Origin of the sequence: Luteimonas salinisoli, from assembly GCF_013425525.1 — a bacterium.
In the GTDB taxonomy this organism is placed as follows: Bacteria; Pseudomonadota; Gammaproteobacteria; order Xanthomonadales; family Xanthomonadaceae; genus Luteimonas; species Luteimonas salinisoli.
The window spans coordinates 1-89,669 of sequence record NZ_JACCKA010000072.1; the positions used below are offsets into that span (position 1 = coordinate 1).

An 89,669-nucleotide genomic window follows, 5' to 3' on the forward strand; every position below is an offset into this window, starting at 1 on the left:
CCCGCCCGCCGGCAGCCAGCACGAGTCGATGGACGCGCTGGTGGCGCAGGTCCAGGCCCAGAGCGACCGCAATCAGGCCGAGACGTCGCAGGCGCTCGCCTCGCTGGGCGGCGGCCGCGAGGCGCCGGAGCAGCCCGCGCGCTCGCCGCTGGTGCAGGAAAAGCTCCGCGCCTGTCCCAAGGCCAATACCCTCGCCGGGATCGAGTGCCGCAGCCGCGTCTGCGCGCAGCATGCCGGCGAGGATGCCGCCTGCCCGCGCCGCTGACGGCGGGCTCTCTCCGGCACCGGCCGCGACCCGCGGCGGGGTTCCCCTTCGTACGGTTCCATGGCCGCCCGTCAGGCTCTGCCTGGCCGCATTGCTGCCGCCGGCCTTCGCGCCTCGCGGCAGTCGAACCCGCTCCGGTAGCTGTGCGGCGCGGTCGCTCGGCGCTCAGGCGCCGAATGCCTGCGCGACGCGCGCGAACACCGGCGCCAACTCTTCGCGCGCGGCGGCCGGCAGCGCGTCGAGGGCGCGCTGCGGCTGCAGGGCGTCCGCTGCGGGCGTGCTCCCGGTCCAGGCGAAGGCGACGCGGTTGCTCATTTTCGCCTCGCCTACCACCAACACCCGTCCGGCGCCGAAGCTGCAGCGCAGGCGCGCGACATGGTCCAGGGCATCGGCGCAGAACAGGTTGAATGCGGCCACGCCGCCGTCGGCGAGCGCGTCGCGACAATCGTCGTAGAACTGCTGGGTGGCCAGCGGCGCCGGAATGCCGGTCTCGTCATAGCCGTCGACCAGCAGCAGCCCATAGCGGCCGCGGCGCGCGCTCACGAAGCGAGCGCCGTCGTCGAGGAAGACCCGCAGGCGGTCGTCGTCGTCGGGAATGCCGAAGCGGCGGCGCAGGCGGATCACGTGCGGGTTGTTCTCCACGACCTCGATCCGCGCCTGCGGCAGATGCCGGTAGCAGAACTTCGCCTGCGAGCCGCCGCCCAGGCCGACCATGCCGATCGTGGCCGGCCGCGGGCGCAGCAGCAGCGCCCCCAGCATGGTGCGGGTGTAGTCGATCAGCAGCACGTCGGGGGCGTCGGTCAGCATCCGGCTCTGGGTCTGCCGGCGGGTGAACTGCAGCGACGTGTAGCGGCCGTAGCTGCGCACGAAGGGCCTGCGGAGGCGCTTGCCGGCGACGTCGTGGCCGGCGCCGCCGAACCACGGCAGCAGTGCCCGGAGCCGCGCCCGCCAACCCTCGTCTGTCCCGTCCGCCATGCCCGTCGCGCCCTGCCTCCCCGAAACGGCGGGCAAGCGTAGCGCAGGCGCCGAGCGGCGTCAGGATGTGCATGTCCTGCGCTTTCGCGACAGCGCCGACGCACGGCCGCATTCGGCCGACGGTCGCGTTTGCCGCCGCGGAAAAAAGGCGTAACTTGACCAGGAAGACGGTCCTCGCCGCGCGGAGGTTGTCGCATGATCGACCTGGCTCTGGCAGCGCTGCTGGCCCTGCCCCTCCCGCCACCGGACATGGCGCCCCCGGCGCGCGAACAGGTGGTCGAGGTTCCGGCCGAACTGCGCGCCCGGCTCCACGAACGGGTGACCGCAGCGGGCGGCTCGCCGGGGCGGCGGCTGGAGCGGCTGGTCGAGTTCGTGTTCGCCGAGGACGGGCTGGCGCTCGAGTACGGCAACGCCGCCACCCACACCGTGGCCGATGCCTGGCGCACCCGCCAGGTCAACTGCCTGTCGTTCTCGCTGCTGTTCACGGCGCTGGCGCGGGAGACCGGCCTGGACGCCTTCGTCCAGGAGATCGACCAGGTGCTGGTCTGGTATCAGCACGAGGGCATCGTCTACAACTCCAGCCACGTCAACGTCGGAATACGGATCGGCACGCGGCGCAAGACCGTCGACGTCAGCCGCAACGCGGTGATCGCGCGGCACCAGCCCGAACAGATCTCCGACGACCGTGCCCTCGCGCACTTCTACAACAACCGCGGCGCCGAACTGATGGCCGCGGGCGAATTGGCCATCGCACGGGCCCACATGGAGGAGGCGATCGCCCTGGATCCCGACTACGCCACCAGCTGGAACAACTTCGGCGTGCTGCGCATGCGCAGCGGCGACGCCGCCGGCGCCGAAGCCGCGTACCGCAGAGCGCTGGCGCTCGATTCGGACCACGCTCCGGCGTTGTTCAACATCGTCGGCCTGTTCCGCCGCGGCGGCGACGACGCCAATGCGACACGCTTCCAGCGCCAGCTCGAGCAGGCCCAGCTGGCGGACCCGTTCCACCAGTTCCTGCTCGGCAACGAATACGAGGGCCGCGGCGACTACGCGCGCGCAGCCGGGCACTACCGCCGCGCGATCCGCCTGCACGGCAGCGAGCACCGCTTCCATTTCGCGCTGGCCCGCACCTGGCTGCTGATGGGCGAGCGGCGGCGGGCCGGCCGCGCCCTGGCCCGCGCCAGGGCGCTCGGCGACGACGAAAGCCGCGCCCTGTACCAGGCCAAGATCGAGATCCTGCGCCGGGCCCGCTGAGCGCGGCCGGCGCCCGTCGCGCACCCGGCCCTCACCTTTCCGTCACCTAGCCGAATGCGTCTTGAGCGCGCGCATGCGCGCTCACGACCGTCTCATGCGGGCGATGGGAGCATTCGCGCATGGATGACGTGCACGACGCCGCCTGCAGCCACTTCGCGTTCGCTCCCCGCCTGACCCAGCTGGCCCCCAGCCCGCACTGGGACCTCGTCCTGGGGGACGGGCCCGTGCTCGCCGTGGCCCTGCACGACGGCCACGCCATGCGCGGATCGCTGCGTCCGCATCTCGCGTTCGACGACGCCCAGCTGCGCCGCGACGAGGATCCGCTCACGGGCCTGTTCACCGACGTCGGCGACAGCCGCCTGTGCGTGCGGACCTCGCGCTTCGAGGTCGACCTCAACCGTCCGCGCGACAAGTCGCTGTCGACGGATCCGGACGACACCTGGGGCCTGCGGATCTGGCGCGGCCCGCTGCCGCGCGAAGAGCTGGAACGCTCGCTCGCCATCCACGATGCCTTCTACGCGATGGTCCACGCGCTGCTGGAGCGGCTGCTGGCGCGGTGGGGCTGCGTGCTGCTGCTCGACATCCACAGCTACAACCACCGCCGCGACGGCGCCGGGGCGCCCCCGGCGCCGCAGCAGGGCAATCCGGACATCGAGCTGGGCGTGACCACGGCCGACCGCGCCCGCTGGGGCGGCGTGATCGCGCGCCTGGGCGAAACGCTGCGCGGCAGCCCGGTGGGCGGCCGTGTCCCGGACGTGCGCGAGAACGTCCGCTACCCGACCGGCGGACACTTCGCCGAATCGCTGTACGCGCATTTCGGCGAGCGGTTGTGCGTGATTTCCCCGGAGTTCAAGAAGATCTACATGGACGAGTGGACCGGACGGGCCGACCTGGCGGTGGTCGACGACCTGCGCGCCGGATGGCGGCGCGCGGTGGCGGCGGTGCGGCCGGAGTTCCTGGCATGCCGGTGAGTCCCTCCACCCGCGCCCCCCGCCAGCTGCCCCCGGTCGCCGGGCGCGTCGACGCGGCGCTGGCCCAGCTCGACGCCCGGATCGACTGGCTGCTGGCGCTCTCGCCGATCGGAAACGTGGCGCTATGGGAGAGCTTCGAGGCCAGCGGCCGTACCGCGGTCCCGCCGCTGAGCTACATCGACCTGGATCTCGACCTGCACGAAACCCGGCGTGAACTGCTGGCGCTGCCGATCGAGGAGATCGAATCGCCGCTGCTCTCCGGCCTGCTGGCCGAGAAACAGCGCGAACTGGACCGGATGCTCGAGCTGGTGCGGCTGCGCGACACCGACGGCTTCGTCAACGCCAGCCTCGACCTGTTCGGCGGCGTCGCCCCGGTACTTTCGCAGCTGGCGCGCGGGATCCTCGAGGACGTGGCGCCGGGCGCACCGCTGGAGGCCGACGTCGGGATCGACGAAATCCTCGAGGCGGTCAACGCCGAGATGGACTGGTACCGCGAGCGCACTGCGGACTTCCACGCCGACGTGGTGGTCGACACCGACCTGAACTCGATGATGATGGTTTCCCACGGCACCCTCTACATCGACGGCAACCTGCGTCTGCCGGCGGCGCGGGTGCAGCCCCTGATCCAGCACGAGGTCGGCACCCACGTGGTCACCCGCCACAACGGCCGCCGCCAGGCGCTCACCCAGCTGGAGGTGGGCCTGGCCCACTACGACGCGCTGCAGGAGGGCCTGGGCGTGCTCGCCGAGTACCTGGCCGGCTACCTGCCGGGCGAGCGCCTGCGGGTACTGGCCGCGCGCGTGCTGGCCACCGAGATGGCGGTCGACGGCGAGGACGTACCGGCGATCTTCGACGTGCTTCACGAGACCCACGGGCTGCCCACCGACGACGCCTTCGACGTCGCGGTGCGGGCGCGGCGCGGCGGCGGGCTCACCAAGGACGCCGTGTATCTGGGCGGCCTGTGCGAACTGCTGGAATACCTGCAGGCCGGCGGCGAGTTCGAGCCGCTGTTCGCCGGCAAGTTCGCGCTCACCCATCGCAAGGTGCTCGACCAGCTGCGGGACGAGGGCTGGGTGGCGCCGCCGGACCTGCTTCCCCGCTACACCGCGCTGCCGGACTTCCCGGAGCGCCTTTCCGCCTGCCGCACCCTCGCGGTCGGCGAGCTCTGCCACAAGGAACCCGCCACATGAGCGATCCGCGCCGCGGCACGCCGATCAAGCTCGGCTTCGTCATCAACGACATCGCCACCGAGCGCAACGACTACACCACCATCCGCCTCGCGCGGGTGGCCGCCAATCGCGGCCATTCCGTAGCGCTGATCGGCCTGGCCGGCTTCATCTACGACAGCGACGGATCGGTGCGCGCCCACGCCCACGTGCCGCGAAGCGACAGCTACCAGGACGACGACGCTCTGCTGGCCGAGCTGCAGGGCGAGGACGCGCAGGCGCAGCGCATCTGCGTCGACGAACTGGACGTGCTGATGCTGCGCAGCGATCCCGCCGACGAGGTCAACGAGCGGCCGTGGGCGCCCAACAGCGGGCTGCTGTTCGCGCAGCTGGCGGCGCTAAAGCACGTGATCGTCCTCAACGACCCGACCCACCTGACCGACGCATCGAACAAGACCTACTTCCAGCACTTCCCGGAGGAGGTGCGGCCGGTCACCTGCATCAGCCGCGACCCCGACGAGATCAAGGCCTTCATCGCCGAACACGACGGGCATGGGGTGATCAAGCCGCTGCAGGGTTCGGGCGGCCAGGGCGTGTTCGTGGTGACGCCGGAGAGCGATGCCAACCTGAACCAGATGATCGACGCGGTGATCCGCGACGGCTACGCGATCGTCCAGGAATACCTGCCCGGCGCCAGCAAGGGCGACCTGCGGCTGCTCACCCTCAACGGCCGCCCGCTGCAGGTCGACGGCCAGTACGCCTGCTTCCGCCGCTACAACGACAGCGGCGACGCGCGCAGCAACATCAAGGCCGGCGGCAAGATCGAGATGGCGGCACCGGACGAGGACGCGCTGCGCCTGGCCGAGATCGTCGCCCCCAAGCTGATCCGCGACGGCATGTACCTGGCCGGCCTGGACATCGTCGGCGACAAGCTGATGGAGATCAACGTCGACACCCCCGGCGGCATCAACATGGCCGAGGAACTGACGGGCGTCGACTTCAGCAGCCACGTGGTCGCCGACCTGGAGCGCAAGGTGCGGCTGCGCGATCAGTACAACCGCACCCTGAGCAACGTCGAACTGGCGATGATGTGAGCCGACGGCTCAGGGCGCCGGATCGGCGGGCGCCTCCCCGGCGAGTTCGCGCCCGCGCTGCCCCCCCAACGCCGCAAAGGTCTCGTCGAACGGCTGCGGCCGATCGAACAGGAACCCCTGCACCTGGTCACAGCCGTTCTCGCTCAGCCAGCGGTGCTGGCCCGCGTGCTCGACGCCCTCAGCGACAAGGGTCATGCCCACGCTGTGGCCGAGCGCGATCAGGGCCCGGCAGATCGCCGCGCTGCGGGCGTCGGCATCGACCCGCGCCACGAACATCCGGTCGATCTTGAGCGTGTCCACCGGCAGGTCGCTGAGGTAGGACATGCTCGAGTAGCCGGTCCCGAAATCGTCCAGCGCGACCCGCACGCCCTGGCGCTGCAGGCGGCGTAGCGTGTCCATGGCGTGGTCGGGCCTGTCCATCAGCACGCTCTCGGTCAGTTCGACGTGCAACGCGCCCCGGCGCAGGCCGAACTCGTCGGCCAGGCGCTGAATCTCGCCGGGCAGGTCGCGGCCGGCGAACTGGCCCGCCGAGACGTTGACCGCCACGGCGATGTCGTCCCTGCCGGCGGCCGCCAGCCGCGCCGCCGTGGTGGCGGCCTCGCGCAGCACCCAGCGGCCGAGTTCGCCGATCAGGCCGGAACGCTCGCACAGCGGGATGAACGCGAGGGGCGGGACGAAGCCGCCGTCGGGCTGCGGCCAGCGCAGCAGGCACTCGATCGCCACGGCGGCAGTGTCCGCGACGCGACGGATGGGCTGGAAATGCAGCCGGAATTCGCGCCGTTCGAGCGCGCGGCGCACGCGGGCGGTCATCGCCAGCCGCTGGTTCACCTCCTCGGACATCGCCGGCACGTAGCGCGCGACCTCGGTGCCGCCGCGTTCGACCAGGTGCGCGGCCAGCGCCGCGTGCCCGATCACCTTGTCGGCGGTGGCGCCGTCGGCCGGATGGCGCGCCACGCCGATCCGCGCCTCGAGGTGGTGGAGCGCCGCGCCGCCGCGCACCGGCTCGGCCAGGCTGGCGCAGAGTTCGTTCAGCGCGCGCTCCTGGCCGTCCGGGCCGCGGACCGCCAGCACGAACGTGGCCGGCGGCAGGTGCGCGGCCAAGCCGAAGCGACGCGCCATCCAGTCGAGGCGCTCGGCCACCGCGCGCACGATCGCCTCGGACGCCTCGCGGCCGAGGGTGTCGCGGATCAGGTCCAGGCGCGGCAGGCGCACGTTGAAGATCTCGTAGCCCCGATCCGGTTCGCGGTCCAGCCGTTCGGCCAGCGCGGTTACCGTCAGCAGGCCGGTGGCGTCGTCGTGGGTGGCGCGATGCGCCAGCGCCTGCTCCCAGGCCACGCGCTGGCTGACGTCCTCGGCCAGCACCAGCAGCGCCTCGCGCCCGCGAAACTCGATCGCCGCGCTGTGGGTGTGGACCTCGATCGTGGTGCCGTCGCGCTTGCGATGGGTGCGCTGCTGCGAATCGCCGTAGGCGTCCTGAAGCGCCGCCGCGGGCCCGTCGTCGCTCGCCGCCGCTTCGATGTCGGCGAGCGACATCGCCAGGAACTCGTCGCGACCGTAACCGTAGTGAACGATCGCCGCGTCGTTCACCTCGAGGAAGCGCCGGCTGCCCGCGTCGAGCACCCAGAACGGCAGCGGGTTGCGCTCGAACATCAGCCGGAACTGCCGCTCGGCGTCCGCCAGCGCCAGTTGCGCCTGCATCCGCCCGGTCACGTCGATGACCGTGCCGTTCATCCGCGACGCGCCGCCGGGCCCGGCGGCGACCGCACCATGACTGGAGATCCAGCGTACCGTCCCGTCGGGACGCACGACGCGATAGTCGGCGGCCACCGGCTCGGGCGCGTCCCATGCGGCGGAGAACAGCCCCGCCAGCCGCGCGCGGTCGTCGGGATGGATCATGGCGAGGAACTCGTCCACCCCGATCTCGCGCCGATCCGCCGGCAGCCCGACGATCTCGGCGACCTGCTCGTCCCAGACGATCGTCCGCGATCCGCGTCCCAGCTCCCAGCTCCCGGTGCCGCCCAGCCGCTGGGCCATGCGCAGGCGGCCGGTCCCCTCGCGCAGTTCGCGCAGCAGTCCGGCCTGGGTTCTCCCCGCCCGGCGCACCGTGCCCAGCAGCAGCGCCAGGCCCAGCCAGTAGGCCGCGTAGGAGGCGAGCGCCCAGCCCGCGAACGGCCGCCAGGCCGCAAGCACCTCGCGCTCCGCGACGCCCACCGCCACCGTCAGCGGATAATCGTCGGAAACGCGCCAGGCGACGATGCGCGAGACGCCGTCGGGACGGGTCTCGCCGCGCAGCGTCGCGGCGCCGCGGAGCAGATCCTCGCCGGCGAATCCCGCCAGGAAGGTCCCGACATGGCGCTGCGGCTCGCGGTTCTGGGCGAGGATCCTGCCATCGCGGTCGAGGACCATCGCCACGCCCTGTTCGCCGGTCTCCACGCCGCCCACCGCCTCGTGCAGTTCGGCGCTGCGCAGCCGGGAAAGGATCCAGCGCCCGTCGCGCATCGGCAGCGCCAGCGGCAACAGCCATTCGCCGTCGCCCTCACGCTCCATCAGGCCGAAGCGCAGCGCGCTGCCGGTGCCGCGCCGGGCCTGGTCGATCCAGCCGGCGAATCCCGGATCGCCGCGGCCGGCGGTCAGCGCGCGGCCCCGCGGATCGAGCAGCACGATGCTTTCGAGTTCGCCATGCCGCTCCACCACGCCGGCCACGGCGCTGGAAAGCAGCCCGGGCGCCTGGTCGGGAACCGTGGCGAACAGTTGCTCCGCGTCGCCGGCGATCCCGAGCATGGCGCGTTCGAGGTTGCGCAGCTCGTAGCTGAGCAGCCGCTCGATGCCGGAAGCCACCGCCTGCGCCTGCTGGCCGGCGGCATCCAGCCGCCCCGCCCGGTCCTGCAGCACCACGTAGGACAGGGCGGCCCCGAGCAGCAGGCCCAGCAGGCCACCGGCGAGCGCGGTGATGCGCTCGGATCGGGGCAACGCTGCAGCGCCCTCGGCCTCCATCCTGCTCCCGTCCGCGTGGACCGGCCCTCCGGAAACCCGAACCTAGCAGTGCCTGCAGGCCGCGACAACCTGCGACACCGCGTCCGCCGACACCGCCGCGCCGGCGGCGCGACGGCGCAGCCGCTGAAGCGGGCGCGGCGCTCAGCGCCCGCCGATCGTCACCCGCACGCTTCCCGAATGCGACTGCAGCGAGATGTCGCCGTCGCCGGCGCCCAGCTTGGCGTCCAGGCTACGGCCCGGGCCGTAGCGGCGGCGCTGCACCTGGCCGGCGTCGGACTGGATGTCGCCGCTGAAGCTGGACGCGCGCAGTTGCGCCGAGGCGTCGCCGGGCAGCTCCAGGCGGATCCGCCCGCTCACCGACTCCGCGGCGATGCGGCCGCCCGGCGCCAATGCTCCCACCTGCATCCTCACACTGCCGGAGACGGTTTCGCCGCGCAGCTGCTCGACCCGCCTCGTGGTGAGCTCGACCGTACCGGACACGGACTCCGCCGCGACGTCGCCGCCGAGACCGCCGCCGGCCTCGACGCGGCCGCTGACGGTATTGGCGGCGAATCTGGAGGTCGCGACGTTGGAGCGGATCGAACCGCTGACGCTGCCCAGCCTGGCCTCCCCCGCCCGCCCGGCGGCATTCAACCGGCCGCTGACCGTGCGCGCCTGCAGGCGGCGCAGGTCGACCCCGGCGATGTCGACATCGGCGCTGACCGCGTCGACCTCGAGCTCGGCGCCCTTCGGCACCCGCAGTTCCAGCTTGGCGCCGCCGCTGTTGCGGGCGTTGCGCGGGTACACCACGTGCACCCGCACGCGGTTGCGGCTGGCGTCCACCTCCAGGCGCAGGCCCGCGCCCAGCGTGCCGGTCACGGTCACCTCGTCGCGGTCCCAGCCCTGTACGCGGATCTCGCCGGCGACGTTCTCGACCTCGACGCGGCCGCCCGAGGCGAGCGGGTGGCGCTCGTCGACCGCGGTCTGCGCCGATGCCGCCAGCGGTGCGAGCAGGGCGAGCAGGGCGAACGCGCCGGCGATCCAGCGGCGGCGGACTCCTCGAATACGGTTGCGCATGATGGTTCTCCCTTCAGGTCGGCAGGCCGGCAGCGGCGAACGCCGCCCGGCGGGTGAGTTGCAGCCGCTGCGCGTAGGTGCGCTGCAGCTGGTCGAGCAGATAACGCGATCCGGGCGCCTCGTGGATGGCGGCGAGGATACTGGCGGCGCTGCGGTCGAGCTCGACCAGCGCCGGCCGCAGCTCGTCGGGGATCTCTCCCGCCGGCACCGCCGCCAACGCCTGGCGGTATTCGCCGCGCATGCGTTCGGCCTGCTGCACGGTGGCCGGCGCCGCCCGGGGTGCCGGCGCGGGCGGGGACTCCTGCCTCGGCAGCAGCGAGGGGACCAGCAGCAGGGCCAGCGAGGCGGCCGCCGCGAAGCCGGCCAGCGCCCGCCAGCGTCCGCGGATGCGGCCGCCGCCCCCACGCCGCGGCCGCGGCTGCTGCGGCGCAGGCGCCAACAGCTGCACCTCCACCCGCGCCCAGGCGCGCGCCGGCGGCACCATTTCCCGCGGCAGGCTGCGCAGGCGTCGTGCCAGCTCCTCGTCGCGCTCGTCGTGTTCGTTCATCTGGATTCTCCAAGCCGCTTGCGCAGCAGGCCTCGCGCGCGGTGCAGCTGCGCCTTCGAGCTGCCCACTGCCATGCCGAGCTCCTCGGCGATCTCGTGATGCTTCCAACCCTCGATGTCGTGCAGCACCAGTACGGCCCGGGCGCGCGGCGGAAGCGTCGCCACGGCACGCTCCAGGTCCAGCCCCGTTCCGGCGCAGCGTGCGCTCTCGTCGGCGCCGGCAAGCGCCTCCAGGTCGTGGTCGCCGCTTTCGCAGTCCGCCATGGCCCCGCGTGCGCGCAGCTCCATCAGCGCGGTATTGACCGCCAGCCGCTGCAGCCAGGTGCCCAGCGCGCTGTCGAAGCGGAACCCCGGCAGCGCCCGCCACGCCTTGACGAAGGTGTCCTGCAGCACGTCCTCGGCGCGCGCCGCGTGGCGGCCGCAGATGCGCCAGATCACCGCGTACAGGCGCGGCGCATGGCGGCGGTAGATCCGCTCGTATGCCTGTACGCTGCCGGCCATCGCCTCGCGCGCCAGCGTGGCATCGTCCGGCACGCCTGCGCGGTCGTTTTCGTTGGCCGGGAGTGTCATCGCGATACCGAGCATATCCAGTTGGATGCGCAGCGCCGCCGAATGGTTTAGTCCCGGGACTGGGGTGGGGGGCCTAAACCTTCCGGCCGCCGCGGGCATCCAAGCAGGCATGGGCAGCGGCCGCGACGGCCGCGGCGAGGCGAAGCGAAGGAGCGAGCATGCAGGCGACCCCGACGGCGATCGTGCTGGCCTGCGCCTGGTGGTGCGTCACCCAACTCGGCGGCTGGACCCTGGAGGCACGGGTGTCGCCGGACGATCCAAGGCTGTGCCTGTACAGGGCGGACGCACCCGCGTCGCGGTATTGCCTGGATCCCGGCGCGATCCGGCGATTCGTGCCGCCGGCGGGCGAGCGCGCCGCGACCGGGCCGCTGGCTCAGACCAGCAGCCGGTTCCAGTCGCCGTAACGAAGCCGCACCGGGCCGCGCGGCAGGCTCAACGCGATCAGCGCGACGCCGCAGACCAGGCTCGACCACAGCGATGCCGGGCCGGCGTCGGCCACGAACGGCACGACCAGCAGCGCCGCGCCGAGCAGCACGTTGAACAGCCGCACCGGGCGCGCGACCTCGGCGAAGGCGATCACCGCGGCGGTGATCGCCAGCGCGCCGATCAGGTGGTCCGCATCGGCCATGGTCCCCTCGGCACCGACGGTCAGCCGGGTGCACATCAGCCACACGCCGATCGCCGCGCACGCCAGCAGGTTCCAGCGCGGCGCGACGTTGCCGCCGAGGGTCTCGCGCAGGACCTGCAGCGGCCCCTTGTCGAACTCTCCGGCCTCCGCGGCGGAGCGCTCCGTCGCGGCATCGCCCTCGTCGGTGTCGCCGGTGAAGAACACCTGCAGCAGGCTCCGGCCGGCACGCCGGCGCCGGCGCAGGAACTGGCCGGTGGCGATCAGCTCGTCCAGCGAATAGGGGATCTGCAGCAGCATCGCAGCCGCGCCGATCAGGCACAGGGTGCACCAGGTGCCGATCACGATCGGCTGGATGATGATGAAGGTGATCGACACCACGCCCAGCGGCACGATCAGAATGCCGAACGCCACCACCACCCAGGGCATGGTGCGCCAGCGCTGCCGCGAGCCGACCAGGCCGGTCACGATCTCCAGGACGTACACCAGCGCGCCGAGCCCGGCGTCCGGGACCGGCCAGGCCTCCGACACGCTCGAGGTGACGATGGCCTCGGTGCCGTTCTTGGGCCCCGCGACGTCGAAGAACGGTTCCCAGACCCCATCGGCGTGGCCAAGCTGGTAGGCCGCCATGTAGCGCGAGACGATCAGCCCGAGCAGGGCCAGGGCGATGATCGGCAGGCGCTGGATCCAGTCCGAGGGCGAGTAGTCCCAGCCCGGCGGGATCACCGGGCCGGTGCGCGACGCCACCGGCGAGATGCCGGGGATCGGCGGCAGCGCCGCCGCCAGGCCGGTGACCAGCGCACCGACCAGGGTGCCGTTGAGGTATGCGGCGGCGCTGCCGGTCCAGAACACCAGTGGCGCGAACATCACCCACAGCCCTACGGCCGCGGATGCCCAGCGCAGCGGCGCCAGCCGCCAGGAGGTGGTCAGCAGGCCCAGAACCAGCAATGCGGCGCCGCTGACCCTGTCGCTCAGCGCCAGCGCCCCGGCGACGTCGCCGAAGGTCGGCGGCGATGCGAGCAGCCAGACGCCGAGTGCGGCGATGAGGAACGGCCCCCACAGGTTGCGCCGGTGCGCATCGCGAAATGTCGCCTCGGCCTGGCCGCGCAGCGCTTCGGGCCGCTCGACCTTCGCCGCTGCCGCTTCCAGCCAGGGCGGCATGGTGATGCCGTTGGCCTCGTACCACGCCGGTGGATCGCGCTTCAGCGCCGCCACGAGCTCCGGCAGCGTGTCGCGGATCGAATGCCGCGGCTCCCAGCCCAGCAGTTCGCGCGCGCGGCGGATGTCGAGCGCGTAATGGTCGCTGGCGATCTCGATCATGAACGGCCGGATGAAGGGCGCCTTGCCCTTGTCGATCGCATCCGGCACCAGCGGCTCGGCCTTCTCCTGCAGCCAGGCGCCGGCCTTGGCCAGCGGCGGCGGCACGCCGATGGTGGCCCAGTCCTCGCCGTGGACCAGCCCGCCGATCAGGTCCTGCAGTTCCGCGTAGCCGATCGCGTCGGGCTCGCCCACCAGCACCGTGAGCTCGGGCGGCAACTCGCCGCGGCGGTCGATCGCGCGGCGGAACGCATCGATCATGTCCTCGCGGTGGATCATCGACTGCCCGGCGTCCTTGTCGCCGGCGTAGAGGAAGCCCTGCAGGTCGCGCTCGTAGATGCGCGCGATCTGCTGCGACAGCGTCGGCACCGCGGTCGCGTCGTCGTAGAGACCGGCCAGGTGCAGCAGTACGCAGGGAATGTCGCCGCGCTCCTCGGCGATCGCCCGCTCGGCGGCGGCCTTGGACTGCGGATAGGCCCAGCGCGGGCGGATCGGCGCATCCTCGTCGATGCGACTGCCCGGGGTCGTGGCCTCGTGCACCAGCATCGTCCCCGAGTACACGAACTGTTCCACGTCCAGCGCGCGCAGCGCACGCAGCAGGCGGCGGGTGCCGTCGACGTTGACCTCGTCGTAGAGCGGCCTGTACTCGCCGCTGAAGTCGAAATAGGCGGCCAGATGCACCACCGAGGCGATGCGCCCGCCGAAGCGCTCGCGGAACTTCGCGAAGGCGCCGGCCACCGAATCGTCCGAAGTCAGGTCGATCTCGATCCAGTCGCCGCCGTCGTCGGGGACCGACACGTCCATCCCCACCACCCGGTAGTCGCCGGCCAGGGCGCCCGAGAGCGAGTTGCCGACGCTGCCGGCGGCGCCGGTGATCAGGACGATGGGGCGCTCGTCGCGTTGGGGGCTGGAGGAGGCCAGGATCGATGCTCCGCTTGCGATGGGACCGGGAGGCCGACGCCCGGGAGCGGCCGGGCGAATGCGCGCATCCGCAGCCCCAGGGTGGCGCGCCGGCGATCAAATGCCCGTGAACCGCGGGCCGGCGCTCAGCCGTCGAGTTCGGGGTAGTGCCGGAAGATGCCGTTCTCGTTGAACGGCAGCCGCCTCGGCGAGGCGAGATAGCGTGCGGTTCGCGGCCGCTCCGCGACCCGCGCCGCAAGGTCGCGCAGCCGCGGCAGATCGTCCTCGACGCCGGCCATGGTCCGCGGGAACGCGTAGCGCAGGCCGGCCACCAACTGGAAAAGCGACAGGTCGGCGTAGGAGACGCGCGCGCCGACCAGCCAGCGCGGCCCCTTCGGGTTGCGCGCCAGCACCTGCTCGAAATAGCCCAGGAACTTCGGGATCCGCTGTTCGCGGAACTCGCGCGCGCGGCGCGCGGCCTCGGGCTTCTGCTCGCGGTACCAGGAGCCGGCGCCGAGTGGATGGTGCACGTCGTGCGCCTCGGTCACCGCATCGGCGACGGTCAGCTGCAGCTGGTGAGTCCACAGCGCCGCGCGCGGATCGCGCGCGGCCAGTCCCAGGCGCGGCCCGAGATACTGCAGGATCGCCGCCACCTGCGCCACCAGCACGCTGCCGGCCTTCAGCGCCGGAAGCGCGAACGGCGGATGGGCGCCGTCGCCCTCGAGCACGGCCTCGAGCGCCGCCATGCCGCCGGCTTCCTCGTCGTTGCCGACGTCGATGTAGTCGGCGCCGCCCTCTTCCAGCGCCAGACGCACGAATTCGCCGCGGCCGGGAATGCCGGGCCAGTAGTACAGCTCGTAACGCATGCTTCCGCTCCCTGCGACGGGACCGCGATCATCCGCCGTCGTCCGTGCAGCCGCCGTGCATGGCGCGAAGGTTTTGCCACGGCCGGCACGAGGGGCGACACTGTCCCCCCGCCCAGTGATCGTGCCGATGCCGCGACGCCTCGCCCTGTTGCTGTGCCTGGCCTGCCTCGCGCCGGCGCCGCCTGCGGACGCCGCGCCTGCGCCTGTGCATACGCCGGCGCAGGCGCAGGCGGACGCCGCGGATCCTCCCGGTCCAGATCCCGCCGTGGTGGCGGCGCTGCGCGATGCGGATCGCGCGGTGCAGGAGCGCCTGGCCGCGCGCCTGGCGGTGATCCCTGGGCTGGAGAAGGCGCGGGTGGAAGTGAGCGGCGGGGTGGCCACCCTGCGCGGGCTGGCGGCCGACGACGCGCGCCGCCAGCTCGCCGCCACCATCGCCGGCCAGACCCAGGACGTGGTGCTGGTGGAGAATCGCCTCGAGCTCGATACCGACGTGCGCACCCGCAGCGCGCCGGTATTCGCCGCGGCGGCCGAGCGCCTGCGCAACCTCGTCGCCGCGCTGCCGCTGCTGCTGGTCGCCGCCGCGATCGTGCTCGCGGCGTGGTGGCTGGGGCGCTGGCTGTCGCTGCGCCCCGGGCTGCAGCGGCGGATGCGCCGCAATCCCTTCCTCGTCGACCTGGCCCGCCAGGCGATCCGCATCGGCGCCCTGCTGGCGGGACTGGTGCTCGCGCTCGACCTGCTCGACGCCGGCGCGCTGGTCGGCGCCCTGCTGGGCACCGCCGGCGTGGTCGGCATCGCGGTCGGCTTCGCCTTCCGCGACGTCGCCGAGAACTACATCGCCGGCATCCTGCTGAGCCTGCGCCAGCCGTTCGCGCCCCACGACCACGTGGTGATCGACGGTCACGAGGGCAAGGTAGCCGCGCTGACCTCGCGCGCCACCATCCTGGTCACGCTCGACGGCAACCACCTGCGCCTGCCCAATGCGCTGGTGTTCAAGGGGGTGATGCTCAACTATTCGCGCAATCCCCGGCGACAGTTCGCCTTCGAGGCGGGAATCGCCAACGACGCCTCGGTGTCCCGCGCGCAGCGCGTCGCCCGCGAGGCGCTGGCGCGCATCGACGGCATCCTCGACGACCCGGCCCCGGCGGTACTGGTGGCCGCGCTCGGCGAATCCACCACCAACCTGCGGATCTCGGCCTGGATCGACCAGGGCGACACCAGCTTCGCCGCCGCACGCAGCGAAGCGATCCGGCTGGTCAAGCGCGCGTTCCAGGAGCACGGCATCGACATGCCCGATCCCGGCTACCGCATCGAGCTGCGGCAGGCCGCACCCGAGCCCGAGGCCACCGGAGCGACGCCGCCGGCCCGGCCTGCGCCGCCGGCCCCGCACGCCGAGCCCGAGGCCGAGGCCAGCGCCGACCTGCGCGCCGAGCATCACATCGACCGCCAGATCGACCGCGACCATGCCGCGACCGCCGGCAACCTGCTCGATCCCGACGCGCCCCGCGAATAGCCGACCGGAGGAACCGTCCCCATGCCGCAGCACATCGGAATCGTCGCCTGCTCCGCCGAGGGCGCAGCGCTGTGCTACCGCGCCATCTGCAGTGGCGGGGGAATGCCGCTGCCGGGCGCGTACGCGCACCCCGAAGTCTCCATGCACACGCCGCCGCTGGCCGCGTACGTGGCCTGCCTGGAGCGCGACGACTGGCAGGGCGTCGCCGAGCTGATGCTCGCCTCGGCAGCGAAGCTGGCGCGCGCTGGCGCCGACTTCCTGGTCTGCCCCGACAACACCATCCACCAGGCGCTGCCGCAGGTGCTGCCGCGCTCGCCGCTGCCCTGGCTGCACATCGCCGAGGCGGTGGCCGCCGAAGCCGCGGCGCGCGGCTACCGGCGCATTGGCATCACCGGCACGCACTGGCTGGTCGACGGTCCGGTCTACCCGGACAAGCTGGAGGCGCGCGGGATCGGCTGGCAGCGCCCCGCCGCGGCCGACCGCGACGCCATCGGCCGCATCATCATGGACGAACTGGTCCAGGGCGTGTTCGATCCCGCCTCGACCGAGCGGCTGCTGCAGGCCATCGCGCGCCTGCGCGACGCCGGCTGCGATGCCGTGGTGCTCGGCTGCACCGAGCTGCCGCTGGTCGTCGACGACGGCAACTCGCCGCTGCCGACGCTCGACTCCACCCGCCTGCTTGCGCGCGCAGCACTGCGGCGCGCGATGCAAGGCGGCGGCGCCCTCCCCCTGAAGACGTCGGCCGCCGGCTGATCGCGCGTGCCGCCGCGTAGGCGGCAGCTATGCTTGGCGCCCACCCGCACCGGAAGCTCCCATGCGCCTCCAGCTCTGCACCTGGCCCGAGATCGAGACCTACCTTGCCCGTTCGACCGGGATCATCGTGCCGATCGGATCGACCGAGCAGCACGGTCCCAACGGCCTGATCGGCACCGACGCGATCTGCCCCGAGGTCGTGGCCGCGGAAGTCGGCGAACGCATCGGCGCCCTGGTCGCGCCGACGCTGTCGATCGGCATGGCCCAGCACCACCTCGCGTTCCCCGGCTCGCTGGCGCTGCGGCCGACCACGCTGATCGCGGTGATCCGCGACGTGGTGCAGTCGCTCGCGGTGCACGGCTTCCGCCACGTGTATTTCTTCAACGGCCACGGCGGCAACGTCGCCACCGCGCATGCCGCGTTCGCCGAGATCCATTCCGATGCCAGCTTCGCCGGCGGCGAGGGCGGGCTGCGCCTGAAGCTGGCCAACTGGTACATGGGCGGGCGCGTGCAGCGGCTCTCGCGCGAGCTGTTCGCCGACAGCGAGGGCAGTCACGCCACGCCTTCGGAGATCTCGCTGACCTGGCACGCCCATCCGGACCGCGCCCGGCCGATGACGATGACGCCGCGGCTCGCCCCGCAGGCCGAATTCGGCGATGCCCGCGACTACCGGCAGAAGTTCCCCGACGGGCGCATCGGCTCGGACCCGTCGCTGGCCAGCATCGAGGCCGGGACACGCCTGTTCGAAGCGAGCGTGGTCGACACCATCGAGGACTACCAGGCGTTCCTGGCGCAGGGCTGAGTCGGGGACACCGGCTCTGCGCCGTGGCGGCGGGCGCACCGCAGCGACGACGCAGCCGCGTCAGCGCAGCTGGCTGTCCTTGCTGCCGCGGCGGTTGTATCCCCCGGCCGCGCCGGCCTCGCGGTCCTGCGCCTCCTGGCAGGCCACGCACAGGCGCACCCCGGGCACCGCCTCGCGGCGTGCCGCGGGAATCGGCTCGTCGCATTCCTCGCAGCGCGACAGCCCGGGGCCCGCGCGCAGCCGGCTGCGGACGCGCCTGATGCCGTCCTTCACCGTCGCGTCGATCTGATCCTGCACGGCGCCGTCGCCGGCCCAGCCGGTGGCCATGTCCGCCTCCACAATCGCGTTCGCACTGGTCGCGGCAAGGATATCCGCAACGCGCTGAACGCCGCGCGACAGCGCCCGTGCCGCGGCGCCGGGATCGCGCAGCGGCGAAACGCGCCGCTCTACTCGCCGGAACCGTCTATCCGGGTGAGCACGCGGGTCACGCCGAGCACTTCGATACGGCCGCCGGACTTGCGGAAGGCGGCGAGATCCTCGGAGATGCGTTCGCTGGTCACGCGCTTGTCGGTGCCGCCCTCGGCGGCGCTGCGCGTCTGCCGCGGGTGCGGCGACTTGGCTTTGGATTTGGTCGGTCTTGAGGACATGGCTTCCTGTGAAGCTTCAGTACATGGTCAGGGGAATGCCGCGCCGCAGCTGCGCGTGATGGGTGGTGCGGATTTCGCGGCAGTAGGGGCCGCCCATCGCGAACTTCCGGCACACCGCCGGGCGCTGGTCGTAGATCGTGCAGCACATCCGCAGCGGATCGACGGCGACGCACCAGCCCTCCTCGTCGCGCGCCATCACCGGCAGGCCACGCTCGGTGCGGGCGGTCAGGTGGCCGGGCACGCGGTCGTCGGGGTCGAGCACCACGGTGAGCCGGCAGCAGATCGCGTCGCAGCGCCCGCAGGAGACCTCGTCGCCGGTCCCGTCGCCGTGTCCGCAGGCCTTCGCGTCCTTCATGCCACTTCCGCCGTGAGGACGGCGGCACGGCGGTAGCCCAGCAGGCGACCCCGGAACGGCGGCGTGTCGCCCTCGGTCATCGCCCTGCGCTGTTCGGAGGGCGAATAGCCCTGCGCCACCATCGCCCGGGTGAAGGCGCCGCCGTTGCCGCGACCCGGGTCGGCGATCAGCACCTCGGCCTCCGGCTGCGCATGGCGCTGCACCAGCGCTGCCAGCTGGGCGACATGGCGGCGCTCGTAGAGCACGTCGCTGCCGATGATCAGATCGAAGCGGCCGAGCGAGGCGGCCGGCGCATCCCAGCTGAGGGTCCGGTACGGCACCGCGTCCAGGCCATTGAGCGCGGCGTTGTAGGCCAGGAACACCTCGGCCAGCGGGTGGTGGTCGCTGGCGACGATGTCGGCGCCGCGGGCGCGCAGCACCAGGCTGGCCAGGCCCAGCCCGCAGCCGAGTTCGAGGATCCGCTTGCCGGCGACATCGTGGCCGGCCATGGCATCGGCCAGCACGCGGCCCGACGGCCAGACCTGGCCGAACAGGCTCCACTGCGCCGAACAGATGCCGGCGCGCTGCGCCAGCAGGTCCGGATCGGCGAACTGCTGGACGTCGGCCAGGGCGCGGATGCGGTAGTCGCTGCCGCCGAAGGCGTGGACGCGGATGTGGGTGTGATAACCAGGCACGGAGGCTCCCGTTGGGCCGGGTCCCGCAAGGGGACGGAGGCACGAGGCAGGGAGCGGAACGGCACCGGATCGGCCGCGGGACGCGCGAAACCACGAGCAGCCGGACCATCTTACGCCCCGCGAGCCGATCTCAGTGCTTGCGGAGGGGAAAACCGCCGAGCGCTTCAGCCGCCAGCGGGGCAGCCGGCGATCCCTGCCCCGCAACGGCGTCCGGTTCCGCGCACCGTCCGGCCGCTGCATGAACACAGGGCGACGCATGGCCACGGTACCGCGTCGCGGGCGCGACCGCGGCGAGCCGCTTCCGGTAGTCTTGCGCCGTCGCGGCGCCGTCCCGCTCCGCGCCGCGCGCCTACCTCCACAGACGGACCCGAGCATGCCCCGTACCGCCTTCGCCCTGCTCCTGCTCGCGCTTTCCGCGCCGGCCATGGCCGCCAGCTTCGCCGGCACGTCCGCCGGCGCCTCTTCCGCCGGATCCTCCGCCTCGTCGGGCAGCACCTCCGGCGACGACAAGGTGGTGCTCCAGGCCCGCGACGACGCCGCCGGCTTCGTCGCCAGCGACGGCCGCATCCGCGGCGCCCGCCTGGAGGCGGCGTTGCGTCTGCTGCGCGAACGCAGCGAACGAGCGCGCCGCGCCAGCGACATGCAGCTGGCGCAGGCGATCCTGGCGCAGTGAACCGCCCCCGGCGGCCGCCCCGCCGGGGCTGGCCGCTGCTGCTGCTCCTGCTCGGCTGGACGGCGCCCTCCGCCGTACTCGCGTGGGAGGTGACGGGTACGGCCTCGCCGGCGCAGCATGGGGCTGCCCGGCGGCTGCTGGAGCGGTCCCTGGAACGCCTGCCCCGGACGTGGCGCGAATCGCTGCCGCCGGACGGCGTCGTGGAATGGCGCGACGATCTGCCGCGCGGCGTTCACGGCCATGCCAGGGGGCGCCGCATCCGGCTCGACGCGGCCCTGCTCGAGGACTGGATGGCGCGCCCGGCCGAGATCGGCGCCGACGATCCGGCGGTGCGCGCGGCGCTCGCCGCCGCGATCCATGAACTGGCGCACCTGTACGACCGCTCGCCGGCCGGCGGCCTGTCGCGCGATCCGCGCCTGCTCGACCTCGCCGGCTGGCAGGTGCGGCCGTTCCGGGCGGGCCTGCGGACCCGCAATGCCTTCGGCGAGCGCAGCCCGGACCGCTACGAACTGGCGAGCCCCGCCGAGTTCGTGGCCGTCAACCTCGAGTACTTCCTGCTCGATCCCGAGTACGGCTGCCGCAGGCCGGCGTTGTACCGCTACTTCGCCGCCCATTTCGAGCACGCACCGCCCGTGGCCGGCTGCGCGCCCGGGATGCCGCTGCTGCTGGCCGAGATCGAGGCCGGCGCCGGCAGCCCGCTGCTGCCGCTCGATCCGGCGCGCGTGCACGCGGTGGACTACCTGCTGGCGGAGGGCAACGCGCGGGTCATGAGCCGCTGGGGGCACGGCATGCTGCGCCTGGTGGTCTGCGCACCGGGACGCGCCCCCGGCCCGGACTGCCGGCTCGACCTGCAACACCATCTGGTGCTGTCGTTCCGCGCCTTCGTCGACGACGTGCAGATCTCCAGCTGGCGCGGCCTCACCGGCTCCTATCCGTCGCGCCTGTACGTCCTGCCGCTGGGGCAGGTGATCGACGAGTACACCGGCGTAGAGCTGCGCGGCCTGCAGTCGATCCCGCTGGCGCTGCGCCGCGACGAGGTCGCCGCCCTGCTCGAGCGCGCGGCGCAGGTGCACTGGAGCTACGACGGCCGCTACACCTTCCTCGGCAACAACTGCGCGGTCGAGACCTTCAAGCTGCTGCACGACGGCGTGCCGCGGCTGGCCGCGGCGCGCCTGGCCAGCATCACCCCGACCGCGCTGCTGCGGCGCCTGGAGCGCGCCGGCATCGCCGACAGCGCCGTGCTCGACGATCTCGGCCGGGCGCAGCGCGAAGGCCACTACTTCGCACCGGCCAGCGCCCGCTACCAGGCGATGTTCGAGGTCGCGCGGCAATCCCTGGCGCTGCCGCAGACGCGCGTGGAGCAGTGGCTGGACCTGTCGGCATCCGCGCGCCGGCCGTGGCTGGGCGAGGCCGATCTGCGCACGGCGGCCGCGCTGCTGCTGCTCGAGCAGGCGGCGCTGCGGCGCCAGGAGCTGCTGGCGCGCGATGCGCTCAAGCGGCGCCTGTCCGGCAACGACACGGGGCGCGGCGAGGTGGCCGGGCTGCTGCAGCTGGAGGGACTGTTCAGCCGCCCGGCACAATTGCTGCCCGATGGCGGATACGGCCTGCCGCAGCGGGCCGAGCGGGACGAGCTGGCGCGCGCGGGGGCGGATCGCGCCCGCGATCGCCAGCAACAGCGCGAACGGCTGCACGCGGCAGCGCGCGACTGGCTGCCGCCGCAGCGCCGGACGGAACTGGAGGAGACCGAGGCGAATGCCGAACTGATCTCCGCCAGGCTGCGCGAGCTGCATCGCGCGCAGGACGGGCTGCAGCTGCGCTGAGGCGCTACCCCGGCTCGCGGCCCCACAGGTGGGGCGGCCGGCGCCGGACCGGCTGCGTCTTGACGATCGCGGTGCTGGTCTCGGCCTGTTCGGCGATACGGTCGAGGATCTCGTCGAGCTGCGCCATCGAGCGCACGTGCAGCCGGGCGATGTAGCAGTCGTCGCCCGTGACCTTGTCGCACTCGCAGAACTCCGGGATCCCGACCAGCAACTGCTGTACCGCCTGCAGCCTGCCGGGCAGCGGCCGAATGCGGACGATCGCCTGCAGCGGGTAGCCCAATGCCTGCGGATCGATGTCGACACCGAAGCCGCGGATCACCCCGCGCTCCTGCAGCCTCCGCACCCGCTCCGCGACGCCGGGCGAGGACAGCCCGACCTCCGCCGCCAGCCGCTTGAGCGAGATCCGCGCATCGGTGCTGAGCACCTCGAGGATGCGACGGTCGATGTCGTCGACGCCGGACATCAGGAAGAATCCTTACTTTTGTTAATAAATAAAGGTCGATACCCGAATTTCATGCATCAAACCCCTGTCATCTGCCACCACGTTGCTGGATTCTAAGCCCCGCATCTCGGAGGAGTCGAATCTTGGAAAAGCGCACCCGGGGCACGATCGAAATGAGCGTGGCGATGGCCATTCTCGGGACCATCGGCTGGTTCGTGGTGGTCTCCGGACGGCCGCCCCAGGACGTGGTGTTCTGGCGCTGCGTATTCGGGGCCGCCACGCTGCTGGTGGTCTGCGCCGCACGCGGGTTGCTGCGCGGCGGGCTGCCCTGGCGCACGCTGGGCCTTGCCGCGCTCGGCGGGGCGGCCATCGTCGCGAACTGGCTGCTGCTGTTCGCGGCGTTCCCGCGCGCCTCGATCTCGGTCGCCACGGCGGTCTACAACACCCAGCCGTTCATGCTGGTGGCGCTGGGCGCGCTGCTGTTCGGCGAGCGCCTGACGATGGCGGGCGTGGCGTGGCTGGGCGCGGCCTTCGTCGGGGTCGTGCTGATCGTGCAGGCCAGGCCGGATGCCGGGTACGTCGGTCCGGGATTCGTCTCCGGGGTCCTCCTGGCGCTGGGCGCGGCGTTCCTCTACGCCTTGGCGGCGATCGTCGCCAAGAAGCTCGACGGCACCCCGCCGCACCTCGTCGCCCTGGTCCAGGTCGGGGTCGGCGTGGTGCTGCTGGCGCCGTTCGCGGACTTCTCCGATCTGCCCGCCGGCGCCCGCAGCTGGGGGGCGCTGGTGGCGCTGGGGGTGATCCACACCGGGCTGATGTACATCCTGCTCTACGGCGCGATCCAGAAGCTGCCCACCCGGCTGACCGGATCGCTCACCTTCATCTACCCGGTCGCGGCGATCGCGGTCGACGCGCTGGCCTTCGGCCACCGCCTGCAGCCGGCGCAACTGCTGGGTGCGGCGATCATCCTCGTGGCGGCGGCGGGAATGAACCGCGGCTGGGGCGGCGCGCGCGCAGCCAGCCCACCTGAGACGGTCGCGCCGCCGGGGTTCAGGTGTCGGCGCGGTCGAGGTGTCGGCTGAACCAGGCGGAGATCGCGGCGCGCAGCGCCTCCAGCGCCGCCGACGCGGCGGGGGCGTGCGCCATGCCCTCGATCGCCTGCAGGCGCAGACGGCCGGCATGGACTTCGCCGTAGTGCGGCTGCAGCGCCTCCAGCGCTGCGGCGGCATGGACCCCGTCGACCATCGCGTCGTCCGCCCCCTGCAGGATCAGCAGCGCCGGGGGCGGCTCGCCGGCGGCGATGTCGGCCGCGCGCGATCCCGCATCCGAGCGTGCCGCCAGCGCGCGCGCGCGATCGGTCCAGGCGTAGCTACCGCCGGTCGCCCGCTCCCAGGCGTCCACCGATGCGCCAAGCCCGGTCGAGGCGTTGAGCACCACCGCGGCGGACGCGGACACGTCGCGTTCGGCCAGTGCGTAGAATGCCGCCGCCCCACCGGCCGAGAATCCGAACAGGCCGACGGCCGCATCGCGATCCAGGCAGCCTGCGGCACGCAGCGCGGCCACGATCGCCGGCAGCTCCTTCGCGGCCGCCATGACCACCGGTTCGAACACGCCGCTGGCGAGATCCTCGGTCTGGCGTCGCGCCAGCTCGCCGGGTGCGGGCGCGCGGGCGCCGAACAGCGGCAGCCCCAGGTACACCTTGACCGCCGGCACCCCGTCCAGCGGCAACAACTCCATCAACTCGCGTTCGCTCGCCGGCGGGCCGAACCCGTGCCAGAGCAGGATCGGCGCCAGTTCCACCGTGCGCGGGACGCGCAGGATGGCCGGCACGCCCGCCAGGGTGGTGCTCACGGTCGCAGTACCCGGCGCGGTTGCGCCAGGCGCCGGGCACAGCCGCCGCTCGCCGTCGCCGGCGATGCATGCGCCCGCCGCCAACAGCAGCGACAGGATCGAGATTGCGCGTGGCACGCCCATGGGTCGCCTCCGAGCGCATGCTGGCACGTGCCGCGCCACATCGTCCAGCGCGCGGCGCGTAAACCCGTCATCCGTAGTCGCGACGGAGCTTCAGCCCAGCGCGTAGCCGACCCGGAATCCGCCCCAGTGGCGGCCGCCGACGAATATCGGCACCGACAGGTCGAACATGATCTCGCCGGTGTCGCGGCGGTAGACCTGCAGCCGGTGGTCGTCGGTATGCCTGCCGACGCTGCGGCCGACGCGATCGGTGAAGATGCGCTTGGTGCGGTTGCCGACCAGGTCGCGGGCCGGATCGCCGGTGAGGGGCTGGCTGAAGCGCAGGTTGTGGGTGGGCACGTAGCCGTCGGGATTGGCGCAGATGGCGAACACGATCCACGGCTCGGCGGCCGCTGCGCGCTCCTGCACCGCCGGCAGCACATCGTCGCAGAGGCCGTCGAACGCGGTGGCGAACTTCTCCGGGCTGGTGCCCGCGATCGGCGAGTACTCGCGCGAGAACAGCGCGTCCATGCCGATCCGGCCCTGCGCCGCGGCCGCCTCCAGCGCCCGTCCGACGCGCGCGGCGGCGGCCTGGGCCAGCGCGCGGACGCGGGCATGGCGCGGTTCGCGCATCGGATCGGCGGGCAGTTCGAACAGTCCGACGCAATCCTGCAGGACCTCGGTGCCGGCGAGCACCGCGCCCGATCGCTCCACCACGCTGAGCGCGTGCTGGTGATTGCTGTGCGCCAGTTCCGCGACCTCGGCCAGCGATCCGTCCACGGCGCGAATCTCGGCGGCATGGCCGTCGACCAGCCCGGCCACCGCGGCCATCGCCCCGCCGGCCCTGGCCATCATCTCGCCGAGGCCGCCGATGACCTCGCCGGTGGCCTGGGCCGAGCGGCTGCCATGGGCGAGCGCCTCGGTGGTCTCGGCGATGATGCCGCGCACGTCGCGCGCGGCCGAGGCGGTGCGCTCGGACAGCGCCCGGATCTCCTTGGCCACCACGGCGAATCCGCGCCCCACCTCGCCGGCGCGCGCGGCCTCGATGCTGGCGTTGATCGAAAGAATGTTGGTCTGGAAGGCGACCTGGTCGATGACCTCGATGATGCCGTTGGCGCGCGCGGCGCGCTCCTCCACCTGGCGCATCGCCGTGGCCAGGGTGCTCGCGGCGTCGCTGCCCTGCTTCGCGCGGCCGTCCGCGTCGCGCGCCAGCGCCTGCAGCGCGGCGACCTCGCGATGGGTGTCCTCCAGGCCGGCGATCAGCCCCGCGGCGACCTCGCGCACGCGCTCCAGCGCCGCCACCTGGCCGTCCGACTGGCTGGCCAGCGCCTCGTTCTCGCTGCGCACCTCGGGCATGTCGGCGGCGATGCCCACCGACAGCTCGACGGCCTGGCGGATCGCTTCGGAAAGATTGCCGAATCCGGCGGCGAGCCGGCGCGCGAGGGGATGCTCGTCGAGCTCCACCGGCGGCACGTAGTCGAGCCGGCAGGACGCGAGCCGCCCGGCGGTGTCCTCCAGCAGCGCGCGTTCGGCCGCAGCCGCTTCCAGGCGCGCGGCCAGGGGCGCGAACGCGGCGCTGGTCGGGGCCGTGGCATCGCCGGCGGCCAGGCGGGCGGCATCGCGCAGCACCGCGGCGGTGTCCGGGTCGGGCAGGCTCAGCCACCAGCCGGCCTCGCCGTCGCGGCGGTAGCGCACGCGGCTGGCGGGATCGCCGCCGGGCGCGCTCCATACCCCCTCCTCGCCTTCCAGGTCGGCCAATCGCAGCCCCCAGACCCGCTCCAGCGGGCCCGCGACGGGCGCCTCGCCGAGTCCCAGCAGGTCGGCGGCGCTGCGGTTGGCGGCCAGGATGCGGCCGTTGCCGCCGATGCGCAGCAGCGGCACGTCGACATCGGGCAGCCGGGTCGCGGCCATGGGCGCGTCGGCGTCGCGGCGGGCAGGCTCGGCGATGTCCATCGGGCGATTCCGGGAAAGGGACCTCTCCGCTATCGGCCGCAGACGCGGGGAATTGAGCGCCGGTCGCGCGGCCGAAGCCGCGTCCGGCGGCGCCTCAGGCCGATCCGGCGCAGCGTTCCGGCGAACAGCGCCGGTCGCCCTCGATGCAGATGCGGTCGCGGCCGGTGCGCTTGGCCTGGTAGAGCGCGCCGTCGGCGCGCATCATCCAGCTCGACCAGTCGTCGTCGCCGGTGAGCATGGCGGCGCCGATCGATGCGCGCACCGGACCGGACGGGCCGCGAAGCTCCTCGCGGATCCGCTGCAGCAGCTTCTCCAGCACGACCTCCACCCCATCGCGATCGGTGGCGGGAAACAGCACCGCGAACTCCTCGCCGCCGAAGCGGTACAGACGGTCCGACTTGCGCAGGTTGCGCCGCAGGATCTCGGCGAAGGCCACCAGCACGCGGTCGCCGGCGTCATGGCCGTGCTGGTCGTTGACCAGCTTGAAATGGTCGAGATCCAGCACCGCGAGGCCGGCGGGCAGTCGGCGCGAATGGTGGGTGGCGACCGCCTGGGGCACCTCCGTTTCCATCACCCGGCGATTGGCCGTGCCGGTCAGCGCATCGCGGGTGGCCAGGGCTTCCATCTGCGAGTGGTGGAAGGCCACCAGCCAGGAGAAGATGAAGCCGTACAGGGTGACCAGTGCGGCCGTGGCCAGGAAGGTGGCCTGCGCGTCGGGCGCGGGGAACCCCGCGGGCAGCAGGAACGGCGACGCCATCAGCGCGAGATTGGCCGCCATCGCCAGCAGTCGCGGCCCGAGCATGAAGTTGGCGATCATCACCGTGTAGACCCAGAGCAGCCCCTCCAGGCCCAGCGCCACCTGGATGCCGACGCAACCGATGGTGACGAGCACCACCACGGTCGATCCGGCCAGGCGGGTGCGGCCCGTGCGCCAGGCGAACAGCGCATTGCCGGCGATCACCGCCACCACCAGCACGTCGATCACCACGGCCGTCCATTGGCCATTGGCCGCGCGCAGCGCCGCGAACGGCAGGATCGTGATTGCGGCCAGCGCGCCCAGCAGGCAGATCATCGCCAGGCGGATGTCGGCGCGCAGCTTCTCGAAAATCGCCCTCCACCAGCGCATTCCGCTCTCCAGGCGCCCATCCTGCCCGGGCAGGTCTGCACGCGAATACCGTCGATGGTCGGCCCGGTCCGCCGCACCTGCCGTCGCGGGGTCGGACATGCCCGCGGCGCCTTCGGTTCGAGACGCCTGCGCGGCGCGCGTGGGACCCGTCTTCCCGGTCATCGACCGACCGGGAGAACGTGGGCGCGGAGCGTCGGCACCGCCGGACGCCGGCCGGGGCAGGCGCATCCGGCAGGCGGAGCGATCCGCACCTGCGACGGTATCGGCCGCCGGCAGGCGGAATTTAGCCGCGTGCGCGGCGGCGGCACGACGATGGACGGCGATTCCGGCGGGGGCATCGGCTGGCGTTCATGGACACGAAGACGCCGATTCTTCACGCCGGGGCATGAAGAACCCATGTGCAAGCCGCGCAACCCGTTGATTCCGGCCGGATGGCGTGCCCAGGACGCGACGCGACGCGCGGTGCCCTACACTGGAGCGCCATGCCCGGAGCCGCCAACGATGGCAAAACCAAACTATTCGTTCGAGAAGCGTCAGCGCGAGATCGCCAAGCAGAAGCAGAAGGAAGAGAAGCGCGCGAAGAAGCAGGCGGCGAAGCAGGCCGCCGCACCGGCGCCCGCCGCCGGAAACCAGGCGCCCGCCGCCGGCGAATGAGCGGGGCGCAGCGCCGCCCGCGCTGACGGCCTTCTGCCGTCGGACACCGGGATCCTCGACCTGCCCCCCGAAGGCCGCGACCGCGACCGGTACCCGCAGCTCGGCTATCCCGCCTGAGGGGAGGCTGCGGCGGTGGCGGGGTCCGAACCCCGCCGCAACAGTCGGCCCGCCTGCCGGGAGCGATCCTGCCCTTGCGCCGGCCCCAGGCCCGCCTGGTCGTCCGGCGCGCGGCGCTCAGGCACCGCTGCCCGACAGCAGCGCCACCGCCTCGTCCAGCCCGACCTCGCCCTCGAAGCCGGCGCTTCCGTTCTCCGGCCGGCCCGCCTCCACGGCGTGGGCGAACGCGACGCCCGGGTCCGCTTCGAGCCGCTCGTACAGGCGCTGCAAGCCCGGATAGTCGCCGCGGTCGATCACGTCGTGATAGCGGGTCCATCGCGCGATCCCGATGAAGTAGGCATCTGCCAGCGTGCGCCGCTCGCCCAGCAGCCAGGGGCCGGCGCCGAGCATGCGTTCGAGGTCGGCATGCGCCTTGGCCACGGCCGCGCGCCCGTAGTCGGCCAGCGCCTGCCGGGCCTCGCCTTCGATGCCGTGCTCGAGCGCATGCCACAGCGGCGCGAAGGCGCCGAAGAAGCTGGTGTTGAGGAAGGCCAGCATCTGGTTGAGGCGGTCGAACTCCGGCGTGTGTTGCGCGAACCCGAGGCCGGCGTCGATGGCGCGTGCGCCGATGTGGTTGAGGATCGCCATGCTTTCGCTGATCGCCGCGCCTTCGGCGGTGAGCAGCGTCGGCGTCTCGGCGACCGGGTTGAGCCGCGAGTAGGCCGCGCCGGAAACGTCTTCCGGCATCCGGACGCGGCACAGTCGGTAGGGGGCGCCGAACCATTCGAGCGCAACGATACTGCCGAACGAGCAGCCGGAGGGAACGCCATAAAAGAGGATCGGAGACATTGCGGTTCCAAAGCGGTGATGGAGCCGCAAAGCTACGCTTGTGGACTTCCGGAGCCTAGACGGTAAAAATCCCACTTAAAGTCCACGCCTGTAGACATTGCTTGCTCAATCTCAACGACATGCGGTTTTTCGTCGCCGCCGTCGACCGCGGCGGCTTCGCGGCGGCCGGTCGCCTGCTGGGCGTGCCGAAATCGACGGTGAGCAAGCGGGTCGCGGAGCTGGAACGCGCCCTCGGCGCGCGCCTGATCCACCGCACCTCGCGCAACTTCGTGCTTACCGAATCCGGCCGCGACTTCCACGAACGCGCCGCGGCGGCGCTGATCGAGGCCGAGGCTGCGGAGACGGCGGTGCGCTCGCGGCAGGCCGAGCCCAGCGGGACGGTGCGCATGACCAGCTCGGTGCCGGTGGCGCAGCAGCTGCTCGCGCCGCACCTGCCGCGGCTGGCGGTGCAGCATCCCAGGCTGCGCCTGCAGCTCGACGTCAGCGACCGTTTCGTCGACATCGTGCAGGAGGGCTACGACATCGCGGTGCGCTGCCATTTCGCACCCCTGCCCGATTCGGGCCTGATCCAGCGCCAGGTCATGGTCGAGCCGGTCGTCCTGGTCGCGTCGCCCGGCTATCTGCAGCGTCATGGTGCGCCAGCCGCTCCGGCGGACCTGGCCGGACACGACGGGCTGCTCACCGCGGCCGACAATACGATCTGGCGGCTGAGCGGGCCGGACGGCGGCGAGGCCGCGGTGGGGCCGCGTGCGCGCATGATGGCCAACGAATCGACCGCCCTGCTCGCCGCGGCGGATGCCGGTCTCGGCATCGCCTGCCTGCCGTCACTGTTGTGCGCAGATGCGCTGCGCGCCGGCAGGCTGGTCCGGGTCCTGCCCGCCTGGCACGCCGGAACCATCAGCACCACGCTGTTGCTGCCGCACCGTCGCGGGCTGCTGCCGGGCGTGCGTGCGACGGTGGAGTTCCTGGCCGGCTGTCTGGCCGCGGACATCCCGGCGGTCTGAGCGCCGCCTGCGACTTCTCGCGGTTCCGCAGGCCGGGGTCACGCCCCCGGGGCACGCCCGTCGCGGCCGTTGGCCGCGCATCGGTGCGGCAAGGGCGTGGCCCCGGCCTGCGAAAGCCGGCTATCCGCTGCAACCGCCGCAGCAGACCGAAGGCTGCAGGACCACCTGGGCCTCGCCCACCGGACAGCCGACGCGACCGAGCAGGGCCGCAAGCTGCGCCGCGCCGACCGAGGTCGATACCCGCAACGTGGCACCACCGCGATCCAGGTCGACCAGCGCGGCAGGATCGAGGGCGGCGAGCGCCCGCGCCACGGCGTCGAGATCAGGCGGGGTGCCCTGGACCGCGACATGGAATTCCATTGCAACCTCCACGATGGCTACGACGCCGGCGGCCGCCGGTGCCGTGCGGCCGGGTAGCGACCGCGGGACCATGCTCGGCCCTCACCGGTCGGGACGCGCTGACCTGGATCAAGAAGTGCGCTCGAACCGCGCCAGGCAGTCCCATCCGTTGCGAGGATCCATCACCGTCGCCACGGGGCGGCGCCAATGAATAGCCGTGTCTGGCAGATGGCCCCAAAGGAAGCCTGCGGACCCATTCGCACGTTGAAACCCAACATCCAGGGAATCCCACCTGGGCGGCGATGCCGCGGCAGAAAACCCGCAGGGCGGAACACCAGCGTCCGGGCGGGCAATCCCGCGCATACGACGGATTCGGACCGCCGGTGGGAGCAGCCGGACGCTACAGCGTGCGCATGGTGTCGCCACCCGCGGCTTCCAGCAGCTCCTGCGCCTGCGCGCACTGCTCCGCACTGGTCGCGTGCACCAGCAGCACGGTCAGGCCGGCGGCATGAGCCTCGCGCGCCTTGATCACGTAGGGATCGTGGTCCGGCCGCAGCGACACCAGCCCGCCCGCGAACAGCCCGGCGACCGCACCGAACCCGACGATCGCCCCCGCGGCCATGGCCGGAGACTGGGTGATCAGCGGCAGTCCGATGCCCCAGAGGATCGCAAACACGACCCCGCCCAGCACCGCCCCGGCGATTCCCAGCCAGAGATGGCTGCGCAGGATGGTGCGGAAGATGCCGCGGTCCTCGGGTTCCAAGGCGCGAGCCAGGCCGGCCTGCCCCGGCTCCACCACCCGCACCTGCGGGATGGCCAGCGCGAGGCGTTCGTGGAGACCGGTGGCGGCGGCCTGCGCCGCCGCCACGCTGCCGAAGGCAGCCGCCACCTTGTGGTCGGAGGCCTCGCCGGTCAGGCCGCCCGCGGCGCTCATCGCCGCGGGCCTGTCGGGGGCCGGCGGCAAGACGGGCGAACTGCTGCGCAATCAGCCATGGCCGATCCTCGTCGTGGGACGGCCCAGCCTACGCCGGTGGGTTGTCTACGCCGCGTTCAGGCCGCGACCAGCAGCACGAAGCGGCCTACCTGCGAATTCATCGACACCGCCAGCGTATCGGCGCGCTGCAGCAGTTCGCCTGCCGGCTCGCCGAGGTCGGGAGGCGAGGCGCGGTAGTCGGCGTCCTCGGGCAGTGCGTCGCGGGTGACGTAGCCGACCAGCACGTTCACCAGTTCGCCCAGCGCGTCCTCGGCCAACGCCTGGTCGCACTCCTCCTCGGGCATCGACAGGAACGCGCCGGCGATGCGCGCAGCGGTGGCGCCGTCGCAGGCGACGGCGACGCGCAGCGGCCGCTCCGCATCCACCCGGACCTGCGCGGTCAGGGTGCAGCCGTGCAGGTCTTCGGGCGCCTCCACCAGGCTGGAAAACCGGCAATGGGAGCGCAGCAGGCGCGGGAACAGCCGCGTACAGGTATTGATCGCACCCGCCAGCACGGTGCCCGCGGGGTGGGAGGCAACGCCCAGTTCCAGCGCCCTGTCGGCATCGGCCCGCTCGTGCTCGTGGCTGCGCAGCGCCGTCTCCAGCTGGGCGACCGTCAGCGCGCCCTGCTCCACCAGGATCTCGCCGAACAGCCTGCGCCCCTTCTGCTGCCGCTCCAGCAGGTCTTCGACCTGGGCGGGGCTGAGCAGGCCCATTTCGAGCGCCAGGTCGCCGAAGCGCCGGTCCTGGCTGCGCTGGCGCGCGTTGATGCGTTCGGCCTGTCCGGCGTCGAGCATGCCGGCCGCGACCGCGAGCTCGCCGAGCACCGGGTTGGATGCGCGCTGCGCGTCGAGCGCGTCGAGCAGCTGCTGCCGGTCGATCAGGCCTTCCTCGAGCAGGTATTGGCCAAGAAACTTTGCCGCCATGGGATGTCGCCTCCTGTATTGGACCAGACCGCTCAGCCGGCGACGCCGCGGAGCACGCGCACCATCGCTTCTGGATCGATCGGCTTCTGCAGGTAGGACGCCGCGCCCATGCGCAGGCAGTCCTCGATGTCCTTCTTCGCGCCCAGCGAGCTGAGGATCACCACCCGGGCGTCGGCATCGTACTCGAGCAGCGCCTGCAGGGTCTGCTTGCCGTCCATCTGCGGCATCACCAGGTCCAGCAGCACCACCGTGGGGCGGTGCTCGCGGTAGCCCTCGACCGCCTCGGCGCCGTTGCCCGCCTCCGCCACCACCTCGAAGCCGGCCTCCGACAGCTGCCTGGCGGTCAGCATGCGCAGGGCGCGCGAATCGTCGCAGAGCAGTACGGTCGGTCGGGCTGTCATGAGGGTCGACTCCAGTCGGGTGGGCGCGTGGTGCTGACTCGATCGGCCGCAGGCGTCTTTTCTTTAGCCGCCCATCATGCGGGAGGCCGGCTCCACCATCCACGGGCAGCTCACGGCGCCGGCGCTATCCTCGCGCGGCACGCGAGACGGGACCGCAGCGATGACCGACCTGCTCCAGATCTCCGCCCTGCTGCTGGTCGCCCTGGCAATGGCCTTTTCCCTGGCCCATGCCGCGGAACTTCCCGGCAAGCTGCGGCTGGACCGCGAAACCTATCTGGCGGTGCAGCCCATCTACCATCCCGGCTTCACCATCGGCGGGGCGAGCGAGCCGCTCGCGATCCTGGCGCTTGCCGGGCTGCTGCTGGTCACGGGCGCCACCGGGCCCGGCTTCGGCATGGTCGCCGCCAGCCTGGTCCTGATGCTGGCCATGCAGGGCGTGTACTGGCTGGCCGTGCACCCGGTCAACCGCTTCTGGCTGGCCGCCGAGAAACTGCCGCGGACGAGCGCCGGGTTCTTTTCGCTGGGCAGGCGCCGTGCATCGCCCGACGGCGACGACTGGCGCGGACTGCGCAACCGCTGGGAATGCGCCCACGCCGTGCGGGCGGCGGTCGCGGTCGCGGCGTTCCTGCTGCTCTGCATCGCGACGGTCGGGTCGGACCCGGCCTGATCGCCGGCCAGGCCCACACCAGCTTCTGCACCTGTTTGGCACACCTAATCGCCACGTTCGTGGCTCGCCAGCTGGCGCTGGAGACGCACGTCGGCCACGCGGTCGGTGCCAGCCTGATCGACCGGCTCGACGGGTTCCGGGCGGGCGTCTCCGCCGCGCAGGTACGCGCCCGCGATAAATTCGATCCTCTGCTCCGGGAATACGGGATCGGCGGCGAATGGCGCGTGGTGATTGACCGGAACGGCGGGCGCGAGGCCACCCGGGCGATCACCGATGCGATGCCACTGCTCGCCCCTGGCCGATTCGGTGCACCTAGTGCGGGCGCGTCGTCTAGCGTGCGGCCTCGAGCGAAGCCTGCAGCGCCCGTGCCAGCCCCGCATCGCCGCTGACGATCTCCCGCCAGCCCAGCTGCACGCCCTTGCGGCGGCCCTTCCGGGCCAGCTTCATGCCCTCCGGATCGATGGTGAGCGTGTAGCTTCGCCCGCCCACCAGCACTTCCCGGCGCAGGGGCTTGTTCAGTCTGGTCATGGCGCTCTCCGCTCTCAACCGGCCACGGAGCCTAATCCCGACGATGTCTGCCGATCGCGATCAAGGTCACGGCCGATGTTCCGATGCATAACCATCCGTCCACCCGAAGAGCCCGAGATGATCGAAGAACCCTGCCTACGTGACGCGCCTGCTCGAAAGGAAGGCATGGTGCCGATCACCCGGGCGGCAGTGGAGCTGGCGCGCGCAGGGGCGATCTCGCTGGCCGAGGCATGGCGGATCCGCGCCGACTAGCCATCGTTTCCCGAAGGCGCCGTCCGCGCCGTCACCGCGCGGACGGGCGCAAGCTGAACGGGAGGTGGGACCGCACCGCGCCCATCACCTCGCCTCAACAGGCCATCGCCAAGGATGCCCCCGTCGTCCAGTTCGTGGGCCAACAGGAGAACCCTGCATGAAACCAGCACTGATCAAGTCCGCTGCCCTGGTTGCCGCCATCGGCGCGGCGCTCTCGCTGGGCGCCTGCCAGGTCGAGCAGACCGAGGAAGGCAAGATGCCCGAAGTGGAAGTGGATGCGAAGGCCGGACAGCTTCCCGAGTACGACGTAGAGACCGCCGATGTCGAGGTGGGCACCCGGACCGAGACGATCACGGTCCCGGACGTGGACGTCCATACCGAAGAGCGCGAAGTCGAAGTCCCCGACGTCGACGTGACGATGCCGGACGAAAAAGAGGAAAACTGATCCTCTCCGATGAAACCAGAACGACGCCGCGCACGCGGCGTCGTTTTTTTTCGCCGTCCCCGGGCCGGTGCGATGGCGGAGCTCGTGTCGAGACGTTCGGCCAAGCGATTAGAGTAGGCGGCAACCGCCGACGAACGCCGCGATGTCGCTCAGGCAGATCCCCCGCGAATCACTCGAAGGTAGCGACCCGGGTGCCGGCTTGCGCAGCGGCCAGGTGGCGGAACGGCGGCGGCGTTTCGGCGGCAACGACGTTGCGGAGGCAGCGCCGCGGCGCTGGTGGACGGTGGCGGCCGCCTCCGCGCGGGATCCGATGCTGTGGTTCCTGCTGGTCGTCAGCGCGCTGTTCCTGGCGCTCGGCGACGTCGCCGAGGCGGTCGTGCTGCTGGCGGCGATCGTCCCGCTGCTGGGCATGGACGCCTGGCTGCACCGGCGGACGCAGGTCTCCACCGAGGGTCTGGCCAGCCGCCTCGCCGCCACGGCGCGGGTGCTGCGCGACGGCGCCTGGCAGCTGCTCCCCGCCCGCGACCTGGTCCCGGGGGACGTGGTGGAAGTGGCCGCCGGGGGATGGGTGCCTGCGGACGGCCTGCTGCTCTCCGGCGGCGATCCGCAGTTCGACGAATCCTCGCTGACCGGCGAATCCTTTCCCGTGCGCAAGCGCGCGCTCGACGTGTCCGGCGCTCTTCCCGTCGATGCCGACGCCAGCCACTGGGCGCACGCCGGCACTCGCCTGCTGAGCGGTACCGCGAGACTGTGGATCGTTCACACCGGCGCGAGGACGCAGTACGGCGAGATCGTGCGGCTCGCCCGCGCAAGCCGCCAGGCGCGCACCCCGCTCCAGCAGTCGGTGGCGCGGCTGGTGCGATGGATCCTGATCGCGGCGCTGCTGTTCTGCCTGCTGCTGGCGGCGGTGCGGCTATTGCAGGGACACGGGCCGCTGGACGCGCTGATCAGCGCGCTGGTGCTGGCGGTCGCCGCGCTTCCGGAAGAATTTCCGGTGGTGTTCACCCTGTTCCTGGGCGTTGGGGTATATCGCCTGGCGCAGCGCCAGGCGCTGGTGCGGCGTGCGGTGGCGGTGGAGAACATCGGCCGGGTCACTGCGATCTGCTCCGACAAGACCGGCACCCTCACCGAAGGGCGGCTGCGGCTGGCCGAGGCCGTGCCCACCGAAGGCCTGGACGGGCCGGCACTGCTGGCGCTGGCGGCCTCCGTCGTCGACGCCGCCGGACACGACCCGCTGGATCAGGCGCTGTGCGCCGCGTCCCCGTCGGCCGCCTGCGGCGGCGAGCGCCTGGCCACCTTTCCCTTCACCGAGGCGCGTCGCCGCGAGACGGCCCTGTTTCGCGGCAGCGATGGTCTCGTGGCCGTGGTGAAGGGCGCACCGGAGACGGTGCTGGCGATGTGCGCACCGGACTCGCCGACGCAGGCCTGCTGGCGCGAACGGCTCGATGCCCTGGCCGCCCGTGGGTACAAGGTGATCGCTTGTGCGCGCCGCGCGTTGCCGACCGGCCACGACCCGGAACGCGAGCCGGATTCGGGTTATGCGCTGGCCGGACTGCTGGCCTTCGGCGATCCGGTCCGCGAGGGCGTACGCGAATCGGTCCAGGCCTGCCTGGCGGCCGGGATCCGGGTGATCATGGTCACCGGCGACCACCCCCTCACCGCCGGCGCCATCGCCCGCGACATCGGCCTGGGCGGCGGCACGCCGAGCGTGCTCGGCCTCGGGGACCCGGGCGGCGATCCGGTCGACACCGACGCCCTGGCCGGCGCCGACGTCATCGCGCGCGCCGCACCGGCGCAGAAGCTGCAGCTGGTGCAGGCGTTGCAGGCGCGCGGGCACATCGTCGCGGTCACCGGCGACGGCGTCAACGACGTGCCGGCGCTGCAGGCTGCCGATATCGGCATCGCGATGGGAGAACGCGGCACCCGCAGCGCCCGCGAGGCGGCGGCCATCGTGCTGCTGGACGACAACTTCCGCACCCTGGTCGCTGCCATCGCCGAGGGCCGGCAGTTGTTCGCCAACCTGCAACGCGGTTTCGCCTACCTGCTGCTGGTGCATCTGCCGCTAGTGCTCTCGGCGGCGCTGGTGCCGCTGGCCGGGTTCCCCCTGCTGTATCTGCCGATCCACATCGTCTGGCTGGAGCTGATCATCCACCCGACGTCCATGCTCGCGTTCCAGCGGCGCAGCGAAGCGCAACTGCGCGGGCAGCCGGTCGCGCGCGGACCGGTGCGCTTCTTCTCCGCGCGCGCGTGGCGGGCACTGCTGCTTGCGGGCGCAGCCGCCACGGGCGCGGTGCTGGCCGGGCACGGGCTTGGCGGCATTGCCGGGGATGTCGCGGACCCGGCGGCAGGGGCACGGTCGCTGGCGCTGGCCGTGCTGATCCTCTGCAGCGTGGTGTTTCTGGCCGTGCTGACCGGCCTGCGCGGGCGGATGCCGCGGCTGGTCGCCGCGGCCGCCCTGGCGAGCGCCGCGCTGATCCAGGTCCCGATGCTCTCCGCCCTGCTCGAGGTGCAGCCGCTGGCGCCCGCCGGACTGGCCGCCGCCGTCGCACTCGCCGGCTTGGCATGGCTGGCGGCACTGCCGTTGCGAGCTGCACTGGATGCGGAATCCTGACTCGCCGGACTCAAGAAATGTGATGGGTTGCCGTTATCCTGTGACGGATGCAGATCATGGCCGGTCCCGTCGGGGCCGGCATCCGGCCGACACGGGGGCGGCCACCGCGATGGCGAGAAGCAGCTGCTCCAGCCGCGCGTGGCGCGTCGCCGCGCTGTTGGCGCTGCCGCTGTGGCTGTGGCTGCCGCTGCATGCGTCGGCGCTGGAGGGCGCCGCCGACCAGGCCGGCCGCCTCAGCCTGGAAGCCTACGGGCCCGACCAGGGCCTGTCGCAGTCGACCGTCAACGCCATGCAGGGCGACGACCAGGGTTTTCTCTGGGTCGCCACCCAGGAAGGACTGAACCGCTTCGACGGCCATCGATTCGAGGTCTATCGCCGCGGGCCCGTGCGCGAGGGCGGACTGCTGAGCAGCAGCATCGACGCGCTGGCGTTCGAACACGGCCAACAGCGGCTGTGGCTGGGCACCAACGATTCCGGCCTCGAGGTGGTGCACCTGCCCAGCTGGGAAAGGACCCGCCTGGGCACCGCAGACGGGATTTCGCACAGCCGCGTGTCGCAGATCCTGCCCGACCCCGCCGGCGGCGCCTGGGTCGGCACCGGTGCCGGCGTCGACCACGTCGACGCGACACTCGACCGCGTCGTGCGCCTGGGCGCCGGCGGCGACGTGGTGCAGCTGGTGGCAGGCCCCCGGGAAGGCACCGCGCTCGCGCTGGATCGCGATTGCCGGCTGTGGCGCGCCACGCGCGATGCGCTCGAGCTGTTGGTGACGGCCCCCGGGGGGGCCGCCAGTTGCGTGGGCCTGCAGCACGGGCCCGAGGGCGCCTGGCTCGCCACCGCACGCCGCGGCCTGTACCTGGTCGACGCCGACGATGGCGCGGTGCTGCGCCACTATCCGATGGACGCGCTGCAGGGTACGCCGGGCTCGATCGGCGCGCTGCTGCGTCTGGCCGATGGCCGGGTGCTGGTGGGCCTGGGCACCGGCGCGATCGTCCAGCTCGGCCCCGGCACCGCCCCTACGCGGCCCCTGCCGCTCGACGGAGCGCCCGACAGCGGCGTCGTGTCGCTGCATGAGGACGACTCGGGAACCCTCTGGATCGGCACCTATACCTCGGGGCTGTACCAGGTCAGGCCGCTGTCGGCCGCGATCCGCCACGACCTGGCCGACGCGGACGCCATTGCGGCATGGCCGAGCAGCAGCCTGCGCGCGATCTGGCGCGATGGCACCCACCGGTTGCTCGGCAGCGACGCCGGGCTGATGCAGCGCCACGGCGCCGCACCATGGCAGCCGGTGAAGGCTTTCGCCGGCCACACCGTACGCGCGATCGCAAGGGCCGCGGAGGGCGGCTGGTGGATCGGCACCCATGGCGGTCTGTGGCACTGGAACGGCGCGGACCTGGCGGAACGGGTGCCGGCACTGCCCGACCCGCGGATCGAAGCGCTGCTGGTGGAGGGCGATATCGTCTGGGTGGCCACGCGCGGCGGCCTGGCGCGCCTGGAGAGCGGCCGTGCCGTCGACGATCCGAAGCTGGTGCCGCTGCGCGGGCGTCTGCTGACCAGCCTGCTGCGCGATCGTCGCGGCACCCTCTGGGTCGGCAGCAACGCCGACGGCCTGTGGCGTCTCGACGACGCCGGCATGCCGCGCCGGTTCCGGCCGAGCGCCGGCGAGCTGCACGAATCGCTCTGGTCGCTGCACGAGGGCGACGATGCGCTCTGGGTCGGCAGCTTCTCCGGCGGCCTGTTCCGGGTCGAGCCCGGAACAGGCCGCGTACGCGCGTATACCGACGGCGACGGCCTGTTCAACAACGTCGTCTACCGCATCCTCGAGGATGCGGGCGGCCGCCTCTGGCTGAGCACGAACAACGGACTGAGCGTCCTCGACCCGCCCACCGGCATCGTTCAGAACCTGCGTCCGCGCGACGGCTTGCGCAACCGCGAATTCAACAGCGGCGCTGCCCTGCGCGACGCCGAAGGGCTGCTGTACTTCGGCGGCACCCGCGGCCTGGACGTGATCGATCCGCGCGGCCTGCCGGCGCGCAGCCCGGCGGCGCATCCGGTCCTGACCGCGCTACGCGTGGTGCCCCGCGAGAACGGCGGCGACGAGCTCCGCCGCCAGTCCGACATCGTCTACGCCGAACGCATCGCGCTCGATCACGGGGAACGGGTGTTCTCGATCGAGATGACCGCGATCGACTTCACCGCGCCGGATGCCGCGCGGCTGCGCTACCGGATGCTCGGCCTGCACCGTGAATGGGTGCAGCCGCAGTCCGCCCATGCCCAGTTCTCGGTCAGCCACCTTCCCCCGGGCAGGTACACGCTCGAAGTGCAGGCGGCTGGCCGCGACGGCCTGTTCGGCCCGCCACGCACCCTGGAGATCGACATGGCGCCGCCGTGGTGGCGCCATGGCCTCGCCTATGCCGGCTACGCGCTGCTCGGGCTGCTGCTGCTGGCCTGGCTGGGTTCCCGGATCGGCGCGACCGTGCGCCGCGAACGGCGCCAGATCGAGCTGCTCAACCGCACCGTGGCCGAACGCACCGCCCAGCTGCAGGACGCCAACCAGCGGCTACGCCGCACCAACGAGCAACTCGACGTGGCCACGCGCCGCGACCCGCTGACCCGCATCTCCAACCGCCGCGACCTGCAGGCGTGGCTCGGCCGCGAGACCTCGGCGCTGCGCGTGCAGCTCGAGCAGGCGATGGACGGCCACGAGCGCCTGGCCTTCTTCATGATCGACATCGACGACTTCAAGCAGGTCAACGACGTGTACGGCCACCAGGCCGGCGACGAGGTCCTGGTGCACTTCGCCGACCGCCTGCGCCTGCTGTGCCGGGAACAGGACCTGTTGGTGCGCTGGGGCGGCGAGGAGTTCCTGCTGATCAGCCGCTTCACCCGCATCGAGGACGCCATGCGCCTGGCGGAACGCATCCGCGACGCGATCGCCAGGCAGCCGATCCGCGCCCGGCCCGGTGTGCTGCTCGAACTGACCTGCTCGATCGGCTTCGCGCCCTGGCCGTTCTCGCTCGAATGGCCGGCACTGGGCGAATGGGAGGACAGCGTCGCCATGGCGGACCGCTGCCTGTACGCGGCCAAGCGCGGCGGCAAGAACGCCTGGGTGGGGCTCGCACCGGGTCCGGCGCCGGACGAGGCCGGCGTCCTGGCGCTGCTGGCCGGCACGGCTCCGGACCTGCCCGGGCCGGACTGCGTGCAGGTGCTGCATTCCGGCGACGCGGCCCCCCGCTTCGATCGCTGAGACGGGAGCACTCCCGCGGACCGGTCCCGCGCGGCGGTCTCAGGTCACCTTCTTGTAGATCGTCACCCCGAGCACGAACAGCACCACCGCGATGACGATCGCCGTCCAGAACAGGAACTGCGCGATGCCCATCGCCGCCCCGGCCATGCCGCTGAAGCCCAGCGCGCCCGCGATCAGGCCGATGACGGCGAAGATGATGGCCCACTTGATCATGTCTGATGCCTCCGGCCCCGGCGGGGCGATGGTGGATGGATGCGCAAGCGCCCGCATGGATCGGGCCGCCGGCGGCGCATCCGCACGATAGGCGCGACCGCGTGGCACGATCGTGAAGTCCGCGGGTTCGAGGCGCGCGACGGCGTCGGCGCGGCTCAGCCGTGCAGCGGCATGCGGAAGCGGAAACGGGTGCCGCGCTGGTCGCTGGACTCGACCTCCAGGGCACCGCGATGGGCGCGCGCGATCTGCGCTGCGATATAGAGGCCGAGGCCCAGCCCGTCCACCCGGCCGTCCTCCTCGCCGCGCGAGAACGGCTCGAACAGGCGGCGGCGCCGTTCCTCGGGGATCGCACGCCCGGCGTTGGCGACCGACAGCACCAGCTCGCCGCCGGTCGCACGCGCCGCGGCCCGCACCGGCGCACGGGGATCGCCATGGGTCGCGGCGTTGATCAGCAGGTTGGCGAACAGCTGCGCGATGCGGTCGGGATCGCAGCGGACCGTGCCGCCGATCACCAGATCCGCCTCGACGGGCCTGCCGGGATGCGCGGCGCGCACCTCGGAGACGACATGCTCCAGGATGCCGCCCAGGCCCTCGGTCTCGCGCAGCGTCACCGGGATGCCGCCGCCCAGGCGCCCGTGGGCGAAATCGAGGATGTTGTCGATCAGTTCCGACATGCGCGCGCAGGCGTTGCGCATGTCGTCCAGCGGTTGCTCCCAGGTGTCGTCGAGTTCGCCGCGCAGCAGCCAGGTGTTCGTGCTCAGCACCTGCAGCGGGTTGCGCAGATCGTGGCCGAGCACGGCGATGAACTCCTCGCGCACCCTGGCGGTGTCCTGTTCGCTGCGCAGCGCGTCGCTTGTGAGCTCGTGCTGCTCGAGACTGTCCATGTGCGTGGCGATGAGCTCGGCGAACAGCTCCAGGGCCTGGACGATGCCGGGATCGTCCAGTCTGGCCGGCCGCGGATCGATCGCGCACAGAGTGCCGAAGAACGCGCCGTCGCGACGGAAGATCGGCACCGAGATGTAGCTCTCGAACCCGTACAGTTTCGGCGTGGGGTGCTCGCGGAACTCCGGGTGGCTGCCGACGTGGCCGATGACCACCGGCTGGCGATGCTGGCGGATCTCGTTGCAGATCGTGGTCTCCAGCGCGAGCTCGCCGCCGGGCTCGATGCCGAAGTCGATGCCGTCGCGCACCGCACAGGCCGTCCAGCGGCTGTCGGTGACCCGCGCCACCGCCGCGAAACCCATCCCGGTGATGTGCGAGACCGTCGCCAGGATCTTCTCGACCGCCGGAATGCGGCCGATCAGCGCGACCTCCGCGCCCTTCGCTCGTTCCACGCCGCCCCCACCCGTTCCCAGTCCCGAATATAGCCCGTGTATCCGCCCCGCAGGCCAGCGCCACGCACGTCCCACGACTGAATACGAACCTATCCCGCCTACAGGGCCTCCCTGTCTTCGTCGCTGCCCGGCTCGGCATAGTCCGGATCCTCGGCATCATGGGCGTGGCCGAGCGCCTCGCGCACCGGCGCCGGCAAACGTTCGACGTCGAGCACCACCTTGCCCGAGTGGACGTCGCGCACCGCATCCAGGGGAATGACGAAATCGCCGGCGTTCTCGATGTTGACCACAAGCTCGGCGCTGGCGCTGCGCACCTCGCGCACCGCGCCGACGCCCAGTTCGCCGTCGACCACGAACACCATGCAGCCAACCTCGATCCGCTCCGGCATGGGGGCCACCTCGTTGCTGCGGCGCGATCGCGATCCGCATCGCTCCACCGTCGCAGGGAATGATCGCCCGACCCGGCGTTGCCCCGCGGTGAAGGCCCGGCGGGCCCGGCCGTACGGGCGGCGCTGGACCGCTGCGCGCCGGAGGCGGCGCAGGCGCGCGCTAAGGAACGTGCGGCCGGCGGGGATGCTAACGTTTCCGCACCGCTCCATCCCACGCCGGATCCCCGTGTACAACGAAGTCGCGCTGCTGCTGTTCGCCACCTCGATCATCGGCCTGGTCGCCCTGCGCCTGCGCCAGCCGGTGATCGTGGCGTACATCCTGATCGGCATCGTCGCGGGACCCTCGGTGCTGGACTGGGTGAGCGGCCACGAGTCGATGGAGCTGCTGGCCGAGATCGGGGTGACGATCCTGCTGTTCGTGGTGGGCCTGAAGCTGGATCTCAACCTGGTGCGCAAGCTCGGCGCGGTCGCGCTGGCCACCGGGCTGGGGCAGCTGGCCTTCACCATCGTCATCGGCTTCGCGATCGCCATGCTGATGGACATGGGCTGGGTGCGTGCGCTCTACGTGGCGGTGGCGCTGACGTTCTCGAGCACCATCATCATCGTCAAGCTGCTCTCGGACAAGCGCGAGATCGACTCGCTGCACGGCCGCATCGCGATGGGCTTCCTGATCGTGCAGGACATCGCGGTAGTGGTGGCGATGATGATCATCGGCACCCAGGGCGGCGGCGGCGCGGACCAGGGCAGCTGGCTGATGCAGCTGGGCGAGGTGCTCGCCAAGGTGGCCGGCATGGGGCTGCTGGTGGGGCTGCTGATGCGTTTCGTGCTGCCCAGGCTGCTGCGCTGGATGGCGGCCTCGCAGGAGCTGCTGCTGGTCTTCGCCATCGCCTGGGGCACCTCGCTGGCGGCGGGCGGGGAATGGCTGGGATTCACCAAGGAGGTCGGCGCGTTCTTGGCCGGCTTCTCGCTGGCGTCGCTGCCGTTCCGCGAGGCCATCAACGCGCGCCTGGCCAGCCTGCGCGATTTCCTGCTGCTGTTCTTCTTCGTCCACCTCGGCACCCAGCTCGACATCTCGGCGCTCGGCGCCGAGGTGCCGGCGGCGCTGGCGCTGTCGGCGTTCGTGCTGGTCGGCAATCCCCTGATCGTCATGGCGATCATGGGATTCATGGGCTACCGCAAGCGCACCGGCTTCCTCGCCGGCCTGACCGTGGCGCAGATCAGCGAATTCTCGATCATCTTCATCGCCATGGGCGTGGCGGTGGGCCACGTCGATCCGGCGGCGCTCGGCCTGGTCACCCTGGTCGGCCTGCTCACCATCACCGCCAGCACCTACATGATCCTCTACTCGCAGCAGCTGTACGGCCTGTTCGAGCGCTGGCTCGGCGTGTTCGAACGCCGCGACCCGTTCCGCGAGCGCGCCGCCGAGGACGTCCCGCCCGCGGTCGACGTGCTGGTGATGGGCGTGGGCCGCTACGGCCGCCGGCTCGGCGAACGGCTGATGGACGAGGGGCTCACGGTCCTGGGCGTGGATTTCGATCCGACGGTCATCTCGCAGCGCGGCGAGCGGCTGCCGGTGCTTTTCGGCGATGTCGAGGACAAGGAGTTCGTCGCCCATCTGCCGCTGTCGTCGGCGCGCTGGGTGATCAGCACCCTGCGCGATCCGGAGGTCGACCGGAGCCTGGTGCGCAGCCTGCGCGAGCTGGGCTTCGCCGGCCGCGTCGCCGCTACCGCGCATTCCGAGGACGAGGCCTCGCGCCTGCGCGACGTCGGCGCCGACGACATCTTCCGGCCGTTCCGCGACGCCGCGGACCACGCCGCCGAGCGCATCGTCGCCTCCTGCAGGACCTGACGGCGGCCGGTCCCGACCGACACTGCCGCCGCCGCGTCGCGGACGGATGGAGGCTCGCGGCGCCGCCCCGGCCCGGATGCCCGCCGGTCAGCTCCTAGCATCCGCGCGGGAGCGAGCAATCCGGCCTCGACGAAGCGGCGGCGTGAGGGTGTACCTGGCATCGGATGTGCTGGCTCGTCGCGCACATCGTGCCGGACCGGAAGGGCACTGGCGACGGAGATTGGACCCTAGCGGCCGGAGGAGATCCTGGCCAGTTCGGACACCATCTGGCGCTGCCGGGGATCGCGCTCGTCAACCAGCTTGCCGAAGCGCGCCGCGGCAATGGAAGCCTCATCGGATTCGCCTGCCTTGTAGAGCACCACGCTGCGCATGAACTGGGCCTCGGCCTCGTCGGGATATTCGGTGGCCAACCCCTTCGAGCAAGCGAGCGCCGCTTCGCGCTCCATGCCGCCGATGATGTAGGTCTCGCACCAGCGCATGAAGGCCCACTTGCGCTGCGGCGGGTACTGCATCGCCGAGTGGAACGCCTTGCGCGCCTCCGCGCGTCTCCCAAGCTTCCCCAGCGCCTGGCCGAGCACTCCGTAGTTGTGGCCGGTCGGAGCGCCCGCGACCATCGCTTCCTTCGCGTCCGCCACGGCGCCCGCGTAATCTTCCAGCTTCCTGCGCACATCGGCACGGCCCCGAAGGAAGCGGTCGTTGGCCGGCGCGAGCCGCAGGGCCTGCGAGAGATAGCCGAGCGCCCTGCGGTAGTCCCCATTGGCCCTGGCGGCCATTCCGGCCTCGCCGATGAAGATCGGGTCGGGGGCGATCCTCGCCGCTTCCTCGAAGTCGGCGGCGAGATCTCCGATCGACGCCCGCCTGCCCAGATAGGCGAGATATGCGCGCAGCCCCACCGCCCGCGCGAGCATCCCGCCGAGCGCCGGATTCCGCTCCGCCAGCGGGCGCAGTTCGGCCACCGAGGCGTCGAGCTCGGCAAAAGAACCGCCCCAGCGCGGGTCGAGCGCCTGCTGCTGCTGGAAGCGGACGTTCCATGACAGCGGAGCCACCGACAGGCAGTGCCCGGTGGCGGAGTCGCGGAGTTCACGGTCTCCGAGCAGCCGGGCCGCGACCATCAGGTCCATGCAGGCCGGGCTCAGCCGGGGCTCGATCTCGAGCGCCGACTGAAGCATCCGTATCGCCGGGCGCATGAGGCGCTCCATGGCCCGGAGGTCGGACGCAGGGGTATCGCGAATCGCCCTGTTGCCGCGCGAGCGCCCGGCCGCCGCCGCCAGGTGGCTGCCCATCGCCGCGCGGGCATAGGGACTATCCGGCGCCTGGGAAAGCCATAGCGCGGCAAGGCGTCGGCTTTCGTCGCTGGACCCGAAGGCGTGGTAGGCGCGAAAGAGCGGTTCGTCCGAGGCGGGGTCGGAACCCTGAGCCTCCAGCATCGCGGCGTAGCGGCGATCGAGGACGACCGCGCCATCCGCCGACGCGAGCACCGCCGCGATCTCCTCGATCGAGGGCGATGCGCTGGCAAGCAATGGACAGCGCGCTCGCGCCGCTCCCGCCGTCCAGTCGTTTCCGGGCAGATCGGGATAGGCCAGACAGCGCTCGACCCAGTCGTCCAACCCGTCCGCCGCGGCGGCGGCCTCCAGATACGCGTCCCATCCGGCTCGATCGATCGTCGCTTCCGCCGCTGCGACAGGGCGAGCCGAAGCGGGTTCCTCGCCCGGCAGGCATCCCACCAGCATGATCGTCGCGAGCGTCGCAAGCATCCGTACCCATCGGGCCGATCGCATGGTCGTTCCTTGACTTGTCCCCGAGGCGATCCTGCCACGAAGCCCGGACGGAGCATAGACATGAGGGCTTCGACCGCGTCACCGTGCGAATAGCCGCACGCCCTTCCACAGCCGCTGCGCGATGGGCGGATCGACCGGCCCTTCGTCCATCAGTCCCGAGGCCAGCGCGCGCCGCAGCGGCGGCAGGCGGGCGCCGGCATGCAGGATCGCGCGGCGCAGCGGCTGCACCTGCGCCCTGTCGTCGGTGTAGAGGCCCACCACGGCGCGGGTGCCCAGGTACAGCGGCAGGCTGCCCGCGCGGTGGCGGCGCTGGTAGCGCGCCAGCAGCGCCGGGTGGGCGGGGTCGCCATGCCGCGCCAGCGAGTCGCGTACCGCCTGCGTCAGCCGCGCCACGCTGGCCAGGCCGAGGTTGAAACCGTGCGCGGTGACCGGGTGCATCCCGACCGCAGCATCGCCGACCAGGGCGAACCGGGGACCCACGAAGCGCCGCGCCCAGGTCGCGACGAGCGGATAGGCATGGAGACTGCTGGCCAGGACCATCGCGCCCAGAAGCCGTTCGAAACGCGCCTCCACCTCCCGGGCGAAATCCTCGGCCGACAGCGCGCGCAACCGTGCAGCCTCGGCCTCGGTCACGGTGAGCACCACCGACGATGCCCGCCCCTCGCGCAGCGGAAGCAGCGCACGCGTCTGGCCGCGGCCGAACCATTCCCAGGCCGCACCATGGTGCGGTTCGGCATGCGACATGCGGCAGACCAGCATGGTGCGGCCGAAGTCGTGGGAGTCCACGGCGATGCCCATTGCCCGGCGGGTCTCCGAGAAGCGGCTGTCGGCGGCGACCAGCAGCCGGCCCTGCAGCATGCGTCCGTCGCCGAGCCGCACGCGGGCGCCGTCGCCGTCGGTCTCCACGGCGGCCACCGTCGCGCCGGCATGGGTGCGGATGGATTCGCTGTCGCCCGCCGCGTCCCAGGCCGCGGCGCGGATCAGGTGGTTGGCGACCAGGCTGCCGAGCTGCGACTGGCCAGCCTGCCCGCCGTGGACCCGGAAGCCGGCGCCGCCGCTGCCGTCCATCACCCGCGCCGTTCGCAGCGGCGCGACCTCGGCCTCGGGGATGCGGGGCCACACCTCCAGTTCGCGCAGGATCCGCATCGAGCCGTGGGTCAGGGCGATCTCGCGGCCGTCGAAGGCCGGCGCGGCGATGGCCGCGGCCGGCTGGCGCTCGACGATGTCGACGCGCAGCCCGAGCCCCGCCAGCGCGCGGGCCAGGCAGAGGCCGGCCGGGCCGGCACCGACGATGACGACGTCTGTCTCCAAGGGGCTCTCCGTGACGGCTCGCGGAGCAGGCTAGCGCGACGCGCGCTGCCGGGACATGACCAGGATCAAGGCCGCGCCGCCAAAACGCCCGTCACGGCGGCGTGCATCGGGCGATGCCGGCGGCGGCGCCCGTGCGGGCGCCGTGCGGCGATTCCCGATGGACGCCGGCATGCTCTGCCGCCTGCGCGCGATGCGCCCCTGCGGCCGGTGGCCGCCGCGGACGCCGTTTCGCGGATCATGATCGACGCCACCCGCCGCCCCGCAGCATGCCGGTGGCCCACGCCCGACCGGAGAAGCCGATGACCCAGTTCCGCAATCCCGCCGCGCTGTGCCTCGCCCTGCTGATCGTCGCCTGCGGCGGACAGCCGGCCCCCGCCTCCGCGACGGACGGCGCAGCACCCGGTTCGCCGGTTACCGCCGCCGTCGACCCCGACACCGGTTGCCACGACGACGACATCGCCTGCCACGAAGCCATGTACCTGCTCGAAGAGACGCTGTTCCTGTACGAACTGGGCCTGGACGCGGACCTGGACGCGCCGGCGGCGGAGTGCTGGCGGTCGGACGGCGAGGCCTTCCGCCGGACGATCGCGGCCTGCGCGGACCGGGATTGCCGCGAGCAGGCGCTGCGCCAGCGGCTGGCCGGCCTGCACTTCCTGCAGCCGGAGGAGCGGCGTGCGGACATCGACCTGCCCGACGCGCCGCAGCTGGTCGCCGTGCTCGCCCCCGAAACGGGGGACACCAGCGGAGCGGCCCCTCGGCCGCCTGCTGGCGCGGGCGCGTCCTTCGAAGTCCGCGGCGCGCTGGTCCATGCCATGGAGCACCCCGAGCACATGGGCATCGCGGTCCGTTCCGCCGCGGGAGACGACCACGTGTTCGTCTTCGACATGGACATCGGCAACCAGCACGGACACGACGAGGTGCTAGGCCTGGTGGGCACCTCGCCCACCGCGCGGGTGCTGGTGCGCGGCCAGCGCAAGGACGCACCGGACGGCACGGCCGATTTCGACACGCTGCAATGCCGGATCGTCTACCTGTTGCCCTGAGCCGCCGCCATCCCAGGGCAGCGGGCCACGGCCCGCGCGGCGCGCCTGCGGACACGGCCGGCGATGCCGCCGCAAGGCGAACCGGCCGCTGGACAGGCCCCGGCCGGCCATGGACCATGGCGGCGGGCGCCACTGCACGGATGCCCGGCCATCGCCACCACCCATTCCAGGAAGACATCCATGACGATTACACGCATCGCCACCATCTTCGCCCTCTCCCTCGTGCTCGCCGCCTGCGCCTCCGGGCCGCAGGACGCCACGCCCACGCGCGGACGTGCGGTGCAGTCCCAGGACGGTTCGTTCACCGGCGAGGTCATCGGCACCGCGCGCGAGGGCAGCGCCTTCGCCAGGCTCCAGATCGGCATGGACATGCAGCAGACCCAGGAGATCATGGGCGGCACCCCGGACCGTTTCCACACCTACGAGTCCGGAAAGCGCTGGATCCCGTTCTATTTCGGCGACGACGCGCGGCGGATGCAGGCGCTGTACAAGGACAGCGGCTGCCTGATCTTTACCGGCGGCAACGTCTGGGGCGGCGCCGGCGGCGTGCTGATCCAGATCGAACACGATCCCGCGGGCGACTGCTACCAGCCCTGACGATCCCGGTGGTATAGCGAGGGCGCCGCCGGCGCCCTCGCGCGATCAATCGAGGCCCGCGCCGGCAGGGTCGGGGAAGCCCGGGGCCGCTGCCGAGCGCAGCGATCGTTCGAACGCCAGCGCCTCGCGCGCCCGCTCGGCCCAGGCGACCTGGGCCCCCGGCGGCGGAACGTCGCTCTGCATCAGCCGCGGCGGCGCCACGTGGTCCTGGAAGACGCCGCTCCACACCTGCGGGTGCAGCCACAGCGCATGCTGCAGCACGGTCTGCAGGTTGGCCAGGGAATGGCGCGGCAATTCGTCCACGAACCACGCATCGCGCACGTAGAACGCGGTGCGGAAGCCCTGCCCCACCGGCACGTAGCCGGCCAGCGACGGCGGCATGGTGGGCACGTAGTCCCAGTAGTTGTAGCAGCGCACGCCATTCGCGGCGCCGACACGGGCGTCCCAGGCCTGCTGCCAGCTCAGCGTGCCGACCATCGGACTGGCGAAGTTGATGTTGGTCGCCTGCAGCGACCGGCTGACCGCGAGGTCGAGCGAGAACAACTGGCTCAGCGCGGCCCCCAGGCTGTGTCCGGTCAGGAAGATCCGAGCCGGCGCGAACCGATCCAGCAGCGCGAACAGCTGGCCACGCATCGACGCGGCCATGCCGCCGCCGCGGTTGTGGTAGATCCCGTAGAAGCCCGAGGAGACCTGGGGCGCGGGCTTCAGCGCTCCGGACGCCGGCACGAAGTCGGTGGTGATGAAATCGGCTTCGGCCACCGCGTCCATGTCCGAATCGGTGCCCCGGAACGCGAAAATGCAGGTCCCCGGATCGTACGTGGACTGGAACAGCAGTCCGTAAGGCTCCTCGACGCCGCCGAACAATCCTGCGTCCCAGCCGGTCCAGGAAGCGACCAGCCGGAAGTCGGGCGGCGGCACGATGCGGGTGCCGTCGAAGGCGGCATACGCGGCCATCGAGGCCTGGGCGAGCGCGAGCGTGAGTTGCGGTGCGAGCACCGGCTGGGCGGCAGCCGCCGCGGCAGTCTCGTTCATCGATTCCTTCCCCCTGCAAAAACGACGGCGGTGGCGGCCGTCACGCCCCGGGGCCTGGACCCGGCCCCACCGATCGCCCGTCGGCACGACGGCACGGAGCCGCATGCCGCCGACCTTTCCGGCTGCATAGTTAGCACTGCACGATGCGACTGTCGCCAACGCCGATTCCAGATCGGGCAGGCGGATCTACGCCGCGTCCCGGCGCTAGCGCTAGGGGCGGGCGCGCCCGCCGACCCGTCCGCGGACCTGCTCGAGCAAGGGGGCGGGATCGAACGCCGTACCCTGCTTGAACACCAGCACGGGCCGCGCGATGGCCCCGGGCTCGCGCACGAGGTCGCCCGCCAGCACCACCAGGTCCGCCTGCAGGCCCTGGCGCAAGATCCCGACGCGGTCGGCGATCCCCAGCGTCTCGGCGCCGTTCGCGGTCATGATCCTGATCGCGCCGGGGACGTCGAAGCCGGCCTCCACCAGCAGCTCGAAGTTTCTCTGGTCGCCGAATCCGGGCAGCACATGGCGCCCGGTGTCGGGACCGGCCACCAGCCTGCCGCCGGCGGCGACGAACATCCGCTCGAACGCGAGCATCTTGCCGAACAGCGCGGGCCGGTAGGGCCCGGCGTCGTCCTCGCGCAGGCGCCTCTGGCGTGCGCGGTAGGCTTCGCGCAGCTCCGGCGACATCGCCGCCAGCGCGCGGCCGTCGGCCTGTGGGCGATGCGGGAAATGGGTCTCGCCGATGGCCAGCGTCGAGGTCAGGGTCACCCCCTCCCGAACCAAAAGCGCGACCAGCCCGGCGACGCGCTCGTCGTCCATGTCCAGTTCCGAAAGCGAGGCGCGATTGGAGACGCACTCGCCGGCATGTTTGCCCGCGACGAAGTCCGTGGCGGCCAGCAGGCCGTGCTCGAGGCTGTCGATCCCCATCCGCGCGGCCTCGGCGAAGGTGAGCGAGCACACGTGGCCGGCGACCCTCAGCCCCAGCGCATGCGCCTGGTCGATCGCCGCGGCGGCGACGTCCGGCCGCACGTGGCGATAGAGCTTGATCCACGCGGCTCCGCGACCCGCCCACTGGCGGACGAAATCCCGCGCCTGCTCCGGCGAACCCGGCTTGAACATCGGCGCGTTGCCGCCCGGCCCGGTCAGATAGGGTGCGGACTGGAAGATCCTCGGGCCCGGGACTTCGCCCTCGGCCACTGCGGCGGCAAGCGCGATCTCGCCATCTGCGTCGGCGCTGCCGGCAGTGGCGATCGTGGTCACCCCGGAGGCGAGATACAGACGCGGAGCGGTATGCCTCATCAGCGGCACGCCCGGCATGTGGAGATGGTTGTGCATCCCGACGATGCCGGGAATGACCGTGTGCCCGTGCAGATCGAGCCTGTGCGCCGAGTCCGGCACCGGCGTACTCGCCGAATCGCCGATGGCGACGATCCGGTCTCCGGCGACGACGATCGTCTGGTTCGGAACCGGCGCGCCGCCGGTCCCGTCGACGAGCAGCACCCCTACCAGCGCCACCAGGGGGTGGTCGAAGGCGACGTGGCCCGGGCCGCCGCCCGGATCGTTCGCGACGACCGCGACAGGCCGCTCCGACCCGGAAGCGGGGCACGCGGTCGCGATGAGCAGCGACATGAGGATCGCGGTGCCGATGCGAAACACCCTCATGCGGCGACCCCCTCGAGGCCATCACCTTGTGTCCCCGGGCGCCGGCACGCGCGTCGCATCGGCTGCATCCGGCCGTAGGTGAGCGTACGCCACAACCATTCGAGCGGCCCGAAACGAAACCACCGCAACCACCACGCACTGGCCACCGCCTGCAGCGGAAAGACCACCAGCGCGGCGATGCAGACGCCCGCCATGCCGAAGCGCGGGCCGAGCCCCAGCCCGACGCCGTAGAACAACGCGATGGCCACCGCGGTCTGGGCCAGGTAGTTGGTGAGCGCCATGCGTCCGACCGGCGCGAGCCAGGCGAGCCCGGTCCGCCATGCCGGCCGCTGGAACGCCAGCACGAATGCCGACAGGTAGAACAGCGCGAGGTTCAGTGGCGCCAGGTTGCGCAGCATGCGCAAGGCGAGCCTGCCTGGCTCTTCCCGCAGCCAGGGAATGGCGGTGGCCAGGTCGCGATGGTCGTGCAGGAACAGCAGCGCCGCGATCGCGACCGCGACCGGCAGCGTTGCCAGGCAGCAGCGCTTCCAGAAGCGCAGGTGGTTCGCCGGATCCTGCAGCACCCCGCTCCCTCCGAGGGCCACGCCGATGAGCAGCCGACCGAAGACGTAGGCGGGGAGGATCCACACCGCGACGCGCATGCGCAGATCGCGGGCGAAGTTGCCCTCGAGCATCTCGCTCCAGCGCTCGCTGCCGAATGCGGCCAGCGACTGCGCGGCCGACTCGGCCGAGCCGATCTGCGGCGGCAGCAGTTGCGGCACCACCGGCTGCAGCGCCAACGGAAGCGCCACCACCACCACGACCCCGGCCGCGGCGAGCAGCCGCGGCGCGACCCGGGCGAAGGGCAACAGCGCCAAACCCAGGATCGCGTAGTAGCGGAGGATGTCGCCCCACCACAGCAGCCAGGCGTGGACCAGACCGATCGCCAGCAACACCAGCAGCCGGCGTACGTAGCGCCGCACACGCCCGGGCTGGCCGGCAGCGCGCTGCATCTGCATGGCGAAGCCCACCCCGAACAGGACCGAGAACAGGGTGATCGCGGTGCCGTCCACCAGCATCGCGGTCGCGATGTCGGCCGCGCGGTCGAACGCGGCGCTCGGCAGCGCCTGTCGCTCGGCCTTCGGCAGCAGGGCGTAGAGCGACAGGCTCTTGAGGTTGACCAGCAGAACGCCGAACAGGGCGAAGCCCCGCAGCGCATCCAGCAGGATCAGCCGGCTCTCGCCCCCGGTGGGCGCGGAAGGCTCAGCCACGAACGACGGCCCCTCGCCTGCGCCCCGCCGCCCGGCCGGCGCCCGGGCAGGCCGAACCGGTCACCTGTGGCTGTCCGGTCGTGGGCCGAAGACCTCCGCCCGTTCGACCGCCGCGTCGATCCATGCCTCGTCCTCCGAAACGTGGATCAGCCCCCGGGCGGGCGTGCCGGCGGCATGCGCCAGCGCGGCCACCCGCCCCTGCCCGTTGAACAGCGTCCGCGGCTGCATCTGCGCGATCGGATCGGCGTACGCCTCGTCGATGCCGATGATGCGCCAGCCCGCGTCGCGCAGCGCGCGGACCAGGTCGCCCGCATACAGCGCCGCCAGATCGTTCTCGTGCAACAGCAGCACGTGCGCCGGAGAGCGGCCCAACGTCCGCCGCGCGATCGCATCGTAGAACTCGACGCAACCGACCAGCATGTCGACATAGGTCTTCCGCAGCGCCTCGAAGTCGATCTCCCGGCCCGCGCCGACCGCCTCCTCCACCTTCGCGGCGAGGTACCAGTCGTAGTTGTCCACGGTGACGTAACCGTTGTGCAGCCCGCGCTCGGCCAGCCCGGCGCGGATGGTGTCGCGCGTCGCGGCGTCGGCGCCCTCGTCGAGAAAAGGAAAGCGGAACCATGGCCGCACAGCCTCGAAGGGCGCCAGCGCGCGGGATGCCCGGTCGATGTCCTCGAGGTAGTCCGCCGCCGGAGTACGCGACAGCCAGCGGTGTCCGTGCGAGTGGTTGGCGAGCACGTGGCCCGCCCCGGCATAGGCGCGCAGGCGGCGCTCCTCCGCGGCACCGGAAAGGCCGTGCGTGACGACGAAGAATCCCGCCTGCTCCACGCCGGCCCCGGCAAGCACGCGGATCAGCGCCGCGGTGCGCTGGCTGCCGGAGAAAAGCGCGCCCTCCACAGTCGGCGCGTCGTCGAAGCTGAGGGCGATGCGGCGCTCTTGCGAGCGTGCGGGCGTCCCGCCGGAGAGCGCGAGCACCACTGCGGCCAGGAAGACGATGTGGCAACGGCCTGCAAAGCGAAATTGGGTCACCGATATCCGATCCTGGGTCCCGGGGAGAAAAGTCGCGGCCGTCCGCCGGACGCGGTCGCCATGCAGCCCGGCCGGAGGACCGGCCGCCAGCCCGCCGGCGCCGGAACCGTCCGCAGTGTGCGCGAGCGACGCTGCCGCCGAGCGCTGGCCACTGTAGCATCGCCGACTGCGGCGGTCGGCGCCGTCCGATCGGTCCGCGCGTGCACCGGTCGCTCCGACCGCTACAGTTGTGCGTGCCGCTGCCGTAATCGGGTATATGGGGAGGTCCCTTTCCAGCGCAGAGCGGCAGCTGACGGCGGACGCCACGGACGACAAGTGCCTGCTGCGCGAGCCGCGGATCATCCGCGACCTGCTGCAGCGGCTCGTCGATGGACACTGTGCGCTAGTCGCCACGGCCGACGCCGGCATGCCCGGGGTGACGCTGCCGCCGCTGGCGATCGAGGGCGATACCCTGTGGCTCGGCGTGCCGCGCAATCGCGGTCTGCTGCAGCGCCTGCTGGGCGCCGGACACGTCTCGCTGCAGGGGCTGCTCGACGGCGCGCTGCTGCGTTTCGGCAGCGAGGCGGTGTCCGGCACCCGTGCCGGTGCGCCGGCGCTCGGCATCCCCCTACCCGCGCGCCTGCTGCACGTGCAGCGACGCCGGGACGCGCGGCGCGAGCCGCAGTGCGACCCCCTGGTCTGCAGGATCCATTCCCGCGACCGCGCGGGGCGCGACGCCCCGCTGCGGACCACCATTCGCGACATCGGCGGCGGCGGGCTGGCGCTGATCACCTCGGAGACGCCGCTGCCGTTCGTCTGCGGCGACGTACTGTCCAGATGCGCCATCGAGTTGCCGGAAGCGGAAACGCTCGAGGTGGCGATGCGAGTCCGGCACGTCCGTCTCCTGCGCCAGCACGGCAGGCTGTTGCACCAGTTCGGCTGCGAGTTCGTCGGCCTCGACGCAGCTGCCCAGGCCAGGTTGTCGTCGATCTGACGCGCTGGCGCGCATCGTTCCCCCCGCGTGTCGACCCCGCCGCAGCCCGGTGCGTAGAATCCAGGGCCCGAGCATCGACCAGCGAGGACGACGTGGCCCAGCATCGCGACCCCCGATCCTTGTCGTTCCGCCTCGCCATGGCGCTGGCGGCGGCCATGCTCGCCGCCTGCGCATCCGTGCCCCAATCGCCGCCCCGGCCGTCGCCCTCGCCGGCGGCGCACGCCGCGGACAGCGCGCGCGCCGCCGAGTCGGTGGCCGCATTCTTCGACGCCTACACCGACGAATGGATGCTGCGGCAGCCCTCCGCCGCCACCGGCAGCCGCTACTTCGAGGGCGAACTGCAGGACCGCATGGACCGCGACCTCACCCCGATGACCTCGCAGTTTCGCGAGGAAACCCTGGCTCTGGCGCGCGACGGCCTGACTCGGCTGGCCGCGTTCGACCGCGCCGCCATGAGCGACGACGAGCGCGTCTCGGCCGAGCTGCTGGAATGGCTGCTGCGCAATCACGTCGAGGGCGATCGCTACAGCGACTATCAGTACCCGCTCAACCAGTTCGGCGGCGCCAACGTCGGCCTGCCCAACCTGATGACCGTGGTGCACCCGGTGCGCAGCCCCGGCGATGCCGACAACTACCTGGCGCGGCTGCGCCTGTTCGAGACGCGCATGGGCGAGGCGGTGCAGCGCGCGCGCGAGCTGGCTGCGAAGGGCGTCCTGCCGCCGCGCTTCATCCTCCAGGCCACCATCGAACAGATGCGGCAATTCGTCTCGCCCGACCCGGCCGGCAACCCGCTGGTCGCGACGTTCGCCGAAAGGCTCGAGGGCGTGGACGCGCTGGATGCCTCGGCGCGGCGGGCGCTGGTGCACGAAGCCACGACCATCGTCGCCGGCGAGGTGTACCCGGCCTGGCGGGAGGCCATCGCCACCCTGGAGTCGCAGCTCGCCGACGCCACCGACGATGCCGGGCTGTGGCGCTTCCAGGACGGCGCCGAAGCCTACGCGCACCGACTGCGCCAGTTCACCTCCACCGACCTGAGCGCAGAGCAGATCCATCAGCTCGGCCTGCGCGAAGTGGCGCGGATCGAGGCGGAGATGGACACGATCCTGCGCTCGATCGGCCGCAGCGAGGGCACCGTACGCGAACGGGTCGACCGCTTGAAGACCGATCTCGCCTATCCGGAGACGGACGAGGGCCGTGCGCGGATCATGGCCGACATCGACACCATGATCGCCGATGCCGAACGGCGTTCCGACGCGCTGTTCGACATCCGCCCGCGGACCCCGGTGATCGCCCGGCCCTACCCCGAGTACCGCTGGGCCAGCGCCGCCGCCAGCTACACCGCCCCGCCGCTGGACGGCTCGCGCCCGGGCGTCTACCAGATGCCCCTGCGCAAGGACAGGCTGACCAATTTCGGCCTGCGCACCCTGGTCTACCACGAGACCGTGCCGGGGCATCACTTCCAGATCGCGTTGTCGGTGGAGAACCGGGACCTGCCGAAGTTCCGCCAGACCCGCGCCTTCGGCGGCATTTCCGCCTTCAGCGAGGGCTGGGCGCTGTACGCCGAGCGCCTGGCCGCGGAGGAAGGCTGGTACGAGGGCGATCCCGAAGGGCTGCTCGGGCAACTGGACGCGGAACTGTTCCGCGCCCGCCGCCTGGTGGCCGATACCGGCCTGCACGCCATGCACTGGACCCGCCAGCAGGCGATCGACTACGGCATCCCGCCCTCGGAGGTCGACCGCTACGTGGTGATGCCGGGCCAGGCCACCTCGTACAAGGTCGGCCAGCTGGAGATGATCCGCCTGCGCGACAAGGCCCGCGACGCCCTCGGCGAGCGTTTCGACCCGCGCGGGTTCCACAACCGGGTGCTGCTCACCGGGGTGGTTCCGCTGACGCTGCTGGAGCGCGAGGTCGACGCCTGGGTCGCCGAGCGCGGCTGACCCGCCCGTCCGGCAGCGGTTTCCGAGCTCCGACGCCACCGCGAAGGCGCGGCGATCAGTGCGGCGGCCGGTCGGCCACCCAGCGACTGCTGCGCCCGTCGTCGTGCTCGAGCACGAGCCGTTCCGGGTAGCTTTCGGCGATGCGCCACTGCGCGCGGCCTTCCAGCAGCCCGGCGACCGCAGCGTCGGCCGCCATCAGCGCCTGGTCCTCGCAGGCCATCAGCGTGCTTTCCATCTCCCCGACCCGCAGCCATCCGCCGCTTTCGATGCGATAGCTGCCGCCGATATGGTTGCAGCCGTGTTCGATCGCCACGCGTCCGCCGCCGAACGCCAGCGCGTGCAGGGCGCGACCGCCGGGCAGCACCTCGGCGATCGGCTGGCCCCTCGCGTCGGTCGCGCCCTGCAGGGACCAGCGTCCGACCTGCGCCAGGGGGTCGGCGGCAGCGTCCGTCGGCCCGGGATCCGGCGCCATTGCGCCGCTGCAGGCGACCAGCAGCAGCAGCGGAAGCAACCCTGCGGAACGAGGCATCGTCATGGCGCGGTACCGGATGGGCCAGCCGCCAGCTTACGTCGGGCCAGCACCAGATGGGTGAGCGTCGGCGCCGGCAACCTGGGCAGTACATTCGTAGCCGAGGGACCACAAGCCCACTCCGGCGAACGGCGCCTCGCCTCACCATGGCCGGTCGCAGCGGCGTGCTATACCCGGTACGACGCTCGCCGCGGGGAACGCGCATGCCCGGCCGATGGACGCAACCGCAATCGCTGGACCTTCTGCTCGCGCTGCAGGGCGGCGGCGCCCACGGCGCCTTCACCTGGGGCGTGCTGGACCGCCTGCTCGAGGAGTCCGCCTTCGGCATCGAGGCGGTCAGCGCCACCAGCAGCGGCGCGGTCAACGCCGTGGCGATGGCGCACGGCTGGATCGAGGACGGGCGCGACGGCGCGCGCGCCCATCTGGCCCGCATCTGGCAGCGCATCGGCGAGCAGGGCACGCTCGCCTCCTGGGGCCTGCCGCCGGCCGCGGGGGGCGTGGCCTGGCTGACCGAGTTCGCCCGTCACATGACGCCCGCGCAGCTCAATCCGCTGGGCCTCAACCCGCTGGCGGATCTTCTCGACGAGTCGATCGACTTCGAACGCCTGCGCGCGGCGCCGCCGTTCCGCCTCCACCTCGCGGCCACGCGCGTACGCGACGGCGCACTGGTGCTGTTCGGCGGCGAGCGGGTGACGCGAGAGGCGGTACTGGCCTCGGCCTGCCTGCCGCAGCTGTTCAAGGCGGTGGAGATCGACGGCGACGCCTACTGGGACGGCGGCTACGCCGGCAATCCGGCCCTGGCGCCGCTGGTCTACGAGGCGCGGGCGCGCGACCTGCTGTGCATCCTGGTACAGCCGCTGGAACGCACGCGCCTGCCGTCCAGCGCCCGCGAGATCGCCGACCGCGCGATGGAGCTGACCTTCTCCACCACCTTCCTGCGCGAACTCGAAGCACTGGCCACCAACCAGCAGCTGATCCGCGGCAAGCTGGCGCTGACCTCGCTGGGCCGGCGCCTGCAGTCGCTGCGGCTGCACCTGATGGAACCCGGCGAGTCGCTGGCGGATGCCGGCGGCAAGGCGAAACTCGACACGCGCCCGGCCATGCTCCGCGCCCTGTGCGCGCTGGGCCGGGACCGTGCCGGGCAATGGCTGGAGGCGAACCGCGCCGCGCTCGGCAGCCGCTCCAGCTGGTCGTTGCCGGCGGGATGAGCGGCCCGGCCGCCCGGGCTCCGTCCGTTGCGCTCAACCGCCCCGGGCCGCCAGCTTGCGCCGGATGAACTCCTGGTGCGGCACCGCCAGCAGGTCGGCCACGCGACGCACCAGATGCTCTTCCTGCTGCTCCAGTCGCGCGTCGGCGTAGGCCACGCGCCACATCCATTCCAGCAGCTCGGCACGCTGCTCCGGGGCCAGGCCCGTACGCAGCTGGCGGGTGAACTCGTGCAGCGACACCGACTGCCGCTGCGCCTGCTGGGCCTGGCCCAGCAGTTCCTGCAGTTCGCCCGCATCGAGCCCGAAGGTCCGCCGCATCGCGTCGTGCACGACGTCCAGTTCGGCCTGGTCGCCACCCTCGTCGATCACCGCCAGTTCCAGCATCAGCGCCGCCGCGGCGCGGGGCAGCGCGTGCGTATCGTCGCCAGGCTCATGGCGGCCGACGATGGACTTCAGGCTGGCGAACCAGTCGGTCATGGCCCGAAACCTGCATGGGTGAGAACGGCGGGCGTGGAAAGCGGCGTTCGCAAGGGACGTTCCTGGTCGATCCGGGGTTCCGGATCTGACCCCAGGACGTCATCATGGTTCCGGAGGGGCCGATGCGACCGGCTTCGCTGCCGGCAGACAGGCAGGGAGATCGGCGAACGGGGGCGCCGACGGATGACACAGACCGCCCACAAAGCACGAGAGGCGGCGGGGTGAGGCCCGGGGCGACCGGCGCCCGCGCGTCGCTGCACCGCCGCATCTATCCGTTCCGCGTCGCGGGGATGGCGCTGGGCGGAGTGCCGATGGCGACGGTGCTGTACCTGCAGGGTGCGCCGGCCGGAACCTGGCTGTTCCTGGTGTCTACCGCGCTGTTGTGGCCGCAACTGGCTTGGCTGGCCGCCAGCCGCAGCGCTGACCCGTATCGCGCCGAGACCCGCAATCTGCTGGTCGACTCGGCCCTGGCCGGCTGCTGGGTGCCGCTGATGCACTTCAACCTGCTGCCCAGCACCCTGATCCTCACCCTGACCACGGTCGACAAGATCAGCACCGGCATCCGCGGCCTGTGGCTGCGCTCGCTGCCGGGAATGCTGCTCGCGATGGCAGCGACGACGCTGGTCACCGGCGGTGCGTTCGATCCGGACACGCCGATGCCGGTGATCATCGCCTGCCTGCCGGTGCTGTTGATCCACACCATCTCCGTCAGCCTCGGTAGCTACCGCCTGATCCGCAAGGTGGGCCTGCAGAACCGCGAGCTCGACCGCCTCCACCGCACCGATACCCTGACCGGCCTGTCGGGTCGCAGCGACTGGGAGCAGCACGCCCAGCGCCTGCTGCAGGGGCGGGCTGCAGGCGACGATCCGGCTTGCCTGCTGCTGATCGACATCGACGACTTCAAGCGCGTCAACGACCACCACGGCCACGCCGCCGGCGACGAGGTGCTGCGGGCGATCGCCGCCACGATGAGCGCCTTGCTGCGGCCCGGCGACCGCGCCGGCCGCATCGGCGGCGACGAACTGGTGGTGCTGCTGCCCGCCACGCCCGAGGCGCAGGGCGCGGCGATCGCCGAACGCCTGCGCGGCGCGGTCGAGGCGCTCCGCCTCGACGAGTATCCCGACCTGCGCCCGACCATCAGCGTCGGCCTGGCCCGCTCGAGCGCAGGAGCGTCGTCGCTTCGCGACTGGTTCAACGCCGCCGACCGTGCGCTGTATCGCGCCAAGGATGCGGGCCGCAACCGCGTCGCCGGCTGAGCGGCGAAGAAGTACTTTTCGGCCTGTCGCCTGCCGGCGCCGGCAGGCGATGATCCGTGCTCCTCCCACCGATCCGGCCCCACCATGGACTTCGCCCTGCTACCCGCCCTGCTGGCGCTGGCACTGCTGGACAGCCTCAACCCGTCCGCGCTGGTGGTCGCACTGTGGCTGCTGTCGCGGCCGCAGGCGGCGCCGCGGCTGCTCGCCTACGTGACCGGCATCCTGGCGGCCTACCTCGGGCTCGGCATCGCGATGATGCTCGGCTTCGGCGCCCTGCGCGACGCGATCGGCGACGCCCTCGACCATCCGGTCGCGCTGCTGGTGCAGGGACTGCTCGGCGCGGCGCTGCTGGCCTACGGCATCTTCGCGCCGAAATCGGCGCACCAGGCGCGGGAGCCGCATGCGCCCGCGGGAGGGCGCCTGGCCGGCTACGTGGCACTGGGGATGACCGTGACCGCGGTCGAGCTGGTCACCGCACTGCCCTATTTCGCCGCGGTGGCGCTGATGCTGGCCGCCGATCTCGCCCCGCTGCAGTGGCTGCCGCTGCTGCTCGCCTACAACGCCATCTTCGTCGCGCCGCCGCTGCTGCTGCTGGCGCTGCACGCGCTGCTCGGCAGCCGCACCGACGAGCGCTTCGCCCGCTGGCGCCAGCGCCTGCAACGGGGCGCGCGCGAGGCGGCGCTGTGGATCTTCGCCATCGTCGGCGTCGCCCTGCTGGGCGATGCCGTCTCCCGCCACCTCCAACTCGGCTCCGGAACGCGGGCCGAAGACCCTTCACGACAGCGCGCAGCGCTGGTCATCCATGGAGGTTCGCCCGCGCAAGGCGAGGTGGCGGGGTCTCCGTCTTCGCGGGCATGACGGCAGAAAACCCGCGGGACACCGCGCCAGGGCCTGTCCGGCACCCCGGAGCGGGTATCGAGCGCGATCCAGTTCACCTCCCACGTCCTGCCGCCGTCGACGGAGAACGCCTGTTCGAAGCGGGCCGAGTCCGGCGTGACTTCGGAGATCACGAACCGCACCAGGACCGCCCTCCCATCGACCGTCTCCTGGCCGTAGAACTCGTCGATCCCGTCGCTGAACGCACCGACGACCGGCCGGGTCATGATCCCGTCGGCTAGGTTGCCGTCGTGCATGCTCCATTGCCGTGCCGCCGGGTGGTACAGCCGCAGCGCCACGCCTTCCAGGCGCCCGGCGGGCCCTTCCACCTCCAGTTCCACCGGCTGGAACCCCAGCGCCAGCGCGCATGCCAGCGCGGTGCCCGGGCGCACGGTCGAACCGGTCCTGCCGCTCACGACTCCGGCCACGCGATCAGGCCCTCGGCACCCTCCACCACGACGACTTCGTGCTTTTCGAGCATCGGCACGAGCACGGGCTCCAGCTCCCGCTTCCACGCTTCGCCTTCGTAGAACGAGGACTTCAATCGTTCGCGCGCGGCGGCATCGGCGAACCCGCGCATGAAAAAGAACGCGTCGGGGTGCGGTCCTCCCTCGGGGAGAACGGCCATCTAGACTGCAGCTGCGATCAAAGGCGCGGCGAGGAAGATCTGGCGCCGCTGCGCGCCGTCGGCATCCGGCCCTAGAACGTCACCTTCACCGAGGCGGCGCTGCGCTCGGCCTCGCCGTGATACACCGCCTCGATGTTGTTGCCGTCCGGATCGAGCACGAACGCGGCGTAGTAGCCCGGATGGTAAGGGCGCTCGCCCGGGGCGCCGTTGTCGGAACCGCCGTTGGCGAGCGCGGCCCGGTGGAAGGCCTCCACCATTGCCCGATCGCGCGCCTGGAAGGCCAGATGATGGCGACCGGTGAGCTCGCCCCGCGCGGCCTCGCTGTCGGCCGTGGACACGAACAGCTCGTCGGCCCAGAAGTAGCCCTGGCCGGTGCCGCCCATCGGCACGTCCAGCGCCTCCAGCACCGCTGTGTAGAACGCCTGGCTGGCGGGCAGGTCGCGCACGATCAGCTGCAGGTGGTCGATCAGACGGCCGCGGTGGATTTCCTGGGTTTCCATGGCTGCTCCCGGTGGTGATCGGAGGCGCCTAGCCTGCCAGAAGCCGGCCGGCATAGGCAGCGCCGCCCGACGGATCCGGCGGACCATCTGCGCCGGCCGGCGCCGGGCATGCCCCGGGACCCGCGTGCGCGGCAGCGCCTGCCCGCGCCCGCCGCGCATCAGAACACCGACAACCCGGTCATTCGGGTGAAGCGATGCAGCGCGTAGCCGCCTAGCAGCGAGTTCCCCTTCTCGTCGAGCGCGGGCGACCACACGCACAGACTCATCACGCTGGGTACCACCGCGAGGATGCCGCCGCCCACCCCGCTCTTGGCCGGCAATCCGACGTGGAAGGCGAAATCCCCGGCGGCATCGTAGGTGCCGCAGGTCAGCATGATGGCGTTGATGCGCGTCGCCTGCTCCTCGCTGGTCACCCGCTTGCCGGAAGCCTGGCAGCGTCCGTCCGCCGCCAGGAACTGCGCGCTGCGCGCCAGGTCGACGCAGTTCATGCGCAGCGCGCATTGCAGATAGTAGAAATCGAGCACCGCGTCGACGTCGTTCTCGATATTGTCGAAGCTGCGGATGAAGTTCGCCAGCGCCACGTTGCGATATCCGCTGCGCCGCTCGGACTCCCAGATCTCATCGTCGCGGCCGACCTCGGGGTTGCCCGAGCGCCCGCGCATGAAATGCAGCAGCGCGCCCTCGGGCTGGTCGTAGTGGGACAGGATGACGTCGGCCACCACCATCGCGCCGGCGTTGATGAACGGATTGCGCGGGATGCCCTTCTCGTGCTCGAGCTGGATCAGCGAGTTGAACGGGTCGCCCGACGGCTCGCGGCCCAGGCGCTTCCACAGGTCGTCGCCTACCGCCTCCAGGCCCAGGGTCAGGGTATGCACCTTGGAGATGCTCTGGATCGAGAATGGTTCCCGGGCATCGCCCACCGCGTGCACCTCCCCATCCAGGGTGACCAGCGCCATGCCGAAGCGTTCCTTGGGCACGCAGGCCAGCGCCGGGATGTAGTCCGCCACCTCGCCCTCGCCGAAGCGCTGGCGCACCTCCTCGTCGATGGTGCCCAGGATGTCGGGCAGGTCGTGGCGGCTGAGGTCGTGGGGGTTCTGCGGTGGCTTGCGCATGGCTGGCCCGATCGACGGCGTGGCGGCCAGTGTGCACGCCGCGGCGTCAACCCCAGGTCAGGCCGCAGCAACCGCGGCCGGCAGCTCTCGATGCGAGCGCCTGGCGATGCCAACGCCGTTCCCGACCGCGATGGCTCCGCAATCCGCGGCGGCGCATGCGACTTGCGCCGTTCGAACCGCGAGCGGACGGCAGCCGGCGCCTACCCGGCGGCCTGCCGATGGCCTTGCCAGGCCCGCAGCAACTCGGTCTCGCGCTCGCGGCTCATGCCGGCACGCTGTTCGGCCTGGCGTTCGGCCGGCAGGCCGCCGAGCCACGCGAGCAGGTCGGCCACGGTGGTCGCCAACGGACGGAAGGAGAGGCCGGCGGCGATCGCCCGCGTGTTGTCGACCTGGCCGTAGCCGCCGTATTCGTGCGCGGCCGGGAACCAGACCGGCAACTCGCCGCCGAAACCGACCTCGCGTGCTGCGAGGAATTCGGCCGGCACATGGGTGAAGCGTACCGGGCCGCCGGTCACCGCGTGGATGCCGTGCACCATCGCGTCGGTGGACATGCGGTAGTCGGGGCCGACCGCGTTGAAGGTGCCGGTGGTGCCGTTCTCGGCCAGTCGGATCATCCATTCGGCCAGGTCGCGTCCGTCGATGATCTGCACCGGGTCGCTGCCGTCGCCTGGCACCAGTACCTCGCCGCCGGCGGCGATGCGCCGCGGCCAGTAGCTGAAACGGTCGGTCTCGTCGCGCGGGCCGACGATGTAGCCGGGACGCACGATCGTGGCGCGCTCGCCGAACCGGCGGCGCGCCTCGGCCTCGCTCAGCGCCTTGAGCGGACCGTAGAGGCTCATGTCGGCGCGCAGGCTTTCCATGGTCTCGGCCATGGCATCGGCGCCGCGGTAGTCGGCCAGCGCGGCGTCCTCGTCGATACCCGGGCGCGAGCCGTCCGCATAGACCGAGATCGTCGAGATGAAGAGGTACTGGCCCACCTTGCCCTGCAGTACGTCGGCGGCGTCGCGCACCCAGAACGGCAGACTGGTCGGGTTGTCGATGCACACGTCCCACTCGCGCCCTTCCAGCGCTCCCAGCTCGCCCTTGTTCCGGTCGCCGTGCAGCTGTTCCACTTCGCCCGGCCATTCCGGCGACGGCCGCGATCCGCGGTTGAACAGCGTGACCCGATGCCCGCGCGCCAGCGCGTAGTCGACCTGGAACGGCCCGGTGAAGCCGGTACCGCCCAGGATCAGGATGCGCAGCGGCCGCGCCGCCCGTTCCACCCTTGGGGTCGCGGCGCGAGCGGCGGCGGCGGGGAACGCGGCGGCGGCGGCGGCGAGCGCGCCGAGCTTGAACAGGTCGCGGCGGGTCGTGGGCATTGCGGCATTCCTCGATGGCGGGAAGTCCCAGCCATCGATTGTGGGCATGTCCGCCGGCTCCTGGCCCGTGACGAAAGTGGGGGGGTCTGGGGCGCCGGCTTTGGCCCTCAGGCCGGGACCGGCGGCGCCGGGCGCGTCGCGCGCAGGCCGAACCAGCCCAGCTCGGCGAAGACCAGCACCACCAGCGCCTGCGCGGAGACGAAGGCGATGCCGAGCGGGCTAGGCTGCCAGGTGCCGCCGAACGCCACCCAGGCGCTGCCGGCCACCCAGGCCAGGTTGATCGCCACCACCGCGGCCATGGCGCCGCGCGGCACCGTGGGGCGTCGGGACAGCGCGAGGAGCCAGAGCACGAACGGCACGCAGATCAGGCCGGCGGTGCGCTGCAGCCCCGCGGGCAGCTGCAGCAGCGGCGCCAGCAGATCGGCCGCGGCGAGCAGCAGCAAGGCGGTCGCGCCGGTGGCGAGAGCATCGACGAGCAGCAGACGGGGCGGGAACTTCGGATCGGCGAAAATGCGCTGCAGGGACATCGCTGGGCTCCTCTGGTCGGGGTTGGAAGGATGCTGCGCCGCCGCGGTCCCGTGCGCCATTACCTGCGAAGTAATGACTCATGCACGCGCCGATCCGCTATCGTCGCAGCTATGACTCCGCCCGCCTCCGTACAGCGTCCGGTGGGAGAGCAGCTGCGCCACTGGCGCCGCCGCCGGCTGCTCTCCCAGGAAGACCTCGCCGGCCTGGCCGGCATCTCGTCGCGCCACCTGAGCTTCATGGAGACCGGGCGTTCGGTTCCCAGCCGCGCGATGCTGCTGCGCCTGTCCGATCGCCTGGACGTGCCGCTGCGCGATCGCAACCGCCTGTTCACCGCGGCCGGCTACGCACCGGTCTATGGCGAGCGTGCGCTCGACGATTCCGGGCTGGAGGCGGCACGGCGTACCATCGACCGGCTGCTGCGCGGCCACGAGCCCTATCCGGCGCTGGCGGTCGACCGCCACTGGCAGATGCAGGCGGCCAACCGCGCGCTGGCGCCCTTCCTCCGGGGCGTGGCGCCGGAGCTGCTGGTACCGCCGGTCAACGTCCTGCGCCTGAGCCTGCATCCCGAGGGGGTGGCGCCGCGCATCGTCAACCTGGGCCAATGGCGCGCTCACCTCCTCGATCGGCTGCGCAGGCAGGTGGAGGCCTCCGGGGACGACGTGCTCGACGCGCTGCTGCAGGAACTCCTCGGCTATCCCGCACCGGAACACGACGAGACCCCGGATCCGGCCGCCATCGCCGTGCCCATGCGCCTGCGCAGCGAGGTCGGCGAGCTGTCCTTCCTCAGCACCACCACGGTGTTCGGCACCCCGGTGGAGGTAACCCTGTCGGAACTGGCGATCGAATCGTTCTTCCCCGCCGACGCGAAGACGGCGAAGGTGATGCGCGCGATGTCGCTGGTGGGGCGGGTCATGCGGTTCCGGCTGCCGCTGCCGCAACGCCGCTCCTGAAGCGTGCGACCGGCCCCGGATGGGCCCGCCCCCCAGACGGACCATCACCGAACCACTGGGCGACGGCCTGCAGGCGCTCGGCAGGGCGCCGGGCCTCGGCCGAGCCCATGCCGCGATTGTTCCGCAGCCGTCCCGCCTGCCTCGCGATGCCGGTGTCGGCACCTGCTATCCGGCGCTCGCCACCGTCCGCTTTTCCCGCAGCCGCAACGCGATCGCTTCGCGCAGGCCCGGCCCTGGCGGCACGCGCAGGTCGAACTCGCGGCGCAGCACGTCGACGACCGCGTCGGCATCGGCGAGTTCGCGGCGCTCGCTGCGGGCGCCGACCCGGTGGACGCTGTAGCGGCCGTTCAGCAGCACCTTGCGGATGCCCGGCCCGGTGCGCGCCGCGCGCAGGTGGCCCAGGAAGGGCGAGTCGGGATGCGTGGACACGTACCAGTTGCCGACCTCGCAGTCGATGGCGGCCTGCGGCTGCAAGTCGAAGCGGTACAGCGCGCGCCATTCGCCCGCCACCCGCGCATCGAGGGCGTATTCGCCATCGCGGCGGGCGAGCCGATAGGTCTCGTGCGGGGTCGGCTGTTCCTCGCGGCTGTCCAGCAGCAGCGGCGCGGTCGGCACCATGCCGCCGAAACCGACGTCGACCAGATGCCGCACGCCATCGATGGGCACCAGCAGCGCCAGGTGGGTGCGGGCCCCGGGGACATCGCCTTCGATCACGCGCGCGGCGAGCGCCCGGGCGTCATAGCCCAAATGCTGCAGCAGGGCCAGGAACAGACCGTTGAGTTCGTAGCAGTAGCCGCCGCGCCCGTCATGGAGCAGCTTGCGCTCCAGCGCGGGCAGGTCCAGCGGTACCGGCGCGCGCAGCAGCGTGGCCAGCGTCTCGAACGGGAAGGCGGCGGTATGGCGCAACTGCAGGTCGCGCAGGGTTTCCAACGTGGGCGGCGGCGGCCGGCGGTAGCCTAGGCGCTGCAGATAGGTGACGGTGTCGCGCAGCATCGAGACCATGGGCAAGCACCCTCTTCGATCGGGGGCGCCACTGTGCAACCTGAAGTCGGATTGAGGTCAAGCCTTGCGCTCGGCCACCCGGCTCCGGGCTGGTGCCGGGGACCGGGAGCGGGACGGATCACGCCTTCCGGCACCGGCGTGCGCAGTGCGCAGTGCGCAGCGCTCCGGACCGCTGCAGCGGGCGAGCGCTGCAGGCGCCCGATCACCGCTGCCGCAGCCCTCTTTTCTCGAACCAATGGTGCGCGTAGGGATTGTCGTTGTACCGCGGAATCTCCCGGTAGCCGTTGCGCACGTACATCGCCCGCGCCTCGGCGAGCCCGCGGTTGGTGTCCAGCCGCAGCACGTCGAGGCCGGTCCTGGCGGCATGCGCCTCCAGCGCCTCGAGGATGCGCTGGCCCACTCCCAGCCCCCGGGCCTCGGGCGCCACCCACATGCGCTTGATCTCGCCGACGCCGGCTCCCTCCGCCTTGAGCGCGCCGCAACCGATCGGCTGGCCGTCCAGATGCGCCAGCAACAGCAGGCCACGGGGAGGGACGAGCTCTTCGGGGTCGGCTGGAACGCTGCGAGAGGGATCGAACCCGGTCTCGAAGCGCCGGTCGAGTTCCTGGAAATACGCCTCGAGGCAGGCGCGCGCATCGGCTCCTGCCGGATCGGCCGGCGCGACCGTCACCGCCGAGGCGCGCAGCAGCCGCTCCAGCTCCGCCATCGCAGCCACCAGGCGCCCGCGCTGCGCATCGCCCAGCGGCGCCAGCAGCGAACCGGCGAACTCCTCCGAGCGGCGATCCAGCTCGGCCACTTCCTTCAGCCCCCTGCGCGTCAGCTTCGCACGCCGCACCCGTCGGTCGTCGCGGGCGCGGTCGGAGGTCACCAGGCCCTGCCCCTCCAGCGAGCGCAACAGCCGGCTGAGATAACCGGAATCGAGCGACAACCGCGCCCGCAGGTCGCGTACGTCGGCACCGTCGCGGCTGATCTCGAACAGCACCCTCGCCTCCGCGAGCGGACGGCCGCCTCCGAGATAGCTGTCGCTCAGCACGCCGATCCGCCGCGTCACCGCACGGTTGAAGCTGCGTACCTGCTGAACCTGGCCGGCATCCATTGCCTGACTTTAGTCCGATAATTGGTCGCGCGCAAGCGCCTCGGCCGGGCCTACCAGATGCGGACCCGCTCCTCGGGCGCGATCCACAGCGGGTCGCCCTCGGCGACGCCGAAGGCGTCGTACCAGGCGTCGATGTTGCGCAGCGGCGCGAAGGCGCGGATGTGGCCGGGCGAGTGGGTACCGTTGACCAGCTGCTGGCGCAGCGCATCGTCGCGCCACAGCGTGCGCCACACCTGCGCCCAGCCCATGAACAGGCGCTGCTCGCCGGCGAAGCCGTCGATCACCGGGGCCTGGCCGCCGTCGAGCGAGCGGCGGTAGGCTTCCAGGGCGATGGTCAGCCCGCCCAGGTCGCCGATGTTCTCGCCCATCGCCACCCGGCTGTTGATGCGCATGCCCGGCAGTTGCGGGAACTCGTAGGCCTCGTACTGGGCGCCGAGCCTGGCCGCCTGCGCCTCGAACTTGGCCGCGTCCTCAGCGGTCCACCAGTCGCGCAGCAGCCCGGCGCCGTCCGACTTGCGGCCCTGGTCGTCGAAGCCGTGGATGATCTCGTGGCCGATCACACCGCCGATGGCGCCGTAGTTCACCGCCGGATCCGCGTCCGGGTCGAAGAACGGCGGCTGCAGGATCGCGGCCGGGAACACGATCTCGTTCTTGACCGAGTTGTAGTAGGCGTTGACGGTCTGCGGGGTCATGCCCCACTCGCCCTTGTCCACCGGCTTGCCGATGCGCACGCGGCGGTAGTCCCACTCGAAGGCGCGGGCGCGCTCGGCGTTGCCGAACACGTCGCCGTTGGCCAGCTGCAGGCCGCCGTAGTCGCGCCAGGTGTCCGGGTGGCCGATCTTGAGGCCGAAGCCCTGGAGCTTGGAACGGGCCTCGGCCTTGGTGGCGGGGCTCATCCAGTCGAGCTGCTCCAGGCGCGCGCCCATTGCCGCCTTCACGTTGGCCACCAGCTCATCCATCTTGGCCTTGGCATCGGCCGGGAAGTACAGCGCCACGTAGTCGCGGCCCAGCGCCTCGCCCATCGCCGAGGAGGTGTACTCCACCGCGCGCTTCCAGCGCGGACGCTGTTCGGGCTGGCCGGAGAGGAACTTGCTGCGGAACTCGAACTCGGCGTCCACGAACGCGCCCGAAAGCAGCGGTGCGGCGTTGTCCGCGGTGTGGAAGGCCTGCCAGGCCTTGAGCGTGGCGAGGTCGGTGTCGGCGAAGATCGCCGCCAGCTTCGGGAACGCGGTGTCCTGGCGGATCACGCCGCGCTCGGCATAGTCCACGCCGGCCGCTTCCAGGAACGCGCCCCAGGGAAAGCCGGGCGCCGTCGCGTCCAACTCGGCCAGCAGCACCGGGTTGTAGGTCTTGTCGCGGTCGCGGCTCTCGGCGCGGGTCCAGTGCGCCTCGGCGATGCGGGTCTCCATCGCCATGACGGCGTCGGCGTCGCCGGCGGGATCGTCCCAACCGGCCAGTTCCAGCATCTGAGCGATGTATTGCACGTAGCGTTCGCGCTGCGGCGCGAACTTCTCGTCCAGGTACATCTCGCGATCGCCCAGGCCGAGGCCCGACTGGCTCATGTAGAGGGTGTAGAGGTCGGGGTCGCGCTGGTCGTCGGAGACCGCCACGGCGAAGAGGCTGCCACCGAAGCCGGCGTTGCGCCCGCCCATCAGGCGCGCCACGTCCTCCCTGTCCGCCGCCGTCCGGATGGCGTCCAGGTGCGGCTGCAGCGGCGCGGCGCCCAGCGCCTCCACGGCATCCGCGTCCAGGAAGCCCCGGTAGAGGGCGGCCAGTTTGACCCGGTCGTCGCCGGCGGCCGGGTCGCCCGGCACGTAGCTATCGGCCAGCTGCCGCACCCGCGCCTCGGACAGGTCGCGCAGCGCCAGGAACGAGCCGTACATGGAGCGGTCGGCCGGGATCTCGGTGCTGGCGGCCCAGTTGCCGCTGACGTAGGCGAAGAAGTCCTCGCCCGGCCGGACACCGGTATCCATGCCGCCGGTGTCGATGCCCCAGGTGCCGAAGCGCGGCGACGCGATCGCCTCGCCCGCGCCGCCCGCGGCGGCAGGCGCATCGTCGAACAGCATCACCACCTGGCAGTCGGTATCCAGGCAGCGGTCGCCGGCGGACGCGGCGGCGGTCATGGCGAGCGCGAGCGCGGTGGCGGCGCAAAGGATGGTCTTCTTCAAGGCTGGATCTCCGGAATGAACGGGCGCCGGTCCGTGGGACGACCGGGCTTTCTACCGCAGATCCCATCGCACCGGGCAGTGCCAAGGGTTGGGGAGACCCGGCCGGGCGAGACACCGGCCCCGGCTCAGACGAAGCCGATCCAGCGGCCGGCCACCAGCGTGGCCGTCCACAGCAGCGCCGACAGGCCCGCCAGCATGCGCATGCCTGCCGGCACATCGCCGGGGTTCCGCGGCCACGGGCGCCGGCGCAGCAGGCGGTGCTGCGCGGCGATGTTCGCCAGCGCCAGTGCAAGCAGCACCAGCTTCCAACGAAATGCCGCGTTGCCGAGGTAGGCGAGCGGCTGGACGCTGAACAGCCATGCGCCGGTGGCGATCGCCAGCGCGAGCCCTGTCGCCGCCACCCGGACCGCCGATCGCGCCAGGATCGCCAGGCGCTCGTTCGCGCCGGCGAACACCAGGCGCAGATCCAGCGGCAGGATGCTCCCGAGCAGCAGCGCGATGCCGAGCAGGTGCGCGGCATTGACGAACAGGTAGGCGGTGCCGGAGTCCTGCAGCCAGCGCGCGCCCGGCCAGGCTTCGAGCCAGCCGAGCAGCGCGGCGACGGACACGCTCACGGCGTCTGCAGGCGCTCCGGATACATGTCGTAGTGTTCGCCGGCCAGGGTGATGCGAACCGCCTTCATGTGGCGCCGGTCGGCCTCCCTGGAGCGGTTGCCGAGCACCGTGATCCGGTCGCCGGGCTGCGCGGTGTCGCCGCGAAAGCCGGAGCGCTCGGTCTGCGACGGATTGCCCAGGTCGACCCGCCAGCTGCTGCCGTCGGCGGCCTTCACCTGCAGCCACGGGTGCGGCGGCGCCATCGAAATCGACTCGATGGTCCCCTCGAGCGTGCTCTGCGCCTCCACCGCCCAGTTCCAGCCGTGGTGCGCCGAAGCGGTGGCGCCCACGGCGGCGATCGCGATGACGCACAGGCACGCGTGCCAGCGGTTGCGGAAGCTCGTGGAATGCGTGTTCATGCTGTCCTCCTTCGACGTGTCGGCAGCCGCGGCCGGAGTCGGCCCGGCGACGCTGCCCCATGGTGGAACAGGCTCCATCTGCCGATCGTGAACCCGGCATTCGGGCCGCGGCCGGAACCCGCCGCCCGGCTGCACCGCGGCGACTAGGCCGGATCCCGCAGCGTCCGCCGGAACAGCGCCAGCATCCGCCGCCATGCTTCGGCGGCGGCGGCTTCGTCGTAGCGCGGGGTGGTGTCGTTGTTGAACCCGTGCTGGGTATCGGCCGGCTGGTACAGCGACCAGGTCACGCCCGCCGCCTCGAGCGCCTCCTGGTAGGCCGGCCAGGCCGCGTTGATGCGCTCGTCGTGGGCGGCCAGCACCACCAGCAGCTCGGCGCGGATCTTCGGCACGTCCTCCAGCGGCGCGGCGCTGCCGTAGAACGGCACCGCGGCGGACAGCCCGGGCAACCGGGTGGCCAGGTAGTTGGCCATGCCCCCGCCGTAGCAGAAGCCGACCACGCCCAGGCGCCCGTTGCTTCCCTCGATGCCCTGCAGCAGCGTCGCCGCGGCGATGAAATCCTCGCGGGTCCGCTCCTGGTCGAGCTGCGGGAACAGCGCGCGGGCCGCATCCTCGTCGCCGGGATAGCCGCCCAGCGGGAACAGCGCGTCCGGCGCGAAGGCGATGTAGCCCTCCAGCGCGATGCGCCGCGCCACGTCCTCGATGTGCGGGTTGAGTCCGCGGTTCTCGTGCACCACCAGCACCGTGGGCAGCGGGCCATCGGCCTGCGCCGGCCGGACCAGGTAGCCGCGCCCGCGGCCGTAGCCCTTCGGGGCATCGAACTCCAGGGATTCGGCCGCCAGGCGCGGATCGCCCGGCGCGACCTGCTGCGCCTGGGCGAAGCGCGGACTCAGCGCCGCCAGCAACCCCGCAGCGGTGGTCGCGCCCACTGCGAACCGCGCCGCGCCGGCGAGGAATCCGCGACGATCGATGGCGCCATGCACGTACTGGTCGAACAGGCGCAGCACTTCGGGATCGAAATCGCTGGCGGTCTTGCGCGGCGGGCTGGTCATGCGGGCCTCCTGGAGCGACGGTCCCGGAACGGTGCCAGAAAAATCGTGCCGGGGACAATTTCGCCTTGCCGAACCATCGTGCCGGGGACACTTGGCGTCGCCGTCGTTCGCGCATGCGCAGCGCCCGACGGTCGAGATTGTCCCTGACCCCGTTTTTTTGCTTTGCCTGACACCGGCCTGCGCGATGAAACGCCGCCCTCGTTTGCGACGACGGCGGCGAACGTGGCGGCGGAACGCGCCCCACCGAACCGGCTCAGGCGATCAGGGGGGAGCGCATCCAAAGTTCTGCAGGCAACGCGTGTGCTTGAGATAGCACGCGGTGCCGCCGCTCGCTTGACATTCCGCCAGCTGCTGATTGCAGAACCTCCTTTGCGCATCGGTACAGGCGAATGCGGTAGTAGCAGCGCCGATGCCCACGGTGAACACGCAGGCAGCGAGCAGCTTCAGTCTCGAAGTCATCGGTCTTCCTTGGTTTCGCCCATTGGCGGGCATCCAGAACCTAGCGCGCCCCGAAATCGCTCGATGTGATATCGATCGCAATCGAGAATCCCGGCGGCGCGCCGGATCCGCACGCCGGCACCACCCCGCGCCGCCGCACGATGCCGGCCGACATTCCCGGAAGCGGCGCACCGCGGTCTCGCATCGCAGCCCTTGCATGGATCCGGCCATTCATTGCCGATCCCTTTCCGGGTCGATGCGCCTCCTCCTTGCCGCTACGGCTCGGAGGATCCGGCCGCGGACACGACGACGACGTTCTTCCCGCGCGTCCTTCCCCGCTCCAGGTAGGCGATGGCCTCGGGGACCCGGGCGAGCGCATAGCGCTGGTCGATCACCGACCGGAGCGAGCCGGCCTCCACCATCCCGCGCAGCACCTCCAGGTCCTGCGGATTCAGGTCCGCGAACAGCGAGGCCTGGGTCTGGCTGACGAACGGAGAGGAGAGTTTCGCCCACAGCACCCGGGAGATGGGGCCAAGCCAGGGATCCGCCTTGGGCCCGGTGACCATGACCAGGATCCCGTCGGGCTCGAGCGCACGTCGATACGCCCGCAGCGGGCGATTGCCGACGTTGTCGATGATCACGTCGTAGCGCTCCGCACCCGCGGTGAAATCGGCCTGCGTGTAGTCGATCACCTGGTCGGCGCCCAGCGCGCGGACCAGCTCGAGATTGCGCGTACTGGAGACACCGGTCACGTCCGCGCCCAGCGCCTTGGCGATCTGCACCGCATACGTGCCCACGCCGCCGGACGCGCCGTTGACGAGCACCCGCTGGCCGGACTGCACCTGGCCCGCGTCGCGCACCGCCTGCAGCGCGGTCACGGCCGCGACGGGAATCGCGGCCGCCTCTTCGAAACTCATGCCGGCCGGCTTGTGCGCCACCGTACCGCCCTCCTTCACCACCAGGTACTCGGCGAAGGCGCCGCTGCGGCCACCGAACACCGCGTCGCCAGGCTTGAACCGTCGCACGTCACGGCCGACGGCTTCCACGGTGCCCGCGAAATCCACCCCCGCCCGCGCATCCTCCGGCCGGCCGATGCCCGAAAAAAACCGCATGAAATAAGGCTTGCCCTGCATGTAGTGCCAGTCGAGCGGATTGACGCCGGCAGCGTGCACCCGGACCAGCAATTCGTCGTCGCCAGGCGCGGGGCGCGCAACCCGTTCGAGCGCCAGGACCTCGACCGAGCCGTAGCAGTGGGCCCGGACCGCCTGCATCGGCACCGCCCCTTCCGGCAACCCGGCCGGGGGCGGGCAGGCCCCGTCGCGGCTCAGCATCACGGCCGTCGCGCCCAGCGCCACGACCAGCAGCGCAACGACGGATCCCAGGACCTTCGTGCGTCGGCGCATGGCCTTCCCCTCGCTGCGTGGCAACTCCGAAGCGGAGTATGGTCACCGCGCGAGCCGGCCGTACCATGCCGGTCGTCACCGGCCGGAACGGGCCGGCACCGGCGCACGGTCGGCCGAAACTCGCCCCGGCGCGCGCCTGGCCGTTCAGGCCAGCGCGAAATCCAGTGCCGCGCGGATCGCCGCCACCTGCGCGGCGTTGCACTGCTCCGGCGTGGCGCTGGGGCTGTCCGGATAGACCTCGGTGGTCGTCACGTAGCGCGCGCCGGTGAGGCCGGCGCACAGGCCCAAGCGCTTGACCGGGTACTGGATGAGCCCCGGCACGACGATGGGCGAGCCGATGAGTCGCCCCTCGTCGTCGGCCGGCGCGATGCGGGCGACCCGCGCCACCGCAGCGAGGACCGCCTGCTGGAACTCGAGCTGCGGGTTCTCGCTGTCGCCCACCAGGTAGAAGCCGTCCGGCACCCCGTCGGGCACGAACTCGACGCCATCGCGCGCGGCCAGCGCCGGGCGGAATTCGGACTCGTCGGTGTCGGTGGTCTCGTGCAGGTCCACGTGCACCAGCACGCGATCGCGCAGCGGCGCGACCAGGCGCATGAGAGCGGCCGCCTCCGGCGCGGGACTGTCTTCGCGGAACGAGCGGTTGGGATCGACCGCCTGCGGATTCCACCGATGGATCCGCTCGTAGGCCCATGGGCTCACGCACGGCGCGACGACCAGGTTGATCCGGCCGGCGTAGTCGGCCGCATGGTCCTCGGCGAACTGCAGCGCCCCGTGCACGCCGCTGGTCTCGTAGCCGTGCACGCCGCCGGTGACCAGGGCCACGGGCAGGTCGTCGCGCCAGTCGCGGCTACGGAGGGCGTACAGCGGATAGCCGTCGGGCGGGTAGTCCAGGCGGCCGTACTCCACCACGTCGTGGCGCGGGCGCAGGCGCTCGATCGCGTCCAGCACGTCCGCCCGGTAGCTGCGCCGGCGCGTCTGTCGCGACAGCCAGGCGCCGATTTCCGCAGGGCCCCAGGGCACTCCTGGCGTGCCGATCGGATAGGAAGGGAGCGTCGTCGTCATGCTCGTATTTCGGTGGCGCCGCGGGCGGGCCGCACACTGTAGCAGCGCGCGATGGCGCTGCCGATCCGCCGTCACGCCACCGGGTCTGGATCGTCGACCGCCAGCAGACCAGGGTAGCGGCCATTCATGAAAACGAAGCTTCGCTCCGGCCGACACCCTGTCCGGTGCGTGGGCCCGGCGACGTTTTCAATCATGGGGGCGGGACTGCGCCCCGCGCCCGGCGGGCGGTGTGGTTCGCGACATTCCGCGCGCCTTCCCCTGCGCAGCCCGACGATCCGTCACGACGACAAGGAGTTCCACCATGAAAAGCACGACGGCAATGAACGCCGCTTCGCTGCGCAGCCCCCACGCGGTCACCGTTTCGGTGCCGGCGAGCGTGGCCAACGACCTCGGCAAGATGAACGAGGTCACCAAGAGCATCCTCGGCCGGCTCGGCTGCGAGGGATGTCATTCCGGCTTCGACATCCGCTACCTGATCGAGCGCGACTTCCGGGTCAACCCCGACCTGCGGATCGAAGGATTCAGTCCGCACGTCGGCTTCTGAATCCGGCGCCGCGTGACACCGCCACTGCCCGAACTGGGCGTCGGGCTCGTTCTCTGGCCCGCGTTGCTGCCGCTGCTGTCGGACGACGGCGGCGGCATCGACGTGATCGAGATCGAGCCCGAATTCTTCTGGTTCGAGACCGGCAACCCGCTCGAGCCGATGCGGATGGACACCGGCGTGCTGCGGCAACTGGCCGACCTGCCGCAACGCAAGCTGGTGCACGGCGTCGCCTCGCCGGTGGGTGGCGGTCTCGCGCCGGATCCGCAGCGCATGGACCTCATGCGTGCGGTGGTGACGACGCTGCAGGCGCCGTGGGCCAGCGAACACCTCAGCTTCAACGCGGTTCCGGCACCGGAAGGGCGCGTCGACGCCGGCTTCCTGCTGCCGCCGCTGCAGACCGTGGAAGGCGCCGAACAGGCGGCCGCCAACATCCGCGCGATGGCCGACGGGCTGCGCATTCCGGTCGCGGTCGAGAACAACGTCAACTACCTGCGGCCCTGCCCCGGCGAGCTGACCGACGGCGACTTCCTCGCCGAGGTCGCGCAGCGCGCCGACTGCGGGCTGCTGCTCGATCTGCACAACCTGTGGGTCAACGAGCAGAACGGCCGCCAGCCGGCGCGCGCGGCGCTCGAGCGGCTGCCGCTCGAGCGCGTCTGGGAAGTCCACCTGGCCGGCGGCACCCGGCACCGCGGCTACTGGCTGGACGCGCACTCGGGGCCGGTCGCGGACGAGGTGATGGCCCTGGCCGCGGAAACCATCCCCGCACTGCCCAACCTGCGCGCCCTCATCTTCGAGATGCTGCCCGCCTATCTGCCGCAGGTCGGCATGGGGAAGGTACGCAGGCAGATCGAGCGGCTGCACGGGCTGTGGGCGCTGCGCAGGCCCGGACCGCCGCGACCCCCACGCCAGGCGGTCGCGGTCGCGGTCGATGCCGGAGCCGGTCTTCCCCGCCAGGGGCGAGCGCCGTCTTCCGCCGAGTGGGAGCAGGCGCTGGGCGCGTCCGTCTCGGGCCTGCCGCACGCGCGTGGCAGGCTGCCCGCACTCGAAGACGACCCGGGCGTCGACATCCTGCGCGAACTGGCGCTCAACGCGCGGGCGGGCCAGATCGCCAGCGCCGCACGGCTCACCACCCGCGTCCTGCTGGCGCACGGCGGGGGCGACGCGTTCCAGGCGATGTTCGCCGGCTACGCCGCCTCCCACCCGCCGCGGCAGTTCGCCAGTTCCGAGGCGCTGGCCTTCCTCGATCACGCACGCAGCCAGCCCCATGCCATCCGCTACCTCGAGGACGTGGCCGCGTTCGAGAGCGCCGTCATCCGATCGGCCCTCGGCAGGGACGCGCATCGCGTCGACTTCCACGTCGATCCGCTGCCCCTGCTCGCCGCCCTGTCGGAAGGCCGCGCCGTCCCGGACCTGCCCGCATCCGGTCCGTACCGGATCCAGGTCGAAAGCGGCGCCGTCACCGCCCTGACGCACGCCGGGGCCAGGCGTCGGAGGCGCCACCGCCCGTCGCAGTAGGCGGCGCCCGGCCCGCAGGCCGGACAGCGGATCCGCCCCCGTCGATCGCGGCACGTCTTCCTTGGACTGCGCCGGCGTCGGCACGTGCCCGCCGCGGCCGGCCCCGATCGCGGTTTCCCGCTACGATCGCCCGACAGGCGCGATTCATGGCGCCGCCGCTGATCCGACCGAAGGGGATTCCTGCATGTCCACGCCTCGCCCCGGCTACGCGCTGGTCACCGGCGCGTCCAGCGGCATCGGCGCCGCCATCGCCCGCGAGTACGCACGCCGGGACGTTCCGCTGATCCTCACCGCCAGGCGGCAGGAGCGCCTGGAGGCGCTGGCGGACGAACTGCGCAGCCGGGTCGACGTCCAGGTCGCCGCCGCCGATCTCGCCGATCCGCAGGCGCCTGCCGGCCTGGTCGCCGAGATCGAGCGGCGCGCCCTGCACGTGCGCATCCTCGTCAACAACGCCGGCTACGGCGTACCGGGGCGCTACGACGGCAGCGACTGGGCCGCCCACGCCACGTTCCTGCAGGTGATGACGACGGCGGTCTGCGAACTGACCTGGCGGCTGCTGCCCGCGATCCGCGAGTCCGGCGACGGCCGCATCCTCAACGTCGCCTCCTTCGCCGCGCTGATGCCGGCCGCCGACGGCCAGACCCTGTACGCGCCGGCCAAGAGCTTCCTGCTCAAGTTCAGCGAGGCGCTGGCGCTGGAGAACGCCGACCGCGGCGTGCACGCGACCGCACTGTGCCCGGGCTTCACCCGCTCCGAGTTCCACGACGTCACCGGAACGCGCGCAAGGATGCGCGTGCCGCCGCGCATGTGGCTGGAGGCCGCCGACGTCGCCCGCGCCGGCATCGACGGCAACGAGCGCGGCCGGGTGCTGGTCGTGCCCGGATGGCGCTACCGGCTGCTGCACGCGCTCGTCCGCCACCTGCCGCACCGCGGCGCGATGGCGCTGATGGCCCGCAATTCGCGGAAGATACGTCCGCTGTAGACGTCCGCCCTGCACCCCCGGCACCAAGGTCCGGCCTGTCGCACTTGCCCGGAACGCGGACCCCTTACCATCCTCCAGACCCGGAGAACTTCGCGGGCAGCGCCATGGCCTTGCGCGACCCGCCGCTCGTGATTCCCCGAAAAAGACAAGGACATGCCCGCCGATGAAGAATGCGCCCGAATGGATAGGCGACCTGAGCATCACCCTGCACGACGACGACGACACCGCCTTCGAAACGGTCGTCGCGCTGCTCCGCCGCTGCCTCGGCCTGGACGGCGCCAGTGCCGTCGCCTGGGCCCGCCACCTTCACCGCAACGGCCAGGCGAGGCTGGGGCCGTGGAGCGCACCGGTCGCACGCGCCATCCACGGGGAGTTGCTGCGGCTCTCGGCGCAGTACGGCTGTGCCGGGCTGCGCCCCGTGCTCGAGGACGCCTCCGCGGAGGCGCAGGAGCCGCACCGGCGGGCCTCGCAGAAGGCTCATCATCTGCTCGGCGCGCACTTCGGCCAGTGGGACAGCGATAGCCTGCAGATCGTCAAGCGCGAGTTCCCGATCTACCTGCGGGTCGACGTGCAGCGCGCGGTGGAGGCGTTGACCGGTTCCGCACGTCGGGTCGGCATCCACTCCCGGAATCGCTACGAGGCCTCGGACCTTGCCGCCCTGCTGTCGGAACGGAACAACCCCAAGCTCGTGGGCGCGCTGGAATTCGAAGACGTCGACATCGGCGAAGACCGGCCGGCGCGCCTGGCGACCAACTGCCTGAGCCTGATCGAGGACGTCGAAGTACCGTTGGCGCTGTGGATGAACCACCGCACCGACACCGGCGACATGCCACAGCTCGGCATCGAGCTGCTGGCGCCGCCCGGCGAGGCCGCCGCGCGCCGCGTCGCGGCCATCCTCGAAGCCGTCGAGTCCGCCGTGGCCGAGGGCCAGAGCTACCGCGGCAAGATCCTCTCGCTGGAGGCCAGCGAGACCTACCGCGGCCTCTCGGCGCAGGCGCTGACCGTCCACGACCGCAGCGTGGTGACCGAGGACGAGCTGATCCTGCCCAGGGAAGTGCGGCAGGCGCTGGAGCGCCACGTCGTCGAGTTCGCCGCCGACCGCCCGGCGCTCAAGGCGCTCGGCCAGCCCACGCGCAAAGGCGTGTTGCTGTACGGCCCGCCCGGCACCGGCAAGACCCACACCATCCGCTATCTCGCCCACCGCCTGGCCGACCACACCACCTTCCTGGTCACCGCCGAGCAGGCCGGCCTGATCGACGTCTACTTCCGCCTGGCGCGCCTGTTCGCCCCTTCCATCCTGGTGATCGAGGACGCCGACCTGATCGCGCGCCAGCGCGGCAGCATGGACTCCGTCTGCGAGGAGGCGCTGCTCAACCGCCTGCTCAACGAGATGGACGGCCTGCGCAGGGATGCCGACATCTTCGTGATCATGACCACCAACCGCCCCGAGACCCTGGAAACCGCCCTGGTCCAACGTCCCGGCCGCATCGACCACGCCATCGAAGTACCGGTGCCGGACGCCGCCTGCCGGCGCCTGCTGCTGCAGCTCTACGGCGACGCCCTCGAAATCGCTCCCGACCTGCAGGCCACCCTGGTCGACCGCACCGAGGGCGTGAGCGCCGCCTTCATCAAGGAAATCGCCCGACGGCTCGCCCAGCAGTCCATTCGCGCCGGCCATCCGGGACGGATCGAGCCCGGGGACATGGAAGCGGTACTCGGCGAGATGCTTTCGGAACGCGACGGGTTGAGTCTGCGGCTGATGGGCGGAGCGGGCTGAAGCCCCGGTGCGGGCACGGCGCTGTGCCGATGCCGCTGGCTTTCGCCCAGGCGTCGATTGCCGTGCCGCCCGTTCGTCGCACAAGGACATCCGCAGATCTGGAGAGGACGATGAAACTCTACGGCTTCGGCCCTACCCGCTCGCTGCGCGCCATGTGGGCGCTCCGGGAACTCGGCATCGACTTCGAATTCGTCTCCGTCGACCTGCTCGCGGGCGAGGCGGAGACGCCCGAGTTCCTCCGCCTCAACCCGGCCGGAAAACTCCCGGTGCTCGTCGACGGCGACCTGGTCCTGACCGAATCGGCCGCCATCGTCCTCTACCTGGCCGAGAAGCATCCCGAATCCGGCCTGCTCCCGTCCGACCTCGGGACGCGCGCCCAGATCTACAAGTGGGTGATGTTCGCGATGACCGAGCTGGAGCAGCCGCTCTGGCGCATCGCCCGCCACACGTTCCTCTATCCGGAAGCCAGGCGCCTGCCGGCCGACGTCGACCTCGCCCGCGAGGAGTTTCGGCAGATGGCGGCCATCCTCGATCGGCACATGCAGGGGCGCACCTGCATCGTCGGCGAGACCTTCTCCGCGGCCGACTGCGTGATCGCCTACCTGATGGACTGGGCCGGCGAGGAAGACCTGCTCGACGGCCTTCCGCAGCTGCGCGCCTACATGGAGCGCATGTACGCGCGCCCGACGGCGCCGCCGCGCATCGCCCGGGCGTTCGCCGAGGTCCAGGCCGCTTCGGCCTGACGGGCGCCGGTCCGGCTGCGCTTTCGCCCTAGGTCATGCGGAACCGTCCGGGCGAATAGGCCCGCGGGCGTCCTGCCGGTAGGATCCGCGGATGGCCGCCCTTCCGCCCCGGATACCCTGGAAGCCCGTGCTGCTCTACGGCGGCTTGCTGGCCCTGGGCACGATCGCGTTGCAGTGGCTGGACTACCAGCGCCTCGTCCGCAGCCATGCGGCATTGATCCATGACGGCCTGCTGGCGGCGGGTTTCCTGGCGCTGGGGATGTGGCTGGGCTTGCGGTTGCTTGCGCGGCGACAACCACGGGCGGAGTTCGAGGGCAATCCGCAGGCGCAGGCGACACTGGGGATCAGCGACCGCGAGCTGGCGGTGCTGGCCGAGATCGCGGCCGGCCATTCGAACAAGGAGATCGCCGCGCGCCTGCATGTGTCGCCGAACACGGTGAAGACCCACGTTGCGCGGCTGTTCGAAAAGCTGGGGGCGCGACGGCGGACGGACGCGTTGCGGCGCGCACGGGAACTGCGCTTGGTGCCCTGAGCGCTTCCGGAAGCATGACGTTGCGAGAATCACCTTTTTGGGCGATTGCCTCCAAGGCCCGGCGGTCGCGGAATGGCGATCCCCAACCCCGCACCTGGAGGTCCACGCCATGTTCCGCATCGTCCTGAAGTACGGCGTCATCGCCGGTCTCATCGTCGGCGCCGCGCTGGTCGGGGTCAGCCTCGCCTACGACGGCCAACCGCCGCGCGACTGGGGCATGGCGGCGGGATTCGCCTCGATGCTGGTCGCGCTGTCGGCGGTGTTCGTCGGCATCAAGCGCCATCGCGACAGTGCGGGGGGCGGCGTCATCCGGTTCTGGCCCGCGTTCGGACTGGGGCTGGCGATCAGCCTGGTCGCCAGCGTGATCTACGTGGCGGCGTGGGAGCTGTCGCTGGTGTTGATCGACACCGACTTCGCGGCGATGTTCGCGGCGCAGATGATCGAGCGCGCCGAGGCCAAGGGCCTGGCAGGCGATGCCCTGGCCGAGGCCGTGCGCAAGGCGCGGGAGTTCGAGGCGATGTACCGCAACCCCTTGCTGCGCATGCCGATGACCTTCGTCGAGATCTTCCCGGTCGGCATGCTGGTCTCGCTGGTGTCGGCACTGGTGCTGCGCAATCCTCGGGTGTTGCCGGCGCGGTGACGGGCGCCGTCGATCCGGACCTCGATTCGCAGGAGCGCCCATGGGCGCGACGGGGATCGCCCGAGCGGCGCGGGCATGGGCCGGATTCTCCGGGGGGACGAGTTCGGGCCGCCCCCGGGCGCCAGCGACAGCGTGCCTGCTTCAACCCCATCCGCGTTTCGGGTACGTTCGCTTCGGGGACGCCAATCCGGAACGGGGAGCTTCGATGCGCTATCTGGTTGCAGCGGTACTGCTGTGTCTCGCGCTGGTCCATGCGCCCACGCCGGCCCAGGACGCCGGGAACCTCGTCGCTCCGCCGTTGATCCAGGTCGCCCGGGACGAAACCCCGGTGCGGCTCGAATCGGCCTCGATCGTGGTCGATCCGGGGGCGGGCGTGGCGCGCACCACCATCGACATGGAATTCCGCAACCCGAACGCCCGCGTACTCGAGGGCAACCTGCAGTTCCCGCTGCGTCCAGGCCAGCAGGTGGTCGGCTTCGCGCTGGACATCGACGGGGAGATGCGCGACGCCGTGCCGGTGGAGAAGGCGCGCGGACGCCAGGTCTTCGAGGAGATCGAACGGCGCGGGATCGATCCCGGTCTGCTCGAGCAGACCGAAGGCGATTTCTTCCGGCTGCGCATCTATCCGTTCCCCGCGGGCGGCAGCCGTCGCGTGCGGGTGGTCCTGCTGGAACCCCTGGCGCGCGACGCGCGCGGTCGCTCGACGACGCTGCCGCTGCAGTTCGCCGCCGGCCTGGATACGGTGGAGGTGGCGATCCTCGGCCGCGATCCGCCGCAGCTGGACGGGCCGATGCGCGGCCAGGCGCTGGAAACCGGCGCCGATGGCGTTCACCGGGTTCGGCTCGCCCGTAGCGCCTTCCGGCCCGCGCGCGGCGTGACGCTGCGGTTCCCGGCAGTGGACGCCCCGGCGACGCAGCTGCAGGTCCACGACGACGAGACCTGGTTCCTGACCGAAGTCCCGGTCGGCGGCGCAGCGGTCGCCAGGGTGCCCGCGCCCCGGATCGGGCTGCTGTGGGACAGCTCGGCGTCGGGCGCGCGGCGCGCCCACGACCTCGAGTTCGCGCTGCTGGACGCCTATTTCGAGGCCGCGGGCAACGCCGAGGTGCAGCTGATCCGGCTGCGGGACCGCGCCGAGGACGCGGAACGGTTCACGGTCGTGGGCGGCGACTGGCAGGCCCTGCGCCGCGCCCTGGAGACCACCATCTACGACGGCGCGACGAATCCGGGCGGCTGGACGCCGGACCCCGCCGTCGGCGAGTACCTGCTGTTCGGCGACGGCCTGTTCAACTACGGGCAGCAGCCGTTCCCGGCCCTCGGCGCCTCGCAGCGCCTGTTCGCCATTCGTGCCGGCAGCGCCGGCGACAGCGCCCGGCTGGCGGCGCTGGCGGCGGCCAACCGGGGCAGCGCGATCGCGCTCGACGACAGCGGCGACCTCGCCGCGGCGAAAGCGGCGCTGCTGCAGGAGTCGCCGCGCCTGGTCTCGCTGCGCGGCATCGGCGCCGCCGACCTGGTCGCGGAATCGCACCTCGCGCAGGACGGCTTCATCCGGATCGCCGGCCGCCTGACCGAACCGGCCGCGCGGCTGCACCTGCGGGTCGCCCGCGGCGGCCGCGTCGAGCCGGTCGAGATCCGGATCGGCGAGGCGCCGCATGGGGGCCTGGCGGCGATGCAGTGGGCGCGGTTCACGCTCGCGGCGCTGCGGGTGGATCCGGAGGGCAACCGCGCCGCGATCGCGGGGCTCGGCAGCAGGTTCGGGGTCGTCACGCCGCAGACGTCGCTGCTGGTGCTGGAGGAAGTCGCCGACTACGTGCGCTACGACATTCCGCCCCCCGCCGGGCTGCGCGCCGAGTTCGCGGACCTACAGGCCCGCGCGCGGGCCGACCGGCAGCGCGACCGGCAATCGCGACTGGACGGCATCGCCGCCGCCTGGGCCGAGCGCGTCGCCTGGTGGCGGCAGCCGTTCCCCAAGGACCGGCCCAAGGGTCTCGCCGACGATGCGGTCGCCGTCGTCGCCATGGAGGCCGCGGACGGCGCTGACATGCGAGAGGAGTCCGCCCGGCAACGAGTCGCAACGGCGCCGCAACCCGCGCCGCCGCCCGCCCCCGCCGCGGCGTCGTCCGAGTCGGCCGTACTCGACCGGGTCCAGGTCACCGGCTCGCACATCGCGGAAGCCGCCTTCGAACCCGAATCGTCGCCCGCGGGCCCGTCTGCCATCATCGCGCTGCAGCCCTGGCAACCCGACTCCCCCTACGGCCGCCGCCTTCGCCAGGCACGCCCCGAGGACGTGTATCGGCTGTACCTGGACGAGCGCGGGCGCCAGCCGCAGGGCACCGCATTCCTCCTCGACGTCGCCGACCTGCTGTTCGAACGCGAACAGCCCGAGCTGGCGTTGCGGGTGCTGTCCAACCTGGCGGAGATGGACCTCGACAACCGCCACGTGCTGCGGGTGCTCGGCTATCGGCTGATGCAGGCCGGCCGCGCCGACCTCGCCGTGCCCGTGCTCGAGCGCGTGCTGGCGATGGGCGAGGAGGAACCGCAGAGCCATCGCGACCTGGCGCTGGCCTACGCAGCCACGGAGCAGCGGCAGAAGGCCGTGGACACGCTGTACGAAGTGGTCCAGGGCGAATGGGACGGACGCTTCCCGGACATCGAGCAGACCGCGCTGGCCGAAATCAACGCGATCGTCGCGACCTCGCCCGAGCCGCTCGACACGCGCAGGTTCGATCCGCGCCTGCTGCGCAACCTGCCCCTGGACCTGCGCGCGGTGCTGAGCTGGGACAGCGACAACAGCGACATGGACCTGTGGGTCACCGACCCGAACGGCGAGAAGGCCTACTACGGCAACCGGCTGACCCACCAGGGCGGACGCATGTCGCGGGACTTCACCGGCGGCTACGGTCCCGAGGAGTTCGCCTTGCGCGACGCGAAGCCGGGCACGTATCGGGTCGAAGCGAACTTCTTCGGCGACCGCCAGCAGCTGGTCACGGGCGCCACCACGCTGCAGCTGTGGCTCAGCACCGGTTTCGGCACGCCGCGCCAGCAGGACCGCAAGGTCACCCTGCGCCTGGAGGAACGGGCGCAGACCGTGCTGGTCGGCGAGTTCGAAGTGGCGCCGCCGGAAGACCGGGCGCGGCGCCGCTAGCGTGGAGAGCTTCCACGAATCCCATGCGAAACCGCGCAGCGGACTGGTCGGCCGCGCTCTCGGCAGCCTTCCCGATGCCGCGCTCGCGGCCTGGTTCGTGGCGCTGTGGATCTCGCCGCTGGCCTTCGGGCCGGCCGCGGTGCGCACCGGCCTGGTGGTGATGCTGGTGGAGTTCGTACTCGTGCACGCCTCCGCCATGCTCGGCGCCATCGTGCTGTCGGAGCGCGTTCCACGCGCCACCAGGCTGACGGGCCTGGGCGCCATGGCGGCGCTGTACCTGGTGTTCATCGCGGCCTTCGTCGCCGAGGCCGGCTCCTGGTGGCCGCTGGCGGTGTTCGCCTGGTTGCTCCTCGCCAAGGCCGCCCTGGCCATGGGCCGTCCGGGCCCCGACCTGCGCCACCGGCTGCAGTCCGCCTGGGCGGTGGCGGTCATGACCTACCTGGTCGGCGTGGCCGCCACGGTCATGCTGCCGGTGCCGCGGCTGGGGTTGACCCCGGCGGTGGTGGCGGAGCTGGGACTGTCGGGCAGCGGCTTGTGGTCCACCCGGCCGCAGACGGTGATCGCCTTCGGCGCGTTCTACTTCGCGGTGCAGGCGGCGACGCGCCTGTTCGACCTGCGGCTGCCGGCGCACACCCTCCCTGGACTCGGAAGCCCACGGGCCTGAAGCAGCCGCGGCAGGCCGTTACACCCCGTAGGCGGCGTCGCTCCAGTCCGAACTGCGCGGGCGTCCGGCCCGCTCCACGAGTTCGCGCTCCAGCTCCCCGGGCAGGTCGAGGCCGAACACCGAGCGCAGGGTCTCGGGGAGCTGCCCGGGCGCGATCTCCCGGGTCCGCTTGTCGCCGTTCGGCAGATGCGTCGTCACCACGAGGTCCGTCAGTGCGATGCGCATGTCCGCGCCGTTGCGCTGGACGATCAGCCGTTGGACGAACGGCGAAGCGGGGCTGGTGGCGACGACGTAGTTCTGGTCGGCGTAGTCGGCCCGGTAGTAGCGTTCCTCGGTGTAGTGGACGAGGTTGAACCAGCCGCCCGCGCGCCGCAGCCTCAGCAGCCAATGTCCGAGCCGGGAGCGCTCGATCCGATAGTTCCAGGAGCCGGTCGCGAACTCGCCGCCCTCGACCAGGGGGATGGGGCCGCGCGGCCCGGCACTGCCGATCCCCACGTCCACGTGCCAGTCGGTTCCGTCGATCACCACCGACAGCAGGGTGTGCCCGATCTCGGTGATCTCGCGCTCGTCCGCGCCCATCAGCATGCGGGCGCTGCGTCCGGTGACGCGGAAGCCGAGCCGGTCCAGCACCGTGGCGAACAGGATGTTCTGTTCGTGGCAGTAGCCGCCGCGCCGGCGGCGCACCAGCTTGTCCTGGAGGGATTCGATGTCCAGCGGGACCGGGCGGCCGAGATAGGGGTCCAGCCCCTCGAAGGGGATGGCGTCCAGGTGAGCCGCCTGGAGGGTACGCAGGGTGTCCAGGCTCGGGGCGAGCGGACCATGGTGACCGATCCGGGCCAGGTAGCCGTCCAGGTCGAGGGGCGCCGACTCCCAGCGGGCGGAGGGGTGTTCCGGATCGGTCTCGCGGATGTCGGAACTCGGGACGGCCATGACGGCTGCGATGGGACCTGGCGGAACGGCCGGCGGGGAGCGGGATGCGCGCCCGTCGTCGCCGCTCACGCCGGTTCCGTCGATTCTGCCTGGCGCCCGCGGGCGAGCGCCCCGGCGAGGGTCGCGACATGGCGGCCCTGGAACCTGGCGCCAGCGAGTTCATTGGCGCTCGGCCGGCGGTCCGTCCCATCCTCGCCGCTGGCGACCGTCGCGGCACCGTAGGGCGAGCCGCCGGTGATCTCGTCCGTCCGGTTCTGCCCCTTGAAGGAATAGGGCAACCCGACCACCACCATCCCCAGGTGCATCAGCACGATATGTGTGGACAGGATCGTGCTCTCCTGCCCGCCGTGCTGGGTGCCGGTCGAGGTGAAGACCGAACCGATGCGACCGACGAGCCGGTCCCCGGCCCACAGCGCGCCGCAGCGGTCGAGGAAGTTCTTCATCTGCGCGGCCATGTTGCCGAACCGCGTCGGCGTGCCGAACAAGATGGCGTCGTAGTCCCCGAGCTCGGCGACCGAGGCGACCGGGGTGGCGTCCTCGTGGTAGCCGGAGGTCTTGCGCACGGCCTCGGGCACCAGTTCGGGAACGCGGCGAAGGTCCGCGCCGGCGCCCGCCTCCCGAACGCCCTCCGCTACCGCCTGCGCCATGGCCGCGACGTGGCCGTACGACGAATAGTAGAGGACGAGGACTCGGGTCATGGGATGTCCCTGGGAGAGATGAGGTAATCGAGGGCGCCGCCGCCTGCCCTCTGGACGACGACGATAGCGATTGCGCACGTTCTGCATAATTGCTAAAAAGCCGATCGAATCGATCGATAAAACAGATCATGCTCGGCGGAATGACGCTGGACCAGTTGCGTGCCTTCGTAGCGGTGGCGGAAGCGGGCAGCTTCCGCCAGGGCGCGGCCCGGCTCAGGCGCGTGCAGTCCGCGGTCAGCCACGCCATCGCGAATCTCGAAGGCCAGTTGGGCGTGTCGCTTTTCGACCGCTCGGGTCATCGGCCGGAATTGACCACGGAAGGCCGCACCTTGCTTGCCGATGCGCGCGCCGTGCTGCTCAAGACCGATGCGGTCCGCGCTCGCGCGCAGGGCTTGCGCGCCGGCGTCGAGATTGAGCTGTCGATCGTCGTCGACACGCTCTACCCGGCCGCGACCGTCGCAGCGGTGCTGGCCGAAGTCAGGCAGGCCTTCGCGCAGGTGGCGATCCGGCTGGCGCATTCGGCGCTGGGCGGACCGCCCGACGCCGTCGCCTCCGGCAATGCCACGCTCGGCATCCTCGTCGGAGACCAGTTCCGCGGCCCGCGGCTGGTGTTCGAGGCGCTGGACTGGCAGGCGCTCGTCGCCGTGGTCGCCGGCACCCATCCGTTGGCGCGCCATGCCGACGAACGGGAACGACTGCGACAGTCCGACCTGGCGGACCATCTCCAGATCGTGCAGACGGATCCCACGTCGCTGTCCAGCGGCCGCGACTTCGGCGTGCTGTCGCCGGGAACCTGGCGCGTCGACAGCCAGCCGCTCAAGCACGACCTGATCCGGGCAGGACTGGGCTGGGGGATCCTGCCGCTGTGGCTGGTCGGGGACGATCTGGCCGCCCGCAGGCTGGTTCGTCTCGACGTGCCCGCGCTCGGCCCCCAAGGCCAGGACTTCGAGCAGAGCTACCTCGTCCACCGCATCGACACGCCGCTCGGCCCCGTCGGCAATGCCCTCCGGGCGGCGCTTCTGCGTCGCGCGGAGCGCAGCGACGGACGCAGCGGCCCGCGCTAGGCTCCGCCGGTCCCGGACGCATCGAATCCGCTGACGAACCGGCGCCGCCGCCCGTCGAGCGGATCGTCGAACTCCAGTGCGTGCGCGAGCAGCCGCAGCGGGCGCGACGGATCGTCCGCGTCGCGCTCGCGCAACTCGGGATAGCAGCGGTCGCCGAGGATCGGCGCGCCCAGCGCCGCCATGTGCACGCGCAGCTGGTGCTTGCGCCCGGTGACCGGCTGCAGCCGGTAGCACCAGGCATCTCCATCGCGCGACGCCACGTCGAGCCGGGTCTCGCTGTTGGGCTCCCCCGGCACCTCGCGCATCCGGAAGAACGGCTCGCCGCGCACCAGCCGGCTGCGGCGCACGTGCGGAAACGCCAGCGCCGGCAGCGGCGGCGCCAGCGCCAGATACTCCTTGGCGATGCGGCGCTCGCGGAACAGCGCCTGATAGCGCGCGCGGCTGGCCCGGTCGGCGGAGAACAGCACCAATCCTGCGGTGGCCCGGTCGATGCGGTGCAACGGCACCAGGTCGGGGTTGCCGAGCCGGCGCACCAGCCGCCCCAGCAGGGTCTCTCGCACGAACGCCCCGGTGGGCGCGACCGGCAGGAAGTGCGGCTTGTCGGCCACGACGAGATGCGCATCCGCGTACAGCACCGCCTCCGCGAAAGGGATCCGCGGCTCGTCGGCGACCTCGCGGAAGTAGCGGATCTCCATGCCGGTCCGATGCGGCGCCGCGGGGTCCAGCGGACGCCCCTGCGCATCCAGCACCCTGCCGCGGGCGAAGCGGTCCAGCCAGGTTGCGCGGTCGATCGCCGGGAAGCGGTCGCACAGCGCATCGAGCACGGTCGCCCAGCTGCCGGGCGGCAGCTGCAGGCGGCTGGCGGAGACGCCGTCGAGGATCGGGGTCGGCCAGGGCTTCATCCCATGCCGCCGAAATCGGGGTCCGGACGACCGGAAGCAGACAGGATCCGCCGGGGCATGATGCGATTTCCGGATGGCGAACCCGCATCGTAGCGGGCGAGCCGCACGCCCGTCCGAACGCGCCCGTCCGAATCGGGACACGGGTCGCCGTGGCCGGCGCCTGCGAGGCGGCGGCGGCGGGCGCCCGGACGCGCCCGGCCCGCCCG

General features: G+C 71.9%; 86 protein-coding genes and 1 pseudogene. 38 read left to right on the forward strand and 49 right to left on the reverse strand.

The features are described from left to right. Positions 1 to 265, forward strand: a pseudogene (locus tag H0E84_RS11880) (hypothetical protein); the annotation flags it as partial. A gap of 165 nt (positions 266 to 430) precedes the next feature. Here H0E84_RS11880 and H0E84_RS11885 read toward each other — a convergent pair. Next, positions 431 to 1,240, reverse strand: a complete 810-nt coding sequence (locus H0E84_RS11885; RefSeq protein WP_180678863.1) for a spermine/spermidine synthase domain-containing protein — start codon at positions 1,238 to 1,240, stop codon at positions 431 to 433. 195 nt (positions 1,241 to 1,435) lie between these two features. On the opposite strand from H0E84_RS11885, the gene H0E84_RS11890 reads away from it, so the two are divergent. The 4 genes from H0E84_RS11890 to H0E84_RS11905 all read left to right on the forward strand — a co-directional run bounded on the left by H0E84_RS11890 (position 1,436) and on the right by H0E84_RS11905 (position 5,725). Next, positions 1,436 to 2,494 (forward strand): tetratricopeptide repeat protein, encoded by a 1,059-nt coding sequence (locus H0E84_RS11890; RefSeq protein WP_180678864.1) that lies wholly within the window; start codon positions 1,436 to 1,438, stop codon positions 2,492 to 2,494. Positions 2,495 to 2,613: 119 nt separating this feature from the next. Then, positions 2,614 to 3,465, forward strand: a complete 852-nt coding sequence (locus H0E84_RS11895) for an N-formylglutamate amidohydrolase (protein ID WP_180678865.1) — start codon at positions 2,614 to 2,616, stop codon at positions 3,463 to 3,465. Beyond that, positions 3,456 to 4,655, forward strand: coding sequence for a peptidase MATCAP family protein (locus H0E84_RS11900; RefSeq protein WP_180678866.1), 1,200 nt, complete (start codon positions 3,456 to 3,458; stop codon positions 4,653 to 4,655). The genes H0E84_RS11895 and H0E84_RS11900 overlap by 10 nt, the downstream gene beginning before the upstream one ends. After that, positions 4,652 to 5,725: an ATP-grasp domain-containing protein gene (locus H0E84_RS11905; RefSeq protein WP_219339717.1), complete on the forward strand. Its 1,074-nt coding sequence runs from the start codon at positions 4,652 to 4,654 to the stop codon at positions 5,723 to 5,725. The genes H0E84_RS11900 and H0E84_RS11905 overlap by 4 nt, the downstream gene beginning before the upstream one ends. A 9-nt stretch (positions 5,726 to 5,734) precedes the next feature. On the opposite strand, the gene H0E84_RS11910 is transcribed toward H0E84_RS11905, so the two are convergent. The 4 genes from H0E84_RS11910 to H0E84_RS11925 form a co-directional block, all read right to left on the reverse strand. Then, a complete protein-coding gene (locus H0E84_RS11910) occupies positions 5,735 to 8,695 on the reverse strand; it encodes a bifunctional diguanylate cyclase/phosphodiesterase (protein WP_180678867.1) in 2,961 nt (986 codons plus the stop codon). 165 nt (positions 8,696 to 8,860) lie between these two features. Next, positions 8,861 to 9,775, reverse strand: coding sequence for a DUF4097 family beta strand repeat-containing protein (locus tag H0E84_RS11915; protein WP_180678868.1), 915 nt, complete (start codon positions 9,773 to 9,775; stop codon positions 8,861 to 8,863). A 13-nt stretch (positions 9,776 to 9,788) separates the two neighbouring features. Next, positions 9,789 to 10,322 carry a hypothetical protein gene (locus tag H0E84_RS11920; RefSeq protein WP_180678869.1) on the reverse strand — a complete coding sequence of 178 codons (534 nt, stop codon included), beginning with the start codon at positions 10,320 to 10,322 and terminating at the stop codon, positions 9,789 to 9,791. Beyond that, the gene (locus H0E84_RS11925) at positions 10,319 to 10,891 is read right to left on the reverse strand and encodes an RNA polymerase sigma factor (protein ID WP_425600489.1); all 573 of its coding nucleotides are present in this window, start codon (positions 10,889 to 10,891) and stop codon (positions 10,319 to 10,321) included. The genes H0E84_RS11920 and H0E84_RS11925 overlap by 4 nt, the downstream gene beginning before the upstream one ends. A gap of 158 nt (positions 10,892 to 11,049) precedes the next feature. Here H0E84_RS11925 and H0E84_RS11930 point away from each other — a divergent pair, with 158 nt between their 5' ends. After that, the gene (locus H0E84_RS11930; RefSeq protein ID WP_180678871.1) at positions 11,050 to 11,295 is read left to right on the forward strand and encodes a hypothetical protein; all 246 of its coding nucleotides are present in this window, start codon (positions 11,050 to 11,052) and stop codon (positions 11,293 to 11,295) included. Here H0E84_RS11930 and H0E84_RS11935 read toward each other — a convergent pair. Further along, entirely contained in the window at positions 11,265 to 13,814 is a 2,550-nt protein-coding gene (locus tag H0E84_RS11935; RefSeq protein ID WP_345776314.1) for a vitamin K epoxide reductase family protein, read from the reverse strand. The genes H0E84_RS11930 and H0E84_RS11935 overlap by 31 nt on opposite strands. Positions 13,815 to 13,879: 65 nt before the next feature. Then, on the reverse strand, positions 13,880 to 14,599 hold the full coding sequence (locus tag H0E84_RS11940) for a glutathione S-transferase (protein WP_180678872.1): 720 nt from the start codon (positions 14,597 to 14,599) through the stop codon (positions 13,880 to 13,882). A gap of 127 nt (positions 14,600 to 14,726) precedes the next feature. Here H0E84_RS11940 and H0E84_RS11945 point away from each other — a divergent pair, with 127 nt between their 5' ends. The 3 genes from H0E84_RS11945 (at position 14,727) to H0E84_RS11955 (ending at position 17,664) form a co-directional block, all read left to right on the forward strand. Beyond that, entirely contained in the window at positions 14,727 to 16,109 is a 1,383-nt protein-coding gene (locus H0E84_RS11945) for a mechanosensitive ion channel family protein (RefSeq protein ID WP_180678873.1), read from the forward strand. A gap of 21 nt (positions 16,110 to 16,130) precedes the next feature. Next, a complete protein-coding gene (locus H0E84_RS11950) occupies positions 16,131 to 16,862 on the forward strand; it encodes an aspartate/glutamate racemase family protein (protein ID WP_180678874.1) in 732 nt (243 codons plus the stop codon). Between the two features lie 61 nt (positions 16,863 to 16,923). Beyond that, the gene (locus H0E84_RS11955; protein ID WP_180678875.1) at positions 16,924 to 17,664 is read left to right on the forward strand and encodes a creatininase family protein; all 741 of its coding nucleotides are present in this window, start codon (positions 16,924 to 16,926) and stop codon (positions 17,662 to 17,664) included. 60 nt (positions 17,665 to 17,724) lie between these two features. Here H0E84_RS11955 and H0E84_RS11960 read toward each other — a convergent pair whose 3' ends face one another. From H0E84_RS11960 to H0E84_RS11975, 4 genes are all read right to left on the reverse strand, one after another. After that, positions 17,725 to 17,991: a DksA/TraR family C4-type zinc finger protein gene (locus H0E84_RS11960; protein ID WP_180678876.1), complete on the reverse strand. Its 267-nt coding sequence runs from the start codon at positions 17,989 to 17,991 to the stop codon at positions 17,725 to 17,727. 119 nt (positions 17,992 to 18,110) lie between these two features. Next, entirely contained in the window at positions 18,111 to 18,311 is a 201-nt protein-coding gene (locus H0E84_RS11965; protein ID WP_180678877.1) for a hypothetical protein, read from the reverse strand. 16 nt (positions 18,312 to 18,327) lie between these two features. Further along, the gene (locus H0E84_RS11970; RefSeq protein WP_180678878.1) at positions 18,328 to 18,666 is read right to left on the reverse strand and encodes a YkgJ family cysteine cluster protein; all 339 of its coding nucleotides are present in this window, start codon (positions 18,664 to 18,666) and stop codon (positions 18,328 to 18,330) included. After that, complete coding sequence (locus tag H0E84_RS11975) at positions 18,663 to 19,340, reverse strand: class I SAM-dependent methyltransferase (protein ID WP_345776311.1); 678 nt, start codon at positions 19,338 to 19,340, stop codon at positions 18,663 to 18,665. Before H0E84_RS11975 ends, H0E84_RS11970 begins: the two co-directional genes overlap by 4 nt. Before the next feature lie 373 nt (positions 19,341 to 19,713). Here H0E84_RS11975 and H0E84_RS11980 point away from each other — a divergent pair, with 373 nt between their 5' ends. Further along, a complete protein-coding gene (locus tag H0E84_RS11980; RefSeq protein WP_180678879.1) occupies positions 19,714 to 20,013 on the forward strand; it encodes a DUF2388 domain-containing protein in 300 nt (99 codons plus the stop codon). Next, positions 20,010 to 21,833 carry a DUF7844 domain-containing protein gene (locus H0E84_RS11985; RefSeq protein WP_345776312.1) on the forward strand — a complete coding sequence of 608 codons (1,824 nt, stop codon included), beginning with the start codon at positions 20,010 to 20,012 and terminating at the stop codon, positions 21,831 to 21,833. Before H0E84_RS11980 ends, H0E84_RS11985 begins: the two co-directional genes overlap by 4 nt. A gap of 4 nt (positions 21,834 to 21,837) precedes the next feature. Here H0E84_RS11985 and H0E84_RS11990 read toward each other — a convergent pair whose 3' ends face one another. Further along, the gene (locus H0E84_RS11990; RefSeq protein WP_180678880.1) at positions 21,838 to 22,296 is read right to left on the reverse strand and encodes an Lrp/AsnC family transcriptional regulator; all 459 of its coding nucleotides are present in this window, start codon (positions 22,294 to 22,296) and stop codon (positions 21,838 to 21,840) included. Between the two features lie 122 nt (positions 22,297 to 22,418). On the opposite strand from H0E84_RS11990, the gene H0E84_RS11995 reads away from it, so the two are divergent. Next, on the forward strand, positions 22,419 to 23,354 hold the full coding sequence (locus tag H0E84_RS11995; protein WP_180678881.1) for a DMT family transporter: 936 nt from the start codon (positions 22,419 to 22,421) through the stop codon (positions 23,352 to 23,354). Here H0E84_RS11995 and H0E84_RS12000 read toward each other — a convergent pair. The 3 genes from H0E84_RS12000 to H0E84_RS12010 all read right to left on the reverse strand — a co-directional run bounded on the left by H0E84_RS12000 (position 23,323) and on the right by H0E84_RS12010 (position 27,301). Further along, entirely contained in the window at positions 23,323 to 24,246 is a 924-nt protein-coding gene (locus tag H0E84_RS12000) for an alpha/beta hydrolase family protein (protein WP_180678882.1), read from the reverse strand. The two genes, H0E84_RS11995 and H0E84_RS12000, sit on opposite strands and share 32 nt — an antisense overlap. 90 nt (positions 24,247 to 24,336) lie before the next feature. After that, the gene (locus H0E84_RS12005) at positions 24,337 to 26,175 is read right to left on the reverse strand and encodes a methyl-accepting chemotaxis protein (RefSeq protein WP_257644197.1); all 1,839 of its coding nucleotides are present in this window, start codon (positions 26,173 to 26,175) and stop codon (positions 24,337 to 24,339) included. Positions 26,176 to 26,269: 94 nt separating this feature from the next. After that, the gene (locus H0E84_RS12010; RefSeq protein WP_180678883.1) at positions 26,270 to 27,301 is read right to left on the reverse strand and encodes a GGDEF domain-containing protein; all 1,032 of its coding nucleotides are present in this window, start codon (positions 27,299 to 27,301) and stop codon (positions 26,270 to 26,272) included. Between the two features lie 312 nt (positions 27,302 to 27,613). Between H0E84_RS12010 and H0E84_RS12015 the strand changes: the two genes are divergently transcribed. After that, the gene (locus H0E84_RS12015) at positions 27,614 to 27,955 is read left to right on the forward strand and encodes a hypothetical protein (RefSeq protein WP_180678862.1); all 342 of its coding nucleotides are present in this window, start codon (positions 27,614 to 27,616) and stop codon (positions 27,953 to 27,955) included. Between the two features lie 234 nt (positions 27,956 to 28,189). On the opposite strand, the gene H0E84_RS12020 is transcribed toward H0E84_RS12015, so the two are convergent. Further along, the gene (locus H0E84_RS12020) at positions 28,190 to 28,900 is read right to left on the reverse strand and encodes a glutathione S-transferase family protein (protein ID WP_180678884.1); all 711 of its coding nucleotides are present in this window, start codon (positions 28,898 to 28,900) and stop codon (positions 28,190 to 28,192) included. 119 nt (positions 28,901 to 29,019) lie between these two features. Here H0E84_RS12020 and H0E84_RS12025 point away from each other — a divergent pair, with 119 nt between their 5' ends. Further along, positions 29,020 to 29,904 (forward strand): LysR substrate-binding domain-containing protein, encoded by an 885-nt coding sequence (locus H0E84_RS12025; protein WP_180678885.1) that lies wholly within the window; start codon positions 29,020 to 29,022, stop codon positions 29,902 to 29,904. A 120-nt stretch (positions 29,905 to 30,024) separates the two neighbouring features. Here the strand turns inward: H0E84_RS12025 and H0E84_RS12030 are convergent, their stop codons facing one another. The 4 genes from H0E84_RS12030 to H0E84_RS12045 form a co-directional block, all read right to left on the reverse strand. Beyond that, positions 30,025 to 30,264 (reverse strand): hypothetical protein, encoded by a 240-nt coding sequence (locus H0E84_RS12030; protein WP_180678886.1) that lies wholly within the window; start codon positions 30,262 to 30,264, stop codon positions 30,025 to 30,027. Between the two features lie 379 nt (positions 30,265 to 30,643). Beyond that, positions 30,644 to 31,177, reverse strand: coding sequence for a riboflavin biosynthesis protein RibA (locus H0E84_RS12035; RefSeq protein WP_180678887.1), 534 nt, complete (start codon positions 31,175 to 31,177; stop codon positions 30,644 to 30,646). A 116-nt stretch (positions 31,178 to 31,293) separates the two neighbouring features. Beyond that, on the reverse strand, positions 31,294 to 32,142 hold the full coding sequence (locus tag H0E84_RS12040; protein ID WP_180678888.1) for a cyclic di-GMP-binding domain-containing protein, MshE-related: 849 nt from the start codon (positions 32,140 to 32,142) through the stop codon (positions 31,294 to 31,296). A 32-nt stretch (positions 32,143 to 32,174) separates the two neighbouring features. Then, positions 32,175 to 32,543 (reverse strand): response regulator, encoded by a 369-nt coding sequence (locus tag H0E84_RS12045; RefSeq protein ID WP_180678889.1) that lies wholly within the window; start codon positions 32,541 to 32,543, stop codon positions 32,175 to 32,177. A 160-nt stretch (positions 32,544 to 32,703) separates the two neighbouring features. Between H0E84_RS12045 and H0E84_RS12050 the strand changes: the two genes are divergently transcribed. Then, positions 32,704 to 33,210: an anthrone oxygenase family protein gene (locus tag H0E84_RS12050; protein WP_180678890.1), complete on the forward strand. Its 507-nt coding sequence runs from the start codon at positions 32,704 to 32,706 to the stop codon at positions 33,208 to 33,210. Between the two features lie 330 nt (positions 33,211 to 33,540). On the opposite strand, the gene H0E84_RS12055 is transcribed toward H0E84_RS12050, so the two are convergent. Beyond that, positions 33,541 to 33,738, reverse strand: coding sequence for a hypothetical protein (locus tag H0E84_RS12055; protein ID WP_180678891.1), 198 nt, complete (start codon positions 33,736 to 33,738; stop codon positions 33,541 to 33,543). A gap of 117 nt (positions 33,739 to 33,855) precedes the next feature. On the opposite strand from H0E84_RS12055, the gene H0E84_RS20510 reads away from it, so the two are divergent. The 4 genes from H0E84_RS20510 to H0E84_RS12070 all read left to right on the forward strand — a co-directional run bounded on the left by H0E84_RS20510 (position 33,856) and on the right by H0E84_RS12070 (position 40,293). Beyond that, complete coding sequence (locus tag H0E84_RS20510) at positions 33,856 to 33,990, forward strand: hypothetical protein (RefSeq protein WP_257644198.1); 135 nt, start codon at positions 33,856 to 33,858, stop codon at positions 33,988 to 33,990. 157 nt (positions 33,991 to 34,147) lie between these two features. Next, positions 34,148 to 34,435, forward strand: coding sequence for a hypothetical protein (locus tag H0E84_RS12060; protein WP_180678892.1), 288 nt, complete (start codon positions 34,148 to 34,150; stop codon positions 34,433 to 34,435). A gap of 142 nt (positions 34,436 to 34,577) precedes the next feature. Further along, a complete protein-coding gene (locus H0E84_RS12065; protein WP_180678893.1) occupies positions 34,578 to 37,046 on the forward strand; it encodes a cation-translocating P-type ATPase in 2,469 nt (822 codons plus the stop codon). A gap of 109 nt (positions 37,047 to 37,155) precedes the next feature. Then, entirely contained in the window at positions 37,156 to 40,293 is a 3,138-nt protein-coding gene (locus H0E84_RS12070) for a ligand-binding sensor domain-containing diguanylate cyclase (RefSeq protein ID WP_180678894.1), read from the forward strand. 39 nt (positions 40,294 to 40,332) lie between these two features. Here the strand turns inward: H0E84_RS12070 and H0E84_RS12075 are convergent, their stop codons facing one another. The 3 genes from H0E84_RS12075 to H0E84_RS12085 all read right to left on the reverse strand — a co-directional run bounded on the left by H0E84_RS12075 (position 40,333) and on the right by H0E84_RS12085 (position 42,229). Continuing rightward, positions 40,333 to 40,506 (reverse strand): DUF1328 domain-containing protein, encoded by a 174-nt coding sequence (locus tag H0E84_RS12075; protein WP_180678895.1) that lies wholly within the window; start codon positions 40,504 to 40,506, stop codon positions 40,333 to 40,335. 155 nt (positions 40,507 to 40,661) lie between these two features. Further along, positions 40,662 to 41,840: a GAF domain-containing sensor histidine kinase gene (locus H0E84_RS12080; protein ID WP_219339719.1), complete on the reverse strand. Its 1,179-nt coding sequence runs from the start codon at positions 41,838 to 41,840 to the stop codon at positions 40,662 to 40,664. Positions 41,841 to 41,938: 98 nt separating this feature from the next. Beyond that, positions 41,939 to 42,229, reverse strand: coding sequence for a hypothetical protein (locus tag H0E84_RS12085; protein ID WP_180678896.1), 291 nt, complete (start codon positions 42,227 to 42,229; stop codon positions 41,939 to 41,941). A gap of 226 nt (positions 42,230 to 42,455) precedes the next feature. On the opposite strand from H0E84_RS12085, the gene H0E84_RS12090 reads away from it, so the two are divergent. Continuing rightward, positions 42,456 to 44,078: a cation:proton antiporter gene (locus H0E84_RS12090; protein WP_219339720.1), complete on the forward strand. Its 1,623-nt coding sequence runs from the start codon at positions 42,456 to 42,458 to the stop codon at positions 44,076 to 44,078. Between the two features lie 227 nt (positions 44,079 to 44,305). Here the strand turns inward: H0E84_RS12090 and H0E84_RS12095 are convergent, their stop codons facing one another. Both H0E84_RS12095 and ubiM read right to left on the reverse strand, forming a co-directional pair. Next, positions 44,306 to 45,832, reverse strand: coding sequence for a tetratricopeptide repeat protein (locus tag H0E84_RS12095; protein WP_180678898.1), 1,527 nt, complete (start codon positions 45,830 to 45,832; stop codon positions 44,306 to 44,308). Between the two features lie 102 nt (positions 45,833 to 45,934). Further along, the gene (gene ubiM, locus H0E84_RS12100; RefSeq protein ID WP_180678899.1) at positions 45,935 to 47,167 is read right to left on the reverse strand and encodes a 5-demethoxyubiquinol-8 5-hydroxylase UbiM; all 1,233 of its coding nucleotides are present in this window, start codon (positions 47,165 to 47,167) and stop codon (positions 45,935 to 45,937) included. 299 nt (positions 47,168 to 47,466) lie between these two features. Here ubiM and H0E84_RS12105 point away from each other — a divergent pair, with 299 nt between their 5' ends. Continuing rightward, positions 47,467 to 48,210, forward strand: coding sequence for a hypothetical protein (locus H0E84_RS12105; protein ID WP_180678900.1), 744 nt, complete (start codon positions 47,467 to 47,469; stop codon positions 48,208 to 48,210). Between the two features lie 180 nt (positions 48,211 to 48,390). Then, positions 48,391 to 48,807, forward strand: a complete 417-nt coding sequence (locus H0E84_RS12110) for a hypothetical protein (RefSeq protein WP_180678901.1) — start codon at positions 48,391 to 48,393, stop codon at positions 48,805 to 48,807. A gap of 45 nt (positions 48,808 to 48,852) precedes the next feature. On the opposite strand, the gene H0E84_RS12115 is transcribed toward H0E84_RS12110, so the two are convergent. From H0E84_RS12115 to H0E84_RS12130, 4 genes are all read right to left on the reverse strand, one after another. Beyond that, a complete protein-coding gene (locus H0E84_RS12115) occupies positions 48,853 to 49,839 on the reverse strand; it encodes a lipase family protein (protein ID WP_180678902.1) in 987 nt (328 codons plus the stop codon). A gap of 210 nt (positions 49,840 to 50,049) precedes the next feature. Further along, positions 50,050 to 51,489: an amidohydrolase family protein gene (locus tag H0E84_RS12120; protein WP_180678903.1), complete on the reverse strand. Its 1,440-nt coding sequence runs from the start codon at positions 51,487 to 51,489 to the stop codon at positions 50,050 to 50,052. Beyond that, on the reverse strand, positions 51,486 to 52,739 hold the full coding sequence (locus H0E84_RS20680) for a DUF418 domain-containing protein (RefSeq protein WP_180678904.1): 1,254 nt from the start codon (positions 52,737 to 52,739) through the stop codon (positions 51,486 to 51,488). The genes H0E84_RS12120 and H0E84_RS20680 overlap by 4 nt, the downstream gene beginning before the upstream one ends. Before the next feature lie 60 nt (positions 52,740 to 52,799). Next, a complete protein-coding gene (locus H0E84_RS12130) occupies positions 52,800 to 53,768 on the reverse strand; it encodes a polysaccharide deacetylase family protein (RefSeq protein WP_180678905.1) in 969 nt (322 codons plus the stop codon). 256 nt (positions 53,769 to 54,024) lie between these two features. Here H0E84_RS12130 and H0E84_RS12135 point away from each other — a divergent pair, with 256 nt between their 5' ends. Beyond that, positions 54,025 to 54,741, forward strand: a complete 717-nt coding sequence (locus tag H0E84_RS12135; protein WP_180678906.1) for a flagellar brake protein — start codon at positions 54,025 to 54,027, stop codon at positions 54,739 to 54,741. A gap of 119 nt (positions 54,742 to 54,860) precedes the next feature. Further along, positions 54,861 to 56,678 (forward strand): DUF885 domain-containing protein, encoded by a 1,818-nt coding sequence (locus H0E84_RS12140; protein WP_180678907.1) that lies wholly within the window; start codon positions 54,861 to 54,863, stop codon positions 56,676 to 56,678. A gap of 55 nt (positions 56,679 to 56,733) precedes the next feature. On the opposite strand, the gene H0E84_RS12145 is transcribed toward H0E84_RS12140, so the two are convergent. Beyond that, entirely contained in the window at positions 56,734 to 57,213 is a 480-nt protein-coding gene (locus tag H0E84_RS12145; protein ID WP_180678908.1) for an META domain-containing protein, read from the reverse strand. Positions 57,214 to 57,410: 197 nt separating this feature from the next. On the opposite strand from H0E84_RS12145, the gene H0E84_RS12150 reads away from it, so the two are divergent. After that, the gene (locus tag H0E84_RS12150) at positions 57,411 to 58,415 is read left to right on the forward strand and encodes a patatin-like phospholipase family protein (protein ID WP_180678909.1); all 1,005 of its coding nucleotides are present in this window, start codon (positions 57,411 to 57,413) and stop codon (positions 58,413 to 58,415) included. 33 nt (positions 58,416 to 58,448) lie between these two features. Here the strand turns inward: H0E84_RS12150 and H0E84_RS12155 are convergent, their stop codons facing one another. Then, a complete protein-coding gene (locus H0E84_RS12155) occupies positions 58,449 to 58,892 on the reverse strand; it encodes a tellurite resistance TerB family protein (RefSeq protein WP_180678910.1) in 444 nt (147 codons plus the stop codon). Positions 58,893 to 59,113: 221 nt separating this feature from the next. On the opposite strand from H0E84_RS12155, the gene H0E84_RS12160 reads away from it, so the two are divergent. Both H0E84_RS12160 and H0E84_RS12165 read left to right on the forward strand, forming a co-directional pair. Continuing rightward, complete coding sequence (locus H0E84_RS12160) at positions 59,114 to 60,148, forward strand: diguanylate cyclase (RefSeq protein WP_345776313.1); 1,035 nt, start codon at positions 59,114 to 59,116, stop codon at positions 60,146 to 60,148. Positions 60,149 to 60,232: 84 nt separating this feature from the next. Continuing rightward, the gene (locus H0E84_RS12165; RefSeq protein ID WP_180678912.1) at positions 60,233 to 61,006 is read left to right on the forward strand and encodes a GAP family protein; all 774 of its coding nucleotides are present in this window, start codon (positions 60,233 to 60,235) and stop codon (positions 61,004 to 61,006) included. 430 nt (positions 61,007 to 61,436) lie between these two features. On the opposite strand, the gene H0E84_RS12170 is transcribed toward H0E84_RS12165, so the two are convergent. From H0E84_RS12170 to H0E84_RS12190, 5 genes are all read right to left on the reverse strand, one after another. Next, positions 61,437 to 61,652, reverse strand: a complete 216-nt coding sequence (locus H0E84_RS12170; RefSeq protein ID WP_180678913.1) for a hypothetical protein — start codon at positions 61,650 to 61,652, stop codon at positions 61,437 to 61,439. Between the two features lie 71 nt (positions 61,653 to 61,723). Next, complete coding sequence (locus tag H0E84_RS12175; protein WP_180678914.1) at positions 61,724 to 62,152, reverse strand: VOC family protein; 429 nt, start codon at positions 62,150 to 62,152, stop codon at positions 61,724 to 61,726. A gap of 158 nt (positions 62,153 to 62,310) precedes the next feature. Next, positions 62,311 to 63,264 (reverse strand): glutaminase, encoded by a 954-nt coding sequence (locus H0E84_RS12180; protein WP_180678915.1) that lies wholly within the window; start codon positions 63,262 to 63,264, stop codon positions 62,311 to 62,313. 200 nt (positions 63,265 to 63,464) lie between these two features. Then, entirely contained in the window at positions 63,465 to 64,622 is a 1,158-nt protein-coding gene (locus tag H0E84_RS12185) for an NAD-dependent epimerase/dehydratase family protein (protein ID WP_180678916.1), read from the reverse strand. A gap of 107 nt (positions 64,623 to 64,729) precedes the next feature. Beyond that, positions 64,730 to 65,149 carry a hypothetical protein gene (locus tag H0E84_RS12190; RefSeq protein ID WP_180678917.1) on the reverse strand — a complete coding sequence of 140 codons (420 nt, stop codon included), beginning with the start codon at positions 65,147 to 65,149 and terminating at the stop codon, positions 64,730 to 64,732. Positions 65,150 to 65,260: 111 nt separating this feature from the next. Here H0E84_RS12190 and H0E84_RS12195 point away from each other — a divergent pair, with 111 nt between their 5' ends. Beyond that, entirely contained in the window at positions 65,261 to 66,100 is an 840-nt protein-coding gene (locus H0E84_RS12195) for a helix-turn-helix domain-containing protein (RefSeq protein WP_180678918.1), read from the forward strand. Between the two features lie 165 nt (positions 66,101 to 66,265). Here H0E84_RS12195 and H0E84_RS12200 read toward each other — a convergent pair whose 3' ends face one another. The 8 genes from H0E84_RS12200 to H0E84_RS12235 form a co-directional block, all read right to left on the reverse strand. Beyond that, entirely contained in the window at positions 66,266 to 67,102 is an 837-nt protein-coding gene (locus H0E84_RS12200; protein ID WP_180678919.1) for an arylamine N-acetyltransferase family protein, read from the reverse strand. Positions 67,103 to 67,304: 202 nt separating this feature from the next. Continuing rightward, positions 67,305 to 68,198 (reverse strand): bifunctional helix-turn-helix transcriptional regulator/GNAT family N-acetyltransferase, encoded by an 894-nt coding sequence (locus H0E84_RS12205; protein WP_180678920.1) that lies wholly within the window; start codon positions 68,196 to 68,198, stop codon positions 67,305 to 67,307. A 50-nt stretch (positions 68,199 to 68,248) separates the two neighbouring features. After that, complete coding sequence (locus H0E84_RS12210; RefSeq protein ID WP_257644200.1) at positions 68,249 to 70,366, reverse strand: M13 family metallopeptidase; 2,118 nt, start codon at positions 70,364 to 70,366, stop codon at positions 68,249 to 68,251. A gap of 125 nt (positions 70,367 to 70,491) precedes the next feature. Next, complete coding sequence (locus H0E84_RS12215; protein WP_180678921.1) at positions 70,492 to 70,980, reverse strand: DUF6644 family protein; 489 nt, start codon at positions 70,978 to 70,980, stop codon at positions 70,492 to 70,494. Then, the gene (locus H0E84_RS12220) at positions 70,977 to 71,378 is read right to left on the reverse strand and encodes a DUF6152 family protein (RefSeq protein WP_180678922.1); all 402 of its coding nucleotides are present in this window, start codon (positions 71,376 to 71,378) and stop codon (positions 70,977 to 70,979) included. The genes H0E84_RS12215 and H0E84_RS12220 overlap by 4 nt, the downstream gene beginning before the upstream one ends. Positions 71,379 to 71,521: 143 nt before the next feature. Further along, positions 71,522 to 72,427: a dienelactone hydrolase family protein gene (locus H0E84_RS12225; protein WP_180678923.1), complete on the reverse strand. Its 906-nt coding sequence runs from the start codon at positions 72,425 to 72,427 to the stop codon at positions 71,522 to 71,524. Between the two features lie 713 nt (positions 72,428 to 73,140). Next, positions 73,141 to 74,292 carry an NAD(P)-dependent alcohol dehydrogenase gene (locus H0E84_RS12230; protein ID WP_219339721.1) on the reverse strand — a complete coding sequence of 384 codons (1,152 nt, stop codon included), beginning with the start codon at positions 74,290 to 74,292 and terminating at the stop codon, positions 73,141 to 73,143. A gap of 120 nt (positions 74,293 to 74,412) precedes the next feature. Continuing rightward, on the reverse strand, positions 74,413 to 75,330 hold the full coding sequence (locus tag H0E84_RS12235; protein ID WP_180678924.1) for a M14 family metallopeptidase: 918 nt from the start codon (positions 75,328 to 75,330) through the stop codon (positions 74,413 to 74,415). 301 nt (positions 75,331 to 75,631) lie between these two features. Between H0E84_RS12235 and H0E84_RS12240 the strand changes: the two genes are divergently transcribed. The 9 genes from H0E84_RS12240 (at position 75,632) to H0E84_RS12280 (ending at position 85,869) form a co-directional block, all read left to right on the forward strand. Next, a complete protein-coding gene (locus tag H0E84_RS12240) occupies positions 75,632 to 75,874 on the forward strand; it encodes a hypothetical protein (protein ID WP_180678925.1) in 243 nt (80 codons plus the stop codon). A gap of 12 nt (positions 75,875 to 75,886) precedes the next feature. Next, entirely contained in the window at positions 75,887 to 77,389 is a 1,503-nt protein-coding gene (locus H0E84_RS12245) for a multinuclear nonheme iron-dependent oxidase (protein WP_180678926.1), read from the forward strand. 184 nt (positions 77,390 to 77,573) lie between these two features. Then, entirely contained in the window at positions 77,574 to 78,371 is a 798-nt protein-coding gene (locus tag H0E84_RS12250; RefSeq protein WP_180678927.1) for an SDR family NAD(P)-dependent oxidoreductase, read from the forward strand. 163 nt (positions 78,372 to 78,534) lie between these two features. Next, positions 78,535 to 80,148: an ATP-dependent Clp protease adaptor ClpS gene (locus H0E84_RS12255; RefSeq protein WP_180678928.1), complete on the forward strand. Its 1,614-nt coding sequence runs from the start codon at positions 78,535 to 78,537 to the stop codon at positions 80,146 to 80,148. A gap of 110 nt (positions 80,149 to 80,258) precedes the next feature. After that, positions 80,259 to 80,891: a glutathione S-transferase family protein gene (locus H0E84_RS12260; protein ID WP_180678929.1), complete on the forward strand. Its 633-nt coding sequence runs from the start codon at positions 80,259 to 80,261 to the stop codon at positions 80,889 to 80,891. A gap of 91 nt (positions 80,892 to 80,982) precedes the next feature. Next, positions 80,983 to 81,423: a helix-turn-helix transcriptional regulator gene (locus H0E84_RS20685; protein ID WP_180678930.1), complete on the forward strand. Its 441-nt coding sequence runs from the start codon at positions 80,983 to 80,985 to the stop codon at positions 81,421 to 81,423. Between the two features lie 109 nt (positions 81,424 to 81,532). Beyond that, positions 81,533 to 82,063 carry a DUF4199 domain-containing protein gene (locus H0E84_RS12270; protein WP_180678931.1) on the forward strand — a complete coding sequence of 177 codons (531 nt, stop codon included), beginning with the start codon at positions 81,533 to 81,535 and terminating at the stop codon, positions 82,061 to 82,063. A gap of 205 nt (positions 82,064 to 82,268) precedes the next feature. Next, positions 82,269 to 85,205 carry a VIT domain-containing protein gene (locus H0E84_RS12275; RefSeq protein WP_180678932.1) on the forward strand — a complete coding sequence of 979 codons (2,937 nt, stop codon included), beginning with the start codon at positions 82,269 to 82,271 and terminating at the stop codon, positions 85,203 to 85,205. Between the two features lies 1 nt (position 85,206). Next, complete coding sequence (locus H0E84_RS12280) at positions 85,207 to 85,869, forward strand: hypothetical protein (RefSeq protein ID WP_180678933.1); 663 nt, start codon at positions 85,207 to 85,209, stop codon at positions 85,867 to 85,869. A gap of 18 nt (positions 85,870 to 85,887) precedes the next feature. Here the strand turns inward: H0E84_RS12280 and H0E84_RS12285 are convergent, their stop codons facing one another. Together H0E84_RS12285 and wrbA are read right to left on the reverse strand one after the other, a co-directional pair. Continuing rightward, positions 85,888 to 86,799, reverse strand: a complete 912-nt coding sequence (locus H0E84_RS12285) for an arylamine N-acetyltransferase family protein (RefSeq protein ID WP_180678934.1) — start codon at positions 86,797 to 86,799, stop codon at positions 85,888 to 85,890. A gap of 65 nt (positions 86,800 to 86,864) precedes the next feature. Further along, on the reverse strand, positions 86,865 to 87,497 hold the full coding sequence (gene wrbA, locus H0E84_RS12290; protein ID WP_180678935.1) for an NAD(P)H:quinone oxidoreductase: 633 nt from the start codon (positions 87,495 to 87,497) through the stop codon (positions 86,865 to 86,867). A gap of 140 nt (positions 87,498 to 87,637) precedes the next feature. Here wrbA and H0E84_RS12295 point away from each other — a divergent pair, with 140 nt between their 5' ends. Next, positions 87,638 to 88,561: a LysR family transcriptional regulator gene (locus H0E84_RS12295; RefSeq protein WP_219339722.1), complete on the forward strand. Its 924-nt coding sequence runs from the start codon at positions 87,638 to 87,640 to the stop codon at positions 88,559 to 88,561. Here the strand turns inward: H0E84_RS12295 and H0E84_RS12300 are convergent. Continuing rightward, entirely contained in the window at positions 88,558 to 89,463 is a 906-nt protein-coding gene (locus H0E84_RS12300) for a pseudouridine synthase (RefSeq protein ID WP_180678937.1), read from the reverse strand. The two genes, H0E84_RS12295 and H0E84_RS12300, sit on opposite strands and share 4 nt — an antisense overlap. After that, the coding region (locus H0E84_RS20215; protein ID WP_219339723.1) for a hypothetical protein at positions 89,460 to 89,669 on the reverse strand (210 nt) is incomplete at its 5' end. The genes H0E84_RS20215 and H0E84_RS12300, both read right to left, overlap by 4 nt.

Bases quoted from the DNA above. Each gene is read 5' to 3' on its own strand.
- H0E84_RS11885 (WP_180678863.1), bottom strand. From the start codon at position 1,240: ATGGCGGACGGGACAGACGAGGGTTGGCGGGCGCGGCTCCGGGCACTG.
- H0E84_RS11890 (WP_180678864.1), top strand. From the start codon at position 1,436: ATGATCGACCTGGCTCTGGCAGCGCTGCTGGCCCTGCCCCTCCCGCCA.
- H0E84_RS11895 (WP_180678865.1), top strand. From the start codon at position 2,614: ATGGATGACGTGCACGACGCCGCCTGCAGCCACTTCGCGTTCGCTCCC.
- H0E84_RS11900 (WP_180678866.1), top strand. From the start codon at position 3,456: ATGCCGGTGAGTCCCTCCACCCGCGCCCCCCGCCAGCTGCCCCCGGTC.
- H0E84_RS11905 (WP_219339717.1), top strand. From the start codon at position 4,652: ATGAGCGATCCGCGCCGCGGCACGCCGATCAAGCTCGGCTTCGTCATC.
- H0E84_RS11915 (WP_180678868.1), bottom strand. From the start codon at position 9,775: ATGCGCAACCGTATTCGAGGAGTCCGCCGCCGCTGGATCGCCGGCGCG.
- H0E84_RS11920 (WP_180678869.1), bottom strand. From the start codon at position 10,322: ATGAACGAACACGACGAGCGCGACGAGGAGCTGGCACGACGCCTGCGC.
- H0E84_RS11925 (WP_425600489.1), bottom strand. From the start codon at position 10,891: ATGACACTCCCGGCCAACGAAAACGACCGCGCAGGCGTGCCGGACGAT.
- H0E84_RS11930 (WP_180678871.1), top strand. From the start codon at position 11,050: ATGCAGGCGACCCCGACGGCGATCGTGCTGGCCTGCGCCTGGTGGTGC.
- H0E84_RS11940 (WP_180678872.1), bottom strand. From the start codon at position 14,599: ATGCGTTACGAGCTGTACTACTGGCCCGGCATTCCCGGCCGCGGCGAA.
- H0E84_RS11945 (WP_180678873.1), top strand. From the start codon at position 14,727: ATGCCGCGACGCCTCGCCCTGTTGCTGTGCCTGGCCTGCCTCGCGCCG.
- H0E84_RS11950 (WP_180678874.1), top strand. From the start codon at position 16,131: ATGCCGCAGCACATCGGAATCGTCGCCTGCTCCGCCGAGGGCGCAGCG.
- H0E84_RS11955 (WP_180678875.1), top strand. From the start codon at position 16,924: ATGCGCCTCCAGCTCTGCACCTGGCCCGAGATCGAGACCTACCTTGCC.
- H0E84_RS11960 (WP_180678876.1), bottom strand. From the start codon at position 17,991: ATGGCCACCGGCTGGGCCGGCGACGGCGCCGTGCAGGATCAGATCGAC.
- H0E84_RS11965 (WP_180678877.1), bottom strand. From the start codon at position 18,311: ATGTCCTCAAGACCGACCAAATCCAAAGCCAAGTCGCCGCACCCGCGG.
- H0E84_RS11970 (WP_180678878.1), bottom strand. From the start codon at position 18,666: ATGAAGGACGCGAAGGCCTGCGGACACGGCGACGGGACCGGCGACGAG.
- H0E84_RS11980 (WP_180678879.1), top strand. From the start codon at position 19,714: ATGCCCCGTACCGCCTTCGCCCTGCTCCTGCTCGCGCTTTCCGCGCCG.
- H0E84_RS11990 (WP_180678880.1), bottom strand. From the start codon at position 22,296: ATGTCCGGCGTCGACGACATCGACCGTCGCATCCTCGAGGTGCTCAGC.
- H0E84_RS12000 (WP_180678882.1), bottom strand. From the start codon at position 24,246: ATGGGCGTGCCACGCGCAATCTCGATCCTGTCGCTGCTGTTGGCGGCG.
- H0E84_RS12005 (WP_257644197.1), bottom strand. From the start codon at position 26,175: ATGGACATCGCCGAGCCTGCCCGCCGCGACGCCGACGCGCCCATGGCC.
- H0E84_RS12010 (WP_180678883.1), bottom strand. From the start codon at position 27,301: ATGCGCTGGTGGAGGGCGATTTTCGAGAAGCTGCGCGCCGACATCCGC.
- H0E84_RS12015 (WP_180678862.1), top strand. From the start codon at position 27,614: ATGGACGGCGATTCCGGCGGGGGCATCGGCTGGCGTTCATGGACACGA.
- H0E84_RS12020 (WP_180678884.1), bottom strand. From the start codon at position 28,900: ATGTCTCCGATCCTCTTTTATGGCGTTCCCTCCGGCTGCTCGTTCGGC.
- H0E84_RS12025 (WP_180678885.1), top strand. From the start codon at position 29,020: ATGCGGTTTTTCGTCGCCGCCGTCGACCGCGGCGGCTTCGCGGCGGCC.
- H0E84_RS12030 (WP_180678886.1), bottom strand. From the start codon at position 30,264: ATGGAATTCCATGTCGCGGTCCAGGGCACCCCGCCTGATCTCGACGCC.
- H0E84_RS12035 (WP_180678887.1), bottom strand. From the start codon at position 31,177: ATGAGCGCCGCGGGCGGCCTGACCGGCGAGGCCTCCGACCACAAGGTG.
- H0E84_RS12040 (WP_180678888.1), bottom strand. From the start codon at position 32,142: ATGGCGGCAAAGTTTCTTGGCCAATACCTGCTCGAGGAAGGCCTGATC.
- H0E84_RS12045 (WP_180678889.1), bottom strand. From the start codon at position 32,543: ATGACAGCCCGACCGACCGTACTGCTCTGCGACGATTCGCGCGCCCTG.
- H0E84_RS12050 (WP_180678890.1), top strand. From the start codon at position 32,704: ATGACCGACCTGCTCCAGATCTCCGCCCTGCTGCTGGTCGCCCTGGCA.
- H0E84_RS12055 (WP_180678891.1), bottom strand. From the start codon at position 33,738: ATGACCAGACTGAACAAGCCCCTGCGCCGGGAAGTGCTGGTGGGCGGG.
- H0E84_RS20510 (WP_257644198.1), top strand. From the start codon at position 33,856: ATGATCGAAGAACCCTGCCTACGTGACGCGCCTGCTCGAAAGGAAGGC.
- H0E84_RS12060 (WP_180678892.1), top strand. From the start codon at position 34,148: ATGAAACCAGCACTGATCAAGTCCGCTGCCCTGGTTGCCGCCATCGGC.
- H0E84_RS12065 (WP_180678893.1), top strand. From the start codon at position 34,578: ATGTCGCTCAGGCAGATCCCCCGCGAATCACTCGAAGGTAGCGACCCG.
- H0E84_RS12070 (WP_180678894.1), top strand. From the start codon at position 37,156: ATGGCGAGAAGCAGCTGCTCCAGCCGCGCGTGGCGCGTCGCCGCGCTG.
- H0E84_RS12075 (WP_180678895.1), bottom strand. From the start codon at position 40,506: ATGATCAAGTGGGCCATCATCTTCGCCGTCATCGGCCTGATCGCGGGC.
- H0E84_RS12085 (WP_180678896.1), bottom strand. From the start codon at position 42,229: ATGCCGGAGCGGATCGAGGTTGGCTGCATGGTGTTCGTGGTCGACGGC.
- H0E84_RS12095 (WP_180678898.1), bottom strand. From the start codon at position 45,832: ATGCTTGCGACGCTCGCGACGATCATGCTGGTGGGATGCCTGCCGGGC.
- H0E84_RS12105 (WP_180678900.1), top strand. From the start codon at position 47,467: ATGACCCAGTTCCGCAATCCCGCCGCGCTGTGCCTCGCCCTGCTGATC.
- H0E84_RS12110 (WP_180678901.1), top strand. From the start codon at position 48,391: ATGACGATTACACGCATCGCCACCATCTTCGCCCTCTCCCTCGTGCTC.
- H0E84_RS12115 (WP_180678902.1), bottom strand. From the start codon at position 49,839: ATGAACGAGACTGCCGCGGCGGCTGCCGCCCAGCCGGTGCTCGCACCG.
- H0E84_RS12120 (WP_180678903.1), bottom strand. From the start codon at position 51,489: ATGAGGGTGTTTCGCATCGGCACCGCGATCCTCATGTCGCTGCTCATC.
- H0E84_RS12135 (WP_180678906.1), top strand. From the start codon at position 54,025: ATGGGGAGGTCCCTTTCCAGCGCAGAGCGGCAGCTGACGGCGGACGCC.
- H0E84_RS12145 (WP_180678908.1), bottom strand. From the start codon at position 57,213: ATGACGATGCCTCGTTCCGCAGGGTTGCTTCCGCTGCTGCTGCTGGTC.
- H0E84_RS12150 (WP_180678909.1), top strand. From the start codon at position 57,411: ATGCCCGGCCGATGGACGCAACCGCAATCGCTGGACCTTCTGCTCGCG.
- H0E84_RS12155 (WP_180678910.1), bottom strand. From the start codon at position 58,892: ATGACCGACTGGTTCGCCAGCCTGAAGTCCATCGTCGGCCGCCATGAG.
- H0E84_RS12165 (WP_180678912.1), top strand. From the start codon at position 60,233: ATGGACTTCGCCCTGCTACCCGCCCTGCTGGCGCTGGCACTGCTGGAC.
- H0E84_RS12170 (WP_180678913.1), bottom strand. From the start codon at position 61,652: ATGGCCGTTCTCCCCGAGGGAGGACCGCACCCCGACGCGTTCTTTTTC.
- H0E84_RS12175 (WP_180678914.1), bottom strand. From the start codon at position 62,152: ATGGAAACCCAGGAAATCCACCGCGGCCGTCTGATCGACCACCTGCAG.
- H0E84_RS12180 (WP_180678915.1), bottom strand. From the start codon at position 63,264: ATGCGCAAGCCACCGCAGAACCCCCACGACCTCAGCCGCCACGACCTG.
- H0E84_RS12185 (WP_180678916.1), bottom strand. From the start codon at position 64,622: ATGCCCACGACCCGCCGCGACCTGTTCAAGCTCGGCGCGCTCGCCGCC.
- H0E84_RS12190 (WP_180678917.1), bottom strand. From the start codon at position 65,149: ATGTCCCTGCAGCGCATTTTCGCCGATCCGAAGTTCCCGCCCCGTCTG.
- H0E84_RS12195 (WP_180678918.1), top strand. From the start codon at position 65,261: ATGACTCCGCCCGCCTCCGTACAGCGTCCGGTGGGAGAGCAGCTGCGC.
- H0E84_RS12200 (WP_180678919.1), bottom strand. From the start codon at position 67,102: ATGGTCTCGATGCTGCGCGACACCGTCACCTATCTGCAGCGCCTAGGC.
- H0E84_RS12205 (WP_180678920.1), bottom strand. From the start codon at position 68,198: ATGGATGCCGGCCAGGTTCAGCAGGTACGCAGCTTCAACCGTGCGGTG.
- H0E84_RS12220 (WP_180678922.1), bottom strand. From the start codon at position 71,378: ATGAACACGCATTCCACGAGCTTCCGCAACCGCTGGCACGCGTGCCTG.
- H0E84_RS12225 (WP_180678923.1), bottom strand. From the start codon at position 72,427: ATGACCAGCCCGCCGCGCAAGACCGCCAGCGATTTCGATCCCGAAGTG.
- H0E84_RS12235 (WP_180678924.1), bottom strand. From the start codon at position 75,330: ATGACGACGACGCTCCCTTCCTATCCGATCGGCACGCCAGGAGTGCCC.
- H0E84_RS12240 (WP_180678925.1), top strand. From the start codon at position 75,632: ATGAAAAGCACGACGGCAATGAACGCCGCTTCGCTGCGCAGCCCCCAC.
- H0E84_RS12250 (WP_180678927.1), top strand. From the start codon at position 77,574: ATGTCCACGCCTCGCCCCGGCTACGCGCTGGTCACCGGCGCGTCCAGC.
- H0E84_RS12255 (WP_180678928.1), top strand. From the start codon at position 78,535: ATGAAGAATGCGCCCGAATGGATAGGCGACCTGAGCATCACCCTGCAC.
- H0E84_RS12260 (WP_180678929.1), top strand. From the start codon at position 80,259: ATGAAACTCTACGGCTTCGGCCCTACCCGCTCGCTGCGCGCCATGTGG.
- H0E84_RS20685 (WP_180678930.1), top strand. From the start codon at position 80,983: ATGGCCGCCCTTCCGCCCCGGATACCCTGGAAGCCCGTGCTGCTCTAC.
- H0E84_RS12270 (WP_180678931.1), top strand. From the start codon at position 81,533: ATGTTCCGCATCGTCCTGAAGTACGGCGTCATCGCCGGTCTCATCGTC.
- H0E84_RS12275 (WP_180678932.1), top strand. From the start codon at position 82,269: ATGCGCTATCTGGTTGCAGCGGTACTGCTGTGTCTCGCGCTGGTCCAT.
- H0E84_RS12285 (WP_180678934.1), bottom strand. From the start codon at position 86,799: ATGGCCGTCCCGAGTTCCGACATCCGCGAGACCGATCCGGAACACCCC.
- wrbA (WP_180678935.1), bottom strand. From the start codon at position 87,497: ATGACCCGAGTCCTCGTCCTCTACTATTCGTCGTACGGCCACGTCGCG.
- H0E84_RS12295 (WP_219339722.1), top strand. From the start codon at position 87,638: ATGACGCTGGACCAGTTGCGTGCCTTCGTAGCGGTGGCGGAAGCGGGC.
- H0E84_RS12300 (WP_180678937.1), bottom strand. From the start codon at position 89,463: ATGAAGCCCTGGCCGACCCCGATCCTCGACGGCGTCTCCGCCAGCCGC.